Consider the following 110,076-nt stretch of genomic DNA (forward strand, 5'->3'; position numbering starts at 1 on the left):
CGCGGTGATGGATGCAAAGGGCAGGGTTTGGCTATTTGAGTGCGAAAAAAAGCATTTGAGTCCGAACCACAGGTCATGGGTTTCTGATATCGAAACGGCATTTTATTACGCTGACGCAGCACCCGAATGGCTTGATATTAGCGACTGGATAAATAGCGCAATCGACAGGGATGGGTCAGCATGACCCGCTTTACCAAAAACATCGCCTACACGACTGACGGCACCCGCTGCATCAGCATGACGAAAAACAAGACGTGGGGTTACTACTCGTGTCTCTATGTCGAGGTTGATGGTTAGCGGTATGTGTCGAGTCGCAAGTGGGATATGCAAGGCAATAGCCTAGATGGCCGCAGTAATTTGAATTTAGCAACAGTGCAGAGTGGGGTTTATACGATATGAAGAAAAAACCTAAGTACAAAATCGGTATCGATACTGGCACGAACACAGGCTTTGCGGTCTGGTCAGATGGTGCATTGCAGCGCGTAGAGTGTATGACAATCACTCAGGCAATGGAGGCGGTCAAAGCTTACCCTGCTGGCGAGACAAGATTGTTTATTGAGGATGCCAGGCTGTGGGTTGGATTCAAGGGCAAAGCCACTAAGCAGAGCGAAGCAAGACGCCAAGGCGCTGGTAGTGTCAAGCGTGATGCCGCTATCTGGCAGGACTGGTGTAAAGAAAATGGCTATGAAGATGTTTTGTTTATAAAGCCTATGGGTAATGGGGCCAAAAAGAATGCGGTTGATTTTAAGCGCATTACTGGCTGGCAGGGACGGACTAACGAGCACAGCCGTGATGCGGCTACTATCGTGTATGGAAGGGGTTAGGGGATGGATTGTACAAAGTGTGGCCACAAATTATTTGGGCAAGAAGCGTTAACAGCGGCAGTGGTAGGCAATCGAATCTGCTTTAGCTGTAATCGTATGAAGCAGTTGATGCAGGTTGATACTGAGTCGCTGGTGGTTGGTTTTGACTACGGGCATGCAGACAATGAGAGTAAATCTATTGCCGTGCTAGGTGATGGCACCTCGTTGCAAGAGAGATTGCGAGCCAGTGTGTTCAAGGTGTTTAATCCTTACGCCGAGCGTTTAAAAAAACAACCAGCTGAGTTTATATCTGAGCCAATGCACCTAATCGGCATTGCAGGCCCCGCTCGTGTTGGCAAGGACACGCTTGCTGATTATCTGCTGAATAATCTAGGTGATAACTGGGGTCGGTCGTCATTCGCCGATCCGATGAAAGCGATGCTCAGAGTGATTGGCGTGGATTGTAGCGACGATGCCAAAGACAAGATGGATGATTATTTTGGCGTTACACCGCGCCGTATGATGCAGACACTGGGGACTGAGTGGGGCCGTGACTTAATTGATAAAGATTTTTGGGTAAAGGTGTTCGCTCGCGTGAATGCTGGCAAGTCGCTAATCGTGCCTGATGTGCGATTTGAGAACGAGGCGGAGCTTGTGCGCAGTAATGGCATATTAATCCATCTAACGGGGCGTGGCGGTATCAATTCGGGGCATAAATCGGAGAATCCGGTGGGGTTTGAGGCCGGAGATATCGTTATTGATAATTCTAGGGGTTTAGAGTGGCTGTATGCGCAAGTGGACGGCAATGAGCTGCTGTCCAAGATTGCTGGCGAGGGGTGGGTTTGATGGATGCTGTTATCACTTATCTCTGTGCAGTATCTATGACTTATGTAGGGTTCAGCTTTGCGGCAAATCAGGTGCAAATATGGACAGAAGGCAGTATTGAGTCGAAAAAAATACTCCTACTGACCTTAATGGGACTTGTTACATCAACTGTCGGCGTAATTGTTCTGCTGCTCACCCTGTCCAAACACACTGTTCTGGCTGAGCCAATAGCGTGGCTGACGGGTATTGAGTATCACGAGCCTTCTAACAATAAATGCAATTAATGGGAGTAAGGTTTATGAGTCCAAGCGAGATTGAGCTAGTCAAGTATGTTTCTTTTTTAGTTTTTATGGCCTTTGTGTTTTGGTGTTTTTGGAGATGATTATGAAAAAACTTAGTTTTGATTTTGATAGATTTTCGAGTGGGCTGCTTGCAGGGTTTATGATGTTTATGCTGCTAGCAGTGGCTTTTTCAATCATTAGTATTGGGCAAATCATTATTCTGCTAGCGCCAGAGAGCGTAAAGACTGGATTCCTTCCTCCTATGCTTTTGGTGGTGTTGTTAGTCTCCTTGTTCTTTGGGGTTGTCTCTGGGTTTGATGGCTCGGGTAAGAAGCTGCCACTAGATACCAGGCGCAACTTTGTGCGCATGTACACGATTGATGGTGCATGCGGTGTGCTGAATGTCCGTAATGTGAGCTCTGTTAGCAGACTGCATAACGGGCAGGCACTGCCATATGGCATGTACTCGGTCGAGATAAATGGTGCTGGCGGGGCGATGGTGTTTGCCAAGTGCAAGTCAGACAAGAATCCATGGCTTAAAGAATTGATTGATGCAGCGGGGATGAAGGAATGGGATTAGGCGTGCGCCGCTAAGCGAAATCTATAGACGTAAAAAAGCACCCATGCTGGCAGGCGAGAGGTGCTGGGCGAATGACACGGCAATGTAATACGCATACTGATTATAACATTTGAGGGTGGGTAGTGTATGCGTATGACGAATAAAGAAATTATTTTAGATGCGATTATTGATCTACATAATCAGGAGCAGGTCGTTACGCGTGAGACGCTATCTGACGTGCTTGATTTAAAGCAGACTATCATTGATGACAATCTGTCGTCACTGGTCAATGACGGTGTGATTCACCGTGTTCAGCGTGGGGTTTATGTGCCGACTGCTAAGCATCCACCGGCACGAGTTATCAGTAAGATAGTTTTGCCGTGTGGCACGGTCAAGTTGGACGTTGGTGATGATGTGCTGACGCTAACTCCCAAGGAGAGTCGCATACTCGGCAGTCTAATGATGGCTGATGCGATGCAGTATTCAAGCATTGAGATTGGGCACCATGCTGCTGTGACTGCGGCTAAGATGGACTTGGAGCTTAAGGATATGCGGCGTGAGATGCGAGAGACGCGGAGTATGATTGCTGAGCAGTAAAATAAACGCACCAATCCAACACTAAGACGCAAATATGCGTCTTTTTTATTGTCAAAAATGCGTAAATGCTGCGATTGATTGCGAATAAAGCTGCGTTTCGCAGAATCTCAATCGCAAAAACGCAATCCGCACCGCAAACCCTGCTGTAAGGTTCGCATATCACAAGCTCACATGGTTAAACTCACGAATAGCAAGCGTTTGGAGTGAGTTATGTCGAGCAAAAAGAAACCAGATTGGGAAAAAATCGAGCTAGAGTATCGTGCTGGCGTGAAGACTATTGTGCAAATTGGCGCAGATCATGACGCAAAAGAGTCTACGATTCGCGCACGCGCAAAAAAGAACGGCTGGACCCGTGACCTGCAAACACGAATTAAGCTACGTGCAGACGAGCTTGTCAATCAAGATGCTATCCGCAGTGCTGCGCGCAAGATAGATAAGGCTGAGAACGAGACAGTCGATGAAAACGCACAGCTCATGGCATCGGTGCGTCTTAGCCACCGCAAAGACATTCATCGCTCAAGAATGGCGGCGATGACACTGCTCGGTGACTTGGAAGCAATGATTGGTGCAGACGGTCAGGCAGGCTTAGGTCAATTGCTAACAGCGCTAGTCAATGATGGTGATATAGAGGAAGGTGACTTTAGTGCTATTGATGCGTTCAAGCGTGCTACTGGCTTGTCGGCTCAAGTCGCTAACATGCAAAAGCTCGCAGACACTATGGTCAAGCTGGTTAACTTAGAGCGCCAGGCTCACGGCTTAGATGATAAAGACAATTCTCCAGTCGATGCACTCACGTCACTGCTGCACAGCATTGCCAATGCAAACGGCAATGCCTTTGGCGTGGTCAAGTCGGACCCTGATTATAAGGACGATGACGCACCCAGCAACACGCTTGGCGTAAAGAGCGATGTTGATGACTGACATAATCCACAATACAGACCTAAACCCACTGCCTACCGATGCAGCTGAGCTCGCAAGATGCTTAGCTGACCCGTACTGGCGGGTTTTTAGTGGCTGTCTGTATAAGATTATGATTAAAGGCGATGACGAGGAAGGCGTCGAAGCTGAAAGCTATGTCGTGCCGTTCAAGCCCAACGCCGCGCAAAAGAAGTTTGTCGATAGGCTGTGGCACCGCAATATCATCTTGAAAGCCCGTCAGCTTGGTTTTACTACGCTCATCGCTGTCATGTGGCTTGATCATGCACTGTTTAACGCTGACCAGCGCTGCGGCATCATTGCTCAAGACAAGAATGCCGCTGAGGTTATCTTCCGCGATAAAGTAAAGTTTGCCTACGACAACTTACCCACAGAGATACGCGAGCGCTTTCCCTTAGCTCGTGATAGCGCTATCGAGCTGCTGTTTGCTCACAACAACTCATCAATACGTGTCGCAACGTCTATGCGCTCTGGCACCATTCACCGTCTGCACATATCTGAGTTCGGTAAAATCTGCGCGAAGTTCCCCGAGAAAGCCACTGAGGTCATGACTGGCTCGATTCCTGCCGTGCCGGCGAGCGGGATATTGGTCATTGAATCTACAGCCGAAGGTCGCGAAGGCGATTTCTTCCGTCTCACCCAAGCCGCGCAAAAACACTTTTACTCACGCAAGAAGCTATCGAGCAAAGATTACAGACTGCATTTTTATGCTTGGTGGCAAGAAGAGAATTACCGTGTCAACTCGCGCACGGTCGATGTGACTGACGAAGAGCATAAGTATTTTGATGAGGTCGAGGTCATTGCCAAGCGTGACATGGGCATCGATATGAAACTCGATGCTGACCAGCGTGCTTGGTACGTGGCTATCAAAAACAGTGACTTCGTGGGCGCTGAAGAGCGCATGTGGCAAGAGTACCCATCGTTCCCTGATGAACCGTTCCAAGTGTCCACTGAGGGCAACTACTACGCTAAAGATATGCTGGCTCTGCGTAAGCGTGGCGGCATCTGTCAGATAGATGAGCTCGACGTGCCAGTAGATACATTCTGGGATATTGGTAATAAGGATGGCTGTGCTATCTGGTTCTTACAGCACTTGAATGGCCAAGACCGCTGGATTCGTTACTACGAAGCGCACAACGAGACGCTTAAGCACTATGTCGCTGAGCTACGCAGCTACGGCTATATTTTTGGTCGCCACTATCTACCGCATGACGCTGATCATAAGCGTCTATCTGATACCAACAAATCAACTCGTGAGATGTTAGAGGACCTAATGCCAGGTGAGACGTTCGAAGTCGTGCCGCTTATCTCTGAGCTCATGACCGGTATTCAGCAGACAAGGGCCGCAATGAAGTCCTACTACTTTGATGAGACAAACTGTCAGCTTGGTATCAAGCGCATAGAGAACTATAAGAAGCGATTTAGCAAAGCCGACAATCGCTATATCAACTTACCAAACAAGGCTAACGGCTGCTCAGAGGGCGCTGACGCATTAAGACAACACGCACAAGCAAAAGAGGCTGGCTTGCTAGAGCGGTCAGATAAAACACACACCTATGAAGAGCACGATGCCGATGACTGGCGCGTAATGTAGAGGATTGGATAATGATTAATGTGGCAACAGATTCGATAGCGGGTGTCGTGACAGATGCGGTAACAGACACGCTGTCTAGTGATCAGACAATAAGTCTCATTGAGTATCAAGAGATATTGCAGGAGGTCGAGCAGCAACCGGCTTGGCGTCGCATAGCTGACAGTGAGATGGATTATGCTGACGGCAATCAGTTAGATGGCGAGCTATTAAAAAAGCAGCGTGAGTTAGGTCTGCCGCCTGCGGTTGAAAACCTGATTGGTCCTGCATTGAGAGCCATTCAAGGTTATGAGGCAACTGTGCGAACAGACTGGCGAGTGACGCCCAATGGTGAGGTCGGCGGTCAAGACGTGGCTGATGCACTTAACTATAAGATTAACCAAGCTGAGCGCAACTCTAAAGCTGACAAAGCTTGCAGTGATGCGTTCGAGACGCAAATTAAGTGTGGTCTTGGATGGGTTGAAGTGTCACGTGAGACGGACCCGTTTAAATATCCTTATCGCTGCCGCAAGATTCATCGTAACGAAATCCACTGGGACATGACTGCAACCGAAGCTGACTTATCGGATGCTAGATGGTTGAGACGTGCTAAGTGGCTGCGGCCTGAGCGTATCGCTCTAGCGTTTCCTGAGCACAAGGAGCTTATCAATAGCCTGGGTAGATATGGTACTGACTGGTACACGATGCCCAACTTCGATGGCGGCTCTAGCACATCATTGCATAACGCTTGGGGCGAAGGTCGTAGTAATACGCTGCAAGAGGAGCGTTGGTACAATCCTACGAGTAAAGAGCTGTGCTTGTTTGAGTTATGGTATAGACGCTGGGAGTCAGTGCCGGTCATCAAGACGCCTGACGGTCGCGTCGTTGAGTATGACGAGAGCAATCACAATCACGTGATGGCTGTGGCTGCTGGCATGACCAAGCCTATTCTAGCTACGGTCACTCGTATGCGCCGCTCGTACTGGTTGGGCCCTCACTTATTAAGCGATAGCGAATCGCCTTACTCACACAATCACTTCCCGTACGTGCCATTCTGGGGCTTTCGTGAGGATGCAACCGGCATCCCTTACGGCTATGTGCGTGACATGAAGTATGCGCAGGACAGCTTGAATAGCGGCAATTCCAAGCTGCGCTGGGGAATGTCAGTCACACGTATTGAGCGCACCAAGGGCGCAGTTGCAATGACTGATGCTCAGCTGCGTCGTCAAGCTGCAAGACCCGATGCTGATATCGTGCTAGATGCCAAGCACATGAAAGAGCAGGGCGCACGGTTTGAAATCATACGTGACTACACGCTCACTGATCAGCACTATCAGATGCTACGTGACAATAGAGAGTCGATTAACCGCACCTCTGGTATTACTCCGAGCTTTCAAGGCGGTCAAGGTAATGCTCAGTCTGGCTATCAAGAGCAGCTGCAGGTTGAGCAAAGCAACCAAAGCTTGGCTGACATGATGGACAATTTCCGCGAAGCACGTAAGAACGTTGGTGAGTTATTGTTAGCAATGATTATCGAGGACTTGGGTAGCGAGCCGCAGACCGTGGTTATCACCGGCGATGCTGTGACCGAGGATAGAACCGTGGTCATCAATGCGCCTGAGCGTGACCCTGAAACCGGACAAGTCTATCTATCTAACGATGTGCAGAAGACACGACTCATGGTCGCCTTGGAAGACGTGCCGAGCACGAACAGCTATCGTGGCCAGCAGTTGAATGCATTCAGCGAAGCCGTCAAGTCTCTACCGCAAGATATGCAAGTGGCTGCTATGCCGTACATGATTGCACTTATGGACATCCCTCACAAAGAAAACTTTATTGAGGATATTCGCAATATGCAGCAGCAGATTACGCCTGAGCAGCTGGAAGAAGAGAAGCAGAAGGCTGCGCAAGAAGCACTACTCAAAGCGCACACTGAGCTTAAGGCTCGCGAGCTTGAGCTTAAAGAGCGCAAGTCTGAGAGTGAGATTAAGAAGATTGATGCTGAGTCTGTCAGTATCGGCGTCCAAGCCGCATACAGTGCTATGCAAGGCGGCGCTCAGATTGCACAGATGCCGCAGATAGCGCCAATTGCTGATGAGATTATGATGAGCGCAGGGTATCAATTGCCGAACCCCGGCGGTGTTGACCCCAACTACCCAACTGCTGAGATGCCAGTAGCACAGCAAGGCGAGTTGCCTGCGCCCGAGGTTGATGTGCAGAAGAACACTAGCCCGATGTTCCCACCGGTACCGCAGGATGGCGGCTCACCAATGCAGGGTATTGAGACGCCAACTATTGAGGATAATCTGCCAACGTAGTGGTAGAATGAGGACTGAATTATGCTTATAGTGATAGAGTTATTAATACTGATCTGGATTCCGGCCATGCTGATAGTTATGGGGCTGGCATTTCTACGACTAAGGCAAGATGCCAGGAGGGAGTGATGGCTAGGAAGCACAAGCCAAAACCTAAAGTTAAGTACGTGTCAAAGCCACCAACGCAGACTATCGCGCCACCAAGTATTGTCGGCAGACCAAAGACTGAGCAGCAAGAGCGCTTTGAGGAAAACTTTAAAAAGGCAGCCGATAGGTTTATGGGATTGAGTCCTGCTGAGCATAACAGCCTATTCATGGAGCTTGCCCGAGCGCTGACTGGAATGACGGCTGGACAGAACAAGGATGGCTATGAATGATTACCAAGAAATTGCACATGGGCGAGTTTAATGGCGAGCTAGAAATAGTTATTAGAGGTGGCGATGTTTATCTTACTGACATGGATGATGACGAATGTGTGCATATTCCTCGCAACAGGCTGCAAGACGTTCGAGATGCTATTGATTCAATGCTTGGGGATTATGATGTGCTGCCACGACATGAGATGTGAGGGATGGGATGGATATCTTTAAAGCGAATTTAGATGACAGTGTCCACTGGTTGAAAGTTGCCATGCGACAAGCGCAGGCGGATATTAAAAGTAATAAAAAAGAAATACATGAATTAAAGCTGGAAATTGATAGACTGAATAAAAGGATTGAAAGCCCTTCCAACTAACAAGTGTTTTACTGATAAGACATCTTGACTACTTAACCAACCAAAGAGGCAGTACCTATGAGTTTAACAACAGAGCAGACGTTGATGCAGGAAGTAGTGAATCTAATTTCTGATAAGTACACTTATCCTAAAACAGACCTTCTTATAAAAGACGCAGAGAAAATCACTAGCGCTATCCTAAACTATACTAATGAAAAGAAAGCTGACGAATAATACTTGTAATATTAACTCTTTAAAACCAAACCACCCTTCGAGGTGGTTTTTTTACGTCTGCAATATCCCACACCCCTGTAAGGTTCGCCAAACTTTCCTGATAACTATACATTCTCTTTAAGCCGCACGCTAAGCGGCGAAACCCTGTTTTTTAACGGTAGCCCTCCGACATGGGTAAAGGACAGAGATGACAGTTGATAGTAACGAATTTATTGAGAATAGCTTTAATGACGGCGATTGGACGCCCCAGCAGGCAGCGCAATACTTAGAGATGAGTATGAATGGCGATACCGTAGAACCTACGGATAGTGTTGAGACGCCAGACAACACCGATGCAGATGATGCGGCCGAGCCTAGTGTAGAGCAAGAGCCACCTGCCGATGATGCAGCTGCCGGCACGCCCGATGATACTCCTGAACCTGCGCCAGTTGATGATGCAGAAAAGGTAATCATGGCACGTGACGGTAAGCACACCATCCCTTATGACGTGTTAGTACGCGAGCGTGAGGAAAAGCAAGCGGCATTAGATGAGCTGGCTGCGATGAAAGCCGCTGTGCAAGACCAGACGCCTAGTAATACTGAGAAGACTCAGCATGAAAAGCAGATTGAGCTTGTGCAAGATGCAATCGAGCAGGGCGCTGATGCCAGTCTCTTTGGTGACTTTACCGAGGAAGACTTGGCAAAAGGCATCAACGAGCTTGTTGCCCAGCAAGTTGAGGCGCGTGTCAAAGCCGCGCTTGAACCTATGCATAAGCAGCAAGAAATGAGTGTTGCCGAAGCGCACATGAAAGCTATCTATGATGCTCACAATGATGCTGACTCTATTGTTGAGAGTCGTGAGTTTGGCGAATGGGCGGCAGCGCAGCCGTCTTACGCTCAAGCGGCAATCACCAACGTGATTCAGCAAGGCACCGCCGGACAAATTATTGAACTGTTCAATAACTTCAAACAATCAACTACTAGCACCGCTGAACCTGCCAAGGCTGATGATAAGCCGGTCGAGCAATCGACTGACGAGTTAAAAGCCAAGGCACGTGAGGCAATTAAGAACACCGCGCCTACTGTGCCGACCAGTCTAAGCGATATCCCTGGTGGGCATAAAGGCGCAACCAATATCACCGAGCAAATGGAGTCTATGTCAGCTTCCGATTTGGTCGAAACAATGATGGACTGGTCGCCTGAAAAGCGCGAGCAATACTTAAATAATCTCTAGGAGTGGCATAGATGGCTACCAAGACCCACGCCCCGTATGGGGATAAGAAAAATATGGTCGTACAAGCTGCTGGCTTGTTTGCGACCCACATGCATCGTAATGGCACGATGCAAAAACTCACAGGCAAGATGCCAAAAGGCACGGCAGGCGCTGAGGCAACTCTACGCAAGCAGACCACGCAGCATATGCCAATCGTTCAAGTCCAGGACTTAGGCAAAGGTACTGGCGATGAAGTCACGTTCCAGCTGCTTAACCCAGTAGGCGCTAAGCCAATCATGGGCAGTAACTTCGCTGAAGGTCGCGGTACTGGCATGTCATTCACTACTGACAAGCTGCGTGTTAACCAGGCACGTTTCCCAATCGATATGGGCGACTCAATGACCACCATTCGTTCGCCTGTGGATTTCCGTGCAGTCGGTCGTCCGGTCGCTGAAAACCTAATGGCTCGGTACGTTGACCAGTCATTGCTAGTGCATATGGCCGGTGCTCGTGGTCATCAAAACAACATCGAGTGGGTTGTACCTACTAAAGATGACCCTAAGTTCAACGAGATCATGGTTAACCGCGTTAAGGCGCCAACCAAGAACCGTCACTACTTAGCGATGGGCGATGGCATTCAGCAATTTAGCGAGACCGCCGGTGAGATTGATATCACCACGACCGACATGCTGAAGATGGACACGGTTGATTCAATGAAGTCATTGATGGACCAAATCGCTCTGCCGCCACCTATCGTGAAGTTTGAAGGTGATTCAATGGCAGATGATGACCCACTTCGCGTATGGATGCTATCTCCTGCTCAGTACAACAAGTTTGCCGCTGACCCAGCGTTCCGTCAATTCCAAGCCGCTGCTCTAGCACGTGCCGCACAAGCTGCTGGTCATCCGCTATTCAAAGGTCAAGCGGGTATCTGGAATGGCTTCTTGATGATTAAGATGCCACGCCCAATCCGTTTCTACGCAGGCGATGATATGCAGTATTGCACGTCATACACCAGTGAAGAAGAGGCTACTGCAGTAGTGCCAACCTCATTCGGTGAGAAGTTTGCGGTTGACCGTTCGCTCATCTTGGGCGGTCAGGCAATCGCTGAAGCTATGGGCGCTGCCAAGAACTCCGGCATTCCATTCTTCTGGTCTGAGAAAGAGCTTGACCACGGCGATAAAGTCGAGCTGCTTATCGGTGCTATTCGTGGCGTCTCTAAGATTCGCTTTGATGTTGACACTGGCAACGGCCATGAATTCACTGACTATGGTATTACGGTTGTTGATACAGCCGTTGATTCCTTCGGTCGCGGTAAATAAGGATTATAGATATGACTACTATCGCAACTAACAAGCCGACTATCACCAACTTCTTCACGTACACCGCGCCTTACGGCAATACCACCACGCTGGGCTTTAACGTCAAGACCAATGCTGATGGAAAAGTCGCAGGTAGCTCTGAAGCTGCACCGAAAGCCGGTGACGTTATCGAGCTTGGTGTGCTACCTGAAGGCTGGTGCTTGGCTGACGCTCAAGTGTTCGTCACTACTGGCATGACCGCTACCGTCACTGGCAGCTTAGGCTTTGCCTACACTGACGGCGAAGATGATGCTGACGTGCCACAAGACGATGAATACTTTATCGCTGCTGGTGCTGACCTGGCAACTGCCGGTCGTCTTCGTGCAGATGGCAGCAAGATTGTTATCTTGCCTAAGCCTGCCACGTTGATTCTAACCTTGGCTGGCGCGACCAACGCTAAGGCGTCCGACATTACTGTCACGGTATCAGGCGAGATGACTGGCGCAAACTAGCATCAATCCTCGATAAGACATTAACGATAAAGCAAATAGGCTGGCTGGTTTCAGCTAGCCTATTTTTTTAGGAGTAGTGAAGCTATGAGCAAGCAAGATGGAGTATCGATTAAGTACATTGGCAAACGGGAGCCGTGGCACGACCGGCTATACCGCACTGGCCTTGTCTTTGATTGCAATCAAGTGCGCACTATCCCTTGGGATATGGCCCGCAAGTTTTTACGTCACGAAGACCTGTTTGAAAAGGCGGTTGATGATGCGAAAGACAAAGGCGATAAAGCGGATTCGTCAGCAGCGAAGGATGATGATCAGGCTAGCGACGATACGCAAGCGCTGCTTGATGAGCAGACAGCTAAGAATAAGAGCAAGGATGACGAGCAGAAAGAACTGCAAGCCTTGTATGACCAAGTAAACGTTATGGATAAGGACGCCCTTAAAGATTTTGCGCTGAGCAAGTATCAGCAAAAAATCAATAAGTCGAAGTCTGAGGAAAATCTGCGTCAAGAAGTCATTGGCATGATTGACCAGTTTGGAGCGCCGTAATGACCTTATCTGAATTGATACGCAAGTTCCGTGTTGCTGCATTTGATATGGAGCAGCCGTATCTATTCTCTGACGAGGACATTACCGACTGGTTGAATGATGCGGAGAAGGAGGCGGCTATTCGTGGTCGCCTTATTCACGACTGCACCAATCCAGACGTATGCGTTATCCCAGTGCTGCCTAATGTAGCGGTTTACCCACTGCACAAGGTCTATGAGATAGAACATATCGGATTGCATCGCTCATTGGTCGAGCCTGACTATCGGCCTGAGACGTTGTACCAGGTATCACAAGAGGACGTTGCTGAGCTACATAGTGACTGGCGCACCAGTGCCGGCACGCCCGAATACGTCATCCAGTACGACCAAAGCATTCGCCTAGTGCCAATGCCAAGGGACGCGGGTTTCATCAAGCTAGAGGGCTATCGTGTGCCGCTTGCGCCTATGGTGCTGGGTACGGACGAGCCTGAGATTAATCCCATTCACCATGAGTATTTAATTTACTGGGCGCTTCACAAAGCTTTTAGCGTGCCAGATGCAGAGGTTCTTGATCCAAGCAGAGCTGCAATTGCCGAGGGGCAATTCACGGACTACTTCGGCATCAGACCTGATTCAGACTTACGGCGTATCACTCGCCACGATGTACCACACACCGTCAAACCATTTTGGGTTTAATTCACAAGAGAGGTAATTAGCATGGCTAATACGTTATACGATTCCGCGCGTAAGCGCTTCCTAGAGGGTCAGATTAACTGGATGACCGATACCGTCAAGGTGTTGCTTGTTGATACTGGCGCATATACACCACAGACCGGAACCCATGAGTACCTGTCAGACATTTCATCGTCTGCACGTATCGCAGGGCCAGTGACGCTGACAGCCAAGGCAACAACAGGTGGTGCGGCAGATGCGGCAGACGTTACGTTCACCAGTGTATCGGGTGCGTCTATCGAAGCCATTGTCTTGTACGTGGACTCTGGTAGTGAAGCGACCAGTGCACTTATCGCCTACATAGACACCGCAACTGGCCTCCCAATCACACCGAACGGCGGGGACATTGCCCCGTACAGCCTTGATGCTGTGAATAATAGTGCGTTTCAAGCTGTGGCATAAGCTTGAAAATGAATTGCGTGAAAACGGTGGAACACTCTCTGAGTCAATACCGTGCCAAGCCTCAATGCGAGGAAGGTGTAACGACTATCCCGAAAGGGAGTAGGGCCAAGCGGCTCGAAGCGCGCAACGGCTGCCACGATAAATAGCCGATGATATAGTCTGCTCTGCATGGCGACATGCAGCAGTCCTGCAAAGGACGGGAATGGAACTAGCGAGCCATTCTGAACGTTTGGTATTGTGACTTGGGACAACGGCGTTAACAAAATTTTTAAACTATAAATCAATAACTTACGTTAAGCACTCTTTATTAATAGGGTGCTTAATACGAGTGATGGGTAATAACACAGCCATCGAAAATAAAATCAAGGAGCTACGAGGTGACAGTTAAAACCAATAAGCCGCCCACTCAGATCGCTGGCGTGAATGGCTTTAATGCTCATGGTGTCATGGGCGAGGGTGAGCCGCAAAAAAGGATTGACTGGCCTAGCGTGGTCAGCCTTCCGCCATTTCAAATGTTCGCCTGCGAGCAGTCAGGGCAGACCAATGGCGATGCCGTTACCGCATGGGTCCAGACTCGAATTGCACTGATGGGTGATGTTGAGTTGTACGAGCAGTATGCGGAGTGGCATAGCAGCAAAGGCTTTTGGCCTAACGAGACGCCAACAGGAATGCTTAAAAAATAGGATTTGTCATGGGCTTTATTTCTAACATTCTCTCTTACTCGCCCTCGGTTTTTCTTGTGTTTAATAAGAATGGCGTAGTTAAAAATCTTGCTAACACAAGTATAAAGCATGAGGCGGTTGGAGGCATTAAACCGCAGCCAGTAAGCAAGACAATAACTCCATCTGCCGGAGGATTTGGTGGCGGTCTGTTTTTTGATGTTGATAATGGGCGAACCAAAGAGGGCTCGTGTGCATATAGGATTCGCTACGAGGCGGCAACAAAGGACCTGATACAGCCAAAGCAGGCTATCACCGTACTAATGACCTGCACAAAACCCAAAAAGGTTATGGCAGGCTCACTTGTATCATGCACAGAATTTGGCGGATGGAATATAGAAATGCTGAGTGATGGCAGGTTGATAGCTTATGTCAGGATTGATGGCCAGTACAGAACAGCAACAACATCAAGTCCGGTCAACATGGATGCTGATTTCAATATGTTAGTGCTGACCTACGATGGAAAAATCACCGCTCTTTACAACCACGGTCAAGTAATAGCTATATCTAGCGCCAGTTCTAACGCTGAAATTAGTTACAACACAGCCCCCGTAAACCTTATGATATCAGCCGAGGTGGACAACCTAGATGGCTACTCATCCATGATGGGGTTGGCTGTGGAGCATATGGCCTTGATTCCAAACGTCGCACTGAGCGCAGAAATCATATCTGATATTTACGATGAAGCTGTTTCAGTCAGAGGCTTTAGCGGAACGCTTTTGCACGATGATGGTACGGCTGGTAGTGTGGTTAGAGTGAGGTCTTGGTCTGGGGATGCGGCAACAAAAAAAGAAACCGACGGAGCAACACTTGATGTTGCGGTAGATGCCGAGACTGGATTTTGGAGCGTTGACGCCCCTCAAGGGAACTATGAGCTTGTCATGGTTGGCAAGGAGGGTTATGAGCCTATAGCTCACGGCCCCATGCAGCCACTATAAAGGATAGCCGTGATAATAAATACAACGCTTAGGGGTGGATATACACCACCTGATAGTCATGACTTTGTATTTTTGCTTGGCAATAAAGATATTAGTTTTGTTGCTCTTGACGGCATTGCATCATCACTAGAGTTCGGAAGCGCAACTGCGAGCAACTCAACTCGCTATCTATCCGCAGAGGGCATTGTCAGCACAGACAGCCTAAAGGATTCACACCAAAGCGTGCGCCTGGCTTATGTAAAGTTATACCCTAGCGCAATCCGTCCGGGTGCGTATAAATCCCCGGCTGCAAAGAACGGCAACCAGACAACACTATTCACGCCAACGCTAAAAACTCGTGCGCATGGGTCTGTGGTTTCACTGGGCGCTACTCCGTCGCCACAGGTAAAGAAAGATTCGGGTTTTGAGATAGAACCAATAGGATTTCGCCGAAACAGAGCTGGCGTGCCTAGCATTAAGCTAAATCTATCAGTATTAACTCCATCAGGAATTGCGCCTAAACTTACTCTGGGCAATGCGCAAATAAACAACAAAACGCCATCTGTATTTATCAAGGGTATTGCAGCTCCCGAGTTTACAACTCAGATGGTAAGTCATAGAAACAGGGAGGTTCGCACCAAACCCCTTGATAGTTACCTGTCTGGCTATCCGACTGTCACTAAGCCGCCAGAGCTAGCACCACGCGGTATTCGCAGTAGTAATTTTAGCGAGCCGAACATATCTAACAAAAATAGATATGTACATCTTGATGGTCTTGCGCATTCAAAATACGGGGCAGTGATCGCAAGACTAAGGAACGCCTATGTAGCAACAAGGTCTCACGACTCTTTGTATGTTGCCCGTCCATGGGTGTCAGATGCAATTCGCTATGTTTTTCCTGCTGGTTCTTTTGCTGAAATATTTGGCGGGTCTTGGGCTAGCCGTGGTGTGCGCTTCTTGCTGCCAACGTCAGTTAATCCACCACCTTACGCTGTCCAAAAAATCAGCCGCAAGATAATAATAACCCCTATTGGCTACGAGGCAACGCTATGGGGCTCTCGCATTACACCTTTTAGCACTACGTTATACCCACTAGGCGCTATTGGCGCTCATGGCAATCCAGTCGTGCAGCTTGGAACGAACTACATAAAACCGAAAGGGTTTATTAGTGTTGGGCAGCAGCCTGGCGATAGATGGGGCTGGCATATAGCCTACAACTCAACTCAGTATATAAACCACTACTTCGTGCCTGACGATGGACTTGTTCCACCAAAGTGGTCTGAATGGCAATCAGTAGAAAATAGAAATAAAACGATTGGTGTCATTGGGTTTAGCTACTCAAAACACGGTTACACCTACATACAGAACAACGCCAGACTATTGCAGCCAAGAGGTGATGTGCTTTTGCAGTACGGCTCTCTCATGGCGGCCTATCGCATCAGACACATCAATCCAGAATCCATAGTTTATCCAGGTATGAGTTCGTGGGGCATTGTCCGTAACTCGGCACGAATCCTTAGTCCGGCAGGCATTGCTCATACAGTGTTCGGTGGCTGCGAGATAGTAAACACCAGGAGATACTACAATCGAATAGGAAACTTTGAGTCACTTGAGTTTGGCCTTGGTATGGTTGCTGAGCGAGTAAGGGCTATCAGTATTGAGGCTAGGTATTCCATAGCGCCAGCGATCATTAGACTCCCTGTAGTGGATAACCTAACGAAATACATCGATCTTAGCGGCTATGAAGATTCAGCTTATGGGCAGCCGGCACTATCAATACACTTTAATATCATTGCGCCTAAATGGGTTCACAGAGAGAAGCCTGGTTCGCCAGCGCTGAAAAACCTGACGCCAGAGCTATTAACTCGTGGGCACGACAGTAGTGAGTTTGGCATAACTGCAATTAGAACTCAGTGGCGAGAGCTTGTAGCTAGTGGTGATAGGCAGGCGCTAATTGGGCTGCATAAAATATCTGACACCAAGCAGTCTATTACTGTTCGTGGCTGGATTGCTACAACAGCACCTCAAGGACATAAGCTAACAAGGCTAAGCACAAACCCCTATGTCACTCAATATGTATGGCTTAATAACGAATCGGGCAATGATGTTGAGCATGGAATAAAACCACCAGTCAACCAGCTGCCCAGGCCTGGATTAAATCAAAATGTTCTTTACGTGAATGCCATAAACTCCCAGTCGTTTGGCGCACTATCAATCCGAACAAATCATATTATTATTGATTCTGGTATTGCGATTCACAACATATCTAACGATACGCTTGTGTATAACAAGAGGACTTACATTTCCAAGGCAGGCGCAATAAATTCAGGCACAGCGCTAGGAAAGCCAAGGCTATCTCCGCATACAATATGGGCGGTAATGGAAGCGCCACCACAGGCGATTGACAATCATAAATCAGGAACAAGCAGGCACTATGTAGGAGACGCTGACGGCAAGGGAGTTGGCGCTAGGCTCGGAAAGCCGGTTGTGGAGAGTAGTATTAGACACATTCGACCGACCGACTCGACGCATCAACCAAGCAGTCGCATTGGAAGGCCCTTGCTAGATCTACGCAAGAGAATAATAAAAACAGATTCTTTCAGAGTGTCAAGGTTCGGAGTTCCCTCAATACCATTCACGCCGCAGTCTATCGGCTTGCTCAGCGGTATTCATAATAACGTCTTTGGGACAGCGGTTTTCAATCGCCCGCCATATCTAGGGCCTTTATATATATCACCAAAAGGACTGCTAGCAAATTCTTTTGGCCGTCACGATGCCAGCAACCTCACAAGATACCTGTCCGCCATGGGTAGCAATAGTCTGCAGATGGGGTTGTCCAAACCTCGTGACACTCCGTTTATGTGGCAAGGGCTTCGCATAGGTGAGCACGTGCCGCTAGTGATAGGTGGCTATGATTCGCTAGTGTTCGGCACTACTACCGCTTGGCATAAGATTCGAGGGCTGCAGCCTGATGGCTTTAATGCGTTCTCCAGTGGTTATGAGTTATCCAACTTCCGTGGTCGCATGACGGTATCTAATGCAACGCTGCCAGAGGACGTAGTATTCGAGATAATAGTGCCGGGTCGTGAGGGTTCAGTAATTGGACAGCATGGCGTTAAACTAGGACAGCACTTTATACGGCCAGACGGCAACTCAGAACAATTCAGAAAAGGAGCATGGTAACGTGCCTATTACAAAGCTATTTCCATGCTTCGGCATGAATACCGCCACAGAAGATAGCGGCCTAGTCATAGGCGGCAAAGCGCCAGGCGTTTACTTCCGTGACATTGTAAACACCAACGTCACACCAGCAGGTAAGCTCGACATGGTGCCAAGTGGTGGCAGGGTATCAGACACACCCTATCGCTACTTATGGCAAAGCCCACTACACAAAGATACCTTTGCTATGCTAGATGGTGACTGGGTTAAGGTTGCGCCTGGGGCATGGACTCACGAAGTCTTAGCATCTATTGGCGCAGGACCTCTTTATCACACCATGCTGAATAACCAAGTGTGCGTATCTAGCAAGCATGAGCTCTATATCTACAATGGGGTAAGCGCTGAGCCGCTGACCATTGCAACACCTCCGCCACCATCAGGTGGAGCGCCTAGCGATAGTAAAGAGCCGTTTAGAAACGTCGCTATATCATGGTGCCGTGGAAACCTTGAGTCCGGCTTATCGAGCTTTGCTAGAGTTGGCAATGGCGAGGTCGGCATTAACCTGCCAATGGTTACTGACCCGACAATCACCCGAGTTAATATATACAGCACACAGCCTGGCGGCACAGACCTACAGCTGGCAGGAAGCAGAAGCCCATCAAGCACAGGGTTTAGTTTTGCCAAAGAGCACAAGCTAGGCCGCGCCGCTGCGTTCAAGCACCTATCTCCAATGAAGCCCGGTAAGTATCTTAGCTACTGGCGCGGTCGATTGCTCACAGCCACAGGTAACGTGTTGCGGTTCTCAGAGCCGCTAGCGTATCACTTGCACGATGAGCGCCACGGATTCATTCAGACACCGCAGCGGATAACCTTTGTTGAACCGGTGGGCGATGGCATATGGGTCGGACAAGTTGACCACGTGCTATTTCTACAGGGTCAATCGCCTAGCGATATGTCAGTGGTGGTCAAGAGTGCAATGCCGCCAGTGCCGGATAGCGCAGTACAGGTTGATAGTGAGGTTGTGGGTGAGTTATCAGCCGGTGGCGATATGGTTGCAGTATGGCTTTCCAGTAATGGTTATGTGGCCGGCAATAGCATGGGTCAGATGGTTGAGTTTCAGGCAGGCAAGCTTGACGGCATTACCGCCAGCACCTCCACCACTGTAAGGTTAGCTAGGAGAATGGTGACGTTGGTAAGCTAGCGACGGTTAACCAAATTCTAAAGGAGCTATAACCGTGACCGACCTTAATCAAAAGCTAGCACAGTCTATGGAAAGTGGTGAGTACGAAATCACCAATGACGGCATCTTATTCCCCGAGCATGGCATCCTAGCCCAAGGCGAATACTTCGACCGTATCAACGGTGGTGAATGGAAAGCCACAAAGAACTTAATCACCGATCAGGGCTTAGCCCATATCCTAAACGTAGCATTGGGTACCACGCCTAAGCCTACAGGTTATTATCTAGCACTATTCTCAGCTGCTGCAACACCGCAGTCATCTTGGACAGCAGCATCGTTTGCCAGCACTGCATCTGAGATTGTCAGTATGACCGAGGGCTATTCAGACGCCACTCGCCCTAAGTGGAACCCAACAAACGCCACGACCAATTCCATTGACAACATGACGACCGTTGCCAAGGTGACAATGAAGACAGCATCGCAGCTAACAGTCCAAGGCGCGGCAATGCTAACCAACAGCTCACGTGGCGGCACCAGTGGCGTTCTAATCAGCGCAACCAAGTATGCAGCCCCTCGCGTATTCCAAAACGACGATACCTACGAGATTGGCTATCGTATCAGCTTGACGCTATAACACCATGCACCAGGGCAGACCTTATGGCCTGCACGTAGTTGGATTGCCGCTGACAGATATGGACCAAGCGTTCATAGACGCAACGGCAAAGCGCATTACCAATTTAAAAAGCGTGTCTGGCGTGGATAGCATGAAGATGGTTTATGACCTGCCGGACGGTGGGTATGTCATCATGCAAGATATGGGTGGTAACTTTCGAGTTATCGCCCATAAGCCACTTCCAGATGAAAAGGTTTTGTTCGATGGTATCGCTACCGACTTTATCCCTATGCTCTACTCAGGCTCTATCACCAGAGCAGTCGTTGCTGATAGCGAGGGCGTAGGGATAAGGCTTACCAAGACTACGCGTCACAGACTTAGACATTACAATCCCAACGACTCCGAACCTCCCAAAGACGTTGCTCTGCACAGATTCCGCGTTAGTTACGACTACGCCTTTCAAGAGTTCATGACAACCGACTCCCGATTCCTTCGCACGCAATACACTCAGTTAAGGCCCACGTGGTACTCAGGCGCAATGGCTGAGGTCATGCAAATAGTGGGCGGCTATGGAATTCAAGATACCGCCTATCTGCCTGACACGTCACTAGAGCGTGCGCAATTAATGCTGCCACCAGAAGTTGTGAAGAGCATACGAGAAGAGATGGGCACTGGCTTGAGACTGCCAGGGTTTACTGGACTGCCAGATGCGGGTGGCAAATTTAAATACGATTATAAATTCAACAAAACAAACGCAATTGGATTTGATGACAATAGAAAGCCATGGCTTCTGCAGATTGCAGCCAATGGCGTTTGGGCTATGCCTTTGCCTATTATCCCTGCCACAGCCACCGCGGCCTTTAGGCGCTACATGGAAGAGGTGGGCGACGACGAGATATTAAAGATACTCGATAGATTCGGTGCCATGCCAAGTGGCGAGACGTTCCCTGCGGGTAATGAATTTCAGTCATGGCGCAGGGCTGGCGTGATTATCAAGGTATGCGATAGCTCAGACTTCTATAGTCACATTGCCTACAGTAGTGCGTGCGGCTGGTCAGTCAATGAGCGTGGTGACGAGGGCTATAACACTTGTTACGACTACTACGACGATGAAGGGCTAGGCTATGGGCTGACCTACAAGCTAAAACTGTATTTAAAATCATCTCCAGCATACACAGGCGCACCGCCAGCCAGTCTTGATGGTAGCGACTTGCGCACTCAAAAGGTTGCAAGGTACATGGAGGCTTTGCTGCCGACCGTTGGTACAAACACTGGTGACGCTAGAGCTACGCTGTACAAGCTAAGGCGAATGACGTTCGACCAACTTTATGATAGGGCTATTTACCATAAAGGCGAAGAGGACTTGGAGTATTGGCGCAATTTAGAAGTCGAGCCGATAGCAGCGCATTCCGGCAGTATCACAGAGGTCTATCGTGGGTATCTATACCATCCAGCTAAGTTTGCATACCAGCCACAAATTAAGTTCCCCGAACCTTTTGCTGGCGGCTGCCTATCGCATGACTTTCTGCCACTAGAGAATGGGCGCTTTAAAGACAAGTACCCAAACAGCGATACCATAATGTACGCCTACTATGAGGAGAATAGCTTAAAAACAATTAAGTATTTCATCGACTGGGGAAAGTACGAACAAGAAACCGAAAGTAATTATGAGTCATACATGACGGTCGGTAACTGGTGGAAAGAAGAGACTGCGGGGTTTAGTGAGTTGCAGGGTTATTTTTATAGCTCTGATATTGATGACAGAGAGATTGTCGCACCATCAACAACAAGCACGGCTATCGAAGGCAGGGATCGTGGTTATGACGCAAAGCCATTCTTCTCTTTCAATGACTTTTTCTCAAAAGCTGGAACGATGTGGCGCAACCGATACTTCACACATAAGACCAGCACAACCAAAATTGATGGCAGAAGCCTCGCTCTATCCGTTTGCATGCCTTACCTTTGCCGCAATGCAGCCATTCATACGAAAAAAGAAGAATCCGCAACTAGAATTGATAGCGAGATGATAGCACTCAAGTCTATACAAGACCCAACGTCATATAAATACTGGACGTTTCATTTTGATTTAGCATGGGCTGGTGGAACTGGCGTGGATAACCCCAAGGGCAACCCCTATCCAGTTGACGGCTCACCTGTTTGGGTGGAAGAGGCGGTCTATAGTCCGCATCCGTCAAATGACTTTGCCAACAATGGGCCGTGGATTACATCGCTACCCCAAGACTACACATGGTTAATCCATCCCAATAGCAACGAATGGCATCATATGGGAGGTGGTGGCCCTCCAGTGGTGCAGACATACTCAACATCGAAGACAGTTAGCGGAGTGGAGTCAGGCATGGTTCGACTGAGCTTTGCCAACAACGTTGATTTGATTAATAAAAACATTCCTGATGGTGGTTATTACACCAGCTCTCCAACAGAATTTGGAAACATATTTTACAGGGATGCCGCCAAGGTTGTGTTCGGCGATGCTACCTATCGCAATGTATCAGAGCCTAGCGCAAGGTCAGCACGCGCATTTTGGGGCAGCTGCAATGTTGCTGACAATAAATTAGCACACCATTTTATCGGAGTAATCAATGAGTGATTATAGAGACGACACGCAAGAAACTGTGGTGGCTAGCGACAAGTTGATCAGCGGCTTTATGACCACTGCAGAAAGCCTTGCCAAATTATCCAGCAGCATATTTTTTGGTATAGCAATTCTATTGGCCGATACCGCAGTTGCTAGTAACGAGGTTATAGATTCTAGTACATATGTCTTTAGCGATAGCGCTGTGGCGTCTGACCAAGTTTTAGATACTGCAAATCTAAAAACCATCATAACTGAAAGCGTGCGAGCGCAAGACAGTATCGGCAACACCCTATCATGGCTGCACATAGACAGCGCCACGGCGTCAGATAACTTGCTGCAAGGCACACTAGGCAGCGTCAATAGCGACTCCGCTACCATTGCATCAGAAGCTATTGAACAGCGCACAGCGCATAGCTTAGTGACTGACAGCGCTGTGATATCTGACAGCCTGAGCTCAGTTAGCGGCGACATTGTTGTAGATAGCGCCACAGCATCTAGCGAAATGGTGGAGCGTCTATCTGCAAAAGATATTGTTATTGAACAGGCCACAGCATCGAATGAGCAGGTAGGCTCAGTCCTATCGCTGATTACCGAAAGCGCAGCGGCTAAAGACGATGCTACTGGTAAGCGCACTGTGGCGCATATTATCATTGATAACATCAAGGCGCTTGATACCCTACTGTTCTCCCGCAGTGATGAAGCGGCTGATATGTTGACCACCTCCGATGACACTAACGACCATCTAGCAGCAATATCGCTGACCAATGAGCAAGTCACAATTGCCGACTTGGTACTAGATGCCATCGTGCAATCAAACATCATCGATGAGTCAGTCCAAGCATTTGATCAGGTCATTGACGCAATGCAGGCGAGCGACTTACCTCAAGATGCAGTTGTCATTGAAGACGCGCTGGTAAACGTGGGCGGATTCCGAGCTCATGCTTGGACTGCCAACATAGACTCATGGGCAATGAGCCGTTACGACCCCTACAACTTTAGCCGCATTGTGGTGATTGATGGCGTGCTATATGGCGAAGCTGAGGACGGCATCTACAACTTAGAGCAAGCGCAGTCAGTGGTCGCAGCAAAAGTTAAGACCGGCAAGATTGATTTAAGCGGCAGTGCTTTAACCCATCCAATAGCTGCCTATCTTGAATATGAGCTGGACGGCACATCAAGCATGACAGTTGGCACAACACAGAAAGGCTATGAGCAGCACTACACCTATGTGCTGCCTAGTGAGATTGCAGGCGAGCTGACGAATGGCCGCTTTATTTTTGGTCGTGGCTTGCGTGGCAGGCACTTTAGCTTTGAGCTTGAGATGGTCGGTACACATGGGCACATTAATGATTTAACCGTGGAGCACGCAGCCACTAAGCGGAGAGTATAGATATGGCTATTGGGGCAGCAGGTGAAGCCAGTAACATCATCGGTCAGGCAATCAGAACAGTGGAAGATAAAATCACCACACTAGATAGATTGTCTGATAAGTACAACAATCAATTGTCAATGTCACTAAACTCTATTGCAGACATTAAGGTCGGCGATGTAGCAGCGCCTATCAGGCCACCAGTACCGGAAGCACGTGTGCCGGATGCCGTGCTAGGCGAATTCCCGGTTTATACCTCGACACAACTTGAAGTGCCACAGCTACCCGAAATGGCAGACATAGGTTACTTGTTGCAAGATTTGGATATTAGCGACTTAGGGCCTATGCCAGATGCACCTGAATCCATGGTCATCTCTACGCCGCAAGCGCCAAGCATTGACGCTATCTATCTACCAGCACGTCCTGAAATAAGCACGGAAGTGTCATTCCCATCCGTGCCGATGATAGCGGATATCAATCTGCCTGTAAGAAATGCCAGTACAATCAATATCGATATTCCTAGTGCGCCCACAATCAACGATGTGGACATGCCGGCTCGGCCTGACATTAATCTTGATATCGGCCTGCCTGATGCACCAGTGCTTAGCTCGCACGAAACACCGGATGAGCCATCGTTCGATATGGCAATCAACCTGCCAACAATGGAGGCTATCGATAAGGCTGTAGCGCCGGTTCGTCCAAACGTTAATCTCGACATCCAAGTTCCAGAGGTGCCAGAGATCACACTTCCCGAGCTTGATACGCTAGAGAGCATTGTCATACCGGACTTTGAGATGCCAGAACTTGAGCTGTCCGATGCACCCGATGCGTCAGAGCTTGAGCCTATGGAGTTCGAGCCTGAATGGTGGGATGAGTCGGCGGTTAAATATGAGCCGGCAATGCTTGAAGACTTGCTCTTTGTGGCACGGGATATGCTGACTAGGCCTGAAAACTTCGGACTGCCAGAGCCGGTGGTTAAGGCGTTATTCGATAAGCCGCGTGAGCGTATCAGTCAAGAGGTCGAGCGCTCAGTTCAAGAAGCCACCGATACATGGGCGTCACGTGGATTCTCTATGCCGCCTGGTATGCTAAACAAACAAGTCAATATTGCACGTGCCGAGGGCCAGCTAAAAGTCGCTGAGATTAACCGCGATATCTTTATTGAAGCCAGTAAGATGCAAGTTGATGCCTTAAGATTCGCAGTAGAGAAGGGCATGGCGCTTGAGCAGATGATCTACAACATGCACATGGATACCGTGAACCGCTTGTTTGAAGTGGCCAAGTACAATGTCGAAGCACAGTTTAGATTGTACGAGTACCAGTTCACATTATTCCAGGCGCAGAACGAAGGCTTTAAAATCCTAGTCGATGTTTACAAGACCAAGCTCGATGCCTTTATAACGCACATGAAAGCACAGATTGACGCACAGCTAGCTAAAGGTCAGCTGAATCAGATGCTACTTGAGCAGTATAAGACACGGCTTGCTGGCGTGACTGCCAATGTCGAGCTGTTCAAGCTTAAGATGCAAGGCGTGCAGATGCGCACCGACGTTATCAAGACGCAGTTTGACGCATACCGCACCGATATGCAGGCATACGCTGAGCAGCTGGGCGCTGAGCGCATCAAGCTAGAAGTTTTCGATACTCAGATGCGTGGCGAGCAGACTAAGGCTAGTATTGCTCAGACGCAAGCAGGCATTTATGCCACTCGTGTACAGGCTTATGGCGGCAAGCTTGAAGGCGAGCGCTTAAAGCTTGAAGCCTACAAGGCACAGATTGATGGTGAGCAGGCACGTCTTGGCGTTGCTGATACGCAGACTAGAATCTTTGCAGCTGATATCAACGCCTACACTGCTGCGCTTGGTAGCGAGAAAATGAAGGTCGATATCTACGAAGCCGGACTTCGTGGTGAGCAGATTAAAGCATCCATCATGGACACTGAGGCTAAGATTTACGAGACCGATGTTCGCGCCGCAGTGTCTAAGTCTGAGATTGAGAAGCTAAAGCTGGCAGGTTTCGAGTCTGAGATTAAAGCTGAGCAAGCCAAGCTTGCCGTAGCAGATACCCAGGCTAAAATTTACTCAAGTGAAGTAGATGCTTATAAAGCACAGATGGAAGGTCAGCGAGTTAAGTTTGACGCCTACGACAGCCAAGTTAAAGCTGAGGTATCAAAGGCTCAGATTTATGACAGTCAGGTTAAGGCATACGCCAGCCGCCTGCAGAGCTATGTCAATCAGGGTGACATTCAGGTCAAGCAGTCACAAATCAAGATGGACGTAGCTCGGGCTTATGTCAGTAAGTACACGGCTGATATCGATGGATTCAAAGCCAGTCTGCAAGCGAATCTTAGTGAAGTGCAGTACAACACTGAGGTATTTAGAGCAGGGGTTGAGGCATGGCGTGCGCAGTCTGCCGCCAATGTCGCCGATGCTGAGATGCAATCACGCTACGTGGATATGAATACGCGCACCAATATTGCCTATGCTGAAATGCAGATGGGTGAGTACAAGGCGAAGATGGAGTTGTCTATTCAGCAGGCACAGATTGCACTCGAAGCCGCCAAGGCGTCTGGTCAATACTCAGCACAGCTCGCAGCTGGGGCGATGAGTGCGGCGCACGTGTCGGCTAGTATTAGTGGATCGGGCACTGCTAGCGTTTCTTCCACTGAGAGCGTTGGTGAATCTACGAACTACAATTATGGCTATGGCTAGGAAGGTGATTGTTTTTTTAAAGAAGCCCTGCAATATGCAGGGCTTTTTGTTAGTCGTCAAAAAATACATAACCTATAAATATCGCGGTAGCAAAGAACACAAAAATATTCGCCAAACCCTCATTTACAAGAGATATGAATCGATACCCCCACGTGACAAGTACGAAATACCAGAAGCCATACATCACTACCATAAACCACCATTCTGGGCTAGAGGGCAGTTTCAAGAACCTACCTCCTTATCTGCAACGTCAGATGCAAACTTCTTAATTAAAACCAGTTCAAACAAAACCGCAACCCCCACCGTTCCTATCAATACAAAAATGCCGGTCAGATTGTAATTGCCAATAAGCCAAAGGTTAAAAAGAATGATAACCCCGCCGATTATTCTTAATTGTTTCTTAGTCATAGCTCCACCACTGTAAGGTTTTAAGCTATCAAGTATATCCATCATACTTGCCTAGTGTCTAATCAACTTTTATAGGTAAGGGTATGGCTGAGTATTATGTATCGCAAAAGGACCGTGGCGTTGGCCTTGATTTCTACAGAAAAAAGAAAGAAGAAGAAGCTCGGAATGCGCAACCGCGATTCGGTATATCGGCTGCAGGGAAGGCTCAAGGCAAGCAAATATTAGAGAATATGGGGCTGAACCTAAAGCCAGGAAACGGCATCTTAAAACCGATTGAAAAACCGGAAAGCATGATGCCGCCAGACGGCAAGCAAAAAGTCATGATTGACACTCCTCGTCCGCAGCCAGACCCCGAGCCTATTCCTGAAACCTATGTAGACCCAGCTCCTGCAAAACTTGGCTTTAACCCTGCAGGTCAGGCCAAAAACTATAACAACCCTGCAATGCCAATTGCACCCATGCGCAGCTCGGCAGATGAGGAGATGCGCCGCAAAGCCCTGAGAGACGCAAGTACGCCACACAAAGGCTCGCAGAACGGACAGCTAACCATAGGGCAGATGCAACTAAGGGCCGGCATTCTCGGAAGTGAGGATAAGATGAATACCGACCGCTACGGCGCTCAGCTAGGCGCCGCAAGTCAATTAGCGCAAGCACAAATGTCCCAAGATGGCACCAATGAGCGGCTAAACACGCAGCTAGGTTTTGATGCAAATAAATTCCAGCAAACAGCCATCCAACAGCAAGAGCTTAACGATATGAGTCGTGAGCGTTTAGGTATGGAGAAGGCAGCTAGCGAGATTCAAAACTACGGACCCAAGAAAATCAATTCTCTTTATGAGCAATACGATGCTGCTCAGAGCGATGAAGACCGACTCAAGATTAGCGAGAAGCTTAAGACTCTGCAGGGCGGTGACAAAGAGCGCTATGTGGCTATTAGCGGCGGTGAGTCTCTGGGGCCGGATGGCATGACTGCAACCAAAAATCCCGACGTGCTACTCGATATATACAGCGGCGTAACTAAACAACAGCCAAAAGCAGCCCCAAGTCTTAGCGACCCTGTAATGCTAAAGCTGCAGCAAAGTGGCAAATACTCACAGAAAGAATTGGAAGAGATAGTCGGCATACATATGGCCGGTGGTGATGTTTCAGGATACTTGGGATAAGGTAGCGGTCAATGAGCAATTTAGATACAAACATACAGCAAGACGAGCTCAAGCAATTCCTAGCCAATGCAAAGCCCAAAGACAAGGGTTTTGGTGGGCACATAGGGGACACAGCGCTAGGTCTTCTCAGTGGCGCAATCGCCGTGCCAGAAACAGTAGTTGGTTTGGCGGATATCGCAACTGGTGGGCAGGTCGGTAAAACTCTCGAGAATGAAGGAGGTATGCTGGGCTTTCGCCCCAAGGAAGCCAAAGAGGCTATTAATAGCTGGAAAACCGAGGCAGCTCAGCGGCAAATGCAAGAGTTCCAGCAGGCTGAAGGGCTTGGCGGAAAGTTAAAATACGCTTTGAACACCCCATCGCTAGTTACTGGTGCGGTTGCTGAATCCATTCCCTCTATGCTTGCTGGCGGCCTTGTTGGGCGTGGCGTGTCTGCAGCTACCAGCGGTGCGCTAAAGGGCGTAGCTGCTGGTGCCATCGGTGAGGGTACGGTTGGCGCTGGTCTTGCGGCTGAGCAGATTCGTCAGCAGACAGATGATGGATTGCTGAATCAAGAACAAGTCGGTCTGTCAGCTCTAACTGGTGCAACCACAGCAGGCTTTGGCTTTGCCGGCGGCAAGGTCGCTCAGAAACTAGGTCTTGGTGACGTTGATACCATGCTGGCTAGCGGCAGTCGTGCGGCTGGTAGTGGTGCGAACAAGAATGCCGTCAGACGTACTTTAGAATCTGCATTAACCGAAGGCTTTTTGGAAGAGTTGCCACAGTCAGTGTCTGAGCAAGTATTGCAGAACAAAGCGCTTGGACGACCGCTTGATGAGGGCGTTGATGAAGCTGCAGTATTGGGCGTGTTATCAGGCGGCTTAATGGGCGGCGGCGCTGGGCTTGCATCTAAGAATCGTGCTAACCCAACCCCCACTCAAATTGATCCAGTCACTGGCAGAGAGTTGCAGATTGTTGACCAACCTCGTGGTCGTGAGCCGCAGATTATCAATCCGCAACCTGGTAACGGTCGTGCGCCTGAGCCGCCACTTGGACTGCCATACAATCCATTAAAGCTTGGTGATGACTCCGCTGCAGCCAATCGATTTAACGTCACGCCCGATGGCGAGGTGTTCGCTGGCAGTCAGACCAATGATTACCTAGCCGCCCAGCAGCAGCAAGCTCGTGACAATCGCGATGCGCAACCTGGCATGAGAGACGTTACCCCCGTCCCAAGAGACGCATCAAGAGATGGTGGTCCTACAGGATTGCCTGCGCCTACCAATGACTTTGTGGTCAATCCAGACGGCACAGTACAAGGTCCTAGTGATACAACCGCAAGCATTCAGGCCCAGCAACAGGCAGCAATTGACCGCAGAGAGAGACAGCGCCGTGGTGACATTATCGATGCAACCCCTGTGCCTAGTGAAGCAAGTGGATTTGCTGGCGGATTCCCGCTAACGCCTAAAGCGTCTGAGCGGATGGGCCTTGACCCCAATAAAGGCGCGTTAAGTCGTGCAGCAGTCGTGGCGGTAGATAGCGGCGCCAGTCCTGCAGCTGCAAGCTTGCAAGGCAATCCAGAGCAATCGCCACTAGCAATCACCGAAAATTACGCAAGCGGCGCATTGGCCAATACTGGCGAGCAGACTGAGGCGGCAGCAGAGCAGCCAACACAAAGCAAGTGGCAGCAAGCCATGACTGAGCGCCTGCAAAATGTAGACACCAATGACTCAAGCTATCAGCGTCTCATGCAGAGCATTGAGAATGAGCCTAAGTCCGTGCCTGAAAAAACCCGTATGCTTAAAGAAGCTGATGCACTTGCTGTCAATTCTCCTGCACCGGCACCAGTACAAAGCCGTGTGGTTGACCCAGTAAAAGCCAAGGCCACAGCCTACACCAGCAAGGGTGAGGAAGTGCCGTACCAATGGGACCTAGTTGATGCCAGCGAGCTTGTTACCAGTCACACCGATACATTCAGTCCTAACTCAAAATTTCCTCAAGAGCTGCAGCCCCGTGACCGCAGCCGCCCAGCGGCACGCGCGCAAGTTAATGACATTGCCAACAACCTAAAGCCTGAGCTATTAGGCGAGAGCCCTAACGTCTCACAAGGCAGTCCATTCGTGGGCAGCAACGATAACATCGTAGAGTCTGGCAATGGTCGCAGTCTTGCAATCAGAAAGGCTTACGCTGAGGGCAATGCCGAAGAGTATCGCAACTTCGTTCAACAAAAAGCTGAGCAACTTGGGCTTGACCCAGCAGCAACGCAGCAGATGGAGCAACCGGTATTGGTCAGACGCAATTTATCTGACATGGATAGAGCGCAGTTTGCACAAGCGGCCAATGAAACTGACGTGGCTCGAATGAGTAGCACTGAGCAGGCGGGCGCAGATGCTAAGCGCTTGCCAAGTCCCGAGCTATTAAGCTTTGGCCAAGACGGCACGCTCAATCTGAATCAGAGCCAGAGATTTATCGGCAACTTTATCAGCGGTCTACCGCAAGCTGAGCAGTCCACAATGATTGACAGCAAAGGCATGCTGTCACAAGAGGGCAGGAAGCGTATTGAAAGCGCCATAATCCAAGACGCCTATCAATCCCCTGAGCTTGTGTCTGCCGTATCAGAGACGGTTGACGAGGGCGCTAAAAACGTTCTGCGCGTTATCACAGACAAAGCCCCACAGATTAGCCAGTTGAATAAACTGGCCCAAGAGGGCGTGCGCTCAGAGAACACGTTGGCAGAAGACGTTAAGCAAGCAGCTCAGAAGTATCTTGATATCACTAAGAGTGGGCAGTCAGTTGATGAGTACTTGATGCAAGACGATATCTTTGGTGACGACATTACTCCTACTGCCAAAGAGCTTGTAGGCTTGTTTGCACAAAACAGACGTTCAGCCAAGCGCATCGGCGAGCATATTCAAAATAAGATTGACGAGATCAATGGCAGGGGCAATCCAAAGCAGGCGAGTATTTTTGACGATGCTGATGCCGATGCTACCGCGCCCAATCAAACAGAAACCAAGACAGAAGGAATGGCCAATGACAGACAGTCGGTCAGCCGCACAAATACAAAAGACAATACAGGTGCTTTACCCGAGTCAGGCACTGACAATGCCGCAGCAGGAAATGAACAGGCTGATACTCAGAGTCCAAAAGGAGTGGAACCAAGCGACCAAGCACGGCAGGAATTGGGAGATAACGGAGGCCGTTCTGCAGTCAACACAGTACCTGAACCCCGAGTAACAGAGGAAGACCGACAGCCTGCGGCAGGTAAAAATAAAGTTGCTAGGGCGGCAAAAACCAAGGAGTCCGCCTCCAAGCCTGATATCGAAGCAAAAGCAAGCGAGTCAGCGCAAAATACTCAGGCCGAGCCAAAATTCAGCCGCATGGCCAACGAAGACGCAGAAACAAAAACAAACAATGGCAGCGAGCAAGTCAAAGGCACAGCCCAAACAACCAAACAGCAAGTCATCGACAAACTGTCCGAAAAGTTTGGCAAACAAGCCATTCAAAAACTAATCGACGATGGCACGCTTGAGATTAAAGTGCTAAGTGACTTTGTTGTAGATGGCAAGCTTACCATTCCAAGCGACGCTGACGGCATGTACTTAAATGGCACGGCCACCCTTATCGCAGACAACCTATCTGACGATATGATTATCCCGACATTCCTGCACGAGCTTGGCGGTCATGGCGGTCTGCAAACTTTGATGGATAAGAAAACCTACGATGGCCTTATGAGTGAGTTTGACACCATGGTTGCAAGTGGTGACCCACTAGCTATGCAAGCCAAGGCTGTTGCAGACAAGAATAGCCGCAGTCAGCAAGAAGCGGAAGACGAATACTTGCCATACCTAATCACCCTAGCATCTCGCGCCGCTGGCAAGCGCGGCAGAGTAGCGAGTCTTGTTAACCGTATTGCTATGGCTGTCAAATCATTCCTGCGCAATAAGCTTGGCGTGCCGATTAAGATTAACTCTAACGATGTGCTGGCATTGGCTGAGCGCATGGTCAATGAGTATCAAAAACAGTCGGAAGTTGCCGATGCGGTACCGCAGTTTAGTCAGCCGAAAGCATCAACCGAAGGGACTCTTGAAGACGGAAGCGCAGACACTCAAAGCACTGCCTTTAAAAATTGGTTTGGCGATAGCAAGGTAGTCGACGCTAACGGCGATCCGCTTGTTGTTTATCACGGGACCAATTCTGACTTTAGTATTTTCAACGTATCAGACATTGGCATCCACGTAGGCACACAAGACCAAGCTGATAGCCGTCAGTCAGAGAAGGGCAGCCAAGATTTTAGAGTCATGGAGCTTTATGCCGCCATCGAAAACCCATTAAGACTTTCCGACTCACCATCCTGGAAGGACCCGCTGTGGTACGTGAATAAAACAGGCATCGCAAAATATCTGTCAAAACCACTGATTGATAATATTCTGGATTTCCAAGACCGACTCACAGCTATAGACCTGAAGTCTGCCGAAGGTCAGCAAGAAGCGCTTGCAATGGCCATGGATATAAACGCCAAGGTTGCAGCTGAGCTAAAGGCGCAAGGCTATGATGGCGTGGTTTATAAGAATACGCATGATGGCACATCGCTTGCCAATAAAATGAAAGGCAAGGATGCTTGGATAGCATTCGACCCCAATCAGCTGAAATCAAAAAACGGCAACAACGGCAACTTTGACCGCGCCAATCCCGACATTAGATTCAGCACTCCTAACACTCCAAGCAAAGAGATGGACGATGTTCGCAGTCAGTATGAAGGTACTGATAAGTGGATGAAATCTCCAAACGGCAGTGATACGAATTTGAATGAACAACAATGGCTACAGGTTCGCACGCCATCTTTCAAGAAGTGGTTTGGGGATTGGGAGGGTGATGCTAAGAATGCTAGCAAGGTGGTGGATAGTAATGGTGAGCCGTGGGTGGTTTATCATGGCGGCTCTGTCGGCAATACTTTTGATAAAAATTACAATGGTAATGATAGCGGTAGAGAAAGCGCATTTTTCTTTACTCCAGATATAAGGCAGGCAAAAGACTACGCAGGCACGGGTGAGATTAAGCACGCATTTATAAACATGCGCGAGCCAGAGTTAACGGACTATCAACTCGATCCAGATGAAGCCATTAATGCCATGGATAACGGAAAGGATGGTTACTGGGTATCTGATGACCACTCTGATAGCCAGCTATTAATTGAAAGTGAAATCGCTGTATTCAATCCCAACCAAATCAAATCCGCCACCAACAACACCGGCACATTCGACGGCTCAAATCCTGACATTAGATTCAGTCGAGCCGCCAACCTTGACGACTTCGACCCACGCTCGATAGCGAAAGAAACAGCAACCCGTCTTCATGACTGGGCGAGCTCAGCACCCCCAGGTAAATTATCTTGGTGGCATAAAACCATAGGCACCATGTACAACTTGGCACAGCGCAACCCGTACTTCAAGCCAGTGTTTGAAAACACAGAGAAGTTCATTACCGATGTAAGTTACTACGCATCAAAGGCATCTGAGTTTGCACCTAAGCTACTGCCGCAATTAGATTCAATGCGCGATATCACTAAATCTGCAATCGGCGCTAAAGATAACGATGCTATTAGCAAGCCTATCTTTGAGGGAACGCTAATATGGGGTCGTGATCTTGATGGCAAAGCTGTGCTAGTTGAGGACTGGCGCGAGAAGACAATGGCCGCCTCATTACAGGACCGTCTTGAGATGCTACGAGCTGCCAACAAAATCACTCCTGCTCAAGAGGCGCAGCTTGCAACACTGACTGCCACTCAAGCCAATCGATTTGTTAATGGCATCATCGATGCAGAGGTGAGTGCCGGCCTTGTCTGGACAGATAATGAACTGCGCTCGAAGTTTGATTTAAGTCCTGAGCAAATCGGGTTGTACCGTGAGTTCCGCGCTGCAACTGATGCAAGCCTTGATAGCTTAACTCGTGCCGACATGCTGCGTCAGCTTGGTCAAGATGCTGCTGAGATTGAAAACGAAGTCATGGGCGCAAGCAGTTTACGCCGTGCTACATTCATCATTGAAGAGCATATCAAAGCACTATCTCAAGCCAATCCTAAAAAGGAGAAGGCGCTTAAGAAGTCGCTAAAAGATATCAAGCAGTCAGCCGGTCGCACAAGGCAGCTTATGGCAGACGGCTATGCGCCGCTATCACGCTTTGGCCAATACACTGTTGACGTGGTAGATGCTGATGGCAACCGTGAATACTTCGGCATGTTTGAAAGCGCCTATGAAGCCCGCAAGATGGAAGCTGAAATGAAGGCGCTGTATGACGATGGCACTTATCAGATTAGCCGCGGCGCATTATCTCAAGAAGAGTTTAAGCTATTCGCTGGCGTGACGCCTGAGACAGCAGAGCTGTTTGGCGAGATGCTAGGACTTGATGCAACTGGCGATAAGGCAGCAGACGAGGCGTTCCAAGAGTACCTGCGTCGCACAAAAAACAACCGTAGCGCCATGAAAAGACTTATACACCGTAAAGGTATCAAAGGCTATTCTGAGGACGTTGGGCGCGTGCTGGCGAGCTTTATTTACTCGAATGCTCGTCATTCATCCGCAGCTTTAAACATGGGTAATCTTGACCGCAGTATTTCTGAGATTCCAAAAGGCGAGGGCCAGTTAAAAGATGCAGCGGTTAAACTTGCTCAGTACATTAAGAATCCGCAGGAAGAGGGTCAGCTCATTCGTGGTTGGATGTTCGCTCAGTACCTTGGCGGCTCTATCGCATCGGCAGTGGTCAACTTAACGCAGCCTATCGCCGTATCATTCCCGTACTTAAGTCAGTTTGGTGGCGCTACCAAAGCTGTTGCCCAACTAAGCAAGTCATCTGCTGACTGGGCTAAGGCTGTGGTAAATAAGAATAGAGATCACTTTGAAGCTGACTTAAGGCAGGCGATTGAAGATGCCGAAGCTGACGGAACGCTGAGTCCACAAGAGGTTCACAACTTACTTAAGCAGGCAACCGGTAAGAACCCACTAAGCGCTGGTGACGGCACTAAGATTGGTAACGCTACGGCTGCCGCTAAGAACACAATGTCAAGAGTCAGTCTTGGCTGGGGCTCTCTATTTAGTTTAGCCGAGCAGGTCAACCGCCGTATGACATTCGTTGCAGCATATCGCATGGCCAAAGAGTACGGCATGGACAACCCTGCTGACTTCGCCACCAAGTCGATTAAAGAGACTCAGTTCGTTTATAACAAAGCATCTCGTATGAATTGGGGCCGCGGAGCCGTTGGCGGCACGCTCATGACGTTTAAGACCTACTCAGTGTCCTATGTTGAGCTCATGCACAGATTATGGTCGCAAGGCGAGAAGGGGTCGGTAGAGCGTGCAGAGGGTCGCAAGGCCGCCATGCTTATGATGGCAACGCTATTCTTGCTTAGTGGTGCTGGCGGACTGCCATTCATGGACGATATCTCAGACGTTATCGATGGCGCAGGTCAGATGCTAGGTTATAACGTATCAACCAAGAAGGCGCGCCGTGAATTTATAGATGCAGTGTTTGGCGAGCTACTAGGTGAATTCTTAGAGACGGGTGTTTCTGGCGTACCTGGCATGCCAACTGATATCTCAGGCCGCTTGGGTATGGGCAACTTAATACCTGGTACCGGCATATTCAAAGAGCGCACTGATCATACAAGAGACGTGCTGGAGTTAATGGGTCCGGCTGGTGATTTTGTGAGTCGTATAGGTGAGGGTTCAAAGCAAAGTCTTAAGGGCGCTATCAATGGAAGCCCAAGAGACGTAGGCACTGGCGCATTAACCATGGCGCCTGTTGCTGTTCGTAACTTAGCTAAAGGCGCTGGCATGTTGGCCACTGGTGCCTATAAAGACACCAAGGGCTATAAGGTCACTGACGCATCGCCGATTGACGCTGTGTTCAAGGCTGTCGGATTCCAGCCCAAGAATGTATCTGACATTCAAGGACAGGCGTATCTTAATCAGACGGCCACGGCTTACTACAATCTTAAAGCGCAGCAGATTAGAGCGCTATGGGCCCAAGGTGTTGCTGAAAACAACCCCGCTAAGGTGCGTGACGCTCGTGAATCCATCAAAGACTGGAACAAGAAAAACCCTGAGCAGCCTATCACTATTAAAGTGACAGACATTCAGCGCCGCGTTAAAGAAATGAGTCTTGAGAAGTCGGACCGTGTTGCCAAGCTTGCGCCCAAGTCCATGCGAGCTCAGATAGCAGCAGACTTTGCTAAGGCTCGCGGAGAGTAATCACTGCGTAAGGTTGGCGTAAAAGCATGAGTGCTGATAACTTGTGCTTTTACGTGCCACCTCACACAAATAACCAAGGATTAATATGACAGACCGTAAACCCAATACCGTAACTAAAGACGACCTTGACCACTTAGTAGCGCAAAGCAATGTGACATACACCAACCCTACTGGCACCTTGACGCATTGTGTAATTACCCTGCCTTGCAGATATACCGTAACCGGTGAGTCAGCTTGTGTTGACCCTGCTAATTACGACAAAGAACTGGGTGAAAAGTACGCACTAGAAAATGCCGTGAGCAAACTGTGGGCGCTCGAAGGCTATCTGCTCGCCCATGATTTATTCCGCAGCAACCCATCTAACAACTACTTCACCCGACTTGTCTTTGAACGTGCAGACCTAAAAGACCGTTTTGATAAGCTGAGCAACTTCTTATCCAAGCCTAAGCCAGACTTCATTGCCGATGACCAGTGGGCATTAATGCGAGAGCAGCAAGGCCACATGGCATCTTATCTTGACGTGCTAAACACACGTATTGACGCAACACCAGTGGGAGCTTAATCATGCTTAAAGCACAAGAGCCATCACCAATTATGAAGTTTTTTGCATACGAACATTTGCCAGAACACCTAAAAGAAACCTCTAAGCTGTGTCACGACTTGGCAAAGCAGGTGGATAGCACGCTGCCGCATGGCGCCGAGAAGAGCGCTGGCTTGCGCAAACTTCTTGAAGCTAAAGATTGTTTTGTTCGCGCAAATCTATAAGCAACTCACTTGCCAAACACCCTAAACGCAACCCGTCCAACAGGTTGCGTTTTTTTATGCCTGCTAATTCACCCCCGTAAGGTTCGCTTAACAAAGCCGCCACTGGGAAAATGAGACTTTGAAACTCAATCAAACAGGCGCTTGGAGACTCTACAGATGCCACAAAATATAGCTGCCGCCAAAGTGACCATAGGTTTAATGGCAGGCTCGTCAGCTAGCATAGTGGGAGCCGGAGCAAGCGCCTTCGCCCTCACTGAGCAGCTGAATAAAGGTCAGGATTTTATGCACATGAGCTTGCCGCTATGGTTCTTCCTAGCTGGCGTGCTCGTTATATCAGCGCTGGGCGCTATCGCTGCCTTCTTCACTGATATCTATATGGATGCCAAGACTGGCATTACCACAAGCTATCCTCGCCGTGTGGGCAATGCCCTCGTGGGATTCATGAGCGGCTTGGTCGGTACCTTTGTTGTACTACCAGCATTTACCACCAGCCCCCCAATGGCGATCCTATGGGTTACAGCACTGGTCATGTCATTTGCAGGATCGGTACTGGTTAAAAATGCTGCTGAGCTTAAGCGAGATGAAGACTTGCAGCGCTCAGTCAGAGGGCTGCTTAAGAATTATCTTAATAAGATGCTCGCACTCTTAGGAGGTGGCAAGTGAATAACATCGGTCATTATTTAATCTGGCAGAACTTCAACCTAGCAATACCAATGATTGGCTTATTGCTAGCCGCGTGGATGTTCTTTAGCAACAAGACTTGCACTGCAAAGAAGTCCGTATCAAGTCAGGTCGTATTCTTCGGTCTGACTTGGCTAGTTTTAACATGGGCCGACTTCGGTAGCGCAACCTTTATCCCCTCACGGCAGACATACATTGCCAGGCTATTAATTCTGATCACTATGATTATGTCAGCGCTATATGCCCGGTCAAACACCACTGAATCCACCAAGATGCGATCCGAGATAAAGACATTAAAGATAAAGCTGGCTGCTATGCAGCAATACATTGACGAACAAAAAGGCAGGCGTGATCATGAGTAAGAAACTAACGGAACAGCAGATTAAAGAAGTAGCACAGGCGAACGGCCTAGAGTATGCAGTGCTTCGAGCCATCATTGATGTTGAATGCGGCGGCAGCGGCTTTCTGTCAGACGGCACGCCCACGATTCTTTTCGAGCGCCATAAATACTACGAAGAGCTTAATAATATTCGCTTTATCAGCATCGCTAATGAGATGCAGCGACTACGGCCAGACTTGTGCCATAGAAACGTCACGCCAAGAGGCGGGTATGGCGCGGGTAGTGCCCAGCCTTCACGTATGGACACGGCCATCAATCTTATCTGGCGTGTGCGCAAAGATGCCGATACCGATACCTTTACTAAGGTGCGTGAGTGCGGCCTAAAGTCATCCTCTTGGGGCTTAGGTCAAATCCTAGCGTCCAACTATGCAGCCGCAGGTTTTAAAGACGTGCAGTCATTTATCAATGCTATGTATGACAGCGAGCGCTCGCAACTTATCGCCATGGTGAACTTGCTTATCAGCTGGGGTCTACGTGACGCCATGCGCAAAAAAGACTGGCGTGCGATTGCTCGTAAATGGAATGGGCCCAAGTATGAGAAATTTAACTACCATACTAAATTGGCTCATTCATACTTACGGTACTCTTAATATCTCAACGTATCAAAAACAGCACTACAAATATTCACGCCAGCGGCACGCTGGCTTTTTTATTTCTTTAAAGGGGAGTGTTCTCCAACGTCAGTTGCAGAGCGCACCCCGCATAGCGCACAGCCTTAAGAGTAGTTTTAAGCCTTGTTGCTAGTTGTTGTCTTGATGTTTGATACTTTTTTGATACGAGAGAAATATTGTCAAGCGTTTTTAGATATTGCTGATTGTTGCTCATTGTTGTTTGTCTAAATATAAAGCCTTGATTTATAAGGGTTTTAATTGCTAGTTGTCGTTTGTCGTTGCTCCTTATTGTTGTTTGTTGGTCACGGTTAAGGGATTTAAAATCCCTCGCTAGTAATAGCGTGCCGGTTCAAGTCCGGCTCCGGGTACCATTACATAGTCCTATACTATCTTATAGGATAGAGAAAGCCCCTGATATCAGGGGCTTCCCTGTATCTGCTATCCCATACTGTCCTGTACTATCTATCCCAATCCTTGCGTCTCGTGTACACTCTGATGTACACCAGTATTGGAATGTACATTAAGGGGATTGGCATGGGCTCGCACAAACATATTACTTCTGACAGAAGCATTAGCAGTCATAAAGCAGAAGATAAAGAATACTTAGTCTCTGTCAAAAACTATCCCAAACTTTATCTCATGATCAGACCAAACAACACAAAGTCTTGGTTGTATCGTTATGTCTCTCCTATTAATTCCAAAAGCCGAAGGCTATCTTTAGGCGTTTACCCAAACGTCTCCTTTGCTCGCGTCTGTGAAATTTGGCGAGAGTATGAGGATCTACTTAGTAAGTCTATTGACCCAAAAAACTACCGTGAAGAAATTAAGAAAAGTATTATTAGTAAATCTAATAATACTTTTGAGCACTTCGCTTGGCAGCAATTCAATACACTCGATCAGTCGCAAAAGTCTAATACCCTTATTCGCAAAAAAGGTCGTCTAGAGCTACTTTGTTCGTATATCGGTCAGGAGCCTATTGATAGTATCGACTCTCCAAGAATGCTAGAAGTATTATTAGATATTCAAGCCAACTCTCTCAATAAGAAGGGTAAGCCTACTGATAAGGCAGAACGCTGTGCAGGTATTGCTAGTGATATCTTTACTTACGCTGGAGCGAGGGGGTTTTGTAATACCAACCCGGCTGCTCTAATTAAAAGCCAATTGGCTAAGTCGAGCTATGGTCACCGTCCAGCCGTTACTAAACCTAAAGGTTTAGCTAAATTACTAAGGGCTATCGATACCTTGGAAGGTGATTTAAATACTGTAAATTCACTTAAACTCTTAGCCTTACTATTTGTGCGTAATGGTGACTTAAGAAGAGCTAGATGGAGTGATCTAGATTTAGAGGCAGGCAGATGGCAGCTAAAGCCCTTGAAGGGGCAGGGTAAAGAAAACATGGTTAGAGAGATGGTAGTACCATTGCCAAGCCAAGCTGTAGCTCTCCTACGTGAGCAGTATAAGATTAACGGGCATACGGAATATGTGTTCTATAGTGCCACTGCAAAAAAGCATCAGATTATTTCAGATGCGACAGCCAATAATCGTCTTAAAGATTTAGGCTATCAAAACATACATTGTGTTCATGGCTTTAGAGCTACTGCAAAGACCATCCTCCAAGAGCAGTTAAAGTACCCTCTGGTGCTGGTAGAGATGGCTTTAGGTCATACTACTAAAGATCCTAATGGAACGGCATACGGACGATTTGAGTTCATTGATGATCGTGCGGAGATGATGCAGAAGTGGGCGGACTACCTAGACGCGCTCAGAGAAGGGAAGAGCACTGAAAGATTTAAGGCCAACGCTCAAGCGCATACCGATCCTACTGTCCAGCTGCAAGCGTTGATAGCTCAGTTGGGAGAGGATACGGTACTTAAGATGATTAAAGGGTAAATAATCATACTAGAAATTATCAATTACTTTTGAAAAATTTTCAATAAAACTGCTTTTTAATCAGCGCTGTTATCAAATAATAAAGAAGATAGGATGATGTAGTTAAACAGAAGTTGATAGAGTTTCTGACAGACACTAGAATATTATTTTGAATGATATGTCATACAACACTAAACTATTTTAATAGTAGCAGCTACTATAAACCCTAAATTGCGAACTGAATCTTAATACATTTAAATATATATAGGAAAATTATGAATCAATCACAACAACTTCAACAACTAAAAAAGCAGCTTTGGAATATCGCCAACGATCTACGCGGAAAAATCGGTGCTGATGAGTTTCGTGATTACATCTTAGGGTTCATCTTCTATAAATATTTGTCAGAAAAGTTCGTACGCTATGCTAATGACAACATCTTGGCTGGAGAGGATGAAGGTTTTAATGATTTTGCGAAGTTTGATTTCGAGAACCCTGAGCATATTCCTTATATCGAAGAAGTCCAGAAAAATGCTATTGAAGAGATTGGCTATGCACTCGCACCTAACCAATTATTTCATCAATTAGCAAAACGTGGTAAGCAAAAAGATAACTTTATCCTTGATGACTTAGCGGCCACGCTCAAAGCTATTGAACAAGGGACATTAGGGGAAGATTCTGAAGAGGATTTTGCTGACTTGTTTGAAGATATCGATTTGAATTCAACTAAGATCGGCAACAGTCCTGATGATCGTAATGAAATGATTACTAAAGTTCTGAGTCATTTGGATGCTATTGATTTTGACTTGAGCAATACTGAAAGCGATGTATTAGGCGATGCTTATGAGTATCTAATTGGTGAGTTTGCCAGTGGTGCAGGTAAAAAAGCAGGGGAGTTTTATACTCCGCAGATGGTCTCAACGTTGCTTGCTAAGATTGTCACACAAGACAATGCTACTTTAGGTTCAGTTTATGATCCCACCTGTGGATCAGGCTCTTTGCTATTGCGTGTAAAGCGTGAGGCTGATGATGTGGATATGATTTACGGTCAAGAGATGAACCGTACCACATACAACTTAGCGCGTATGAATATGATTTTGCACAATGTTCATTTTGCCAAGTTTGATATCAAGCAAGAAGATACGCTTAAGCGTCCACAACATTTAGGCAAGCGTTTTAATGCGATTGTAGCGAACCCGCCGTTTTCTGCTAATTGGTCGGCTGACCCACTATTATTGCAAGACGAGCGCTTTTCAGATTACGGCAAGCTTGCACCAAAAACTAAGGCAGATATGGCCTTTGTGCAGCACATGCTACATCACTTAGAAGATAACGGCACAATGGCAGTAGTATTGCCGCATGGGGTGCTTTTTCGCGGATCTAGTGAAGGTGTGATTCGTGAATACCTTATTAAAAACATGAATGTTCTTGATGCAGTTATTGGTCTACCTGCCAATATTTTCTACGGTACCAGTATTCCAACTAGTGTTCTGGTGTTTAAAAAGAATCGTAAGCACAACAAAGATGTTTTGTTCATTGACGCCAGTAAAGGGTTTGAGAAGCAAGGCAATCAAAACGCACTGCTGCCTGAGCATATTGAAGCTATCCTTACCGCTTACAAGACGCGCCAAAATAGCGATAAATTTGCCCATGTGGCTACTTTAAAGGAAGTTAGCGATAATGACTACAATCTTAACATTCCGCGCTATGTAGACGTGTTTGAAGCTGAAGAAGAAGTAAATTTAGAAGCTGTTGCTGAGGCATTGCAGATTTTGAAGAAAGATAGCCTTAAAACTGATACTTTAATTGAGGGTTTTTGTACTGAGCTTGGCATTACATCGCCTTTTGTTTGATTGGTAGAGTTACTACCTATTTTATATATAGATTTATTGGCTCTAAAAGGCAAGGATACGATGTAATGGCTATACCTAAACTGCGATTTAAAGAGTTTCATAATTATTTGAAAAAGTTAAAAATTGTTGAATTAACTTCATGGGCTTCAGGTGGTACACCCGCAAAAAATGTTGAGAAATACTGGGAAGGAGATATTCCGCTTATTAGCGGCGCCTCTATGCATACGAGAAAAATATACAAATCAGAAGTAAATATCACTGATTTAGGACTAAAAAAAGGCTCCAAGCTAGCTCCAAAAAACTCGATACTTATTTTAGTTCGTGGAAGTATGCTTTTTAAAAGAATCCCAATAGGGATAGCTTTAAGGGATGTAGCTTTTAATCAAGATGTGAAATCTATTATACCTAAAGAGCCATTAGTTGCAGATTATCTATTTCAATGGTTGTTATCTAAAGAAAATGTTATTCAAAACAAAGTTACATCAACAGGAATTGGCGCAGGGAAATTAGATACTTCTGACTTACAGGGTTTAGAGATTTACTGCCCCGAACAGGATGAACAAACCAAAATCGTCTCTTTCTTCTCAGCAGTTGATGATAAAATCGCTCAACTTACCCAAGAGCACGAGCTGCTTAGCGAATACAAAAAAGGCATGATGCAGCAGCTATTTAGCCAAAAACTACGCTTTAAAGCGGATGATGGTAATGATTTTGAAGATTGGGTAGAGGTAAAGATTGAAGACGTATTTACAGTTACTAGGGGCAAAGTTTTAGCTACATCTAAAACCGAACCTGAATCAGATACTATATTTAAATATCCAGTATTCAGTTCGCAGACAAAGCAAAATGGACTAATGGGATTTTATTCTGATTATTTGTTTGAAGACTCTATAACTTGGACTACTGATGGTGCCAATGCTGGAGACGTGAATTTCAGAAAAGGAAAATTTTACTGTACAAACGTTTGCGGCGTTTTAATAAGTGATAAAGGTTACGCGAATGCTTGTATCGCAGCCATCTTAGATTCAATATCTCGTAAGTATGTTTCTTATGTTGGAAATCCTAAATTGATGAATAATATAATGGCCAAAATCCCAATTTACATTCCATCTAATGTAGAAGAACAAATCAAAATCGCCAACTTCTTATCTGCCATCGACCAAAAAATAGATAATGTTGCCGCGCAAATCGACCAAGCCCAATTATGGAAAAAAGGCTTGTTACAACAGATGTTCGTATAGGATTTCTTGATGAGCGATCAAAGTGAGTACCAACTTGAAGACAGCCTAATGACTCAAATAGAGAACTTGGGCTATGAGCGTGTCACCATTCCCAATGAAGCGGCGCTAATTGCTAATCTAAAGAAGCAGATTGTCCGTGCTAACGGCTTGAGTCAGCCGCTATCTAATGATGAATGGAAGCAAGTCATCAGTCACTTGGAGAGTGGTACGAGCTTTGAGCGTGCTAAAAAGCTGCGTGATAAGTTCAATATTAGGTTCGATGATGGTAGCTCACGCCACATTCAGTTTTTTTGGCCAAATGCCGATGATAATATTTGGCAGCTCAGCAATCAGATCATGGTTGATCACAGTAGCCAAAATGTGCGCACCAGCCGCTTTGACGTGACTATCTTGGTGAATGGCCTACCATTGGTGCAAGTCGAGCTTAAAAGACGTGGGGGTATCGAGATTGCCGAAGCTTTCCATCAGACGATGCGCTATTCAAAGGACGCTTACAAGGCAGGTCATGGCTTGTTTGAGTTCATTCAGTTGTTTGTGATCAGTAATGGTGCGAACACACGCTACTACGCCAAAGGCACACAGCATTTTAACTTTACCTTTCCGTGGGCAGATATTGAGAATAAGCCCATCAATGAGGTTGTTGATTTCACCAAGGTGTTTTTGCAGCGCAGCCATTTGAACGAGATGATCGCGCAGTTCATCGTACTCTATGAATCCTCAAAAACGATGATGGTGCTAAGACCCTATCAAGTCCATGCAACCAAACGCCTAATTGAACGTGCGACCAACTCAAACAAAAATGGCTATATTTGGCATACGACAGGTTCAGGTAAGACGCTGACCTCATTTAAAGCCAGTCAAATCATCATGCAGCTACCTGATGTCGAAAAAGTGGTGTTTGTAGTCGATAGAAACGACTTAGATACTCAAACAGCCAATGAGTTTAACGCCTATAAAGACGGTAGCGTAGACAGTACCACCAACACTAAAAACCTAGTCAAGCAGTTGGGCGAAACCCATGAAAAGCTTATCGTCACCACCATTCAAAAGCTGAATCGTGCGATAAAATCTGAACGTCATCAGGAAAAAATCAGCTACCTACAAGACAAAAAAGTCGTCTTTATCTTTGATGAGTGCCATCGTAGCCAATTTGGTGAGACCCACCGCAACATTAAGCGCTTTTTCCAAAAGGCACAGATGTTTGGCTTCACAGGTACGCCTATCTTAATTGAGAACGCTCACAATAAAGCAGGGTTGAAACTCACTACTAGCTACTTATTCGATGAGTGTTTGCACCGCTACACTATCGTTGATGCCATTCGTGATAGAAACGTCCTACCTTTTCAAATTGATTATGTCGGCAAGTTTACTAAGACTGACGAGACAACTAAAGAACAAGTTACCGCTATCGACACTCAGGAGATGTATAACAACCCTAAACGCATTGAAGACATTGCTAAGTACATCATTGATCGTCACAACATTAAGACCAAGCGCCGCATCTTTAACGCCATATTTTGTGTCAGCTCCGTTGATATGCTTACCCAGTACTATGATGCTTTTGAACGGCTACAGGTGCAGAAACAAGCAGACGACCCCACGTTTCAGCCGCTTAAGATAGCCACCATTTTTTCTTATGCAGCCAATGAAGCGACGGACGCTAGCTTTGCCCAAAACGGATTGATTGAAGAATCAAGTTTTGATAAGACAACGCAGATAGACGAATCTAGCCGTGACAAACTAGATCGCTATATCGGCCAATACAACGAAACCTTTGAGACAAACTTTGACTCAGGTAAGGGCTATTACCCTTACTACCGTGATATTGCAACCAAAGTGAAGCAGCAGAAAATCGATCTTCTTATCGTGGTGAATATGTTCTTAACAGGCTTTGACGCTAAGACATTAAACACCTTGTACGTGGATAAAAACCTAAAGTATCACGGTTTGGTTCAAGCGTTCTCACGCACCAACCGTATTTATAACGACAAAAAGCCCTTTGGTAACATTGTCTGCTTTCGCAACCTAAAGCAAGCCACAGACGATGCCTTGGCACTATTTGCCAACAAAGAAGCCAAAGATATCGCCGTTATTCCTAGTATGCAAACGCTGGAAAAAGAGTACAACCAAGCTGCTAAGAAGCTTTTGGATCTTTGCCCCGACTATAAATCTGTTGATGATTTAGAGACAGAAGATGACCAGCTAGAGTTCATCAAAGCCTTTCGTGAAGTGATGCGCTATAACGAGCAGCTCAATACTTTTGTAGATTATAGCCAAGCAAGCACCGACCTTGGCAGAGAAGACTTTGCTAATTTTGCCAGCAAGTACATCGATCTATATCGCCAAATTCGTATACAGAATAGCGGCAGTGAAGATAAAACCTCTGTGCTAGGAGATATTAACTTTCAGATTGAGATGCTACACAGCGATCGCATTAATGTCAGTTATATTATTGAGTTATTAAGGCAAGCCAAAAAACAACAAGGTACTGGAGACGATGAGGGAGCAGCACGCTATCAAGCTCAAGTATATGACTTGTTGATGAATGAACCCGCCTTTCATGACAAACAAGAACTGATCGACAAATTCATAAAAGAGCAAATGCCTAAAATGCCAAACGGCCAGACCGTTGAAAAAGCCTTTGCCAATTTCTGGGAAGTTGAAAAAGAGAGTGCTTATCAGAAGTTGTGTGAACAAGACAACCTAAAGGCTGATGTGATGCATGGTATCTTAAAAACCTATGAGGCGAATAAACGACTACCGAGCCGCCTCGAGATACAAGAGCTACCAAACTATAAGGTTAAATTGTTTGAACGTAATAATTTACATAATTCTCTTATTAATAAAACTAGGCAGTTTATACAGAAGTTTTACACTGATTTTTGATAGAGTAAAATTGATATGAGATTTTGCTTAGATACTTCATTTAACAGCTTGTCTATACGACGCTCATTAAGATCACAAAAGAACCTATCGCCATCTACTCGCTCGCTATTGCCGTACTTAAAGGACAGGTACATTACACCTTCTGGTTTTAAGCAGTAGGAGAGGGCGGTTACTATAGAAGACAGCTCAGCGAATGGAACGTGTAGCAATGAAGCACAAGCCCATATCCCACTAAACTGGTTTTTCCAGTTTTGCTTAGAAATATCTTCAAATAGTATTTGCTTCCATTCGATCGCATGGTCAGTACTTTCCTTAGCCAGACCAAGCAATGCTGGACTGCCATCTATAGCCGTTACTTTAAAACCTTTCTGTGCAAAATGAATGCTATCTCTACCGCTGCCACATCCTACGTCTGGTATGGTTTGTTGTGGTATATTCGGTAACTCATTTATAAATTTCTCGTAGATATCAGAGAAGCCTACTGAGTAAGTCTGCTTAAAGTAAGCTTCTGCGTGAGCGTCATAGTAGTCTAAGGTCTGTTTGTCATTCATTGATATCCTCAAAAGTCAGGAGCATGTATGAATTTAGGTGACCATTCAAAGTGACCTCTATTTATATCCTTGCAGACTTCGTAGCGCTTATTTAGAAAACTCTTTCTAGCTTGTAAGGTCTTGCCACATATCTCAATAATAGTTTCTCTAATAGGCAGATTACTTTCTACTAGATACTCATTACGATGAGCAAGTTTTTGTAAAAATATTTTAGCTGGCATATGGTGTGACTTTTCACCTTTGCCGTTGCATTCTTTGCAAGCTAATACGAGATTCCATATCTCATCTAAGTCCAATTTATAGTCTGTCTTGCACATTAAGGAATGGGAAGAAAAATGTTTGAGTTATGCTGAAGAAACCGTACAAATAAACTTGGTAAATTAAGCGTATTAATCGGAGTTTATCATGGTCAAGAAAATTAGAACTTATAGTTAAGAATTCAAAGCCGAAGCCGTCAAGAAGATATCAGACAACAACGGCAATATTTCAGCGACCGCAAAGCAGCTTGTTATCGCCATGCAAACCTTATCGAACTGGAACAACAAAGCTAATCAAGGCAAACTTGCAGGAACAGCTCAATATGATCCTGATCTTATGACGGCTCTTCAAGAAATAAAGTAGCTCAAGCGACAACTTAAAGTTGCCGAAGAGGAGCGAGAGATCCTAAAAAAGGCCACGGCGTACTTTGCAAATGAGGAGCGTTAAAAAACAGTCTGGGAGACTGTTTTAACGACGCAAGGCGAAGGGCTCTGCCCGAAGTGACAGTTAGTCAGGTACGCCTTTATCAAAGATAGCCAGCGCTTCTTTAGCATCACCACTATGTGCCGTGTGCTAAGTGTTAAGCCATCAAGTTATTACGACTGGCTGAGTCGTGATATTAGTGACCAACAGATACATCGTAATCAGTCTGAGCTACTGGTTAGAGCTGCTCACAGTGAAACTCGTGAGCGCTATGGTGTTGAGCGACTGCATGCAAAGCTCATAGAGCAAGGCCATGATATTAGCTTGTACATGGTCAGACGTATCAAAGAAGAACATGGCATCAAATGCCGTCGCCACAAACGCTTTAAAGTCACTACAGACTCAAACCATAATAAAATTGTTTATCCAAACGTGTTGGATCAGCAGTTTGATGCTAAGCGTCCTAATGAGTCTTGGGTCAGTGACATCACCTATATCTGGACAAATGAGGGTTGGCTGTACTTAGCAGGGGTTAAAGACTTATACACTAAAGAGCTGGTTGGCTATGCCATTAACAAACGTATGACCGCTGATCTAGTATGCAAAGCATTGAACATGGCCATCAAGAACAAACGGCCCAGCAAAGAGCTAATAGTTCACTCTGACAGAGGCAGTCAGTACTGTAGCCATGCCTACCACAAGATTATCAAACAGCATCAGTTTACAGGCTCGATGAGTGGTAAGGGTAACTGCTTTGATAACGCTCCGATAGAAAGCTTCTGGGGCGTGTTGAAGAATGAGCTAGTGTATCACCAGAACTATAAAACCAGATTTGCCGCCATCAACGATATCATTGGATATATTGAGTTGTATTATAATCAGACTAGGATTCAAAAAGGCTTGGGCTATAAATCGCCAAGACAGCTATGGTTTGACTTTTATCGTCAGGCTGCGTAATTAAAATATCCCAAGTTTAACTGTACGGATTTGACGGCAGGGGTCATTTTAGGAAAGGCTCTCAAACTCAGAAGGCGATACATAGCCCAATGCACTGTGTATACGCTTTTTATTGAACCGATCTACCCAATTCAATGTCGCAAGTCGTACATTCGCTAAACCTTGCAAATCTGCTTTCAAATACTCAATCACCTCTGTTTTGTATAACCTATGCCCTGTTTCAGCCAAAGCATTATCAAGGCCTAGTTATATATTTTTTCTTATGTTATCAAGCCAAGCTTGCATACTTGGTGTAAGCAAGCGATGACGGCGCCAAGCCATGACAAGCTCCCATTTTAACTGAGGTTGAGTTAGTGGCAAGCAGACTAATCCTGTTAAATCCAACTTTTGAGTATAATATTGAGGCAAAAGAGTCACGCCCATATCCAGTTTTACCATGTCAAGAAGCAAGTGCCACTGATTGGTTTGGCAAATAATATTAGGTTCAAAACCTAGTGATTGACAGTTTTCTATAATCATCGGAGTAAATGATGAATTAGAGGTAAATAAAATTAGGGGTGCATTTGATAGTGACTTAAGTGTTACCTTGGTTTTTTGCTTACCCATACGGTTTGTATTTGCTACGACCACCACTGGATAGCAACATATTGACAAGTAGTCAAAATCATCGTCAATCGGCTTCATCAATGTTGCCACATCAAGTTGCCCCTCTAGAAGGGCCTGCTTAAGTGACTCAGCACCATCTTCGATAAGTGAAGTTTCTATACTAGGATGCATTTGGTAAAAGTTAAAAATACCTTTGCTTAGTATTTCACTGCCTAACGGTGAAATCCCCAAACGCAATTTACCACCTATTAATTGCTGATAATCTACTACTGTTTGTTCAAGATTATCTGCCTTTTGTAAGATATCAACTGCTTGAATATAGAGGTGTTCGCCAATTTCCGTTAAATTAACTAGCCGCTTTTTTCTATGAGTCAAAGGCTTATCAAACAGAGCTACACCTAAATATTCTTCAAGATTACTAATAGATTTGGTAACGGTGGGTTGGGTTAAATTGAGTTGAATACTGGCTTGAAGAAACCCACCTGTTTTTACAACTGTCACAAAGCAGCGTAATTGTTTCAAAGTTATCATAAATAATAAACCATGGTTAGGAAGGATAATGAAATTTATTATAGAAATTGGGAATAAAAATAAAAATATAATTCATAATTTATGACTATGGTATTTTTATAATAGTAGTCTCTAATCAACAAACAACAATTATTATGCGTAATCCTAATATTCGCTTATCCCTATCTTTTGTAGATGAAAAAAAACTTACACTTCGACAGTTCTATCGCCAATCATGGCTTCATGTCCTTATGCAATGCTCTATTATCGCAGCTGTCTGGTATTGCGCTGAGATATTGGTTGAATTATTGCATTTACCCGTATCCTCAGGCGTTTTAGGAGTGTTTTTAATGCTGATATTATTAATGAGTGGTGCTATTAAGGTTAACTGGGTCAGACTGGGTGCAAAATTTGTTTTGGGTGAATTAGTATTAATGTTTATCCCGCTTATGATGTCAATACTTCAATATAAGGCGCTGTTTGTCAGTAAAGGATGGCAATTAATGCTGACAATTATCTTGAGTACCGCGATGGTGATGTTAAGCTCAGCATTAACTTTTATCATGGGGCGCCGTTTGCAACGTAGATTGTATCGTCATCAGACTCATAAAGCCCAATTGAACCTAAAAAATGATAATAATGCGTGAGGATTTGCGATGAATACTTGGTCAATCCTTTGTCTCATTTGGACATTAGCTGCCTATTATGTGGCTAGAGTAATCTATGTGCGTTATCGAAAATCTTGGCTAAACCCTGCTATCACGGTTCCAGTAGTAACGCTTTCATTAATGATTATTTTTAATATCTCTTATGATACTTATTGGAAGGATACAGCTTGGATTGTGCAGTTACTTGCCCCCGCAACGGTTGCGTTTGCTATACCTATTTATGAGTATCGTCGTTTAATACGTCAACATGCTTTGGCTTTGACCGCTTCCATAACTGTCGGGATGGTGGTGGGGGTCTTAAGCATATATATATTCGCTGGTTTGTTTCATTTTGATAAGACCTTGACCTATAGCTTGATGGCCCGTTCAATATCGACACCATTTGCGTTAGACTTATCTGAAAAAATTCATGGCTCTTCCTCTTTAGTTTCATTGTTTACTTTGATTACAGGGATGGTGGGAATGATTTTAGGGGATATGATCTTGACTTTTTTTCGTATTCGCTCCCATCTTGCAAATGGAATCGCATTTGGTAATGCATCACACGGTTTTGGTACGGCCCGGGCAAGTCAGCGCAATGAGGACGAGGGCGTTATAGCCAGTTTAACAATGATTTTAGCGGGATTATTTATGATATTCTTAGGTCCTTCATTAATACATGGCGTAATGTTATTTGGGCAAGTTTAAACAAATATATATAGACCCTAATCCATATTAAGAATAGATATGATATAGTCGTTCAAAATAAAATTGTTATGCCTTGGACAAATATTATAAAACAATTTAGATAAATCATTCTCCATCCAGCCTTGGCGTAGAAATTTAGCTTGTGCCCACTTCTTCTCAATGGGATTTAGATCAGGGCTGTACGGTGGTAAAAATAACAAGCGATGGCCGTGTCTATTAAGCAGCTTTTGCACGCGTTTATGAAAGCTTGCATTATCCATTACGATTACGCACTTGGTTTTTAGGCTTGGTATTAGGGTGTACTTGCACCAGTTATAGAATACATCTCCATTGATATTTTTCTCGAAGTAATCAAGTGCAAATAGTACTCTTTCGTACAGGGCACCAATGACGTTGGTACGTTTTTTACCTTGCCAGTTGTAGCGATCGATACAAGGTTTGCCTACCGGTGCATAGCCATAAGGCCTGATAGTGTCATGCTCAAAGCCACTTTCATCCATATAAACAATGGGATAACCCTGAGTCATATAAATACTCAAATGATTGAGATACTTAGCTCTTTTTATCGGACAAGCCTTTGGATGTTCTAGTGTCTTTTTTTTTGCTAATACCAATACGCTTTAAGGCTTTACTAATACCTGTTGGGCTACATCTGAAACGCTGGGCTCGCTTATAATGGTAATCGTCAGGGTAATCCTTAACATCTTGAGCTAAGGCTTCATCCTCTATTTTGTAGGGCTTGATGTCTCGAGTGATTTTGCTATGAATACGCTTTTTCCACTTCTGGATGGTCGTTGGACTGATATCATAGAAAACAGCAGCTTCAGCAAAGGTCATGCCCTCATCTAAGCTTTTCAGAACTTGTTTGCAATAGTCTAGGGAGTAAGTCATGGTCGTTTATACTGATAATTGTTTAGTTGATTTATTTTATAACACTTTTATGGTCAGGTGACTATAGCCCTGATTTTAACCCTATCGAGAAAAAATGGGCTCAGGTGAAGTTTCTACGCCAAGGATGGATGGAAAATAATCTGCCTAAGCTATTTCATGATATGGGCTGTATCAATTTTATATTAAACTGACTATATCATTACATATGCTCTAGTTGAAAATAAACTTATTCTGCAGTTTAAGGTTTAGCGAGTTTCTTCTTTGTAAATATTACTAATAATGACTAAATATGATGAGCTTTATTCCTTTTAAATTTCAACCTATTAACTTAACTTAACTTAACTTATCTTATTTAAGATCAGATAAAATAAATGATTATTTATTGAGGTTATGAGTCTTTATGAATTGTTGATCGGGATTTTCTAAATCATTATTTCAAACCCCTATAACAAATCATGATTTGATCTTTTGATAACAAATAAGGTAAAGAATTTTTTAATTACATTGGGATTCCAGCCATTCGCTTAATTTAATAATATCATCCTGATTATTCCTTAATACCTTGCAAACGAAGTAAAAGTTATCCCCTGTTAGAAATTCATGCATTGGAACTCTAACGATATTTTGTTTATAAGCGTCATTCTGCATCATATAATTATTGGTAAGAGTAATACCCAGATTGTACCGTGCGGCCTCTATCGCTAATAGTACATGACTAAAATGATTTATCTTTATATCGCTTGGTAATTCAAATCCGCCTGCCTTACACCATTGCAGCCAATCCTCCGCTGTATTCTCGCTCGTATCTGCATATCTCACAGACAATATTGGATGCCGCCACAATGCGTCAGGAAGGGGTTTATCTCTTATTTTCTCCCAAAGCTTTTGACCACAAACAGGATATAAAGTTTCAGAAAATAAAAACTTACTGATGAAAGCATGTGGAGGAGGATTGACTGTGATATAACAATCGGCCACTTGATTACTATGATCAGACGGATGGTTAATCATATCTAAAGTGAGTTCTATTTCTGGATACTGTCTATAGAAGTCTTCTAGTCGAGGAATCAACCAATTCACTGCGACTGAACTGTACAGAGCTAAGCGTATATGCCCAGGTTTTCCATGTTTAATAATCTGACTACTATCTGAAAGAAGACCCAATGCTCGACTCACATCTGTAAAATAACGCTCACCAACTTCTGTCAACGAAAAGGTCCGGCCTTGCCTGTAAAACATTGCTTCCCCAAGATACTTCTCAAGGATGCGTATTTGGTGACTCACGGCACTTTGTGTCACATTGAGGTTTTCTGCTGCTTTTGAAAAGCTGTTAAGCCGTGCAACGGATTCGAAGCATTGTATGGCACGCAATGGGGGCAAATCCATTATTACCTCAGCTAATACTAAATATGGTTTATATCATTATACATCATAGCGTTACTTGAATATACTGCCTGACAGATCGTTAAATCAGCATGAACCCGTTGGGGTTTTAACAGTTTCTGAATTTAGAGTAGGGCGGGAGGATAAGAATGCCAAAGATGAGTGTTGCATTTGCCATGGCGCTATTGGTACTAGGAAATATCATTGCGATCTTCTCGGACGCCTTGATAAAGGACTTGCCCTCTGAGACGGCGGTGTATCAGTTTATCCTGTTTCGTCAATTAACAGCGGTTTTAATGCTGTTGCCATTTTGTTTAATCTATAAAAAGAGCAAGTTATTCAGTAATCTGAAATGGCACTTTGTCCGTAGTCACGTTTGGTTGTTGGGTGTGATATTCATGGTACTGTCTCTTCAAGCACTGCCCCTCGCGACTGCGAATGCTATTTTTTATGCAGCCCCTTTGTTTATATTGCCGCTAGGTTTTTTATTTTATAAAGACAGATTAACCTTTCCAACTATAGCGGTATCTATGTTAGGTTTTGCTGGTATCCTCGTTATCGTACAACCGAAACAGATCAATTTAGGAGCGGTGTTTGCCCTTATAGTGGCAGTAACCATGGCGCTAAACAATCTGTTAGTGCGTAAACTCCCACAACATCATACTGTCTATCAAACGCTACTTTTGACCAATTTATTAGGCATCCCATTCGCGCTTGGTTTGGCTATTTGGGAGGGACAGCCATTTGATTGGCGCTCATTGATTACGGCCGCCAGTTCAAATGTATTCATTTTGATTTATGCAGGTATATGCGTACAAGTGTATCGACACATTGAAGCGTACAAAGTTTCTAGTGCGGAATACTCAGGTTTAATAGGGGCGGTGGTGGTTGGAATCATATGGTTTAATGAATTGCCAAATATGACTTTGTTAGTAGGGTCTGCGCTGATTATCCTACCTTTGATATGGCTAGCTACTCTCGAATCTACGAGGTTTAGACAAAAAACTGGGTAGGATAATAGCTTTTAAAACCTAATCAAGCTGATGTGCCGAGACTTTCCTAAACTTTGTGTAACTGCTTATAATCCATAGTAAAGGAGAATAAGCAATGACAAAAGAAACAGAACTAAAGAAATTAGCCGAACAAATGGCCAAACACGCTGGCAGCTTTGAAGATATTAAAGCATTTCAAAAAGAGCTCATGCAGTCATTTATTGACACTGCCTTAGAAGCCGAGATGGAAGAACATCTTGGCTACCCCAAGTATGAGAAGGCGGATAATCCAAACAAACGTAACGGTCACACCAAAAAGACAGTACGCAGCGACACAGGCGATCTTGAGATATGAACCGCCCCGACTTTATCGGAGAGTGTTTTACTTGAGTCAGGCAGCAATGCCTGACAGGGTTAAATTATCATAATACCGCTTTTCAAATTCAAAAGGTGACACATATCCAATCGTGCTATGCAAACGGGTTTTGTTAAACCAGTCCACCCATTCAAGGGTTGCCAATTCAACATCGTTCACGCCATGCCATTGTTCTTTTAGATACTCAATCACCTCAGACTTATAAAGCCCGTTAACCGTCTCAGCCAATGCGTTGTCATAAGAGTCGCCTGTTGTACCAACAGAGGCGATCACGCCAGAGTCAGCCATCTTATCAGTGTAGCGAATGGATAAGTACTGAACCCCTCGATCACTGTGATGAATCACATCTTTGGGATGGTTTCTATCTGCTATTGCTTGATTTAAAGCCGCCATCACCATATTCGTGTTCATACGATTAGATACCTTCCAACCAACGATAGCACGGGCAAACACATCAATAATAAAAGCGGTATAGACCCAGCCGCTTGTCGTCTTGATATAGGTAAAATCTGCAACCCACAGCTGGTTAGGACGATAAGCGCTAAAGTTACGATTAACCAAGTCATCAGCACGCTTTTGATCATCACGGCTGTGAGTTGTTATTTTGCCCTTACCGCGCCAGACACCTTGTAGGCCATGCTGTCTCATTAAACGCTCTATGGTACAACGAGCAACCTTTAACCCGTCAGCTTTCATCTGCTGCCATACTTTACGCGCACCGTAACGGCATTTGCTGTCCTGCCAGATACGTTTAATCTCGCTGATGTAAAAGTCGTCATGTTGACTGCGCAGTGAGCGTTTTTCAGGGTAGCTCTCCAAGTCTTTAGCACGGTGATAGGTTGATGGGGCAATCGGTAATACTCTACAGATCAGCTCGACCCCATAATTATTCTTATGATCGTCGATGAATTGAATCATGATTTTAGTCAGCGGTCGTGCTCCGCCTGGGCGAAAAAAGCCGCTGCCTTACGAATGATCTCATTAGCTTGCTTGAGCTCTCTATTCTCGCGTTCAAGCTCTTTAATACGTTGCTCTTGGCTTTGAGCTTGCACTGAAGCAGGAATGGTTTGATCGATGTGCTTTTTATGCCAAGACCGCAGAGTTTCAGGCGTGCAGCCAATCTTAGGGGCAATGGCTTGAATAGCTGACCAGGTAGAGGGATAGTCATTTGCTGCTTCAATCAGCATGCGAACGGCGCGTTCTTTAATCTCAGGAGTGTAGTTTCGTGTTTTCATTGTCGTATTCTCTCAGAATGTTAAGTCTCCGACAATCCCGGGGCGGTTCACTATGAGGCACACTTGAACTCATAGTGCTCTCACTGTGTATATGAAAGCTTAATTAATGAGATCCAATAAAAGAGAATAAATGTAACTGTCTAAAAATGCTTTTGTGCGAACTACAATATACCTAAGTTCAACAAGAAAAGTAACCTTCTGAATTTTAAGTAAAACAGTTGGTAGACTAATTAACCAGGTCTTGCATCAATCTTAGCAGTGATCCAGTCAGCGATCTCACTCGCTACCCACACTATCCTTACCTGTGTTAGTTGCACCTTCTTAGGAAATGTAGGATCGTAGCGGTCTGAATTCTCGTTAATCATCTCGTAGATGCTAGAGCGACTAAGGCCAGTGTAATGGATAACGTCTTTGATACTTAATAGCTGGGGGATGTAGTTGCACTCATTGATAGTAGGTTGTTCGCTGCTCAAGTTATTCATATTTAGCTCCTTGTAAGTGAATGAGAGCGTTTCCTCTCATACAGTTACCGAGTCCCATATTTTTTTACTGCATCCCATACAGTCCTGTCTTAGGTTTGACTGAGTAAAAACCCATAAAAAAAGAGCTGACATGATCAGCTCTTTTTATTTGTGTAAAACTATCGAGGTATCAGCTCACAGCGGTCACGCTTTGGCGTAGTCCTTGCTCAATGCTGCCAATAGCATGAGGTGATACTTCTGAGGGGGATTGATGTTGCAACTTACGATGGTCGTCGTTGTGTTCAGTAGGGTAAAACTCATCTATTACCTCTAAAGCTTCAGCGTCATTCATCTCGAAGATAGAATTGCCATAGCCACGCTTAGCAGTCGCCTCTAAAGCCTCCTGATCAAAACCGTGATGACTAAGTTCTGCATCAATAGACTGAGCGTCTTGTACTGCATCCTTCAATGTCACACCTTCCCGTAAAGTTAAGTCGACAAAGTAGATTGGCGTCCGATAGCTTTGAGTCGTACTTTTACCTCGCAGGGTCAGTTGCAGTGGTAAGCAAGACAGTTTGTTGCCTGATACTGCTGCAAAGTAACTTAGCCTAGCAGCAAGCGTTCTTATGCTATTAAAGCCAGTCGTACGAAAGATAAAAGTACCTAGCTCATCGTCCTCAGACAGATTGACGTACAGCCGTCCATAAGGCTTACAAGCGCCCCCTTGCGCTAAGGGACAGCGGTCAGGGGAAGGGCAGGGAAGCTGTTCAACACCTTGGCCAGTACGCCTTTGGCATTGTTCACCATCTCCTACGCAAACAGGTCTGCCAGTCTGCCTATCAAAGAGCGTGTACTCTGCTCTAAGATTTAGCTCTGGGTCATTGAACAGCATCCTTACAGGGATTTTTCTGAGCTTACCGTCGCTACCTTCACGTAGTGCGGCATCAAGAGGGTGATTGATCCAACCGTCTTTATTCTGGATCTGACTAGTGATGGTGAATTGATCGTCTTTACTAGGCAGACGTTTCCCGTTCTTTTCAACGACTCGCCCTATGCTAATACGACCTAAGACTGGTGGGGTAATAATGAGACCTTTAATCATGAGGGTATTCCTTAGATAAATTGGTTTAGACATAAAAAAGCCCACCTATAAAAGGTGGGCTATCTATGCGTTGAATTGGTTTAATGGATTAGGCGTCACTATGAATGACGAAGCGACGGCTGCCTTGTCTGACCTTGCTAAATTTGTCTAACAGCTCAGGTTGAGCTTTGAGTAATGCTTTGCTGTCTAATGTAGTACTGTCTTTAGACTTTTTCCAAGAGATACATCCATTGGCAAATACAGCGACTTCATGGTCTTGTATTAAGCTTTGTAGCTGGTGCTTAATTTGGTCATGACGCTCTTGTAGCTCTTCAATCGACTGACGGTGCTGTAACAATTTAGCGAACAGTGCATTAGCCGCTTTGTCAGTACTAAAGTCAACTTTACTCGCAGGTTTTGGGGTAGGGTATAACTGCTTTAGAGCATCCGCAGCAGATTGTGAGTGATCGGGAGGTGGCGGTGTATCCGTTGTCACGTATTGCCAGAATAGACGTTCATGCTCAATGATACTTTCAATCAACTTCTCATCACGTTCGACCTTATACAGCTTGGCCTCATGACCACAGATTAGTACACAGATATGAGCCGCTTGCTTACCTGTCACAGCCAACTGGTGCTGAACTTGGCAAGTCACGTAGAATGGCACACCTGATTTCCATAATTTCGCACCGTGTTCACCAGCGGTTTTGCACTCTAATATCTGTACCTCATCGCTACCCACTACCGAATAGTCTAGATTAGCCAGCATAAACTGCTTATCGCTATCAGGATGCTGCAAGATGGCATTGACTCGTCTGACTTTATTGCCTGTCTGACGCTGATAGTGTTTAGCGACCAAAGGCTCAAGGTTATTGCCCCAGTAAAGAGGGGAGTAGCCATCAGGATCATCGTTAAGATGAGAATGGACTCTACCTGTTTTTATCATCCACAGCTCAAGCATCGACATGTAAGGGTTAATGCCACAGCTAGCTGCAGCATCGCTACTACCGATACCTTGCTGACGGACTTTAAACCAAGCATCACGGCTTAAGTCTTTGGTATTAATTAAGCGAGTTGCTGTAGTTGATTGATTTGATTTAACCGTTAGACGTTGGTTAGCGCTATTCTGATGAGTAGTGTTTAATGCGATAGTGTTCATAATGAACTCCTTAGATGGATTATTAGTTAAATAAAGGGCATAAAAAAACCACGCTCTAAGACGTGGTTTAATTGTTGAGTTTCAATACAATAGGTTAAGCGAGCATGAGGAGTGATTCATCTAAGCCTTTTTGCTTAAGCTTAGCACCTGCACCAAACCAAGCTGAGTTTAGGCGATTGTCTGTGCTCATTGCGCGTCGCTCATGGTCTACGTACTCAGTAATGCTACAGAGCAGACCATAAGCAGTATCACGAGCCGCATCGAGATCAGCACCACGGCCTTGACCATTAAACATCTTCATGACTTGATTCATAGCTTTCGCATTCGGTACAGCATCTTTCTCCTTCTTAGCACTGTTAAATAAGATAATGTCATTGTCCAAATCATTAAATACACGGCTTAAGTAATTAGCCGCTTCGGCTTGGGTCACACGTCGCTCTGATAATTGCTTCATCTCATAGCAGTGTGCGTCCCATTGCTTAACCGACACGCCCAATTGCTGCTTTACCTTGTCAGCATCAAAGGAGGTGCTATGCGGAACTTTCACCATACCGCCGCTGCCATCAGCTAGGCTGATTGCTAAGGTGTTATTGCAGACAACACGGATAGAGGTGAACTGTGCTGTGGTCGCTAGAGTACCGTCACAAGCCGTTGCAAGTAAGAGATATCCGTTACTGACATCATTACCCTTAAGCGTTGCTGACTGGCCTGTACGGGCTAATGCCCATAGCTTACGCCCACCCTTTAGAACACCTGCGGTCTCAAGCTCAAAATGAGACTGCTCGGTTAAGTCACGATAGAATTCTAATATCTCCTCGGGTTGCACTTCCTGATAGCGTTGACTGACTACTGATAAGGGCTCAAAGTTATCTGAGCGGTAAAGTACCTTCTGCTCAGCAAAGGGCAATATGAGGTTATGCCCCTTCTCATTGTTAGCCATATAGCTGACATCCGATGACTCAATGCGCCAGTCCATACCGGCCTCTTTTGCCCATACCTCGATAGGCTGCTTCGGTGATAGCTCATTCCCTAAACCATGCCAAGGGGTTTCGCCTACGTAAGCCATACTTTCTACTAAATGTGCCATGATGATTTTCCTTTAATTAAATTAGTGAGCGAGTGAGTTTATAGGGTAAAGGCATGTGAGCAGTGATCGCACCGATACTGCTTTTGAGCGAGCTGTGGCAAAGCATGATTAAACTTAGTGATCTGAACTAAGGTTGCCAAAGCGGTTCCTGCGACAATACCAACAGCAGGATGAACTTTAAAAGACTTGCATAAACTGACGCTAAGACTGACTAGCACAGTAGGTGCAAAAAGCTCGTCAGCAAGACTTGAGTATTCACTGGTAATTTCCTGAACATTAGATGAGTGACAATTAGGACAAACGGTTTTCATAAAGGCTCCTTAAATTTTACGCGTAAAAAAGACCTGCGCTAAGGCAGGCCTAATTTAATTAGTTGGATTAGACTAAGAGCTCAAGTTACTAAGACTTAATCTCATGTGAATAATATATATCTGAAAAAACTTTGTTATTGGATTAGTCCTCGCCGTCTAGAGCTTCTATAACTACCGTGTCCAAAGGTTCGCATATTAGGTATTTTAACTTTTAAGCGCTGATCGTACTTTGTAGTATACGCTAAGTAAGTAGCCGTTCTTATTGCGTTTGCTACTGCCTCCTCATCGTTACGATGGATCATACCTACGCCAAGTGTACCCTGTCTCTGATAGTCCTGTAAGTATCTTGGATCATGACAACTAAAATAAGTTCCATATCCCTCAGTAATTTCTTGCCACTTCATACCTGCTTCTTTAGCTAAATACCAACCGTTATTACGTTTAGCTCCGTTATATATCAGCAGTAAATGGCAATGGAAACCATCCGTTTTACCTCCGTGTTCAAGAGCCCATGCAAAACCCTCTAAGCCCTTAAAACATCCTTTCTTATTGCTAAGCCGCTCACATAAAAATTTTATGTCATCTGCAAACTTACTAATACTAATATTGCTATCTTGTCTATAGTGTAAGTCCAACCTAACAAATAATAGTCGCGCATAATGATTGGTTAGTTGTGTTAGATACTCTTTGACTGATGCCATGTTTTTTGTTTTTTGTAAATTAAATTTCCACTTACTCAAACAATAATTATCTTGGTATTTTTGGACCTCTGAAATAAATTGATAAACTGAATCGTCATCCCAAATCACCTCTTGTGGATAGCAGTCACCTTTGAGAAGTTGCGTCACGCCGATAAAGCAATTAATTGTTTCGGTGTACTCAAAGGATGGATCGTATTGCCTCATGAACTGAACATATAATCTTTGTAGTTTTAACTTTATTTTTTTGAAACTAATGTTACCTGATAATATTTTACTAATTAAATTATCGACTTCTGTTAGGCTTGTATCTCTACAGCTAGTGTAGTTTCTCATTACTTTCTCCTAGTGGGGTTTAGTCTCATAAACTAAGGAGATTGAGTAATTTTTTAATTTCTTAGGTAACTAGGCTTTGGAGCTAGATACATGGATTTTGGATCTACTGAGCTGTATCTAAATAATATAAATAACCCCCTAATCTAGATGTAATGAATCCCCTTTAGAGTCGTGTATCTAATGTAGAAAACCTTGGAGTTAGCACTAAGCCGCAAGGATAGAGTTAGGTTGAATAGATTACTTAAGAAGCGAAAAAATATTCGTGATAGAATCATTCATGATAATATAATTATACAAATTATTTTAGTGAGATTTTCCGATAGACATCTTATAATATATGGCTTTATTGCACATAATTGATATATAAATACTGCATAAATGATCTAAAAAACCTATGTAGATGTTGCATAAATATTATTAAATTTCATTTAAATATCACGAGTGATATTAATAGATTAAGGACAATATAGATGTCTAGGAAGACAAGACGTAATAATAAAGTAGGTGTAAGAGGTAAAAACCATAATCAAATTTTGGAGGATCAACTATATTTTGAAAAATTTATTAAAGGATTATCTGAGAGAGAAGCAATATATTTAAGAGAGCAGTTATGCACCGATCCTGATTTTGTGCTTGTAAACGAAAAGTCTAATGTTCATCAAGTTCTTATAGAATCTTTAGCGAAAATTCCGCTAGCTCGAAACGGGTTCGATAGATTTCTGGCTGCCACTGAAGCGGATTTAGTTAAAGAATCCGAATTTAACTGGCTAAGAGGTTCATTAAGAAAGCAAATATTTGTTTATTATTTTATGAGAAATACTATCGATGTTAAAAGTAATTTTGGCATGTATGGTGACGATTTTTTGAGTAAAATTATGAGCTTTATAGACTATTCAAAGGTAAGTAAAAATATAGACCCTGATAAACGTAATGGCGATTTAATGAACGTGATGATATCTGAGGTTTTAAATAATAATGAACATAATGATGGTTACGTAGAGCCTTTGCACTTCGAAGATAAAATAAAACTTATAAACCAAATTAAGAAAATTAATGCACAAATTATAGCTTCTGAAAAATATACCAAATGGATAGATAACAGCAGCGGAAGAGAAAAAGGTATACATATAGTCGAATGGTCTTATGATTATTTACGCGATAAACAGAAGTCTTTGAACGGAGTTTATAGCCCAACGAGTATAGAAGAGAAAAAAGAAGTAGTATTAGCGGCTTTAGACTTATTCGATTTTAAGAGGGTTGTATTCGATCCACTATCCCACCAAAAAGATGCCAAATCAAGAAGCTATAGCTATATAGAAAGTGCTGATAAAATTCTATTTATAGAAAGGATGAAAAAATCTTGGAGTCAACAAAAATTTCGAGATGCAGGTAAGACAAAAAAGCCCTATCACTTGCCACTCACTAAGATAGCTAATGCTAGACTCGATAAGATGGCTTCAGTGCAGGGTACTACTTCCACTGCTATACTAGATATGCTAATTAATGTAGCATATGAGCAAGACTATATTGATGAGCATGGTAAAGATAAGTATTAATCTTTATCTTTATCTATTAACTGCTGTATACGCTTATAGCTTAATCCTTTGTCTAGTAAAGCTCGTATCAAAGCATCGCTGTCTATATCTGACAGCGATGCCTGTTTATGACTTAGTGACTCCTCAATTTGCCTACGTGCTGTTTGAAAGTCTACCACTTAACCTGTGTCCCGCCGTAAGTCTAAGAAGTCAGCTCAGACTTGCATGATTTTACGGCGCTCTCCTAAGTGCTGAGCATGGTTATAAATTATACGTATACCAATCTTCTTATAATGGGCCATCTGCTTCTCAATAGCATATTCCGTGTAACCAAGCCTACTATGATAGTTGGATCGGTATAATAGTTGCCTTGACCTACCTGTTTACTGACCTAGTACCCTACGGTAAAATGGAAGTAGAAGCTGCTCAAGAAGCTTTATTAGGCAAGCGTTATTTGGTAAGGTTCATAACCTTGCTAATAAATACGGAATGAGTAATGTCGATTTTTTAAAGTATTTGGTTGATGAGGCTAACGAAAACTTGAAATAACTAACACTGGTTACATATTTTATTTTGAATATGAGCTGCAATGTACACTGAGAGGTACATTATATTTTTCTCATAAAAAAATATATTTATGAATCAAAGGTTTATGATCTTGTATCGGTTCCGGCTCCGGGTACCATTACAAGAGAAAGGCCTTCAGATATCTGGAGGCCTTTTTTGTTGTCTTAAATTTAGTAGTGAGTTTAGTAGGTTTTTTTCTAACTAGGCATACCCAAAACAAAAAAGACGACCCAAATAGGCCGCCTTAATAAATAAAATAAGATTGTCCTAGATTAGATAATATCCTCATTATTTCGTTTGGCTTTTTTGATATCGCGATAAGTAGCGGTACATATTAGTATCAAAACCGCTAGAGTAATCACCGGCCAAATTAAGATATATAAGCTATAAGAAAATACGCTAGACATATTCTTCTCCTCTCTATCCTCACTGGCTGGCAGTGAATGTTGAATTCTTATGACGTTGTTAGCCGTTACTGTCATATTCTTATCAATCAGACTATCTTTCTGCCAAACTAGCTCATTCATCGCTATTACATTAGGATCAAGAAAAAGATAAGCTTATATGTGCAATGTACTCAGTAACTATAGAACGAAGTTTTTCAAATGCTTATGTTAATATTTATCTATTATTTTCCGTAACTATTGCTTAGAATTACACCTGATATATCTAAATATACTAAACTAAAAAAATATAAGGGCTTTAACAATGGCAATGGAATCAAAGTTTCGTGAAGACAAAGATTTAGCTTTTTTGCAATATGCTGACTGGCAAGACTTAAAAATTTTAGCAGAGGCGTTAATAAAAGACAGTAATGGTACAGAACAATGGACAGGACAACTTAAGAAAATACTTATCAAGAATATTGATATTTATAAACCAAGTGAAGAAGACGCTTATAAAAATAGTTGGAAAAGTATAGCTGCTGAGCTCCAACTTTTTGGTGGAGATACTATTATAAATCTTGCACGTCGCAAGGGAGTTGTTTACGAAGAGCTGCTACATGATGTAGCAAAGAAGGTGGGTGCGGATTTTCATAAAGAAACAACCTCAATAACAGAAGTAGAAGAAAAAATATTGAGAACACTATTTAAACGGGTAACAAGTTTAGATGAGATAGATGATATCTATAAGACTCTAGAGGTAAAAGGAATGTTGGGGCTTACTTCGTTAGAGTCTAACCCGTGGGAGACTATTAAGAGCGGTTTAGGTATCAATGTCGGTGCTGGTGTAGCAGGGGCAGGAGCAGGGGCAATTTTTGCTGGGATTAAAATGATACCTCAATTTGCAAAATCAAACCCTTTAACTGCTGCAGCTACTTTACCGTTTGCTGTAAAAGATTTTTCCTCTCCTGCTTATCGAGTAACCATACCTGCGGTTTGTATCATCGCAATGATGCGTAAAAAATATAATGAGAATATTACAGATTTTAATGAATTTTAAGGATGACTGTCTATGCTAAATAAAATATATGCTTTTGATGAAGATCTTTTTAGCCCAACGCTAAAAAAAGCTCTAGATAATAAACAAGTTGTTTTTAGAGATGGCGTTGCATACTGGAAAAAGGGCTTGGAAGCTAAAGGTATTATTCAGCACGTGCCTTTAAAAGAAGTTAGTGCGGTTAGTTCTGAAACTTTTGTTAAAACTCTTGGTTCGTTGCAGTCAACCTTACAAGGTACCATCGTTGCAGCACAGGCTATCTCATCAGCTACTCTTATGATTGCTGTAGTAGTACAGACACAGATACTCAGTAAGAAAATAGAAGCTGTAAGAAGCTCAGTATTACAAGTTTCTCAAACTATTAATGAGCAAAATATATTGTTTTATACAGATAAGGCTAGCGAGTATTTATCTGTAGTACATAATCTTAAGTTACTTCTAGAGTCTAATGAGAGCATACAAGTTATTGAGTCATTAGCTAATACAATGCTTGCTAACTCTATGCAACTTAAAAATCATTTATCATTTTTTATCTTAAATCTTATCAATTTGATAGAAGCAGAAAAAATTAAAGATAAAGAGCATGCAGGATTAGTATTAAGCTTCATTCAACAAATGATGGAGATTTTACCAGTCGGAATGCACTTAGAGCATCTTGTATCTCACAGACTTGGTCAATACGAACTTTCCCAGACACTTATTATAGATAGTCATAACAAATACTCTGTTTTGTTAGAGAACTATAGGGGCTATTTAAATAGTATAAATAATCGTATTAAGCTGTCGCAACATGAAGCTGAAAACCTGTCTTTCTTTAATAAGAATAAACAGTCAGCTCTAGATCTTATATCAAATAAAATACATATTGAGTTGCTCGAAAAACCAGCGAATGAGCAGTTATCTGTAGAGTCACGGGTATTAAACAGTTGAGATATTTATGTTCATTATTAGTTATTCTAAAAGCCTAAGTAAAAGATATAAAAATGGTTATTCAAGAATAAATAAGTACAACTTGAAGAATAGTTAAACTCAACGAAAAGACCGTTTCACGTTCGAAAGAGATGTCTCGCTATTAATTAACATCTAACATCAATCTTAGAGCTAATCCATTCTGCTATTTCATTAGCTATCCAAGCTACTCTTACTTGAGAGAGTTGCACCTTCTTAGGAAACTTAGGATCGTAGTGGTCTGAATTCTCGTTAATCATCTCATAGATGCTAGAGCGACTAAGGCCTGTGTAATGGATAACGTCTTTGATACTTAATAGCTGGGGAATGTACCATTGAATGGGTGGATTGGTTCAATAAGACTCGTCTACATAGCACAATTGGTTACGTTTCATCTTTTGAATTTGAAAAGCGGTATTATGATAGTTTAATCATGTCAGGTGTTGCTGCCTGATTCAAGCAAATAAGCTTCCGATAAAGTCGGGGCGGTTCAGTTATATTGGACACTCTTATCTGGCTTTAGTCAAATTCAGTTCTAGGTGCTCTTTTCCCTAAAAATTGCGTATCAAATAAACGCCAACCCGCATCTGGTGCATTCTGATACTTTAGCTTGTACTTATACCTTAGTGAGGCGCAGTTATTACACTCATCTTTATCGAAATCAGAGGAGATAACCTCAACTACATTGTTTTTGACGGTAACACTTTCAATAAATCGAGAGTTTATAGTGTTCTCATTTTCATATAAAGCGGTAATGATATTATAGTTGCTTGCGTCAACTAGGAATGGCCTAGTATCACTAATACGACTAACTGGTGTGACATAGTAAGAGTATGTACCTGACCCACCAGCACAGCCCTCATCTCCACCCCAATGCACTAAGTAATCTCGCCCACCAATATCAGTGCCTTGATATGAATCATCCCCTGTATTCGTATCCCACAAATTAACTTCATGAACATATTTTAGTGTCGTCTTAAAGTCCTCAGGCTTCTTATCAAAAGTTGTACTACAAGCGATTGAGGTTGCGTAGTTTTTAACGGCTGCAAGTGCTAATTTTTTATCTGCGGTTCCTGCATGAGCAGGGATAGCTGAAACAGCTAAAACGGCTGTTAGTAAAACCGACTTTGAATAAGTCATAAGCTTCCTTATTAAATATAATTACTTGTCTGTGTTAGGGCTATACCTATCTATACTTAGTTTCTGTCACTAAACTATATCCATGAGCTTTCATGCAGTAGCCAACCAACTTCTTAGCCTCTTCTTGTGATAACTTACTTGCACCAACCTCTGTTTTACAATATCCAAGTCGATCACTTGTATCAGATTTACTTACACTTTCTTTATACCAAGAAGAAACCTCATAAGATCTATGAATAGGGGCATGAGTAATTGTACAAGCCGTCATGAACAAAGAAACAGTAGTCAAAGCAATGATTTTATTTAAATTAAACATAATATTTTTTGAATCCTAAATAGATAGAATATTAATAGCTATGTTACGCAATGTTATCGTATTAGTTACCTAGAGTAAACCTTGAACTAGCTTTTTTAGGTTGTTCCTAATGTTTGTCTTACATATTGGCTATGAATATTAACTTAAATATAAAATTTGCCACACAGGCAGGTTAGCGCGATAGTTGTTCACTGAATGTTCTGAACAGTCGTATTGTACAGACACTAAAAAACGTACTTGGACACTAGGTAAACAATGATCATATCAGTGACGAAAGCGGTAAAAGAATGGAGAGTATGAAGAACCACTATATAAGTGATCAAGTTATGGTTCCCCATGTGGGTATCATTACAAGAGAAAGGCCTTCAGATATCTGGAGGCTTTTTTTGTTGTCTTAAATTTAGATTACTAACTAGATAACAAATCATTCATCGCATAAGTTTCAGCTGCTTCTGTATCTTTTGGGCTGCTACCGTTACAATAGCGCTGCTAATGGCTCATCCTTGGTTTTATATCTTATTAAGGTCGTTTGCTGCCTATTTTATTTAGTGAGCTTTATCTTCTGATGGGCTTGCTTAACCTTTTTTTATTGCCAGACTTTTCAATTAGTGCCTTTTGATTGAGATTTTTTATCGAAAGCTTCTTCGTATAATCCTTTTATCTAACAAACGTTGTTATGGAGTTTTTATGACCCAAGTATCTGATTCTACAACTGCTATTTGCCTAGATGGTAAAGCCCTTGCCAAACAGATTGAGCAATCACTGAGTGAGCGGGTAGCGGCCATTAAGTCTAAAACGGGCAACACCCCGATATTAGCGACGATTTTGGTCGGCGAAGACCCTGCCTCTGCCACTTATGTGCGTATGAAAGGCAATGCTTGTAAGCGTGTTGGGATGGATTCTATGCGCGTGGAGATGCCAACAGCGACTACCACAGAAGAGTTGCTAGCGAAAATTGATGAATTGAATAATAACCCAAACGTACACGGTATTTTGCTACAGCATCCCGTGCCTGCACAGATTGATGAGCGTGCTTGCTTTGACGCCATTGATTTAGCTAAAGACGTTGATGGGGTCACGTGTCTGGGATTTGGTCGTATGAGTATGGGTGAGCCTGCTTACGGGTCATGCACGCCACAAGGCATCATGCATTTGCTTGAGCATCAAGGTATCGAGCTGTCAGGTAAGCATGCGGTCGTCGTAGGTCGTAGCGCTATCTTAGGCAAGCCTATGGCGCAGATGCTATTAAATGCTAACTGTACTGTGACCATTTGCCATTCAAGAACGCAAAACCTAGCGGATCATGTCGCGCTTGCCGATATTATTGTGGGCGCGGTAGGGGTGCCTGAATTGATTAAACAAGCTTGGATTAAACCGGGTGCTGTCGTAGTCGATGCCGGTTTCCATCCTACTGATAATGGTGGTGTTGGTGATATCGAGTTGGCAGGTATCGAAGCCAAAGCTAGTGCTTATACCCCAGTACCAGGCGGCGTTGGTCCGATGACAATTAATACTTTGATTCGTCAAACGGTTGAGGCGGCTGAAAAAGCGGCAGGGCTCTAAGCTAATAGGGCAGCGTCTATTATTTTTAATTAAACGCTCTATTAAGCTTTTCATTATTTAGACACTATGCTAATTTAAAGCTCTAAGGATGACTACTGACCCCACGGGGCGTGATAGAGTTCATCCCGCCTCAATTATAGAGGCGACCCTTGAATGAATAACAGCAGCTGGCAACACCGAGTGCAAAATTTTGGCGAGTTGTTAGTCGATATAGCCCATTATATGGCGTTATTTTTGATTGTATTTGTGGTTATTTGGGGGGCAGGTACGGAGTTTTATGGCATTGTCTTCAAAGGCGAGGCAGCATTAAAAGATATTTTGATGTTATTCATTTATCTTGAGCTGTTGGCCATGATAGGCATTTATTTTAAGACCCATCGCCTGCCAGTACAGTTCCTAATTTATATTGCTATTACCGCCTTATCTCGCCACTTAGTGGTTGATGTACAGGCGGTTTCGGATACTTTCCACTTATGGCTGCTAATGACGATTACGGTCGCTATCTTTGTTTTAAGTATTGCCATAGTGCTATTAACGTGGACGGCAAAAGAGTTTGGTCGCCCCGAAGATAATGTGCATAAAGGGGCGCCCAGTACGCGCCGTGAATAAATAATGAAGATATGAACCAAAGAAAAAGCGCCTTTATTATAGAGGCGCTTTTTTTGATGAGCTTTTTCAGATTATAAGGTGGCTTTTTTGGGCTTTCTTCCCTATGTTAAAAGGGGATACAAGCTACTACAACCAACCCGCCCGTCTAAACTTATGATAGAGCACGACACAGACGACTAAAATCAAGCCCAGTACCACAAAGTAAGCATATTTATAATGCAGCTCAGGCATAAAGTCGAAGTTCATCCCATAAATACCTGCCACTGCGGTAGGGACGGCCAAGATACCGGCCCAAGCGGCCAGTTTTCTCACCACATCATTCTGACCCACATTGACCATCGTCGTATAGGTGTCCATCGCCACGCTGAGCATTTCATTGAGCCCATTGACCGCATCTAGCGAGCGCAGAAGGTGGTCATTCACGTCACGGAAATAAGGTTTCGCCGCACTAGGGAAGGAGGCGAGCATCTCACTTCGTTTATGATTAATAAAGAAACTACAGATGTCTTTGACCGGCAGCAATACCGCGCGCATATGGACCAGCTGTGATTTAAGCTCATAGAGACTTTGCAGCGTCTCTTTGCTAAATTCATAAGAGAAGATCTCGCGCTCTTGCTCACGCAAATAGCTGCCCAGACGGTCGGTAATCGGCAAATAGTTATCGACAATAAAATCCAAGATAGCATGCAGGACGAAGATGGGGCCCATGCGTAACTTTTCCGGATAACGATGACTGTGGTCACGCACTGGTTTATAAGAGTTGGAAGCCCCAGTACGAATGGTGATAATGTAATTTTTACCCAAAAACATCGAGGTGGTACCATAGCAGATTTCATTACCATCGAGCTTAGCCGTACGGACCACGACGAACACCGTATCGTTGCTATAGTTCTCTACCTTGGCGCGCTGATGCTCAGTGAAAGCATCCTCAATCGCCAATTCGTGCAAATCGAAGGCTTCTTGGACTTCAGAGACGGTCTCAAGGCTAGGGTTATATAAGCCTAACCAGATAAATTGGTTGTTATTAGTCAGCGTCTTGCTCACTTCATCCAGCGTCAGCTCTTCTATTGGCTCACCCGTTTTACGCGAGTATGAGTAGCAATTAACCACTTCATTTTCGACCGAATAGGTAATGTCCTCAAAGCGCTCAGCCTCAGGATCATAGACGGTCATAATCTCGTAAGCGTCTTCATCATCAGCGTTAACATCACCATAAATAAAGCTAGTGCCTGACATTAATTCAGAATGTTCAGACAACGGATGCTCGTAGGCACTATGACTGCTAGTCGCCACTGGGATAGTCATTTTGACGCTGCCCGTTTGCTGCGCACCATCAAACGTCTGTTTGTTGGTGTGAGGATCAGGTCGATTAGATGAGGAGTCGGGTTGGGACATAAAGGGGTCTCAAATTTAGCATCTTAAATAGAAAAATAGTGGCATAGCTACTAACATCGTATAGCCAGTTAATTCATATGCAAGTTACAGCGCATAAGACAGCAACGTCTCAAGGTCTACATAGTGCAATAGACTCTCATGGCAGGCCTCTAACTTAAGCGGTGCTGCAGCGTCATGTTGGTGTGCTTCCACCCAGCGCGTGGCACAGACACACCAATAATCGCCCGGCTGTAACCCAGGAAAGTTGTACTCAGGTAAAGGGGTAATAAGGTCATTACCGCGACTGGCAGAAAAGTTCAAAAAGTCAGCAGTCATTTTGACACAGACGGTATGCTGGCCAAGGTCGCGAGGGCCAGTGTGACAAAAGCCGTTGCGATAATAGCCAGTAATAGGGGCAAAGCAGCAGCTGGCAAGCTCGCCACCTAACACGTTACGTTGATTAATCTCAGGATTGGGATGCAGCTCAGACATAGCAGCGTGCCTTATTAAGTAGAATAAAATGAGGGGGTAGGAGCAAAATAGGGTGCAAACTCGGCTTACAAAGGCCATAAAAATAGCCATTATTCAGTAACCCGGTTAATGGGCGAAATGGTAGCATATTCCGGCTAAAATAACCGCAGTTATGCAGCCTTTATGCTAGGAGGTTGGCTGGTTACTTGTTTGGTTACTTGACTGACATACAAAAGCTCTGCTAGTGGAAGTTACAAACTATAGACGTTTTTTTGCCGCTATCTTAACAATGCAACTTAAGTTCAGTGGGGTTCAATAAGGTTAAGTAGGTAGGGGTAGTACGTGCCATTTCTAAGCTTTATAAATCCCCATACTATCAGTCGATACGGCAAATACGAGCCGTCGACAGGGTAAATATGAGTTTAATAAAGCGTGCTTTATAGCAGGGTAGTCGTCATAGAATAATGGCTTAATAGTCTATAAAATTGCAGTGACTAATCCGCCTTAACCCTAGTCGAAGTCCGTAGGCTATGGTAGACTAAGGTCTGAGCAAACCTAGCTAACGCTCGAATAGCCGATGACCTATTAATGACATTTCATAGTAGGTTTATACCGACCGTTTGCTCAACTACCAACCTTCATACTTTATTACTCTTTTTACCAACGTTTTGGCGAGATATTTAGCCACGCCAAACAAGGAATGATTGTGTCTGCTTGTTCTGATTCTGCAAATTTAAGCTCGTCATCACAACCGAATTCTAATGGTTCTGCCACACCTACCCAGCTCACTGCTGGCTCAGACATTGCCAATATTTGGCTATTGCCCGATGGCGTGACTGACTTGTTATCTAATGAAGCCCAGAAGCAAGAGATGCTGCGCTACCAGTTGACCAAGCGCCTAGTCAGTTGTGGCTATGAGCTCATCTGCCCGCCGATGATAGAGTATACAGAGTCCTTACTGAACAATGCCTCCGAAGACTTAAAAAGACAAACCTTTAAAATTATTGACCAATTAACGGGTCGCTTAATGGGCGTGCGCGCGGATATTACTCCGCAGATCTTACGGATTGACGCCCATCTTAACCAGCATCAAGGTCGCCAGCACATTGCTCGCTACTGCTATGCCGGTCATGTCATTCATACCTTACCTACGGGCTTATTTGGCTCACGTACCCCGCTACAGTTGGGGGCCGAAATCTTCGGTTGTGCCGATATCAGCGCTGATATTGAATTGCTCGATGTGTTGTTCGGTCTGCTTGACCGTGCGGATCTCAAAGCCAGCCGTCACGTCGACATTGGTCAAGTCAGTATCTTTAAACGGTTGTGTGAAATAGCGCAAATCAGTAACAGCGACTCGCAGCAACTGATGTCTTTATATGCCAATAAAGCCTTGCCAGAGCTCAAGCGTATCAGCACTGAGATGCCTATGGGCGCAGATTTCTACGCCCTAGCTGCCAATGGTCATGACTTAGCCACTTTAAAAGCCGCTTTGTCACCTGCGGCTAGCGAAGACTGCCAGATTAACGAAGCGATGAGCCAAATTGCTACTATAAAGCAGCATTTAGAGCAAAATTGGCAGTGTCATGTCAGTATCGATATTACTGAGCTGTCAGGTTATCACTACCATACTGGTCTCGTATTCAACGTCTATCTAAGCAATGATATTCAAGCCGTCGCTCGTGGTGGCCGCTTTGATGGCATGGTAATGAATGCTGATGCCAACGCTGCCAAATCTGACGCTAGCGCTGCACAAGACAAACGCTGTGCCGCTGGTTTCAGTCTCGATTTGACCCGCCTGCAAAGCCATATCGACTTGCCTGAGCAAGATTTAATCGTGGTTGATTATGCCGCTTGCCAGCAGTTAGATAGCACCGGACAGAGCGCTTTAAATAGCAAAATCACAGAGTTACGCGAGCAAGGCTACCGAGTGATTAAGCCGTTAACAGCGACCGACTCACAAAGCAGTCAATCGCAGCGCTTACAGTTACAAGACGGTATTTGGCAGTTGTCCAATTAAGCTTTAATGCTATCCAGTTTTAGATCATTGCCAGCAACCTTTTATTTTATAGTCAGTCGTTTATAGACTCAATTTCACTAGCTACACGCTTACTATCAAGTGTTATAAGGAATCATTATGGGAAAGAACGTTGTCGTTTTAGGCAGTCAATGGGGTGATGAAGGTAAAGGCAAGATTGTCGACCTACTCACCGAAAAAGCTTCTGCAGTCGCTCGCTTTCAAGGCGGCCATAACGCAGGACATACCCTAGTCGTCGATGGTAAAACCACGGTCCTACATTTGATTCCATCAGGTATCTTACGTGATGGCGTGACCTGCTTTATCGGTAATGGCGTGGTCTTGTCACCAGAAGCTTTGCTTATCGAGATGAAGAATCTTGAAGACAACCAAGTGCCCGTACGCGAGCGTTTACGTATCTCACCAAACTGTCCTTTAATCATGCCTTATCACGTGGCCCTAGATCAGGCGCGTGAAGCCAAACGTGGCAGCGGCAAAATCGGGACTACCGGTCGCGGTATTGGTCCTGCTTACGAAGACAAAGTGGCGCGCCGTGCTATCAAGCTGGCTGACTTGTTCCGTGCTGACTTAGAAGAAAAGCTACGCAACCTTATCGAATACCACAACTTCCAGTTGACCCAGTACTATAAAGTGGAAGCCATCGATTTTGATAAAACTTTTGCGCTATGCCAAGAGTGGAAAGCTGCGCTTACCGGTTTAGTTTGTGATGTGACCGAAGAGTTAAATCAACTTCGCCGTGAAGGCAAAAACCTCATGTTTGAGGGCGCGCAAGGGACACTATTAGATATCGATCATGGTACTTATCCTTTTGTGACCAGCTCTAGCACTACCGCGGGCGGCGTCTCTACAGGTACGGGTATTGGTCCTTTATACCTAGACTATATCCTAGGCATCACTAAAGCTTATACCACTCGTGTGGGTAGCGGTCCGTTCCCTACAGAATTATTTGATGATGTTGGTGCTCATTTGGCCAAAGTGGGTCATGAATTTGGCGCTACTACTGGTCGTGCGCGTCGCTGTGGTTGGTTTGATGCTGAAGCGTTACGCCGTGCCGTCGTATTAAACTCACTGTCAGGTATTTGCTTGACCAAGCTCGATGTCTTAGATGGTCTTGAGGAAATCCGTATCGGTATCGGTTACGACTTACCAGAAACAGAATGTGCTGGTGCAAATGACGCTGAGTTCTATGAGTCTGTTACGCCAAAGTATGAGACCTTACCAGGTTGGAGCGAGTCTACGGTTGGTGTGACCAATTATGACGACCTACCAGACAATGCTAAAGCGTATATCAAGCGTATCGAAGCGTTGATAGATTGCCCAATCGATATCATCTCTACTGGCCCTGACCGTGATGAGACTATCGTATTGCGCGACCCGTATGATGCGTAATTAGGCAGTAAGCTACAGGTTATTAGCTCGATTACATGATTAGCTCGCTTAGACCTCATACCTTGTTATGGGGTCTTTTTGATTTAAGGGCATGTTAAAGCTATTTATAAGCCAGATCGACTGACCAGATTAATTACCCGGAAAGAAGGATTGCAAAAGATGACACAAGATTTAGCCAAAAAATACCTAGAAGACATCACTGTTGGTGATAAATGGGTCAGTGACCACTATACAATGACCACCGAAGAGATTATTGCCTTTGCTAAGCAATTTGACCCACAAGTCTTCCATTTAGATACAGAGGCCGCTAAAGAGACTTTCTTTGAGGGACTCGCCGCTAGTGGTTGGCATACTTCAGGCATTACCATGCGCTTAATGGTCGCGTCTATTCCTATAGCTTCTGGGCTAATTGGGGCAGGCGGGCAGATTAGTTGGCCGAGACCGACCCGTCCGGGCGATACGCTGCAGGTGGTCTCTGAAGTTATAGAGGTCAAGCCGTCACGCTCGAAACCGGACCGCGGTATCGTAACGGTACAGATTGATACGTTGAATCAGCATGGCGAAGCGGTGCAAAACTTCACTTGTAATATGGTCGCCTTCCGCCGTAATTAGCCGTTTTATCGCAGAGAGATATGACAAAATAGCCTAAGTATACGCTACAGTCATTTTAAGGCACGATTTACTAATGGTGGGAGGTGAGTGGGTATAGGGCTAGCCTTAACGCTGGCTTAAGATAAATTGACCAAATTTCCCCTATCATTTACGCTTTGAATCATTATAATAGGCGACACTCAAGAGCTAACCGTCTTTCCAACTATTCAAGCGGTTGCTCATTAAAATTTTAGTTTCATTCATTAGGAGTCTATCATGGCTATCGAACGTACTTTATCTATCATCAAACCTGACGCTGTTGGCAACAATAACATCGGCGAAATCTACAGCCGCTTCGAAAAAAACGGTCTAAAAATTGTTGGCGCTAAAATGCTGCAATTGGATGACGAAAAAGCCGGCGGTTTCTACGCTGAGCACAAAGAGCGTCCTTTCTATAATGACCTTAAATCTTTCATGACTTCAGGTCCAGTTATCGTTTCTGTATTAGAAGGCGAAAACGCTATCGCTAAGCATCGCGAAATCATGGGCGCTACTAACCCAGCCGAAGCTGCTGAAGGTACTATCCGTAAAGATTTCGCTTCTAGCATCGACGAAAACGCTGTACACGGTTCTGATTCTGCTGAGTCTGCTGCCCGTGAGATCGCTTATTTCTTCAATGACGGCGAAGTAGTAGCCCGTACTCGTTAATCGAGCGGCCATACTATTTTTCTAAATAGATTGGGCTTGAATTAGCTATAGTTTGAACTCATCTAAAAACGGCTAGGCGCTTGCTTAGCCGTTTTCTATTGCAGAGCGTTTTTTTAGTACAACTGGTCTGCTTATGCCGAATTCCGAATCTCAAAAGAAATGCCTATCACGTCTATAGAGTAGTTTAAGAATAGGAGCTTAGAGCGCCAAGCTTTAGGGTCTATAATCAGGGCTAAGTTGCCCTTTTGAATCGATTATGACGAAGCGACCGTTATTACGTTATAATAGGCGCGAGCGTTGGTAAGGTTTTAGACCTAGTAAGCCAAAGCTATAGCCCTATTTTCTCCTGCTATGCACACTCTGTATATTCACAACGCATTGATGGTTTATACGCGCACCTTTATATTCACCGGCTTTTGCGAAGCTAATTTTTCGCGACCTCGAGCCACAGCTAAATTGATATCCTGCCATGACTAAAATACCCCTCGTACATACGCCAGAGCCACAAGATATACCTGAGTCACGCACCAACCTATTGGGCATGAGCCAGAGCGAGCTTGGTGACTACTTTAAGACTTTAGGCGAAAAGCCTTTTCGCGCGACCCAAGTGATGAAGTGGATTTATCAGCATGGGGTCACCGACTTTACCCAAATGACCAATCTGTCCAAGGGTCTGCGGGATAAGTTGGCAGAGCATGCCTGCGTGATCGCCCCAGAAGTCGTGCATAGAGAATATAGCGATGATGGCACGCGTAAGTGGGTGTTTAAAGTCGCCGGTGGCTCGCTGGTTGAGACGGTATTGATTCCCGCTGAAGACAGTAAAGTGAATGGCCGTAAAACTTTATGTATCTCTTCACAGGTCGGCTGTGCGTTGGACTGCAGCTTCTGTAGTACGGGCAAGCAGGGCTTTGAGCGCGACTTAACCGCTGCCGAAATTATCGGTCAGCTGTGGGTGGCGAATGCTTCTTATATGGAAGGGGTCGACAGTAGCGAGTGGCATAATAATGTCACGAACGTGGTCATGATGGGGATGGGCGAGCCGCTATTAAATTATAAGCCGGTAGTTGCCTCTATGAGTATCATGGTGTCGGATCATGCTTATGGTCTCTCTAAACGCCGAGTCACGCTCTCCACTTCAGGCGTTGTCCCTAAGATGTATGACTTGTACAAAGATATCGATGTTGCCCTAGCTATTTCGTTGCATGCGCCTAACGATGAGCTGCGTAATGAATTAGTACCGATTAATAAAAAATACCCGCTAGAGCAATTGATGGCGGCCGCTCGTGCCTATGTGTTCGATAACAATCCTCGTCATAAAAAACACGTGACTATCGAGTATGTCATGTTGGCGGGGGTCAATGACAGCGATGAGCACGCCGAGCAATTGGTAGCGCTACTGGGCGATTTGCCTAGCAAAATCAATCTGATACCGTTTAACCCGTTCCCGCATGCGCCGTATGGTCGCTCTAGCAATAATCGTATTCATACCTTTAGCAACATTTTAAATAATGCCGGTTTTGTGAGTACTATTCGTCAGACCCGTGGCGATGATATCGATGCGGCTTGTGGTCAGCTAGTAGGGCAGGTTGCAGACCGTACGCGCCGTTCAGCGAAATGGCAGCAAAGTGTGAAAGACCGGTTAGAGACTGCAAGCTTAAGCCTCTAACTGAATCACCAGTTCAACCCTTGAGCTTAACCAGTAGTGCGAATGACTTGAATCCTATCACGGGATTGCTTTACTATGGCAATGACTGGGCGATGTCTGGGCAATGCCTGAAATTGCAGGGTAATATGAAAAATTAGTGGCACTTCACCACGTATTCATATAATAATGTGCGGGGCGTCAAGCTATACCTTTAGGAATAGGCGCCATTCTTCTTGATTAAGACGACCGAGTATCAATATGCGAATTCAGTTGCAGTACGTTCCCATAAATATACCGGCCGCCGTAATACTAAGCATGACCATGCTACTGAATGGTTGTCAAACGGCTCCGGACAGCGGCATAAAAACTGCGCAATATCAGACTACTACCCAACCTAGTAATAATTACAATCGCGATAAAGGCGAAATTGCGAAAATACGCACGACTTTAGCTGCGGAATATATCCGTAAAAATGAGCTCGATGCGGCCAAGCGTGAGATTGATAAAGCCTTGGCAGCCGATAGCCGTTATGCGCCCGCTTATGATATGATGGGCACCCTTTTGCAGCAGGAAGGCAGCAGCATTAACCTGCAAAAAGCGGATGCAGCTTATAAACAGGCGATTGCTCTCGATGCTAGCTTTATGCAGGCCCGTAATAATTATGGCGTCTACCTCTTTCAAATGAAGCGCTATGCTGAGGCAGTGCAGCAGTTTGAAGTTGCGGGTGCTGAGCTGGGCTATGAGTCCCGTATTGGCGCCTTAGAGAATTTGGGCCGTGCCCAACTTATGCTCGGCAATAAGCCTGCCGCCACGCAAGCCTTTATTCGCGCTATTGAAGGCAACCGTAACAGTATCATTGCGCATATTGAACTGGTAGATTTGCTGATTGAGCAAAATCGCATTGCCCAGGCGCAAAGTCTCTATGAAGAGACCGGAGAGCTGTTACGCCATGAGCCAATGAGCCCAAGATTATTACTGCAAGGTATTAAATTGGCCGCCGCGCATGGCAATATTAATGACAGACAAGCTCTAGCCCAACAACTTTTATCAAGCTATCCCCTTAGTAACGAAGCAAAACAACTCAAGACTTGGCTGAACAATCCAGAGGCATCATGGAAATAACCAACCCAACCCCCAATGCACAATCGAAAAATTCGCAAATCACTCCGCCAACTTCATTTGGTGCGATGCTTTTGCAAGCTCGTGAAGCCAAAAACTTAACCCTTGAAGATGCAGCCGCTGAGTTGTTTATCTTAAAGCGTCACTTACAAGCCCTTGAGCAAGAGAATTTTCAAGCGCTGCCACAAGTGACCTTTGCCCGTGGTTTTGCTATTAACTACGCCAAGTATCTAGGTCTAGACCCGCATCGGGTGGCTGACAGCTTTGACACGGCTTACCCTAGCGAGTTAAGAACTAAAGCGGTAGGCGATATTGAATCTCCTTTGCGTCCTATGGGGACCTTGCAACGGGAAGGCCGCGCCAAAATTCGCTTTAATCCTTTATTATTATTAGCCATTATTGGCGTTATCGTTTTAGCAGTCTTCTTATTGCGGATGGTGACGAATGCTAAAGACGAGACCACAGAGCCGACGCCAACGATCGACACCATCAGTCCTGCGGAGCAAGCTGAAGGCGCTTCTGTACCAGGAGCCGCTGTTGCTTCAGGCGTGGCGATAGGCGCCCAGAATGCTGATGTTAGCGCTTCGGGCAATGCCCTAAATCTTGATGATAACGCGACTAACACCGCTACTGCTGGTGATGCTAATCTAGAGTTTTGGGTGAAAGGCAACACGGATATTACCGTCACAGACGCGGCGGGTAATTCGTTAATGTCGGGTACACAAAGCCGTGGTGGTTATAAATTATCGGGTAAAGCCCCTTTCCAAATTCAGATTAATGACGTCGATAAAGTCGATTTAAATTTGAATCAAGAAGCGGTCAGCTTAAGCAAATTTGCCACAAATAATAAAGCCAGCTTCACACTAGCGCCATAATAGTTCGCTACAATAGGCAAGGTTTTATACTGACCATAGGCTCCTTTTTTATTTGGCTACTTAGGTAGCCATTTATTCGTAGGGTGCCTTATTCAGTACAGGCGGATTCATATTTAGCCAGATTAAGCTTGGCCTTTATATAATCTAGTAGCCTTTAGGTACTATGACTTAGTATTGAGCTGCTTGAAATCGCTCAAAACCTGACGATTAATCTCAACCATGAATAATTTGTGTTTTAAAAGTTAGGCTATTTATTTACTGTTATCGACCCTATAAAATGAGTCAACTATAAGCTCTTAAGGACTGTATTATGTCAACGCCTTCTCCTATCAAACGACGCCTTACCAAAAAGATTTATGTCGGAGAAGTCGCGGTCGGTGGCGATGCTCCGATTAGTGTCCAGAGTATGACCAACACCGATACTTGCGATGTTGCCGCCACGGTCGCCCAGATAGAGCGCTGTGTGGATGCCGGTGCCGATTTTATGCGGGTATCGACGCCTACTATGGAAACGGTGCAGGCTTTCGGTGAGATTCGCCGCCGCGTCAGTGTACCGCTAGTAGCAGACGTCCATTTTGACCATAAGATTGCTTTGGCGGTTGCGGAAGCCGGTGCTGATTGTCTGCGGATTAACCCAGGTAATATCGGTAGCGATAAAAAAGTCCGTGAAGTCGTCGCTTGTGCCAAACACCACAATATTCCTATTCGTATTGGGGTGAACGCAGGTTCTTTAGAAAAAGAGATTCAGCGTAAATATGGCGAACCGACCGGTGAGGCCATGCTCGAGTCAGCTATGCGCCATATTGATATCCTTGAGCGCCTAAACTTTGATCAATATAAAATCTCAGTGAAAGCCAGTAATGTCTTTTTAACGCTAGACGCTTATCGTTTAATCTCAGCACAGATTGATAATCCCTTACATTTAGGGGTGACAGAAGCGGGGGTCTATCGTACTGGGACCGTAAAATCAGCCATTGCTTTGGGCGGCTTATTACTCGACGGTATTGGCGATACGCTGCGTATTTCGCTAGCTGCAGAGCCCGAAGAAGAGATTAAAATTGGCTTTGATATTTTAAAGTCATTAAATATTCGCGCCAATGGGGTCAACTTTATTGCGTGCCCAAGTTGCTCACGCCAAGAGTTTGACGTCATTCGAGTAATGAATGATTTAGAAGCGCGTTTAGAAGACATCCGTGAGCCGATGAATTTATCTGTGATTGGCTGTAAGGTGAATGGACCTGGCGAAGCGAAAGAAGCTGATATTGGTATTGTGGGCGCCGCGCCAAGATCGCTAGTCTATCGTATGGGCGAAAAGAGCCATTTGATTGATACCAATAATCTGGCCGACGAAATTGAAAAAATGGTCCGAGAGCACGCAGACACCCTCGCAAAACAACGCGAAAATGAGATTATTCGTGTTAAATAGGGTCTCCTAAACTGCGCTCTAAAACAGTTGGCTAAAAAATAGAAATTAAATTAATAAACATTATAAATTTGGAAGTAGTAGAGCACTTATGATCAAAGCAATTAAAGGCTTTAACGATATATTACCGCAGCAAAGTGGTCAGTGGCTGCACCTCGAAGCCGTGTTAGCGGACGTATTAGCACGCTACGGCTATCAGCAAATTCGTTTGCCTATCGTTGAGCAAACTGATTTATTTGCTCGCGCGATTGGCGGAGCGACGGATATCGTCGAAAAAGAAATGTATAGCTTTGCTGATAAGTCAGACCCGCCGACACCGCTTACCTTGCGCCCAGAAGGCACCGCTGGCGCCGTACGCGCTGTGATTGAGCACAATATGCTCCGTGGTGACAACCCTAAGCTTTGGTATACCGGGCCTATGTTCCGCTATGAGCGTCCGCAAAAAGGCCGCTATCGTCAGTTTCACCAAATAGGGGTAGAGAGCTTTGGTAGCGAGTTGCCAGACGCGGATGCTGAGCTGATTGCTATGACCTATCTGATGTGGCAACAGTTGGGTATTGACCACGAGTTGACCTTGCAGATTAATAGCTTGGGTGAGCTTGAGGAGCGCCGCGCCTATCGTGAAGCATTGGTGACCTATCTCACTGATAAAAAAGACCAACTGGACGAAGACAGCCAGCGTCGCCTGACCACCAATCCTTTGCGTATTCTTGACAGTAAAGACGCCCAGACGCAAGCTATTTTAGACAATGCGCCCGCCCTTAGTGATTTCCTCGGTGAGGACAGCCAAGCCCATTTTGATACCTTACAAACTTATTTAAATGCGTTGAATATTAAATTCGAAATCAACCCACGTCTAGTGCGCGGTTTAGATTATTATAATAAGACCGTGTTTGAATGGGTGACGGATAAATTGGGCAGCCAAGCTACCGTTTGTGCGGGTGGCCGTTATGATGGTCTGATAGGCCAGCTAAAATCCATGGGCCAAGACAATGGCAAGGAAGTTAAGTCTGAGCCTGCCGTTGGCTTTGCGATGGGGCTTGAGCGTTTATTACTGTTAATAGAAGCGGTCAATCCGATGGCGGAGATGACAGCTTGTGATGTGTTTATCGCCGCCCATCCTGAAGTTTATGGTCAAGGTATTGTCTTTGCTGAGACCCTACGTCGCGCGCGTCCCGATTTGCGGATTAAAATGGCCAGTGCTACTAGCTTAAAGTCGCAGATGAAAAGAGCGGATAAGTCGGGTGCCGTGGCTACCGTAATTTTAGCTCAGCAAGAGGTAGAGGCTGGGCAAATTAGTGTGAAAAATATGCAAACGGGTGAGCAGGGTTCGTATGACCAAGACTGGTTTACGACGGCTGATAACACCTTATTGCCTATGCCCCAATAATGGGCTAAATGCAAGCCTTTAGCCGGTGTTAGGTACTAAAGTCGTTATTCACTATATTTTGTGAGCCTGACAATAGTTATACTAACCCGCTATTTAAACTTATGTAGGATGCTAGGCTACGGCGGCATCTTGATTATTTCTGTTAATTAGGTAAGAACCATGGCGCAACCACAGCCCACTAATAATGTTCCTGACAATCAAATGGAATCTTTAAAAACCTATGGCGGTTATATTGTCACAGCGATTTTGTTGGCGCTTGCCGGCTATTTTGGCTGGACTTATTGGCAGAATAATCATGCGAAAGTGGATACGGTAGCGGCCGACCAGTATGCGGATATTCAGCAACTGAATGGCGAAGTGTCGTTAGCCGCGCAAAATCCTGACCTAGAAGCTGATGCGCAGAAAGTATTAGCGGATAAACAAGCGCTGCTCGATAAAGACATTAAAGCGCTAGTCGCCACTCATGGGGATACGGTTTACGCTTGGCAGGCGCTGCTTATACAAGCACGACAGCAAGCGGATGCGAATGATTTTAAAGGCGCTAGTGCTACCCTAAAGCAAGCTTTAGATATCAACTTAGAAGACGCTGGCCTAAAAGGCTTAACCGTCTTACGTTATGCGCAAGTGCAGCTTGCAGATGGGGATGCGAAAGGGGCTTTAGCCACGCTAAGTCAAGAGTTGCCAGGCAGTTTTGAAGCCAGCAAGCAAGAGTTGTTAGGCGATATCCATATGGCACAAGGCGATAAAGCAGCCGCTACGCAAGCTTATAATAATGCTTGGGAGCAACTGCGAGAGCGTCAAGAAAACCGCGCCGTATTGGCTTTAAAGATGGAAAGCCTAGGCATTACTCCTGACCCTATTGAAGGCCCAGCGAGCTTAGTGAACGCCCCAGCCGCTAGTGGTAACGAAGCTATAGCCGCTCCCATCACGGCTGATGAGGCCGCTGTAGCCAGTATTGAAAATGAAGCTGCGAGCGCCCCTGCTAATTAAGCAGTAGCGTAGCTTTACCGTTTATAACTATGACAGTATAGCGGTGAGCCTACTTTAGAGGGCTCAATAACGTAGGAGTAGGCGCATTACGCCGCTCTTATGGGTAGCCGCTGCTACCATTACTCTGTCTATTATTCTTTTTTTTACCTGTGGTGAGATCGTACAATGACTTTATTCCCTGCTAAACTCCGCCAGTCTACGCTGAAAACAACCTTACTGTACTCAGCGTTAATCGGTGTGCTGGCGACTCAGGTCGTTGGTTGTAACCGCGGCATCAAACCTGAAGTGAACGAGCCGGTCAAATTGGTTAAGTTGGCTCAACCACTAGCGGTGCTACAGCCTGTGCTAAATTTTGATGCGGGCAGTAAAGGCGCTAGCAAAAAAGATCCTTTAGATTTACAGCTAGGATATGGGGAAGCGGGTCTGATTGCGGCCTCACGTGGTGGCGTTTTGTCTGCTCACGATACAGCGGGCAAACGTCTTTGGTCAATAGACATCAAAGAGCCTATCACTGGCGGCGTAGCTTATGATGCTGCCAGCCAAACGGCTATCGTTAGCACCCGTTCAGGTCGTATTGTGGCGGTTGATGCCCAGACTGGTGCTCAGCGTTGGGTACAGCAGCTATCGGGTAGCGTATTAACCCCAGCATTGATTCACAATAACCGTGTCGTTTTATCTGCCAATGATGGTTTCTTACATGGGCTATCGCTACAAACAGGCCAATCTATTTGGCAGTTCGCTACCCAAGTACCTGCAATTAGCGTACGCGGTAGTGCCAAACCCACCTTATTAGACAATAATACAGCGTTATTAGCGACCGCAGATGGTCGTGTTCATGCCGTTAGTATTGAGTCAGGTGTGCCTTTATGGTCACGCCGTATTGGCCTAGGCATGGGCAGTAGTGAAGTTGAACGTATGAGCGATATGGACGCAATGCCTGTCGTTGATAACGGCCAATTGTATGCTATTAGCTATAGCGGTCAGATGCTTGGCGTTGATTTGGCAAGTGGACAAGTCATGTTCGTTAATGAAGCCGCTAGTACTCGTGCGCTAGCCCTAGCCAAAGGTATGGTTTTTGCCACGACATTAGACGGCGATGTACGAGCTTATAATCGTACTACTGGCCAACCTATTTGGGAAAGTAAAGCGTTGGCTTACCGTCAATTGACTAACCCTGTGGTCATTGGCAATTATCTTGCGGTAGGGGATTTCGAAGGGGTGGTTCATATCTTTGATGCGACTACCGGTGATATCGTTAGCCGTGTACAAACTAAAGGCGCATTGCGCAGCTTACAAGTGCAAGGTAACCTGCTGATGGCTCAAAGCAGCAGTGGCCAAGTCGCTGTTTGGCAGGTGGCTCGCTAGGTCATTCAGCAGCTACTGACACACGCTGTCATAGCGAGATTGTAGCAAAATGCCTTTTTAGTTAGGGTCAGCGCAGTGCTTTGAGCACTGCGTTTTTGCCTATAATCTTTTATAAATACGGCTAATATTTTATCAATAAAGTGCTCGTTCCTTATAAAAAATACCTATCTCACTATTATAAAGCCCGTTATTTTATAGGCTATTTAGCCTTAGCTAACTTAACTCTGTAGCGTCTTCTGTAGCTTACCGCAGTGTTAGTCATTAGATAACGGGCTATTCATGGTATTATTACCTTATTTCCAAAGCTATTGGGCAGTGCCCTTAGTTTTAATTTGCCCATTTTTGGCATAGCAAAGAGAGTTACGCATGAGTATTAAGCCTGTGGTCGCCTTAATTGGTCGTCCGAACGTTGGCAAATCGACCATCTTTAATCAGTTTACCCGCACCCGCCAAGCGCTAGTCGCAGATTTGGCCGGTTTGACCCGCGATCGGCAATACGGCGATGCCAATTACGAAGGCCGCGCCTTTATTGTCGTGGATACCGGGGGTATTGGGGAAGCTGATGATGGCAGTGGCAATATCGATGACTATATGTCCGAGCAGTCGCATACCGCTATCCATGAAGCCGATATTATCGTATTCGTTGTCGATGCTCGTGCCGGTATTGTCGGCTCTGATGCTGAAATTGCTAAATTTTTGCATACTTTAGGCAAGCCTGTCTATGTGGTCGCCAATAAAATGGACGGCGTGAATGAAGCGGCCATTACGGAGTTTTATGCTTTTGGTCTGGGCGAGCCTTATCCAGTATCTGCCAGCCATGGTCGTGGTCTCAGCAACCTGTTAGACGATGTCACTAAAGACATGCCGGAAGAGGAAGAAGAAGAGACGCCAGATGGCCTTAAGTTAGCTATCATTGGTCGTCCCAACGTGGGCAAATCTACCTTGGTCAATCGTCTCTTAGGCGAAGATCGAGTGGTTGTGTTCGATATGCCCGGCACCACCCGCGATAGTATCTATATTCCGTATGAGCGTGAAGGAAAAAACTACGTCTTGATCGATACGGCGGGTGTGCGTCGTCGTGGCCGTATTGAAGAAAAAGTTGAGAAATTCTCGGTTATCAAAACTTTGCAGGCGATTAAAGACTCGAACGTCACCATCGTCGTGATTGACGCGCAAGAGGGCATTGTCGATCAAGATTTGCATATGATTGGTTTTGCTTTAGATGCAGGCCGCGCCATCGTTATCGCTATTAATAAATGGGATAACTTGAGCGATGAGAAAAAAGACATGGTAAAAATAGAAATGGAGCGTCGTTTCCATTTCATTCCTTATGTCAAAGTTCATTTAATCTCAGCTCTACATGGTACTAACGTAGGCAATCTCTATCCTTCGGTGCACCGCGCCTATCAGTCAGCGACCTTTAAAGTATCGACCAGTCGCTTGACGCAAATCTTACAAGATGCCGTGTCTGCGCATCAGCCACCCATGGTTTCAGGCCGCCGTATCAAATTACGTTATGCGCATTTGGGCGGTCATAACCCACCGGTTATCGTGATTCATGGCAACCAAACTGAAGCCTTGCCAAAGAGCTATCAGCGCTACTTAGAAAATAAGTTCCGCGAAGTCTTTAAGCTAGAAGGCACGCCGCTAATGGTTGAATTTAAAAAGAATGACAACCCTTATGCGGATCGTAAGAAAGTACCGACCAAGGGCAAGCCAAAAGAGAACCCCACCAAAAAGCCGCAAAAGTATCGTCAAAATGATAAACGCCGTCGTCAAGGGGCGGAGACTACAGGAACTACGACCAATAAGCGCCGCTAGTTGTGAATGGTGGTATGTAAAATGGTTGTCTGTAAAAGGCAAAGGGTTACCAGCTACTAGTGACTTCGCTAGTGGCTATCTGCTGCGTAGCCGAGCAAACTTACTAAACAAGCAAGTTTATTAAAATAGTGGCTACAAACCGGAGGCAGTTTTTATATAAAGGCTGTCTCTATTTATTTTCTGCATGACGAATTCCTTATCCCTTGTCAGTGGCGCTACCAATAACCATGTTAATGGTTATCTTGATTGCTAATTTACCTATTGGCTTTTTGTCCTTACCTAGAGCACTTATGAGACCACACCGTCCTAAAGATATCATGACGCTGATGCGGACTTGGATTATCTCCATCATCGGTATCTCCGCAGTTTTGGGTTTAGGCATATCCATGACTTATGATTTGGTTCGCGATTATAAGACTAAGGTACATAATGTTGAGCAAATTGGTAAGCTACTGGCCAGCAGTGCTTCTTCCCCCGAAGGTGTAGATTTAGTGGCTGACCAAGTCAGTGAGCTGCTCAATAACGACCCTACTATTCAAAGTATCATTTTCTATTCTATTGATCATCCTATTGTGCGCGATAAGCAAGCCGAAGCAGATTGGCGCTGTGCATTATTCGCGGAAACAACCAGCATTAATCAGGCCGTCACCAGCCGTTATTTTATTTCTAGAGATATGACTGCAGAGGCGACGTCTAGTGATAGTTCAGCGAAATCTGCGCAGGTGGTCGAAGACAATACCTTGTTGGGCTATATCAGCATTACTTTAGATGTGGAAGAGCTGCGGGCGCAGTGGCTGAGAGAGTATCGTTTTATTTGGCTTTTGGCTTTAATTTTAGCGCCTTTGAGTGCTTACTTTATCTTAAGAGTCCTCACACGTCCGGTGCGTCAGTTTGTCCGGTTGGCGCAAATTAGTGAAGAGGTTACCCATAATCCTGAGCTGACTCAGCTGCCCATTATTCAACAAGACCGTGAGTTGCCTGAAGTCAGCAGTATTGAAGGGGCAATGATTAGCCTGTTCAAGCGCTTGGCTGAGATGAAAAAAGAGCACGAATCCCTCAAGGCTTATGAGCAGCAGCTCTATAGTAAGGATTTGTCTTTAGATGTGCAGCGGCATAGCTTTCAGAGCATGATTACCCATGAGCTGCGCACGTCGTTAAATGCTATTTTTGGCGGCTTACAACTGCTGAATAATCACTATCTCAGTAGCGAGCAGCAAGATGCGTTGACCATTATTCGTAAGGGCAGTCAGCATTTAGATTTTACCCTAGAGCAGATTATCCAACTCAATAAAATTGAAAAAGGTCAAATTGGTCTTACCCCAGTAGAGTTTGATCCGCTACAGTTATTGTCAGATTTGATGGTTGAGTTTGAGCCGCGGGCTCGGCAAAAAGACTTAGTATTGACCAGTCGTATCACCCATATTGGCTATAAGCTAGAAGGGGATATCAGTAAGATTCGCCTAATTTTAACCACGTTAATAGACAATGCGATTAAGTTTACCAAGAGCGGTACGGTTACTATTGAGTCGCACCTGAATCATTTTGATAAAAATACCCGTTGGCAGGTCAGTGTTATCGATACGGGTATCGGTATCGACCAGCATTATGTGGATGATATTTTCACCCCGTTTTTCCAGATTGACCCCTCCATCAATCGAGAGTTTGAAGGGGTTGGCGTGGGATTGTCAGTCGCGAAACAGATGGCGCATCTGATAGGGGCGGCATTAGATGTTGAGAGCAGGGCAGGTCAAGGCAGTAAATTTAGAGTCACGATGCAGCTAGACAACTGGCAGGAGCATCATAACCGTAATTTGCTTAGCGGTATTAATGCTTTGTACTATCATCAAGTAGACTACCAAGAGCAATCCTACACCCTACCTAATCAGCTGACTAACTTTGGCTTAACGCCTAAGTCCATACAGCACCAAAGGCTATTGATTGAATCACTGCGCAATCATGAGTTTGATTTACTACTAATCGCTGAAGATATTGTCCCTAAAAAAGCCATACAGATCGCGCAAGAGGTTAGGTCGATAGAGTCGACGAATCGCATCTTTATTGTTTACCTAGTGCATGCTGATGAAAAATGGCAGGATTTTGATGCAGACTTCAAAGCTGCAGGTATCGATAGCTATATAGAGGCCACTACAAGTGTAGAAGCCATCGCGGCTGAATTAAAGCAATGGCTGATGATTTAAACATCTAGTAATTCAACCAGTTAATAATTGCTATAGTTAATGATATAAAAGATTGTTAAACCATAAAAAACCCCCAGCGTAATAAGAATTATGCTGGGGGTTTTTTATGGCTAACGCTTTAAGCTAGCGTATGCTCTCTAAGTCGACTTATAAAAGCTGCCTAGGGGAGCGTATAGAACACTTAGAAGATATTTTTGACCCAATGCACAACATGCTGCCACATACGAGCCACAAAGCCTGCTTGTTCAACAGCTTGGGTTGCAACAACAGGTACGGTAGCAACGGCTTTACCATCAATCATAGCCGTCATTTCGCCAATTTTTTGGCCGACTGCAATAGGGGCTTCCACGTTATCAGGAATATTGACTACCGTAGTGATTTTATTCTTTTGCGTTTTGGTGGTGAGCACCTGTAGCGTATCCGCAGTGGCAACATCAACACTTTCGCCTTCGCCGTATAATACTGGCAGCTTGGCAATAAACTGATTTTTTGGCGCTTTTACGACGGTTTCAAAATGGCCATAACCCCAGTTTAACAATTCACGCGATTGGTCGGCACGATCCTGCATGCTTTTGGCGCCCATAATGACTGAGATTAAGCGCATGTCATTACGGTTGCTTGAGGCGACTAAGCAGTAGCCCGCAGCATCGGTATGCCCGGTCTTGAGGCCATCAACAGTAGGGTCTGTGATGAGCAGAGCGTTACGGTTACCTTGGGTAATACCATTATAAGTAAACTCTTTTTCTGAGTAGATGGCGTAGTATTTGTCGCTGTTTTTGATAATAGCTTTGGCCAGCTTTGCTAAATCCATAGCAGAAGCGACATGGCCTTCAGAAGGCATACCTGTAGCATTCTCAAAATGAGTATTGCTCATACCAATTTTGGCAGCTTCCTCATTCATCAAAGTAGCAAATGAAGTTTCGCTACCCGCAATATGTTCAGCCATAGCTTTTGAGGCATCGTTACCCGACTGGATAATAATACCGCGTAGCATATCGATGACGCTGGCCGATTGGTTGACCGGCACATACATACAAGACTCAGTGCTACTGCCGCGGCACCAGGCATTTTTGCTCATTAGTACGGGCTCATCTTCCTTTAAATCACCATTCGCTAAGCGCTGCTCAATAATGTAGCTGGTCATCATTTTAGTCAAAGACGCAGGCGGTAAGGGCTGGTCTGCATTCTTCTGAGCCAAGATGGCGCCCGTGTTGTAATCCATTAAAACATAAGCGGTACTGTCAATCTCAGGGGGCGCAATTTCTGCCAATGCAGGTAGTGAGACTACCGACAAGCCAGTTAAAGCGGCTACCGAAAGAAGTTTATGTTTTAAGCGAAGGTCTGTCATAACTGTCTACACCACATGATTAAAGCGTTCAAAGAATTGAGTCTTACACTGCAAATCCATAAGAGAATAGGAAGAAGTCGAATAAGAAGTTAGGGGCACTATATTAGCAAAATGACTATGGGGGATAAATAGCTAAATGTGCTAATTAAAAAACAAACTGCTTAGAGCTACGGGTTAAAAGGTCAATTAAGCGGTTCAACTTATAATTATGAGTAAACCGTGGCTAGCGTATGAGGAGCCATGAGCTCGTCGTACAAAACTGCGGCATAAAAAAAGCACGTACACGACGTGCTTACTAGGTCTGCCTGAGCAGTAATGTTTAACTGAATTCGTTAAGGACTAAGGCTCAATCATTCATTAAGCGGATTAAAAAGCACCGTTGGCCATATCTTGGCAAAGCAATCTATTGTCTCTTTTAGAGAATTGCATGGTCCACACCCGGATAGTTTGCAAAACTTCTCGATAGTCCTGCTGCGTAGATAAGTATTGAATAGCAGCTTTTGGGTCTGCTAAGCTCGGCATTAATTGATGCAGCTTAGCATTATAAGCATTGAAAAAACGCTGTTTTTGCGGACCGCGTAACATAGGCGGGCAGATCTCAGATAACACATGCATGACCGCAATTTCGTGCTGCGTAATATTAATACCTGACATGTCGACAGGGATAGTAGCAGAAACAGTATTCGCCGCTGAAGCCACCTGACTCATCAGTGCTAAGCTAATCAAAATGCTCGCCATGCTCAACTTAGAGAGCGACTTTTTATAAGACAGGCCAGTACCGAGCGCAGAAGATTTAGTCATAAAAAAATCTTTTATAGAAGGCATTGATATCTCATGTAAAGTAGACAAACCGTTCATTCAGTAGCACACTTGCTTGCAGTTGTAATAGCCCTATGGTAATGGCTGGAGCCCTAAATGTCACATAATATATTGGGCTAAGTGTAGCCATATTGTGTTCTAAACTCAAGATTCAGCAACATTTATGACCCTTCTATTCTGGGGGCTGACTTACGTTAAGGCAGTCTGTATGCTGTGTAATATTAGGTTATTAAGTTGCTAGATTAATTGACATCAGCAGCGTTCGAGTTAGGATAGACAAGGTATTAGTATAAGGGTAGGTTGGCGGATAAATTATTCATTGTAATGTGATATTTTCGTCATACTAAAAGTGTCGTATTACTTTTACTCGGCTTATTAAGCCGCTTTGCAACGGGCTATCGTATTTATTAGACCTGGTTGGGTTTATTTAGCCTAGTTTGAGCCATTAAACCTAACTGGATTAACGTCTTTTTAGACAGATAAACTTAAAAACTTAATAAGAGCTAATAACTGAATTTTATCATAACCATTGCTTTATTATAATCGTATTAATACAGTCTTAGCAGTCACATTGAGACCATCATGCTGTTAGGATAATGCCTTTTTAGAGTAGCTTAGCTATAGCACATCATTTACACTACACAGTTTTACCGCTCAGGATTGGCAGTAAATGACCGACTATATGGTCAGTTTGCGACGCTTATGCTCACGACCATTGCCTGAGATTGGGTACTGAATTCATGGCTTACACAGATAGGAAATATTATGAACACTAAGACAACTTGGCAGCAATGGCGTCCTCTAGCCGCAGTGGCTATTTTGGCAATAGGCGCTGTAGGGTGTGCGACTAAGCCCACTTACCAAGCAGGCGGAGCAACGGGTCCTACCATCGTCGCTAATGCGCAAGGCGTTCCTAACTTTTACCGGGTACAACGTGGTGACACAGTTAGCCAGATAGCCGCACGTTATGGCTTAAATTATCGCCATATCGGCGCTATCAATGGCTTAGACAGTCAATATACTATCTATTCAGGTCAGTGGTTAAAATTATGGCAAGGCGGTAATACGCAAGCTCGCCCGCCAGCGAATACGGGCTATCAGACCACGACGCGTCCGCAGCAGCCTACCACATCTGCGCCAAAACCATCGGCCCCTGTTTATGGCACCACAGCGACAGATACTCAAGGCTTTGTCTATCCTACTAGCAACCAAGTCATCCGCAACTTTGATGAACAATCAGGCGTCATGGGCATGTGGTTTGCAGGCCGTGAAGGCGATCCCGTGGTCGCCAGCCAATCTGGTGTGGTTTTATACTCGGGTGATGGCTTGCCAGAGTATGGCAACCTCATTATGATTCGTCATGATGACAGCTATATTACCGCTTATGCGCACAATAACCAGCTGTTGGTCAAAGAAGGCGATCAGGTACAGCGAGGTCAGCGTATTGCTACTATAGGCAGAACCGGACAAACGGATCAGGTCGCACTAGAGTTCCAAGTGCGCCAAAATGGCAATCCTATTGACCCGCGTGCGTTGCTAGGCAGATAACTGGCTTGAGACGATAATTGACCTGATAAAAAGTTAAGGGTTAATTAGCTTCAAAGCTCAAAATGATCGCCCAATAAAAAAGCCTCTAGTGATAGAGGCTTTTTTATTAGGCATATTTTTAAATAGCAGCTATTAGCTTAGCTGCTATTGGCCTTAATTTGTGGAGATATTGTCATCAAAGATTTTGACATAAGCACCCGCACGCAATTCTTGTAGCCAATCTTCTTGTGCTTGCGGCGCTAAGCGCTTATACAAAGTTTCCTGCGCCATCTTACGGCGATACTGCTCACTCACATCTTGTTGGCGTTCATCGTCCACTTTGACGATGTGCCAGCCAAACTGGGTTTGGAAAGGGGTAGAGTAATCACCGACTGGGGTCGCTTTCATCATCTGCTCAAACGGCGCTACCATCGTGCCTTCTTCCACCCAGTCTAAATCGCCGCCACGGCCTGCTGAGCCTGAGTCGTCAGAGTAGGTAGAGGCTAGGGCTGCAAAGTCAGCGCCACGACGCAACTGCTCATACAAATCATTGATTTTTTGCTTGGCCAATTCTTCTGATTGCAACTCATCGACTTTCACTAAGATATGACGGGCACGCCACTGCGGGATAACCATTTTATCCGCGCTTTTCTTATCCGCCAGTTTGACGACATCGATGCCTTCAGGGCTAATGATAGGCTGGCTAACTTCACCAACTTTTAAGTCAGTGATAGCATTGGCCAGTTGCAGCGGTAGGCCAGCGGCTTTGTTATAGCCCATATTGCCACCCTGTAGCGGCACCGGATAGTTGCCTTGTACTTCAGCCATGGCAGCATTAACATCAACATTTGGCGTATTTAAAGCTTGATAAAGTTTATTAGCGACTTGTAGCGCCTCATCACGTTGCTTTTCAGACAGACGGCTATAATCATCTATATAAGGCACGCGCACGTGAATAGTTTGGTATTCACTTTGATTCAGACGTTTGGCTTCAGGAGAGGCCAAAAAGGCTTCGATATCTTGATCGGTGATACGCACACGACTGGCTACCTGACGCTGCTGTAAGGCTTGAATCGAAGCTTCTTCAATGACTTGCTGACGCACGCGAGCATAGCTGCCCGGTTGCTCAGCATCAAAGCGTTGCTGTAGCTCAGCTAAGCTGCTCATACCTTGGCTTTGCGCAATTTGGGCCAAACGTGCATTGACCACATTGTCATCTGGTTTGATGCCCACACGTTTCACTAACGCCAGTTGTAACTCACGCAGTATCAAAGCATTTAAAACTTCACTCTGTAGCTGCTGACCTGTAGGGATAGCATCTCCTGTCAGAGCGGCACGTTGTTTCGCTTGAGCGACCGCTACGGCGAGATCACTTTTTAAAATAGCGCTTTGATTGACCAGAGCAACGATACCATCTTGACTGGCAGTGCGTGAGACTTGCTTTGGCGTAGCAGCTTGTGCCTGCTCGGTCTTATTGGTCTCTGCAGCATTGGCCACAGACGTAATGCTCAGACCAGCGACCACACTCAAGGTAAGTAAAGTGGCACCACTTAAACGGCGAAAAGATAAAACTGTCATGAAATTCCTCATTAAATTTGTTGCCACGAATCGTCGCATTTGAAGCTTTTAAAATCGTAATCTGTGGGCTAACCTTAAAGTCTATTATCTAGCCTTCAAGCAGTTAGGCTAATCTTTGGCATGCAAAATAAATGACTTAATCTTTCCAAGCCGTTTGCACCGGTTCGAAACCTAAAACTTTATCCGATAACAGGCGCGTCAGACGGCTGGTACTATCGCCAAGTCCGTTCAGACGAATTTCCGCCATAATGGCCTGATTAGGTTTGTCTGACAAGTTTAAATCATTGTAGTAGCGACGACCATATACCGCAAAACCAAAACAACAATCCTCAAAGTCTACCCCAACTAAGGCATCTAGCATTCTGTCACGTTTTAAATCGTATTGACCTTGCGCGAGCACTCGCCAATTATTATTAATAGGAAAGACACTAGAGGCGGTCACTGCGGATAAGGGCAGCTGGTTGGTATTCGGGTCTTCGCGACGCTTGACATAACCTACGTTAAATAAGCTGTTATCGGTAGGCTGATAGCGTAATTCTGTCGTTAAGTAGTTTAAATCGTAGCTGTTCGTCATCGCTCCGCTCAAGTCCACCCAAAAGTTATTATAAGGCTGGGTACTGGCTTCCCAAACTACACCAGAGGAGGCCTCGCTGAATACTTCGGCTTCTTCGGATAACGTGACTTCACCATTTTCAATATAAAATTGCTCAGCAATACTACCATCAAAACGTGTCACGCCCATTGCGTCGACGTAACGATAGTTTAGCCCTGGGGTGACAGCATGCAAATCCTGCAAACGGTCATGGCCTAAAAACCAGCTGTCAGCATACAGTTGCTTATAGTTAATAGACGCAATACGTGTATCAAAGTTCGGTAAAGAGTTCTGCTCTTTAAAAGGTGAATAGGTGTATTTCAGTCTGGGGCTCAGCAATTGATAGCCACCCAAAGTGTCGTCAAACCAACCAAATGGGGTGCCGGTATTAGAAAAGTGCAAGCCGGCATCGATACTCATTTGTGGTACAAATACTGACTGGCTACCATCATCGCGGCTCAAGTCATTGTCATCAAGACTGTCTTGGTCGTATGAAGCGAAGAGATGCTGCAAGCTGACCTGCGGGGTAACATAGCCCCAAGCGCTCTCTACCGGATAACTGGCGCTCACTTTGTTATACATACGCACGCCGCTTTTTTCTGCTTCTGAGCCATCATCGATAGACTTTTTAAAGTAAGCAGAGTCATGCACGCCGGTAATATCAATCTTATCGGACCAAGGTAATCTATAGTTTAGGTTGAGCTGTGGCAAGCGCGAATAGGGTTTGTCTTTATCCGCAATAGCCACATCATCACTAGTAAAGGCTTTTAGGCTTTGGAAAGTCTCAACTTTTAGCTCACCGGTGACTAGGTCGTTATAATAATTCAAGCGTGCCCGTCTCGGTAAGTTGATGTTATTGTCTGCAATGCCTAAAGTATCAAAGTCAGTAAGATAGTCTGCATCAGAGACATATTTATAAGTGATGTCGCCATCTAGATGGGGGATAGCTTCTGACGCCCAATAATGATCGTAAAAGAAGCTGCTACGGTCTTCGCCATCGTACTTTCTATCGCTGGGCAAATAGGAGCCCGTCAGCTGACCTTCACCGTAGTTTTCAGTCAGATAGCGAAATTCCCCAGTGAGCATAGGATTACGATTGGTATATAAATGCGTGTTCAATGTCGCATCATATTCGGGCGCGAGGTTAAAGTAATAGGGGATGTCTAACTCAAGGCCACTTTCGCTGCCGATACTAGCCCGCGGGGTCAAAAAGCCACTGCTACGGCGGGCATCAATAGGAAAGTTGAAGTATGGCAAATACAATACGGGCACATCGGCAATACGGAAAGTCGTATTGGTCGCTACGCCGCGGCCCGTCTCAGTGTCGATATCAATATTTTTAGCATCGAGCTGCCACTTACGATCGGTAGGAGGGCAGGTAGTAAACATAACCTCATCGAGCTCATAGCGAGTATCGCTAGGCTTATTCAAGCGTTTGGCATAACCATGAGCTTGTAACGGCACGCTAGCAAAGGCTACATCTTTCGCAGTCGATTGTCCGGTTTCTGTATTATAAGCAAGACTATCCGCTACCCCAATAATACCGCCATCCGTTCTCTGTTGAGACGGTTGCTGCCCGCCATTTGTGGCTGGAGAAATGGCCGCATCGGTAAACATGACTTGCCCTTGCGCCGCTGCAACACCGCTAGTCAGATTCACTAGGATTTTATCGGCTTCAATATGTTGCGGCCCTTGGTCAATGATGACATTGCCCGACAGCTCAGCGTAATCGACATTGTCATAATAGCCATAGTCAGACTCTGCATACAGATTCATATCTGGACGAACCACGCCCTCAGCATCAGTGATTAGCGCCGCTTTAGAGTTGGCTTTTGGATAAATCCAACGGCCTTCACAGCGGGCACTGCTGTTTAAGGTGTCATCTGTATTCTGTGCAGCCGTTCTAGAAGGCACATTGGAGGGGAGCAGCGTTGATTCTGTGGTTGCTGGCACGTTTTGGTCTAGGTTGAGTAAGTTCTCTAGAGTCAGGCCATTTTGCTTTCTTTGCTGCTTTTCTTCTTCTGGGATTAGCTCGTAATGCTCAGCGAGGCGCTCAAGGCTGCGTTGAATGCTGTCATCATCGGCTTGGATGGCGGGTTGGGTATTGGCAGAGGCAGTAGAATCTACGGACTCTGTAGTTAAAGGAGCAGCTGTAGATGCGGTAAGATTGTTAGTGGCCGTCTGAGCGCTCTCACTATCGATTACTGCACTCTCTGCGCTAGCCGCAGTCTCATCAAAATCAATATCCGTATCTGTGCTGATATTATTATCAAATAAAAAGGCATCTTTAGTGGCCTTGGCAGCATTGCTAGCATCGACATCAGGAGCTGAGTCAATAGCCCTATCGAGTGACAGATTTTCAGAGGGTAGCGTCGCCATGTCTGAAGGTACTGCGGTCTTAGCGGCCGTGGCACTGCTAATAACAGTACGTGAGCTAATATCATTGATAGCCGCATTAGCGCCTGCGCTCATGGACAGGGCAGTCAGGCTTAAAGCGCCAAATAAGATGACGTGAATGCTTTGGTATAATGGTGAGTATGGCAAGGGGATACCTATATTATTCGACAGTAATTCAGTCACTTAATGATGCTATGGCTAGCGACAGTGGCTTCGCTAGGTATTGTATAGCAGGCCAGGCGTTATCGGCAATCTTTAGAGCGCCACTAAGTATCTTTGGTTTATTACCACTCTTAGTGGCTGATACTTATAGCGGCAGGCTTAGCCTTAAGGTCAAGACGCTGCAGATTTTACCCTGTTGCTTAGCGCAATCATAGCATTATTAGTTATGAATCACCTCAGTAAAATACGGTTAAAAAGACAGGGATGCTCGCACTTGCTAGCGGCGGTATTTTTTAGTCACTCTGGCGTTATCTGCTGAAACAGGTGGCGGTGCGCATAGTCAAGCTGTTATAAATCAGCTACACTATCCGCCACTTACTAGGCATCATAGCGCCTGCCAACAGATGGTTTTATGCAAATAATAGTCTGAATAAAGTTGACCGTTTGCGTGCTTAATTAGCGGGTCTAGCTGCCCAACAAGGTAATAGACTAGTGCTTGATGCCCGATCACCCTACTAAGAAAAATGGATAAGACGAGTACTATGACTGCATCTACCCAAGCCCTTTCCGAGCGTGAGCTTACTTTGCACCATTGGTTGCACCAGCAGTTTAATAACTATGAGTTACAGATAGACAGTTTACCGGGTGATGCCAGTTTCCGCCGTTATCATCGGCTTTGTTTAACCGCAAAGGCGGGCGAGCAGGGTCAGGCCAATACGGTCACTGAACCACTGCGTTATATCGTGATGGATGCGCCTCCTGAGATGGAATCTATTGTCGAGTTCGTCGCAGTGGATGAGCTGCTAGCGGAGACGATTAATGTACCGACCATTATCGCCAAAGATATGGCGCAAGGGTTTTTGGTATTACAAGATTTTGGCACTACAGAGTTTGCCCATTTGGTCGCCGATGCACCAGCAGAGACTGTAGATCATTACTATAAACAGGCGATTGATACCTTATTACAATTGCAGACGATTGCTCCTGCTGAAGCACAACTGCCTCATTATGACGCTGCTATGCTGGAGCGTGAGATGGACTTGTTCAGCGACTGGTTTATCCCTTACGTTGGGGTACCCTTTGCGGCCCCTGAGCAGCAGTGCTGGCAAGCGCTTAAACAGGCCGTTATAGAGCAAGTCTTAGCGCAGCCTAGCGTTATAGTACATCGAGATTATCATAGCCGTAACCTGATGCAAGATTGCGCAGATGCAGAGCGTCTAGGCGTGATTGACTTTCAAGATGCGGTGATTGGTGCCTACTCTTATGACTTGTCCTCCTTACTACGCGATGCTTATGTGGATTGGTCAGAAGCGCGGATTGCAGGCTGGATTCAATATTATAGCGACCAGTTAGCGTCTGCCAATATTGCCGCAGAGGTCAGTGATATCACGGTCGAGCAACTGACTTATGACCTGATGGTTATGGGCATGCAACGCCATTTGAAAATTTTAGGAATTTTCGTACGCTTAAGCGAACGCGATGGTAAGGCCCGCTATTTGGCCGATATTCCTAAAGTAATGCGCGACTTATTAGTAGAATTGACTTGGCTGAGCCAACATAATGATAGCCCAATAGCTGCTATAGCTACGGAATTTAAAGCCTGGCTTGAAGACACCGTCATGCCGGCTTTTAAACAGAAATTTGCAGCATAGGTTCTAATGCATTTAAGCTTTAACGCTATATAAATTACCAATAAACAAGCTACTGACTCAATATTCAGGATAAATAATGGCAAAGATTACACAAGCAATGATTCTTGCGGCTGGTAAAGGTACCCGTTTACGTCCGCTAACTTTAGAGACCCCTAAGCCTTTGGTCGAGGTCGGTGGTCAACCACTGATTGTCTGGCATATCAAAGCTTTAAAAGCAGCAGGCATTACCGATATCACGATTAATGCCTCTTGGTTGGCTGACAAGCTGATGGCGCAGCTAGGGGATGGTAGTGAGTTTGGTGTCAAGTTGCATTGGTCCGTTGAAGAGGATGAACCACTGGAGACTGCTGGCGGTATTTTTAATGCGCTACAGCATAATAAGTTGCAAAACGCTCCGTTTATCTTAGTGAATTCAGATATTTGGACGACTTACGATTTTGGGCAATTGACCGACTATGAATTGGGCGCGGATCAATTGGCTCACCTCATTATGATTGATAATCCGCAGCATAATGATGGTGGGGACTTTGCTATTATGAATGGTTTGGCCAGTGAGCAGGCGATAGCTAATGCACAAAAACATACCTTTGCTGGGATTAGTGTCTTGTCACCCAGTATTGTTGCGGGTCTCGTAGAGGGACAAGCCGCTCCTTTAGGGGTACTGCTCAAAAAGGCGATGCCTAAGTTTCAGGTTGCAGCTGAAGTTATGGCCGACAATTGGATCGATGTGGGCACACCTGAGCGTTTAGCAGAGATTAATGAGTATTTGGCTGAGAAAGGTGTCGGCGAGCATTTAGGCGCCTAAGCGCTTTTCATTAAAGAGCTGACTGACTATTAAAAAGTTAAGTGATGAGCTTTATAGGTATGAGCTTATTGGTTAATTAAGTATAAGAAAGCGCAAGTGTAAAAAAGGGCTAGCCACTCTATTCGATGGTTAGCCCTTTTTCGTGATTGTCTTTTACTGTATGCCATGCTGATATTTAGCTTTGGCCTACTAGCGATGGCGCTCAGTCACTAGTCTTCAGTAGCTGTGGTGAGTCTATTCGAGGGTGCTTTTGATGATATGGTATCGGTATTTTCAGTTAACGGTGTTTTGGCGGCCGGTGTGCTGCTAGCTGGCTTGCTGCTAAGAGCCACACTAGGTCTGCCATTGTCTACGGCATGGGCATAAGCTTGCATAGCTTCTGCTTCTTCGATTCTCTTTTGAGTGCGATTTTTAATCTCGTTGATACCTGAACTCATCTTGGCATTCAACTCTTCTGTTTCGCTTTTCGTCTTATTATAGTCTTTATCTAGTGTGGTTTTGCCGTTGCTGTTCTGACTTGGCATGTCCATGTCTAGCAGCCCAGCATTCGATCGTTGCGTGGTCAATGGGTTGCTTGGGGTAGTAATGTCACTATCCGGGGTAGCCTTTTGAGTCATAGCTATATCAGCAACTTGTCCAGTGGATTTAGCGGTAACTTCACTATTGTCGCTAGTTTTATCTGCTGTACTTTTCGCAAGTTTATTATCATTACTGTCTGTATTCGCAGTATTGTCACTATCACGATTACCCTCTGTACTAGAGTTTTGAGCGTTACTTGCGCTTTGTGACTCTGTAGATTGATTAGGGCTGCCATCTACCACAGGTACTTCTCTAATTTCCGTCTCGCTAACGAGAGCGGTAGGCTGGCTAGTAGTGACTGGTTGGCTAGACGGTGCAGAGTTAATATTAGTTTCTGTCGCTACGGGATTATTCTTATTCGCATAATTGACATACAGGGCCGCAAATACGATGACATGCACTATGCCAGCCAATAGTAGGGCAGGTAACCATTTATCCCGTGATTTAGTAGTCATAATGTCGTCTTAGCTGAGTTGATATAAGTTAGATCATATAGCTGATAATACCCCGGTAGGGTCTAGAGGCTCATATTATCACGAGGAAGAGAAAATCTACATTGTTAGCGATTTTAGATTGCTAAGGTTGGTAATCATGACTTAAATATAGCGTATTAAGCGACAGATGTTGCGAGTTGCTTTTAAACATTATCGGCATTATTGCAATAAGTGCTTGGCGACGCTTGGGTCTAAATATCTGTTAAAGCTAATTATAATTTCTGCTATAGTGCGCTCTTAAAGGAGTAGTAAGTTATATTTAAAACTATTTATTTGATAGAAGCTTAGGTTGAGTAGTAACTCTATTCATTAAATATCTCTATTTTAAAAACCTGTTTCATTGTAGCTTTCTATAATAGTGCCTAGAAATATTTAACTCGTATACAGATCAATTTACTATAATTAGGAAATTAATAAACCCGAAAATAGTTGGTTTATATTCGTTATAAATAGTTTATAATCCATAAATATTATCTAAACATAACTATAGTAATATTGAATAACTAATTTATCCATCTGATACCATTATTGTTTTTATAGTGGGTAGCTAGCTTACTAGCATTAACGTGAAGTAAAACAATAAAATAGTAACTATATTGATAGGGACAGTCCAGAAATTATGTCACCAACCTATGAGAAAACTCATCATACTATCAGTCGTTTATTAGCGGCGTGCTTACTCTCCTGGTTTGGCACTTCGGTAACCGCCTATGCTGTCGTTACTGATGTACAGATTAACTCACTAATTTCTCAGGCTATTCAGACGCATCCGTTGGTGGGGTCTGCACGAGCTGAGCAACAAGCGACTACTGAAGGTATCAATGCGGCCAAGCTGAATTTATTGCCTACGCCTAGCATTAGCACAGGATATGATAGAGAGGATGATATCGTTTCGCAGATTACTATTCGCCAGCCACTGTGGACAGGTGGTAAATTAACAGCGAATGTGAATCAGGCTATCTTCGATGATAAGGCTGCGGTCGAGCGTATCTATGAGCAGCAAAACCAAGTGGCTAAAACTACTATTGATGCTTGGCAAAGTTATATCACTGCGGTGGCGAAACAGCGGGTTTATATTGAAAATTTAAAGCAGCTTAATGATTTTGAAGCGATGATGAAACGTCGTGTTGGTCAGGGTGTGTCTGCCCGTATTGAGCTAGAGCTTGCCACCAACCGTATCTTACAAGAACAAAATGCCTATCAAGCTGCCGCTGAACAGCAACGTATTGCCGCGGCCCGTCTTGAGCAAATCATTGGTCAACCATTATCACAGGGTACTGCCCTCAGCGTCCCTAATATCGAGATATTAGTAGATCAAGCCAAGCGCCAGTCTACTGGCTTTGAGCAAATGGCCTTTAACCAAGCCAGTTTCTATAATCCCACAGTCGTCAAAGAACACTTTCAAATTGAGTCTGCTAAACAAGAAGTAGAAGCTCAGCAGGCCTCACGCTATCCCACAGTGTATGCCCAATATGAACACGCCTATTATCACAAAGATAATGAAGATGACGGCAAGTTCTCCTTGGGCTTGAGTTATGATCCTGGCGCTGGATTTTCCAACTTATCTTTAGCCCGTGCTTCACAAGCCCGGGTCAGCAGCTTAGTGCAGAATCAAGAAGCTGCTCGTCGTAATGTAATGGAAGATATTCAAGTTCAATATCAGCAATTTGCGAGCGCCAAAGACCGAGAAGCATCCTTAGTGGCTGCCGTCGCCGGAGCGCAAATTGTGGTCAATTCCTATCGGCGTCAGTTTATCGCCGGTCGTAAGTCTTGGCTTGAGGTATTGAATGCTGTGCGTGAGCATAGTGATTATCAAATCCAATTGGTACAAACCCGTGCCGATATATTAGGGGCGTTTTATAAGCTGCAGGTAGAGTTTGGGGTGATGCCTTGGCAGCAGTTTGCCCACAATAGACAGCCTACCAAGCTCTTTAAACCTTTAGATCCCGTCAAGAACTGGTTTCAGAAGCAAGAAATACAGGATATCGGTCGCGACCTTGGCTATCGTAACGCATCTAGTCAGCCAGAATCTTATCTACAAGTTAGACTGCCCGCCGGAGCTCAAGCCAGTTTGGATAGAGGCGAGTTGGTTCGAGTCACCCGAGAGGATAACTTTATCGAAGTGGATACTGTGCTCGATAATGATACTGTCCTTACTGACAGCGATCTGATAGAAAGCGGTGATTTGCCACCCAATATTGGCTCCGCCCCCACAGATCGCTTTGCTACTAGCGACCGTTTCGTTGAAGAAGATAGCTTTCCTGAGACGGAGTAAGCTACTTCGTAGGATAAGGGTTTATAGTAAGGTCTTATAATAGGCTCTATAAATATAAGTGGCCTTTAAGCCTTTTGTTTTACCGTTAATGCTACGGTCTGTTTGATTTGATACTATTTCCGATTCCTAGCCAATTAACCAATGTCTAGCTAACTAATAAGTGACTAGTATGAGCGAAAATTTCCCTAAAAATCCGCATGCTGATAGTACCGCTACCCCTGAAGGCGGTTCAGACCTTGATAATGCCTTATTGGATGCTGTCATTGATGAGCCACCATTAGAGCAGACGCTTGCCGATGCCATTAGACATTTGCTGAGCCAACAGGGCTATCCAATTGATAATGTGCGTTTGCAGGAAATTATCCTTCGCCATATTAAAAAAGCTGCCGCTCATAAAGGTCCAGAGGTCAATACCTTGGGCGGGGTAATCTCGGTATTGAATGGGGTCGGCGTTGAAGATTTACCCGAGATATTAGAGCAGCCCGATGCCGCTTTCTTACCATTATTGGCTTTTCGCCCAGATATTGGTTGGGGCGTTATCGATACCCAAACCCCGCAAGGACGCTGGAATTTTAAACAGTTAGATCGGCAAACCCATTCTCGCGCTGATGAGCTGGCGTTAATTTTGCGGGTGCGCTTAAAAGACGATCATATTAAAAAACGCCGTTCTTCTTTTAGTGAGCTGCTAAATTCAGATCTAAAAAATTATAAAGGAATCGTGGTTGAGGCCGTAGTAGCATCCTTCTTGATTAACTTTTTAGCTTTAGCTGTCTCGCTGTTCTCTATGCAGGTTTATGACCGCGTTATTCCGACCCGTAGTGAATATACGCTCATTATCCTAGCCAGTGGTGTCGGTCTTATCATCTTGTTTGAAGCCTTTATGAAGTTTGCGCGCTCACGCATTATGGATAAGGTCGTCGTGGGTCTCGATCAGTATTTATCGCGAGAAGTATTTCAGCGTTTATTAAAAGTTCGAATTGACCAGATGCCAGGCTCCGTGGGCTCTATGGCGGCACAGTTACGCGGTTATGAGCAAGTCCGTAGTTTCTTTACCGCCAGTACCTTATTTGGGCTCGTCGATTTGCCCATGACCATTATCTTTATTACCTTAATCGCCTTTATCGCCTCACCGTTGGTGGCTGCTGTCCCTATTATTGCGGCTAGTATCGCTATCGTGATGGGCTTAACGGCTCGTAAACGTATCGATCAAATTGCGGCTGAAGGCGCCAGTGCTTCTTATTATAAAACGGGTTTGCTCGTCGAAGCGGTCGAAGGCGTAGAGACTATTAAAGCGGGGGCGGGCAGCTGGAAATTCTTATCGCGTTGGCTTGATGTGATGGATATCACTATCAAAAACGATTTGGATATGAAGCATGCTAATGACAATTTAAGCTACTTTACCCAGATGTTACAACAGGTCAGCTATGTGGGTATCGTAATTATTGGCTCCTTTGTGGTTATGAAAGGGGATATGACCATTGGTGGTTTGATTGCCAGTTCTATCCTAGGGGGTAGAGTGCTTGCCCCTGTCATGAGTATCCCTAACCTTTTAGTACAATATGCCCATGCGAAGGCAGCGAAAAAAAATATCGATTCGCTATTTGCGCTTGAGCAAGATAATCATGGCGTCAATTATCCGTTATCGCCGTCCCGCGTAGAGGGTCTGTTCGAATGTGATGATGTGACCTTTAACTATCAGGGTAATGACCGTCCCGCTGTCGTTGTCCCCAAGCTAGTGATTCGTCCTGGTGAGCGCATCGCTATTTTAGGGCCTATTGGGTCAGGCAAGTCCACTTTATTAAAAATGTTGTCAGGTTTATATGCGCCGACTAGTGGTCGTATCCTCTTAGATGGGTTGGATATTCAGCAAATTAGCCGTGAGACCCTGAGTGAGCGCCTCGGCTATCTGCAACAGGACCATCGTCTCTTTCAAGGCACGCTTAGAGAGAATTTATTGATTGGTATGGCCGCGCCTAATGATGATGTGATGCATGAGGTTTTGGTAAAAACAGGGCTCATTAATTTAGTATCAAGCCATTCCAGTGGTCTGGATTTGCCTATTAGTGAAGGCGGGCGTGGGTTGTCGGGTGGCCAAAAGCAATTGGTTGCTTTTACTCGTCTTCTATTAACTAAGCCCAATGTGTTTTTATTAGACGAACCTACGGCTTCTATGGACAACCGCCAAGAACAGCGTTGTTTACAAGTATTAAGACATGAGCTACAAGAGGGTCAGACCTTTATCGTCTCTACCCATAAGACAGCCTTGCTAGATTTAGTGGATCGCCTAATTATTATGGACAATCAACGCATTATTATGGATGGTCCAAAACAAGCGGTCCTGAACGAGTTGATGAATAATGAGAAGGCCAAAAAACAACTTACAGCCGAACAAAAGGCATTAGAAAATACAGCCGATACTACTGCTGGCGAGAATAATCAGCCTAGCCCTAAACCCAATACGCCAGCTGCAATGGCACAGCCCAATACCGCTATTAAAATTCAGCCTGTAAACTCAGGGCAGCAACCAGCCAAAGAGGATGGCACTAGCCATAATCATCCTAATAATAGCTATATAGCAGGTACACCTGAGAGGACTAATACGGCAGCCAATAGCATAGTAGAAAAAACGTCTGGTCCAATAAAAATTAATCCTAGAGGTAATGCTAGCAATCCTACAGTTACTAGTGCCAATGCCAAGCAAAATGTTGATGCTAATACCAATACAAATGCCTCTGCAAATAGCACAGAGACGCCTAAAGCAACGGCAATAAAAATTCAGCCAAGACGTACTACTAATACCTCAGCTACTTTAAATCAAGACAGCTCGCAAACAGGTACTCATGCAGAGGTCGCTAACCAGAATGTGGGTCCAGGTACGGGTCCACTAACTTCTAACAGTATTGATACTGGAGAGAGTTTTTCTGCTGAGCCACTCAACTCTTCGATTAAGCAGATTAGAATTAAACCGACCACGATAAAAAAGCCCTCAGATAATCAAAATAACCAGTAAGGTAAACCAGTATGTCAGACTATAAATATACGCCAACATCTCCCAAAGTAGGGCGGGCCAGGTTGACCATATGGATAGCACTCTTCGGCATCATTATCCTTATTGTTTGGGCCTCTTTTGCTAAAATCGACCAAGTTACGCGGGCGAAAGCAACGGTAATTGCTAGCGCTCGTACTCAAGAGATTCAAGCCTCTGAAGGAGGGGTGTTGACTGAGATTGCTGTGGTGGAAGGGGAAGAAATTAAACAAGGTCAATTGTTAGTCGTATTAGAAGAAGAGCGTGCTCAGGCAGCATTTGCCAACTCTGCCTCAAAATCCGCTGCATTAAAAGCTAAGTTGGCGCGACTCAATGCGGAGATTTTTGAAAAGCCATTAGTCTTCCCTGACGATGTCAAAAAGTATCCAGAATATGTACAAAACCAAACGGCACTATACAATCGTCGCCGGCAAGCTATTAATGAAGATGTTTCTTCGCTAGAAAAGATGCTAGTGCTCGCGAATAAAGAGTTGAGTATGAACGAGCCTTTATTGGCTTACGGTGATGTAAGCCAGGCGGATGTTATTAAGTTGCGCCGTCAAGTTGCTGATATCGAAGCGCAGATTAATAATAAGCGTAATAAGTATTTCGAAGAAGCTCAGGCAGATATGACAAAAGCCCAAGAAGAGCTAGATACCGAGCTTGAGCAGCTACGCGATCGCGCCCAAGTGTTAGAAGAAAAACGTCTGATGGCGCCAACCAACGGTAAAGTGAATAATATTAATGTCACAACTATCGGTGGGGTGGTTAAGCCTGGTGAGGTCATTATGGAAATATTGCCTACTAGTAGTGATTTGATTGTAGAGGCTAAAGTAAGTCCAGGTGATATCGCTTATGTCAAAGAAGGGCAGGACGCCACTGTGAAATTAGATGCTTATGATTACTCCATATTTGGTGCTATGAATGGTACGGTGACTTATATCAGTCCAGATACTTTGATAGAGAAGACTCCGAAGGGTGACGAGCCTTACTACCGTGTACAAGTGATTATCACTGGAGCTGAGTTTGCAGGACGTGGTGATGAGATAGTTATTAAACCAGGTATGACAGCTTCAGTAGACATCAAGGCTATGGAGAGAACCGTATTATCCTATCTAACTAAGCCTATTACCAAGACCTTGTCAGAAGGTTTGGGAGAGCGTTAGTCACACCATAACAGCACTTATTATTTATACAATATTTCTTTAAACGCCAAGCATTTTGCTTGGCGTTTTTTTGTTTAGAAATTGAGTTAATTATTTAGGAATAAATATTTTTCTATTAAACAGTGGCATATAGACGAAAAGTATATTTAAAAAGATAAAAGGTAATTTCCAATATCATTCTATAAAAAAATATAAAGAATAAATTTATATCGGGATGCTAGTACCAGTAATCAGAATTTCTCTACGGATAATGATTGCAAAAAAGCACTGTGCTAGAGTGATTGTGTAATTAATTTAAATTATTTAAGTAGTTTTATTAAATTAAAGAATTTAAATAAGTTACCACTCTGTAGGCGTGATGCCTAGGATTTTTGTATGGAGCAACCTATGAAGAGTAAGCCGCTCGCAGCTAATCAATGCCACTTATCCAATAGTACCTCTATTTCTTACCAAAAGACTTTTCTCTGTAATAAGCCTTTTCTGTCTATAGTTTAAAAACATGATATGCAAAGCGCGTGTGACTCATGGGGCAAACCATTGACTCTGAATAACTGCCTCTTTTATTTGTATCAATACTACTAAAAAGGACCCTGCTAAGAGCATCAACTCGGTGATGACTAAGCGTTTTATTAAGATTCAATATAGTCAAAACAGAGGGTAATTAGCCGTTGTGCTGCATGAAAAATACTGTTTTATCCAGTTTTATTCATTAAATAACTTTTCTCGTTTACGACCTAAATAAAAAAGGATTTTCTAATGAAATCAATTATTGTATCGGTTACCGATCAGTCTCAAACGCTAGATATGCGTGAACTTGTCACTCAAAGTGGCAAGCCGGTGGTTATTGAAGGTCTTAGTAATGTTAGTTATGAATTACTTGATCCGTCCTTGGGTCGAGCTCCCGATGATATTGTGACCAAACGTCAAGGTAATGATCTACAAGTATCTTTCGAAAATGATGCCAAAAATCCTGATCTTATTATCGAAGATTTTTATAACAATGATGGTAATAACACTTTAGTCGGCATGGGTGGTGACGGTCAGTACTATAGTTATGTTGATGCGACCGGTAAAGGTTCAGACTATGTTAATGCGCTGCAAGCTAGTGATAACGGTGCTGAAATATTGGAAGGAGAGTCACTGAATCAGACTTGGTGGCAAAGCTCAAGTCAAGGTGAGGGATTAGCAGGTATGCCTTGGTTAGCAGCACTAGGAGGGAGTGTTGGCTTGGCAGGTGTAGCCGCAGCTGCGGGAGGTGGTGGTAGTGATAACAGTAATGCACAGCCTGTCGCTGAAGATTTTAATGGCGCTGCGTTAACCACTTCGGATAAAGAAGTGGTGGCTTCTCAGGAAGATCAAAACGTTACTTTAGATTCAGTAAAAGGCTATGAGGTTGGCGGTTATGTCACGCCTAATGCAGATGAGGTCGAGATAAACTATAACGATAATGATGGCAACTTTATACAGCTAAGTGTTGGAGTAGTTGGCAGTAGCTGGACAGCTGACCTTACAGAGAGAGCTGCAGGACTATCAGATGAAACAGCTTTTGAAGTCGTTGCCTATGATGCAAATGGCAATGTATTAGGTACCGTAAACGATATTATAGATTGGTTAGACGATACCGACGCCGATGCCGATGCCGATGCCGATACCGATGCCGATGCGGATTGTGATGCCGATGCTGATGCTGATGCCGATGCTGATGCCGATGCTGATGCTGATGCTGATGCCGATGCTGATGCTGATGCTGATGCTGATGCTGATGCTGATGCTGATGCTGACGCCGACGCCGATGCCGATGGTGACGCCGATGCTGATGCCGATGCTGATGCTGATGCTGATGCTGATGCTGATGCTGATGCTGATGCTGATGCCGATGCTGACGCCGATGCCGATGCCGATGCCGATGGTGACGCCGATGCTGATGCCGATGCTGACGCCGATGCTGACGCTGATGCCGATGCTGACGCTGATGCCGATGCTGATGCTGATGCCGATGCCGATGCTGACGCTGATGCTGATGCTGATGCTGATGCTGATGCCGACTGCGAAGATGAAATTACTATCGACTTTATTAATGGCTACAACCTTGGAGGGAATGCACCATTAACTGCAACCGAAGTTGAAATTAGCTATACCGATACCGCAGGTAATTTAATTGCTATTGCTGTTCCAGTAATTGATGGTGGTTGGGAAGTAAGTCTTACTGATAGAGAGGCAGCTTTACCGGACGATACGGCGTTTGAAATTACAGCATTTGATGATGATTTCAATGTATTAGATACTTTAACTACAGAGATCAATTGGGCTGACGATTCTGACTCGGACGCTGATGCGGATTGTGATGCCGACGCTGATGCTGATGCCGATGCCGATGCCGACGCTGATGCCGATGCTGATGCCGATGCTGATGCCGATGCTGACGCCGATGCCGATGCTGACGCCGATGCCGATGCAGACGCTGATGCAGACGCTGACGCTGATGCCGATGCTGACACTGATGCAGACGCTGATGCAGACGCCGACGCCGACGCGGATTGTGATGCTGATGCTGATGCTGATGCTGATGCTGATGCTGATGCTGATGCTGATGCTGATGCTGATGCTGATGCTGATGC

General features: G+C 45.0%; 90 protein-coding genes, 3 pseudogenes and 1 other annotated feature. Of the genes and pseudogenes, 67 read left to right on the forward strand and 26 right to left on the reverse strand.

The window, feature by feature from the left end; all coding sequences use genetic code 11:
- Positions 1-105: 105 nt before the first annotated feature.
- Positions 106-330 (reverse strand): hypothetical protein, encoded by a 225-nt coding sequence (locus ACZ2XM_RS02705; RefSeq protein ID WP_490588368.1) that lies wholly within the window; start codon positions 328-330, stop codon positions 106-108.
- A 65-nt stretch (positions 331-395) separates the two neighbouring features.
- Between ACZ2XM_RS02705 and ACZ2XM_RS02710 the strand changes: the two genes are divergently transcribed.
- The 26 genes from ACZ2XM_RS02710 to ACZ2XM_RS02835 all read left to right on the forward strand — a co-directional run bounded on the left by ACZ2XM_RS02710 (position 396) and on the right by ACZ2XM_RS02835 (position 26,758).
- Complete coding sequence (locus ACZ2XM_RS02710; RefSeq protein WP_490588367.1) at positions 396-824, forward strand: hypothetical protein; 429 nt, start codon at positions 396-398, stop codon at positions 822-824.
- Between the two features lie 3 nt (positions 825-827).
- Positions 828-1,649, forward strand: coding sequence for a deoxynucleotide monophosphate kinase family protein (locus ACZ2XM_RS02715; RefSeq protein ID WP_490588366.1), 822 nt, complete (start codon positions 828-830; stop codon positions 1,647-1,649).
- Positions 1,649-1,912, forward strand: a complete 264-nt coding sequence (locus ACZ2XM_RS02720; protein ID WP_490588365.1) for a hypothetical protein — start codon at positions 1,649-1,651, stop codon at positions 1,910-1,912. Before ACZ2XM_RS02715 ends, ACZ2XM_RS02720 begins: the two co-directional genes overlap by 1 nt.
- A 100-nt stretch (positions 1,913-2,012) precedes the next feature.
- Positions 2,013-2,489: a hypothetical protein gene (locus ACZ2XM_RS02725; RefSeq protein WP_490588364.1), complete on the forward strand. Its 477-nt coding sequence runs from the start codon at positions 2,013-2,015 to the stop codon at positions 2,487-2,489.
- Between the two features lie 126 nt (positions 2,490-2,615).
- The gene (locus ACZ2XM_RS02730) at positions 2,616-3,065 is read left to right on the forward strand and encodes a hypothetical protein (protein ID WP_490588363.1); all 450 of its coding nucleotides are present in this window, start codon (positions 2,616-2,618) and stop codon (positions 3,063-3,065) included.
- A gap of 210 nt (positions 3,066-3,275) precedes the next feature.
- A complete protein-coding gene (locus tag ACZ2XM_RS02735) occupies positions 3,276-3,986 on the forward strand; it encodes a hypothetical protein (protein ID WP_490588362.1) in 711 nt (236 codons plus the stop codon).
- Complete coding sequence (locus tag ACZ2XM_RS02740; protein WP_490588361.1) at positions 3,979-5,595, forward strand: terminase; 1,617 nt, start codon at positions 3,979-3,981, stop codon at positions 5,593-5,595. The genes ACZ2XM_RS02735 and ACZ2XM_RS02740 overlap by 8 nt, the downstream gene beginning before the upstream one ends.
- A gap of 11 nt (positions 5,596-5,606) precedes the next feature.
- Positions 5,607-7,889 (forward strand): portal protein, encoded by a 2,283-nt coding sequence (locus ACZ2XM_RS02745; RefSeq protein ID WP_490588360.1) that lies wholly within the window; start codon positions 5,607-5,609, stop codon positions 7,887-7,889.
- A gap of 125 nt (positions 7,890-8,014) precedes the next feature.
- Positions 8,015-8,263, forward strand: a complete 249-nt coding sequence (locus ACZ2XM_RS02750) for a hypothetical protein (RefSeq protein WP_490588359.1) — start codon at positions 8,015-8,017, stop codon at positions 8,261-8,263.
- Entirely contained in the window at positions 8,260-8,454 is a 195-nt protein-coding gene (locus ACZ2XM_RS02755) for a hypothetical protein (RefSeq protein ID WP_490588358.1), read from the forward strand. The genes ACZ2XM_RS02750 and ACZ2XM_RS02755 overlap by 4 nt, the downstream gene beginning before the upstream one ends.
- A gap of 8 nt (positions 8,455-8,462) precedes the next feature.
- Positions 8,463-8,621, forward strand: coding sequence for a hypothetical protein (locus tag ACZ2XM_RS02760; protein WP_490588357.1), 159 nt, complete (start codon positions 8,463-8,465; stop codon positions 8,619-8,621).
- A 57-nt stretch (positions 8,622-8,678) separates the two neighbouring features.
- On the forward strand, positions 8,679-8,834 hold the full coding sequence (locus ACZ2XM_RS02765; protein ID WP_490588356.1) for a hypothetical protein: 156 nt from the start codon (positions 8,679-8,681) through the stop codon (positions 8,832-8,834).
- Between the two features lie 187 nt (positions 8,835-9,021).
- Complete coding sequence (locus ACZ2XM_RS02770) at positions 9,022-10,047, forward strand: hypothetical protein (protein WP_490588355.1); 1,026 nt, start codon at positions 9,022-9,024, stop codon at positions 10,045-10,047.
- 11 nt (positions 10,048-10,058) lie between these two features.
- Positions 10,059-11,348, forward strand: coding sequence for a N4-gp56 family major capsid protein (locus ACZ2XM_RS02775; protein ID WP_490588354.1), 1,290 nt, complete (start codon positions 10,059-10,061; stop codon positions 11,346-11,348).
- Between the two features lie 11 nt (positions 11,349-11,359).
- On the forward strand, positions 11,360-11,839 hold the full coding sequence (locus ACZ2XM_RS02780) for a hypothetical protein (RefSeq protein WP_490588353.1): 480 nt from the start codon (positions 11,360-11,362) through the stop codon (positions 11,837-11,839).
- Positions 11,840-11,923: 84 nt separating this feature from the next.
- Positions 11,924-12,382, forward strand: coding sequence for a hypothetical protein (locus ACZ2XM_RS02785; RefSeq protein WP_490588352.1), 459 nt, complete (start codon positions 11,924-11,926; stop codon positions 12,380-12,382).
- Positions 12,382-13,056, forward strand: coding sequence for a phage adaptor protein (locus tag ACZ2XM_RS02790; RefSeq protein WP_490588351.1), 675 nt, complete (start codon positions 12,382-12,384; stop codon positions 13,054-13,056). Before ACZ2XM_RS02785 ends, ACZ2XM_RS02790 begins: the two co-directional genes overlap by 1 nt.
- A gap of 21 nt (positions 13,057-13,077) precedes the next feature.
- Positions 13,078-13,494 carry a hypothetical protein gene (locus ACZ2XM_RS02795; protein ID WP_490588350.1) on the forward strand — a complete coding sequence of 139 codons (417 nt, stop codon included), beginning with the start codon at positions 13,078-13,080 and terminating at the stop codon, positions 13,492-13,494.
- 377 nt (positions 13,495-13,871) lie between these two features.
- Complete coding sequence (locus tag ACZ2XM_RS02800) at positions 13,872-14,177, forward strand: hypothetical protein (protein ID WP_490588349.1); 306 nt, start codon at positions 13,872-13,874, stop codon at positions 14,175-14,177.
- Positions 14,178-14,185: 8 nt separating this feature from the next.
- Positions 14,186-15,151, forward strand: a complete 966-nt coding sequence (locus ACZ2XM_RS02805) for a hypothetical protein (protein ID WP_490588348.1) — start codon at positions 14,186-14,188, stop codon at positions 15,149-15,151.
- A 9-nt stretch (positions 15,152-15,160) separates the two neighbouring features.
- Entirely contained in the window at positions 15,161-18,313 is a 3,153-nt protein-coding gene (locus tag ACZ2XM_RS02810; RefSeq protein ID WP_490588347.1) for a hypothetical protein, read from the forward strand.
- A 1-nt stretch (position 18,314) separates the two neighbouring features.
- Positions 18,315-19,490, forward strand: coding sequence for a hypothetical protein (locus tag ACZ2XM_RS02815; RefSeq protein ID WP_490610514.1), 1,176 nt, complete (start codon positions 18,315-18,317; stop codon positions 19,488-19,490).
- Between the two features lie 67 nt (positions 19,491-19,557).
- A complete protein-coding gene (locus ACZ2XM_RS02820; RefSeq protein WP_490588542.1) occupies positions 19,558-20,103 on the forward strand; it encodes a hypothetical protein in 546 nt (181 codons plus the stop codon).
- Positions 20,104-20,161: 58 nt separating this feature from the next.
- Complete coding sequence (locus tag ACZ2XM_RS02825; RefSeq protein ID WP_490588345.1) at positions 20,162-22,690, forward strand: hypothetical protein; 2,529 nt, start codon at positions 20,162-20,164, stop codon at positions 22,688-22,690.
- Entirely contained in the window at positions 22,683-24,068 is a 1,386-nt protein-coding gene (locus ACZ2XM_RS02830) for a hypothetical protein (RefSeq protein ID WP_490588344.1), read from the forward strand. Before ACZ2XM_RS02825 ends, ACZ2XM_RS02830 begins: the two co-directional genes overlap by 8 nt.
- A 2-nt stretch (positions 24,069-24,070) precedes the next feature.
- Positions 24,071-26,758 carry a hypothetical protein gene (locus ACZ2XM_RS02835; RefSeq protein WP_490588343.1) on the forward strand — a complete coding sequence of 896 codons (2,688 nt, stop codon included), beginning with the start codon at positions 24,071-24,073 and terminating at the stop codon, positions 26,756-26,758.
- Positions 26,759-26,980: 222 nt separating this feature from the next.
- On the opposite strand, the gene ACZ2XM_RS02840 is transcribed toward ACZ2XM_RS02835, so the two are convergent.
- Positions 26,981-27,208: a hypothetical protein gene (locus ACZ2XM_RS02840; protein WP_490588342.1), complete on the reverse strand. Its 228-nt coding sequence runs from the start codon at positions 27,206-27,208 to the stop codon at positions 26,981-26,983.
- Positions 27,209-27,249: 41 nt separating this feature from the next.
- Between ACZ2XM_RS02840 and ACZ2XM_RS02845 the strand changes: the two genes are divergently transcribed.
- The 11 genes from ACZ2XM_RS02845 (at position 27,250) to ACZ2XM_RS02895 (ending at position 46,857) form a co-directional block, all read left to right on the forward strand.
- Positions 27,250-28,329 (forward strand): hypothetical protein, encoded by a 1,080-nt coding sequence (locus ACZ2XM_RS02845; protein WP_490588341.1) that lies wholly within the window; start codon positions 27,250-27,252, stop codon positions 28,327-28,329.
- An 11-nt stretch (positions 28,330-28,340) separates the two neighbouring features.
- Positions 28,341-36,551 (forward strand): PLxRFG domain-containing protein, encoded by an 8,211-nt coding sequence (locus ACZ2XM_RS02850; RefSeq protein WP_490588340.1) that lies wholly within the window; start codon positions 28,341-28,343, stop codon positions 36,549-36,551.
- A gap of 85 nt (positions 36,552-36,636) precedes the next feature.
- Complete coding sequence (locus ACZ2XM_RS02855; protein WP_490588339.1) at positions 36,637-37,113, forward strand: Gp49 family protein; 477 nt, start codon at positions 36,637-36,639, stop codon at positions 37,111-37,113.
- 2 nt (positions 37,114-37,115) lie between these two features.
- Positions 37,116-37,316, forward strand: coding sequence for a hypothetical protein (locus tag ACZ2XM_RS02860; protein WP_490588338.1), 201 nt, complete (start codon positions 37,116-37,118; stop codon positions 37,314-37,316).
- A gap of 156 nt (positions 37,317-37,472) precedes the next feature.
- Positions 37,473-37,979: a hypothetical protein gene (locus ACZ2XM_RS02865; protein WP_490588337.1), complete on the forward strand. Its 507-nt coding sequence runs from the start codon at positions 37,473-37,475 to the stop codon at positions 37,977-37,979.
- Positions 37,976-38,359: a hypothetical protein gene (locus ACZ2XM_RS02870; RefSeq protein WP_490588336.1), complete on the forward strand. Its 384-nt coding sequence runs from the start codon at positions 37,976-37,978 to the stop codon at positions 38,357-38,359. The genes ACZ2XM_RS02865 and ACZ2XM_RS02870 overlap by 4 nt, the downstream gene beginning before the upstream one ends.
- Positions 38,352-38,987 (forward strand): N-acetylmuramidase family protein, encoded by a 636-nt coding sequence (locus ACZ2XM_RS02875; RefSeq protein WP_490588335.1) that lies wholly within the window; start codon positions 38,352-38,354, stop codon positions 38,985-38,987. The genes ACZ2XM_RS02870 and ACZ2XM_RS02875 overlap by 8 nt, the downstream gene beginning before the upstream one ends.
- Before the next feature lie 555 nt (positions 38,988-39,542).
- Positions 39,543-40,898 carry a tyrosine-type recombinase/integrase gene (locus tag ACZ2XM_RS02880; protein WP_490588334.1) on the forward strand — a complete coding sequence of 452 codons (1,356 nt, stop codon included), beginning with the start codon at positions 39,543-39,545 and terminating at the stop codon, positions 40,896-40,898.
- A 254-nt stretch (positions 40,899-41,152) separates the two neighbouring features.
- Positions 41,153-42,730 (forward strand): type I restriction-modification system subunit M, encoded by a 1,578-nt coding sequence (locus ACZ2XM_RS02885; RefSeq protein ID WP_490588333.1) that lies wholly within the window; start codon positions 41,153-41,155, stop codon positions 42,728-42,730.
- A gap of 65 nt (positions 42,731-42,795) precedes the next feature.
- Positions 42,796-43,971, forward strand: a complete 1,176-nt coding sequence (locus ACZ2XM_RS02890; RefSeq protein ID WP_490588332.1) for a restriction endonuclease subunit S — start codon at positions 42,796-42,798, stop codon at positions 43,969-43,971.
- Between the two features lie 9 nt (positions 43,972-43,980).
- Positions 43,981-46,857: a type I restriction endonuclease subunit R gene (locus ACZ2XM_RS02895; RefSeq protein ID WP_490588331.1), complete on the forward strand. Its 2,877-nt coding sequence runs from the start codon at positions 43,981-43,983 to the stop codon at positions 46,855-46,857.
- Here ACZ2XM_RS02895 and ACZ2XM_RS02900 read toward each other — a convergent pair.
- Positions 46,842-47,408, reverse strand: a complete 567-nt coding sequence (locus tag ACZ2XM_RS02900) for a class I SAM-dependent methyltransferase (RefSeq protein WP_490588330.1) — start codon at positions 47,406-47,408, stop codon at positions 46,842-46,844. The two genes, ACZ2XM_RS02895 and ACZ2XM_RS02900, sit on opposite strands and share 16 nt — an antisense overlap.
- A gap of 405 nt (positions 47,409-47,813) precedes the next feature.
- On the opposite strand from ACZ2XM_RS02900, the pseudogene ACZ2XM_RS02905 reads away from it, so the two are divergent.
- Positions 47,814-49,046, forward strand: a pseudogene (locus tag ACZ2XM_RS02905) (IS3 family transposase).
- 48 nt (positions 49,047-49,094) lie between these two features.
- Here ACZ2XM_RS02905 and ACZ2XM_RS02910 read toward each other — a convergent pair.
- Together ACZ2XM_RS02910 and ACZ2XM_RS02915 are read right to left on the reverse strand one after the other, a co-directional pair.
- Positions 49,095-49,283: pseudogene (locus tag ACZ2XM_RS02910) on the reverse strand (integrase core domain-containing protein); the annotation flags it as partial.
- A gap of 9 nt (positions 49,284-49,292) precedes the next feature.
- Positions 49,293-50,183 carry a LysR family transcriptional regulator gene (locus tag ACZ2XM_RS02915; protein ID WP_490588329.1) on the reverse strand — a complete coding sequence of 297 codons (891 nt, stop codon included), beginning with the start codon at positions 50,181-50,183 and terminating at the stop codon, positions 49,293-49,295.
- Positions 50,184-50,317: 134 nt separating this feature from the next.
- Here ACZ2XM_RS02915 and ACZ2XM_RS02920 point away from each other — a divergent pair, with 134 nt between their 5' ends.
- Both ACZ2XM_RS02920 and ACZ2XM_RS02925 read left to right on the forward strand, forming a co-directional pair.
- The gene (locus tag ACZ2XM_RS02920) at positions 50,318-50,809 is read left to right on the forward strand and encodes a CidA/LrgA family protein (protein WP_490588328.1); all 492 of its coding nucleotides are present in this window, start codon (positions 50,318-50,320) and stop codon (positions 50,807-50,809) included.
- Positions 50,810-50,818: 9 nt separating this feature from the next.
- Positions 50,819-51,517 (forward strand): LrgB family protein, encoded by a 699-nt coding sequence (locus ACZ2XM_RS02925; RefSeq protein WP_490588327.1) that lies wholly within the window; start codon positions 50,819-50,821, stop codon positions 51,515-51,517.
- Positions 51,518-51,534: 17 nt separating this feature from the next.
- Here ACZ2XM_RS02925 and ACZ2XM_RS02930 read toward each other — a convergent pair whose 3' ends face one another.
- The 3 genes from ACZ2XM_RS02930 to ACZ2XM_RS02940 form a co-directional block, all read right to left on the reverse strand.
- Positions 51,535-52,131, reverse strand: a complete 597-nt coding sequence (locus ACZ2XM_RS02930) for an IS630 family transposase (protein ID WP_490588326.1) — start codon at positions 52,129-52,131, stop codon at positions 51,535-51,537.
- The gene (locus tag ACZ2XM_RS02935; RefSeq protein WP_490588325.1) at positions 52,070-52,408 is read right to left on the reverse strand and encodes an IS630 transposase-related protein; all 339 of its coding nucleotides are present in this window, start codon (positions 52,406-52,408) and stop codon (positions 52,070-52,072) included. Before ACZ2XM_RS02935 ends, ACZ2XM_RS02930 begins: the two co-directional genes overlap by 62 nt.
- A gap of 495 nt (positions 52,409-52,903) precedes the next feature.
- Positions 52,904-53,794, reverse strand: a complete 891-nt coding sequence (locus ACZ2XM_RS02940; RefSeq protein ID WP_490588324.1) for a LysR family transcriptional regulator — start codon at positions 53,792-53,794, stop codon at positions 52,904-52,906.
- Positions 53,795-53,940: 146 nt separating this feature from the next.
- On the opposite strand from ACZ2XM_RS02940, the gene ACZ2XM_RS02945 reads away from it, so the two are divergent.
- On the forward strand, positions 53,941-54,804 hold the full coding sequence (locus ACZ2XM_RS02945) for a DMT family transporter (protein ID WP_490588323.1): 864 nt from the start codon (positions 53,941-53,943) through the stop codon (positions 54,802-54,804).
- 94 nt (positions 54,805-54,898) lie between these two features.
- A pseudogene (locus tag ACZ2XM_RS02950) lies at positions 54,899-55,135 on the forward strand (transposase); the annotation flags it as partial.
- 39 nt (positions 55,136-55,174) lie between these two features.
- Here the strand turns inward: ACZ2XM_RS02950 and ACZ2XM_RS02955 are convergent.
- The 7 genes from ACZ2XM_RS02955 to ACZ2XM_RS02985 form a co-directional block, all read right to left on the reverse strand.
- A protein-coding gene (locus ACZ2XM_RS02955; protein WP_490588322.1) for an IS3 family transposase occupies positions 55,175-56,394 on the reverse strand; the annotation gives its coding sequence in 2 pieces (ribosomal slippage) (positions 55,175-56,118 and positions 56,118-56,394; 1,221 coding nt in all).
- Positions 56,003-56,119 (reverse strand) — a sequence feature (AL1L pseudoknot). It overlaps the preceding gene by 117 nt.
- A gap of 230 nt (positions 56,395-56,624) precedes the next feature.
- Positions 56,625-56,876 (reverse strand): helix-turn-helix transcriptional regulator, encoded by a 252-nt coding sequence (locus ACZ2XM_RS02960; protein ID WP_490588321.1) that lies wholly within the window; start codon positions 56,874-56,876, stop codon positions 56,625-56,627.
- A gap of 169 nt (positions 56,877-57,045) precedes the next feature.
- Complete coding sequence (locus ACZ2XM_RS02965) at positions 57,046-57,957, reverse strand: recombination directionality factor (protein WP_490588320.1); 912 nt, start codon at positions 57,955-57,957, stop codon at positions 57,046-57,048.
- Between the two features lie 88 nt (positions 57,958-58,045).
- Positions 58,046-59,095, reverse strand: a complete 1,050-nt coding sequence (locus tag ACZ2XM_RS02970; protein ID WP_490588319.1) for a YqaJ viral recombinase family nuclease — start codon at positions 59,093-59,095, stop codon at positions 58,046-58,048.
- 94 nt (positions 59,096-59,189) lie between these two features.
- Positions 59,190-60,182 (reverse strand): DUF932 domain-containing protein, encoded by a 993-nt coding sequence (locus ACZ2XM_RS02975; protein WP_490588318.1) that lies wholly within the window; start codon positions 60,180-60,182, stop codon positions 59,190-59,192.
- A 38-nt stretch (positions 60,183-60,220) separates the two neighbouring features.
- Positions 60,221-60,493, reverse strand: a complete 273-nt coding sequence (locus ACZ2XM_RS02980; RefSeq protein ID WP_490588317.1) for a hypothetical protein — start codon at positions 60,491-60,493, stop codon at positions 60,221-60,223.
- A 134-nt stretch (positions 60,494-60,627) separates the two neighbouring features.
- Positions 60,628-61,527 carry a YagK/YfjJ domain-containing protein gene (locus ACZ2XM_RS02985; RefSeq protein WP_490588316.1) on the reverse strand — a complete coding sequence of 300 codons (900 nt, stop codon included), beginning with the start codon at positions 61,525-61,527 and terminating at the stop codon, positions 60,628-60,630.
- A gap of 470 nt (positions 61,528-61,997) precedes the next feature.
- On the opposite strand from ACZ2XM_RS02985, the gene ACZ2XM_RS02990 reads away from it, so the two are divergent.
- Positions 61,998-63,083, forward strand: a complete 1,086-nt coding sequence (locus ACZ2XM_RS02990) for a hypothetical protein (RefSeq protein ID WP_490588315.1) — start codon at positions 61,998-62,000, stop codon at positions 63,081-63,083.
- Between the two features lie 818 nt (positions 63,084-63,901).
- Here ACZ2XM_RS02990 and ACZ2XM_RS02995 read toward each other — a convergent pair.
- Positions 63,902-64,156, reverse strand: a complete 255-nt coding sequence (locus ACZ2XM_RS02995; protein WP_490588314.1) for a putative transporter small subunit — start codon at positions 64,154-64,156, stop codon at positions 63,902-63,904.
- 181 nt (positions 64,157-64,337) lie between these two features.
- Between ACZ2XM_RS02995 and ACZ2XM_RS03000 the strand changes: the two genes are divergently transcribed.
- On the forward strand, positions 64,338-65,072 hold the full coding sequence (locus ACZ2XM_RS03000; RefSeq protein WP_490588313.1) for a DUF3944 domain-containing protein: 735 nt from the start codon (positions 64,338-64,340) through the stop codon (positions 65,070-65,072).
- Between the two features lie 12 nt (positions 65,073-65,084).
- Positions 65,085-65,999 (forward strand): hypothetical protein, encoded by a 915-nt coding sequence (locus ACZ2XM_RS03005; protein WP_490588312.1) that lies wholly within the window; start codon positions 65,085-65,087, stop codon positions 65,997-65,999.
- Between the two features lie 146 nt (positions 66,000-66,145).
- On the opposite strand, the gene ACZ2XM_RS03010 is transcribed toward ACZ2XM_RS03005, so the two are convergent.
- From ACZ2XM_RS03010 to ACZ2XM_RS03020, 3 genes are all read right to left on the reverse strand, one after another.
- Positions 66,146-66,358, reverse strand: coding sequence for a helix-turn-helix transcriptional regulator (locus ACZ2XM_RS03010; protein ID WP_490610521.1), 213 nt, complete (start codon positions 66,356-66,358; stop codon positions 66,146-66,148).
- Positions 66,359-66,536: 178 nt separating this feature from the next.
- Positions 66,537-67,157, reverse strand: coding sequence for a hypothetical protein (locus ACZ2XM_RS03015; protein WP_490588311.1), 621 nt, complete (start codon positions 67,155-67,157; stop codon positions 66,537-66,539).
- Positions 67,158-67,203: 46 nt separating this feature from the next.
- Positions 67,204-67,473 carry a hypothetical protein gene (locus ACZ2XM_RS03020; RefSeq protein WP_490588310.1) on the reverse strand — a complete coding sequence of 90 codons (270 nt, stop codon included), beginning with the start codon at positions 67,471-67,473 and terminating at the stop codon, positions 67,204-67,206.
- A gap of 687 nt (positions 67,474-68,160) precedes the next feature.
- Between ACZ2XM_RS03020 and folD the strand changes: the two genes are divergently transcribed.
- Both folD and ACZ2XM_RS03030 read left to right on the forward strand, forming a co-directional pair.
- Positions 68,161-69,036, forward strand: a complete 876-nt coding sequence (gene folD, locus ACZ2XM_RS03025; protein ID WP_490588309.1) for a bifunctional methylenetetrahydrofolate dehydrogenase/methenyltetrahydrofolate cyclohydrolase FolD — start codon at positions 68,161-68,163, stop codon at positions 69,034-69,036.
- A 153-nt stretch (positions 69,037-69,189) separates the two neighbouring features.
- Positions 69,190-69,645, forward strand: a complete 456-nt coding sequence (locus tag ACZ2XM_RS03030) for a phosphate-starvation-inducible protein PsiE (protein ID WP_201497321.1) — start codon at positions 69,190-69,192, stop codon at positions 69,643-69,645.
- A gap of 126 nt (positions 69,646-69,771) precedes the next feature.
- Here ACZ2XM_RS03030 and corA read toward each other — a convergent pair whose 3' ends face one another.
- Together corA and ACZ2XM_RS03040 are read right to left on the reverse strand one after the other, a co-directional pair.
- A complete protein-coding gene (corA, locus tag ACZ2XM_RS03035) occupies positions 69,772-70,881 on the reverse strand; it encodes a magnesium/cobalt transporter CorA (protein ID WP_490588540.1) in 1,110 nt (369 codons plus the stop codon).
- A gap of 243 nt (positions 70,882-71,124) precedes the next feature.
- Complete coding sequence (locus ACZ2XM_RS03040) at positions 71,125-71,511, reverse strand: DUF2237 family protein (protein WP_490588308.1); 387 nt, start codon at positions 71,509-71,511, stop codon at positions 71,125-71,127.
- Between the two features lie 679 nt (positions 71,512-72,190).
- Between ACZ2XM_RS03040 and ACZ2XM_RS03045 the strand changes: the two genes are divergently transcribed.
- The 13 genes from ACZ2XM_RS03045 to ACZ2XM_RS03105 all read left to right on the forward strand — a co-directional run bounded on the left by ACZ2XM_RS03045 (position 72,191) and on the right by ACZ2XM_RS03105 (position 89,039).
- Positions 72,191-73,507 (forward strand): ATP phosphoribosyltransferase regulatory subunit, encoded by a 1,317-nt coding sequence (locus tag ACZ2XM_RS03045; RefSeq protein WP_490588307.1) that lies wholly within the window; start codon positions 72,191-72,193, stop codon positions 73,505-73,507.
- Between the two features lie 117 nt (positions 73,508-73,624).
- A complete protein-coding gene (locus tag ACZ2XM_RS03050) occupies positions 73,625-74,914 on the forward strand; it encodes an adenylosuccinate synthase (RefSeq protein ID WP_490588306.1) in 1,290 nt (429 codons plus the stop codon).
- A 159-nt stretch (positions 74,915-75,073) separates the two neighbouring features.
- Positions 75,074-75,526 (forward strand): MaoC family dehydratase, encoded by a 453-nt coding sequence (locus ACZ2XM_RS03055; RefSeq protein WP_490588305.1) that lies wholly within the window; start codon positions 75,074-75,076, stop codon positions 75,524-75,526.
- Between the two features lie 255 nt (positions 75,527-75,781).
- Positions 75,782-76,213 (forward strand): nucleoside-diphosphate kinase, encoded by a 432-nt coding sequence (gene ndk / locus ACZ2XM_RS03060; protein ID WP_490588304.1) that lies wholly within the window; start codon positions 75,782-75,784, stop codon positions 76,211-76,213.
- Between the two features lie 469 nt (positions 76,214-76,682).
- Complete coding sequence (gene rlmN / locus ACZ2XM_RS03065; protein WP_490588303.1) at positions 76,683-77,879, forward strand: dual-specificity RNA methyltransferase RlmN; 1,197 nt, start codon at positions 76,683-76,685, stop codon at positions 77,877-77,879.
- A gap of 237 nt (positions 77,880-78,116) precedes the next feature.
- On the forward strand, positions 78,117-78,980 hold the full coding sequence (gene pilW, locus ACZ2XM_RS03070; RefSeq protein WP_490588302.1) for a type IV pilus biogenesis/stability protein PilW: 864 nt from the start codon (positions 78,117-78,119) through the stop codon (positions 78,978-78,980).
- A complete protein-coding gene (locus ACZ2XM_RS03075) occupies positions 78,971-79,852 on the forward strand; it encodes a RodZ domain-containing protein (protein WP_490588301.1) in 882 nt (293 codons plus the stop codon). Before pilW ends, ACZ2XM_RS03075 begins: the two co-directional genes overlap by 10 nt.
- 310 nt (positions 79,853-80,162) lie before the next feature.
- Entirely contained in the window at positions 80,163-81,278 is a 1,116-nt protein-coding gene (gene ispG / locus ACZ2XM_RS03080; RefSeq protein WP_490588300.1) for a flavodoxin-dependent (E)-4-hydroxy-3-methylbut-2-enyl-diphosphate synthase, read from the forward strand.
- An 88-nt stretch (positions 81,279-81,366) separates the two neighbouring features.
- Positions 81,367-82,665, forward strand: coding sequence for a histidine--tRNA ligase (gene hisS / locus ACZ2XM_RS03085; protein WP_490588299.1), 1,299 nt, complete (start codon positions 81,367-81,369; stop codon positions 82,663-82,665).
- A gap of 159 nt (positions 82,666-82,824) precedes the next feature.
- The gene (locus tag ACZ2XM_RS03090; RefSeq protein WP_490588298.1) at positions 82,825-83,655 is read left to right on the forward strand and encodes a YfgM family protein; all 831 of its coding nucleotides are present in this window, start codon (positions 82,825-82,827) and stop codon (positions 83,653-83,655) included.
- Between the two features lie 165 nt (positions 83,656-83,820).
- The gene (bamB, locus tag ACZ2XM_RS03095) at positions 83,821-85,020 is read left to right on the forward strand and encodes an outer membrane protein assembly factor BamB (RefSeq protein ID WP_490588297.1); all 1,200 of its coding nucleotides are present in this window, start codon (positions 83,821-83,823) and stop codon (positions 85,018-85,020) included.
- A gap of 366 nt (positions 85,021-85,386) precedes the next feature.
- Positions 85,387-86,841, forward strand: coding sequence for a ribosome biogenesis GTPase Der (gene der, locus ACZ2XM_RS03100; RefSeq protein ID WP_490588296.1), 1,455 nt, complete (start codon positions 85,387-85,389; stop codon positions 86,839-86,841).
- Between the two features lie 290 nt (positions 86,842-87,131).
- A complete protein-coding gene (locus ACZ2XM_RS03105; RefSeq protein WP_490588295.1) occupies positions 87,132-89,039 on the forward strand; it encodes a sensor histidine kinase in 1,908 nt (635 codons plus the stop codon).
- Positions 89,040-89,220: 181 nt separating this feature from the next.
- On the opposite strand, the gene ACZ2XM_RS03110 is transcribed toward ACZ2XM_RS03105, so the two are convergent.
- The gene (locus tag ACZ2XM_RS03110) at positions 89,221-90,387 is read right to left on the reverse strand and encodes a D-alanyl-D-alanine carboxypeptidase family protein (protein WP_490588294.1); all 1,167 of its coding nucleotides are present in this window, start codon (positions 90,385-90,387) and stop codon (positions 89,221-89,223) included.
- 366 nt (positions 90,388-90,753) lie between these two features.
- The gene (locus tag ACZ2XM_RS03115) at positions 90,754-91,188 is read right to left on the reverse strand and encodes an MCR_0457 family protein (RefSeq protein WP_490588293.1); all 435 of its coding nucleotides are present in this window, start codon (positions 91,186-91,188) and stop codon (positions 90,754-90,756) included.
- A gap of 783 nt (positions 91,189-91,971) precedes the next feature.
- Here ACZ2XM_RS03115 and ACZ2XM_RS03120 point away from each other — a divergent pair.
- The gene (locus tag ACZ2XM_RS03120) at positions 91,972-92,754 is read left to right on the forward strand and encodes a peptidoglycan DD-metalloendopeptidase family protein (protein ID WP_490588292.1); all 783 of its coding nucleotides are present in this window, start codon (positions 91,972-91,974) and stop codon (positions 92,752-92,754) included.
- A gap of 153 nt (positions 92,755-92,907) precedes the next feature.
- On the opposite strand, the gene ACZ2XM_RS03125 is transcribed toward ACZ2XM_RS03120, so the two are convergent.
- Both ACZ2XM_RS03125 and ACZ2XM_RS03130 read right to left on the reverse strand, forming a co-directional pair.
- Positions 92,908-94,311, reverse strand: a complete 1,404-nt coding sequence (locus tag ACZ2XM_RS03125; RefSeq protein WP_490588291.1) for a peptidylprolyl isomerase — start codon at positions 94,309-94,311, stop codon at positions 92,908-92,910.
- 136 nt (positions 94,312-94,447) lie between these two features.
- Positions 94,448-97,483 (reverse strand): LPS-assembly protein LptD, encoded by a 3,036-nt coding sequence (locus ACZ2XM_RS03130; protein ID WP_490588290.1) that lies wholly within the window; start codon positions 97,481-97,483, stop codon positions 94,448-94,450.
- A 521-nt stretch (positions 97,484-98,004) separates the two neighbouring features.
- On the opposite strand from ACZ2XM_RS03130, the gene ACZ2XM_RS03135 reads away from it, so the two are divergent.
- Together ACZ2XM_RS03135 and murU are read left to right on the forward strand one after the other, a co-directional pair.
- Positions 98,005-99,114 carry an aminoglycoside phosphotransferase family protein gene (locus ACZ2XM_RS03135; RefSeq protein ID WP_490588289.1) on the forward strand — a complete coding sequence of 370 codons (1,110 nt, stop codon included), beginning with the start codon at positions 98,005-98,007 and terminating at the stop codon, positions 99,112-99,114.
- Between the two features lie 76 nt (positions 99,115-99,190).
- A complete protein-coding gene (murU, locus tag ACZ2XM_RS03140; protein ID WP_490588288.1) occupies positions 99,191-99,919 on the forward strand; it encodes an N-acetylmuramate alpha-1-phosphate uridylyltransferase MurU in 729 nt (242 codons plus the stop codon).
- A 209-nt stretch (positions 99,920-100,128) separates the two neighbouring features.
- Here murU and ACZ2XM_RS03145 read toward each other — a convergent pair whose 3' ends face one another.
- A complete protein-coding gene (locus tag ACZ2XM_RS03145; protein ID WP_490588287.1) occupies positions 100,129-100,953 on the reverse strand; it encodes a hypothetical protein in 825 nt (274 codons plus the stop codon).
- Positions 100,954-101,611: 658 nt separating this feature from the next.
- Here ACZ2XM_RS03145 and ACZ2XM_RS03150 point away from each other — a divergent pair.
- From ACZ2XM_RS03150 to ACZ2XM_RS03165, 4 genes are all read left to right on the forward strand, one after another.
- The gene (locus tag ACZ2XM_RS03150; protein WP_490588286.1) at positions 101,612-103,267 is read left to right on the forward strand and encodes a TolC family protein; all 1,656 of its coding nucleotides are present in this window, start codon (positions 101,612-101,614) and stop codon (positions 103,265-103,267) included.
- A 169-nt stretch (positions 103,268-103,436) separates the two neighbouring features.
- Positions 103,437-106,277, forward strand: coding sequence for a type I secretion system permease/ATPase (locus tag ACZ2XM_RS03155; protein WP_490588285.1), 2,841 nt, complete (start codon positions 103,437-103,439; stop codon positions 106,275-106,277).
- 11 nt (positions 106,278-106,288) lie between these two features.
- Positions 106,289-107,458 (forward strand): HlyD family type I secretion periplasmic adaptor subunit, encoded by a 1,170-nt coding sequence (locus tag ACZ2XM_RS03160; RefSeq protein WP_490588284.1) that lies wholly within the window; start codon positions 106,289-106,291, stop codon positions 107,456-107,458.
- Positions 107,459-108,214: 756 nt separating this feature from the next.
- The coding region (locus tag ACZ2XM_RS03165; RefSeq protein ID WP_490618998.1) for a hypothetical protein at positions 108,215-110,076 on the forward strand (1,862 nt) is incomplete at its 3' end.

The sequence above is a fragment of the Psychrobacter sp. CoH-33_TS_01 genome (genome assembly GCF_058189395.1).

Coding starts and splice junctions, on each gene's coding strand:
- ACZ2XM_RS03075 (WP_490588301.1), top strand. CDS start 78,971: ATGGAAATAACCAACCCAACCCCCAATGCACAATCGAAAAATTCGCAA.
- ACZ2XM_RS03000 (WP_490588313.1), top strand. CDS start 64,338: ATGGCAATGGAATCAAAGTTTCGTGAAGACAAAGATTTAGCTTTTTTG.
- corA (WP_490588540.1), bottom strand. CDS start 70,881: ATGTCAGGCACTAGCTTTATTTATGGTGATGTTAACGCTGATGATGAA.
- ACZ2XM_RS03135 (WP_490588289.1), top strand. CDS start 98,005: ATGACTGCATCTACCCAAGCCCTTTCCGAGCGTGAGCTTACTTTGCAC.
- ACZ2XM_RS03050 (WP_490588306.1), top strand. CDS start 73,625: ATGGGAAAGAACGTTGTCGTTTTAGGCAGTCAATGGGGTGATGAAGGT.
- ACZ2XM_RS03105 (WP_490588295.1), top strand. CDS start 87,132: ATGAGACCACACCGTCCTAAAGATATCATGACGCTGATGCGGACTTGG.
- ACZ2XM_RS02720 (WP_490588365.1), top strand. CDS start 1,649: ATGGATGCTGTTATCACTTATCTCTGTGCAGTATCTATGACTTATGTA.
- ACZ2XM_RS03110 (WP_490588294.1), bottom strand. CDS start 90,387: ATGACAGACCTTCGCTTAAAACATAAACTTCTTTCGGTAGCCGCTTTA.
- ACZ2XM_RS02995 (WP_490588314.1), bottom strand. CDS start 64,156: ATGAATGAGCTAGTTTGGCAGAAAGATAGTCTGATTGATAAGAATATG.
- ACZ2XM_RS02795 (WP_490588350.1), top strand. CDS start 13,078: ATGGCTAATACGTTATACGATTCCGCGCGTAAGCGCTTCCTAGAGGGT.
- murU (WP_490588288.1), top strand. CDS start 99,191: ATGGCAAAGATTACACAAGCAATGATTCTTGCGGCTGGTAAAGGTACC.
- ACZ2XM_RS02980 (WP_490588317.1), bottom strand. CDS start 60,493: ATGAAAACCGTTTGTCCTAATTGTCACTCATCTAATGTTCAGGAAATT.
- ACZ2XM_RS02785 (WP_490588352.1), top strand. CDS start 11,924: ATGAGCAAGCAAGATGGAGTATCGATTAAGTACATTGGCAAACGGGAG.
- ACZ2XM_RS02740 (WP_490588361.1), top strand. CDS start 3,979: ATGACTGACATAATCCACAATACAGACCTAAACCCACTGCCTACCGAT.
- ACZ2XM_RS02825 (WP_490588345.1), top strand. CDS start 20,162: ATGGACCAAGCGTTCATAGACGCAACGGCAAAGCGCATTACCAATTTA.
- ACZ2XM_RS02945 (WP_490588323.1), top strand. CDS start 53,941: ATGCCAAAGATGAGTGTTGCATTTGCCATGGCGCTATTGGTACTAGGA.
- bamB (WP_490588297.1), top strand. CDS start 83,821: ATGACTTTATTCCCTGCTAAACTCCGCCAGTCTACGCTGAAAACAACC.
- ACZ2XM_RS02965 (WP_490588320.1), bottom strand. CDS start 57,957: ATGATTAAAGGTCTCATTATTACCCCACCAGTCTTAGGTCGTATTAGC.
- ACZ2XM_RS03120 (WP_490588292.1), top strand. CDS start 91,972: ATGAACACTAAGACAACTTGGCAGCAATGGCGTCCTCTAGCCGCAGTG.
- ACZ2XM_RS02875 (WP_490588335.1), top strand. CDS start 38,352: ATGAGTAAGAAACTAACGGAACAGCAGATTAAAGAAGTAGCACAGGCG.
- ACZ2XM_RS02960 (WP_490588321.1), bottom strand. CDS start 56,876: ATGAATAACTTGAGCAGCGAACAACCTACTATCAATGAGTGCAACTAC.
- rlmN (WP_490588303.1), top strand. CDS start 76,683: ATGACTAAAATACCCCTCGTACATACGCCAGAGCCACAAGATATACCT.
- ACZ2XM_RS03145 (WP_490588287.1), bottom strand. CDS start 100,953: ATGACTACTAAATCACGGGATAAATGGTTACCTGCCCTACTATTGGCT.
- ACZ2XM_RS02920 (WP_490588328.1), top strand. CDS start 50,318: ATGCGTAATCCTAATATTCGCTTATCCCTATCTTTTGTAGATGAAAAA.
- ACZ2XM_RS02890 (WP_490588332.1), top strand. CDS start 42,796: ATGGCTATACCTAAACTGCGATTTAAAGAGTTTCATAATTATTTGAAA.
- ACZ2XM_RS02975 (WP_490588318.1), bottom strand. CDS start 60,182: ATGGCACATTTAGTAGAAAGTATGGCTTACGTAGGCGAAACCCCTTGG.
- ACZ2XM_RS02770 (WP_490588355.1), top strand. CDS start 9,022: ATGACAGTTGATAGTAACGAATTTATTGAGAATAGCTTTAATGACGGC.
- ACZ2XM_RS02940 (WP_490588324.1), bottom strand. CDS start 53,794: ATGGATTTGCCCCCATTGCGTGCCATACAATGCTTCGAATCCGTTGCA.
- ACZ2XM_RS02845 (WP_490588341.1), top strand. CDS start 27,250: ATGGCTGAGTATTATGTATCGCAAAAGGACCGTGGCGTTGGCCTTGAT.
- ACZ2XM_RS03090 (WP_490588298.1), top strand. CDS start 82,825: ATGGCGCAACCACAGCCCACTAATAATGTTCCTGACAATCAAATGGAA.
- folD (WP_490588309.1), top strand. CDS start 68,161: ATGACCCAAGTATCTGATTCTACAACTGCTATTTGCCTAGATGGTAAA.
- ACZ2XM_RS02895 (WP_490588331.1), top strand. CDS start 43,981: ATGAGCGATCAAAGTGAGTACCAACTTGAAGACAGCCTAATGACTCAA.
- ACZ2XM_RS02850 (WP_490588340.1), top strand. CDS start 28,341: ATGAGCAATTTAGATACAAACATACAGCAAGACGAGCTCAAGCAATTC.
- ACZ2XM_RS02865 (WP_490588337.1), top strand. CDS start 37,473: ATGCCACAAAATATAGCTGCCGCCAAAGTGACCATAGGTTTAATGGCA.
- ACZ2XM_RS03160 (WP_490588284.1), top strand. CDS start 106,289: ATGTCAGACTATAAATATACGCCAACATCTCCCAAAGTAGGGCGGGCC.
- ACZ2XM_RS02820 (WP_490588542.1), top strand. CDS start 19,558: ATGGAAAGTGGTGAGTACGAAATCACCAATGACGGCATCTTATTCCCC.
- ACZ2XM_RS02860 (WP_490588338.1), top strand. CDS start 37,116: ATGCTTAAAGCACAAGAGCCATCACCAATTATGAAGTTTTTTGCATAC.
- ACZ2XM_RS02855 (WP_490588339.1), top strand. CDS start 36,637: ATGACAGACCGTAAACCCAATACCGTAACTAAAGACGACCTTGACCAC.
- ACZ2XM_RS02970 (WP_490588319.1), bottom strand. CDS start 59,095: ATGAACACTATCGCATTAAACACTACTCATCAGAATAGCGCTAACCAA.
- ACZ2XM_RS02755 (WP_490588358.1), top strand. CDS start 8,260: ATGATTACCAAGAAATTGCACATGGGCGAGTTTAATGGCGAGCTAGAA.
- ACZ2XM_RS03030 (WP_201497321.1), top strand. CDS start 69,190: ATGAATAACAGCAGCTGGCAACACCGAGTGCAAAATTTTGGCGAGTTG.
- ACZ2XM_RS02745 (WP_490588360.1), top strand. CDS start 5,607: ATGATTAATGTGGCAACAGATTCGATAGCGGGTGTCGTGACAGATGCG.
- ACZ2XM_RS03115 (WP_490588293.1), bottom strand. CDS start 91,188: ATGACTAAATCTTCTGCGCTCGGTACTGGCCTGTCTTATAAAAAGTCG.
- ispG (WP_490588300.1), top strand. CDS start 80,163: ATGTCAACGCCTTCTCCTATCAAACGACGCCTTACCAAAAAGATTTAT.
- ACZ2XM_RS02725 (WP_490588364.1), top strand. CDS start 2,013: ATGAAAAAACTTAGTTTTGATTTTGATAGATTTTCGAGTGGGCTGCTT.
- ACZ2XM_RS02880 (WP_490588334.1), top strand. CDS start 39,543: ATGGGCTCGCACAAACATATTACTTCTGACAGAAGCATTAGCAGTCAT.
- ACZ2XM_RS02735 (WP_490588362.1), top strand. CDS start 3,276: ATGTCGAGCAAAAAGAAACCAGATTGGGAAAAAATCGAGCTAGAGTAT.
- ACZ2XM_RS03020 (WP_490588310.1), bottom strand. CDS start 67,473: ATGTTTAATTTAAATAAAATCATTGCTTTGACTACTGTTTCTTTGTTC.
- ACZ2XM_RS02885 (WP_490588333.1), top strand. CDS start 41,153: ATGAATCAATCACAACAACTTCAACAACTAAAAAAGCAGCTTTGGAAT.
- ACZ2XM_RS02925 (WP_490588327.1), top strand. CDS start 50,819: ATGAATACTTGGTCAATCCTTTGTCTCATTTGGACATTAGCTGCCTAT.
- ACZ2XM_RS02750 (WP_490588359.1), top strand. CDS start 8,015: ATGGCTAGGAAGCACAAGCCAAAACCTAAAGTTAAGTACGTGTCAAAG.
- ACZ2XM_RS02990 (WP_490588315.1), top strand. CDS start 61,998: ATGTCTAGGAAGACAAGACGTAATAATAAAGTAGGTGTAAGAGGTAAA.
- ACZ2XM_RS02835 (WP_490588343.1), top strand. CDS start 24,071: ATGGCTATTGGGGCAGCAGGTGAAGCCAGTAACATCATCGGTCAGGCA.
- ACZ2XM_RS02915 (WP_490588329.1), bottom strand. CDS start 50,183: ATGATAACTTTGAAACAATTACGCTGCTTTGTGACAGTTGTAAAAACA.
- ACZ2XM_RS02710 (WP_490588367.1), top strand. CDS start 396: ATGAAGAAAAAACCTAAGTACAAAATCGGTATCGATACTGGCACGAAC.
- ACZ2XM_RS03155 (WP_490588285.1), top strand. CDS start 103,437: ATGAGCGAAAATTTCCCTAAAAATCCGCATGCTGATAGTACCGCTACC.
- ACZ2XM_RS03150 (WP_490588286.1), top strand. CDS start 101,612: ATGTCACCAACCTATGAGAAAACTCATCATACTATCAGTCGTTTATTA.
- ACZ2XM_RS02715 (WP_490588366.1), top strand. CDS start 828: ATGGATTGTACAAAGTGTGGCCACAAATTATTTGGGCAAGAAGCGTTA.
- hisS (WP_490588299.1), top strand. CDS start 81,367: ATGATCAAAGCAATTAAAGGCTTTAACGATATATTACCGCAGCAAAGT.
- ACZ2XM_RS02830 (WP_490588344.1), top strand. CDS start 22,683: ATGAGTGATTATAGAGACGACACGCAAGAAACTGTGGTGGCTAGCGAC.
- ndk (WP_490588304.1), top strand. CDS start 75,782: ATGGCTATCGAACGTACTTTATCTATCATCAAACCTGACGCTGTTGGC.
- ACZ2XM_RS02840 (WP_490588342.1), bottom strand. CDS start 27,208: ATGGATATACTTGATAGCTTAAAACCTTACAGTGGTGGAGCTATGACT.
- ACZ2XM_RS03005 (WP_490588312.1), top strand. CDS start 65,085: ATGCTAAATAAAATATATGCTTTTGATGAAGATCTTTTTAGCCCAACG.
- ACZ2XM_RS02760 (WP_490588357.1), top strand. CDS start 8,463: ATGGATATCTTTAAAGCGAATTTAGATGACAGTGTCCACTGGTTGAAA.
- ACZ2XM_RS02935 (WP_490588325.1), bottom strand. CDS start 52,408: ATGACTTACTCCCTAGACTATTGCAAACAAGTTCTGAAAAGCTTAGAT.
- ACZ2XM_RS03125 (WP_490588291.1), bottom strand. CDS start 94,311: ATGACAGTTTTATCTTTTCGCCGTTTAAGTGGTGCCACTTTACTTACC.
- ACZ2XM_RS02730 (WP_490588363.1), top strand. CDS start 2,616: ATGCGTATGACGAATAAAGAAATTATTTTAGATGCGATTATTGATCTA.
- ACZ2XM_RS02765 (WP_490588356.1), top strand. CDS start 8,679: ATGAGTTTAACAACAGAGCAGACGTTGATGCAGGAAGTAGTGAATCTA.
- ACZ2XM_RS02790 (WP_490588351.1), top strand. CDS start 12,382: ATGACCTTATCTGAATTGATACGCAAGTTCCGTGTTGCTGCATTTGAT.
- ACZ2XM_RS03055 (WP_490588305.1), top strand. CDS start 75,074: ATGACACAAGATTTAGCCAAAAAATACCTAGAAGACATCACTGTTGGT.
- der (WP_490588296.1), top strand. CDS start 85,387: ATGAGTATTAAGCCTGTGGTCGCCTTAATTGGTCGTCCGAACGTTGGC.
- ACZ2XM_RS02985 (WP_490588316.1), bottom strand. CDS start 61,527: ATGAGAAACTACACTAGCTGTAGAGATACAAGCCTAACAGAAGTCGAT.
- ACZ2XM_RS03015 (WP_490588311.1), bottom strand. CDS start 67,157: ATGACTTATTCAAAGTCGGTTTTACTAACAGCCGTTTTAGCTGTTTCA.
- ACZ2XM_RS02780 (WP_490588353.1), top strand. CDS start 11,360: ATGACTACTATCGCAACTAACAAGCCGACTATCACCAACTTCTTCACG.
- ACZ2XM_RS03045 (WP_490588307.1), top strand. CDS start 72,191: ATGATTGTGTCTGCTTGTTCTGATTCTGCAAATTTAAGCTCGTCATCA.
- pilW (WP_490588302.1), top strand. CDS start 78,117: ATGCGAATTCAGTTGCAGTACGTTCCCATAAATATACCGGCCGCCGTA.
- ACZ2XM_RS03040 (WP_490588308.1), bottom strand. CDS start 71,511: ATGTCTGAGCTGCATCCCAATCCTGAGATTAATCAACGTAACGTGTTA.
- ACZ2XM_RS02900 (WP_490588330.1), bottom strand. CDS start 47,408: ATGAATGACAAACAGACCTTAGACTACTATGACGCTCACGCAGAAGCT.
- ACZ2XM_RS02775 (WP_490588354.1), top strand. CDS start 10,059: ATGGCTACCAAGACCCACGCCCCGTATGGGGATAAGAAAAATATGGTC.
- ACZ2XM_RS02805 (WP_490588348.1), top strand. CDS start 14,186: ATGGGCTTTATTTCTAACATTCTCTCTTACTCGCCCTCGGTTTTTCTT.